This window comes from Streptomyces radiopugnans (assembly GCF_900110735.1).
GTDB classification, from domain to species: domain Bacteria; phylum Actinomycetota; class Actinomycetes; order Streptomycetales; family Streptomycetaceae; genus Streptomyces; species Streptomyces radiopugnans.
In genome coordinates this window covers 113,115-216,746 of sequence record NZ_FOET01000009.1, presented here as the reverse complement: position 1 = coordinate 216,746, position 103,632 = coordinate 113,115, and the positions used below count along the sequence as shown (strand labels likewise).

104 protein-coding genes and 1 tRNA gene (1 of these 105 cut by a window edge) are annotated in these 103,632 nt (G+C 71.6%); 19 read left to right on the top strand and 86 right to left on the bottom strand.

The window, feature by feature from the left end:
- From BMY40_RS17810 to BMY40_RS17790, 5 genes are all read right to left on the bottom strand, one after another.
- On the bottom strand, nt 1-437 hold a 437-nt coding region (locus BMY40_RS17810; protein WP_143071789.1), incomplete at its 3' end, for an NAD(P)-binding protein.
- 96 nt (nt 438-533) lie between these two features.
- On the bottom strand, nt 534-2,231 hold the full coding sequence (locus BMY40_RS17805) for a succinic semialdehyde dehydrogenase (RefSeq protein WP_093660707.1): 1,698 nt from the start codon (nt 2,229-2,231) through the stop codon (nt 534-536).
- Nucleotides 2,232-2,388: 157 nt separating this feature from the next.
- On the bottom strand, nt 2,389-4,797 hold the full coding sequence (locus BMY40_RS17800) for a protein kinase family protein (RefSeq protein WP_093660705.1): 2,409 nt from the start codon (nt 4,795-4,797) through the stop codon (nt 2,389-2,391).
- Between the two features lie 142 nt (nt 4,798-4,939).
- Nucleotides 4,940-6,880 (bottom strand): serine/threonine-protein kinase, encoded by a 1,941-nt coding sequence (locus tag BMY40_RS17795; RefSeq protein WP_093660703.1) that lies wholly within the window; start codon nt 6,878-6,880, stop codon nt 4,940-4,942.
- Between the two features lie 216 nt (nt 6,881-7,096).
- The gene (locus BMY40_RS17790) at nt 7,097-8,812 is read right to left on the bottom strand and encodes a glycerol-3-phosphate dehydrogenase/oxidase (protein WP_093660701.1); all 1,716 of its coding nucleotides are present in this window, start codon (nt 8,810-8,812) and stop codon (nt 7,097-7,099) included.
- Nucleotides 8,813-9,026: 214 nt separating this feature from the next.
- On the opposite strand from BMY40_RS17790, the gene BMY40_RS17785 reads away from it, so the two are divergent.
- Nucleotides 9,027-10,289, top strand: a complete 1,263-nt coding sequence (locus BMY40_RS17785) for a nucleotide sugar dehydrogenase (protein ID WP_093660699.1) — start codon at nt 9,027-9,029, stop codon at nt 10,287-10,289.
- Nucleotides 10,290-10,417: 128 nt separating this feature from the next.
- Here the strand turns inward: BMY40_RS17785 and BMY40_RS17780 are convergent, their stop codons facing one another.
- The 4 genes from BMY40_RS17780 to BMY40_RS17765 all read right to left on the bottom strand — a co-directional run bounded on the left by BMY40_RS17780 (nt 10,418) and on the right by BMY40_RS17765 (nt 14,916).
- Nucleotides 10,418-11,527 (bottom strand): GuaB3 family IMP dehydrogenase-related protein, encoded by a 1,110-nt coding sequence (locus BMY40_RS17780; protein WP_093660697.1) that lies wholly within the window; start codon nt 11,525-11,527, stop codon nt 10,418-10,420.
- An 82-nt stretch (nt 11,528-11,609) separates the two neighbouring features.
- The gene (guaB, locus tag BMY40_RS17775; RefSeq protein ID WP_093660744.1) at nt 11,610-13,139 is read right to left on the bottom strand and encodes an IMP dehydrogenase; all 1,530 of its coding nucleotides are present in this window, start codon (nt 13,137-13,139) and stop codon (nt 11,610-11,612) included.
- Between the two features lie 146 nt (nt 13,140-13,285).
- Nucleotides 13,286-13,882: a sigma-70 family RNA polymerase sigma factor gene (locus BMY40_RS17770; RefSeq protein ID WP_281250789.1), complete on the bottom strand. Its 597-nt coding sequence runs from the start codon at nt 13,880-13,882 to the stop codon at nt 13,286-13,288.
- A gap of 422 nt (nt 13,883-14,304) precedes the next feature.
- Nucleotides 14,305-14,916, bottom strand: a complete 612-nt coding sequence (locus BMY40_RS17765) for a response regulator transcription factor (RefSeq protein WP_093660693.1) — start codon at nt 14,914-14,916, stop codon at nt 14,305-14,307.
- Nucleotides 14,917-15,303: 387 nt separating this feature from the next.
- Between BMY40_RS17765 and BMY40_RS17760 the strand changes: the two genes are divergently transcribed.
- Nucleotides 15,304-15,609 carry a WhiB family transcriptional regulator gene (locus BMY40_RS17760; protein WP_093660691.1) on the top strand — a complete coding sequence of 102 codons (306 nt, stop codon included), beginning with the start codon at nt 15,304-15,306 and terminating at the stop codon, nt 15,607-15,609.
- An 87-nt stretch (nt 15,610-15,696) separates the two neighbouring features.
- Here BMY40_RS17760 and BMY40_RS17755 read toward each other — a convergent pair whose 3' ends face one another.
- Complete coding sequence (locus BMY40_RS17755; protein WP_093660689.1) at nt 15,697-16,617, bottom strand: LysR family transcriptional regulator; 921 nt, start codon at nt 16,615-16,617, stop codon at nt 15,697-15,699.
- Nucleotides 16,618-16,696: 79 nt separating this feature from the next.
- Here BMY40_RS17755 and BMY40_RS17750 point away from each other — a divergent pair, with 79 nt between their 5' ends.
- Both BMY40_RS17750 and BMY40_RS17745 read left to right on the top strand, forming a co-directional pair.
- Nucleotides 16,697-17,386 carry an MOSC domain-containing protein gene (locus tag BMY40_RS17750; protein WP_093660687.1) on the top strand — a complete coding sequence of 230 codons (690 nt, stop codon included), beginning with the start codon at nt 16,697-16,699 and terminating at the stop codon, nt 17,384-17,386.
- A 47-nt stretch (nt 17,387-17,433) separates the two neighbouring features.
- Nucleotides 17,434-18,204: an SDR family NAD(P)-dependent oxidoreductase gene (locus BMY40_RS17745; protein ID WP_093660685.1), complete on the top strand. Its 771-nt coding sequence runs from the start codon at nt 17,434-17,436 to the stop codon at nt 18,202-18,204.
- Nucleotides 18,205-18,372: 168 nt separating this feature from the next.
- On the opposite strand, the gene groL is transcribed toward BMY40_RS17745, so the two are convergent.
- Both groL and groES read right to left on the bottom strand, forming a co-directional pair.
- Nucleotides 18,373-19,998 carry a chaperonin GroEL gene (gene groL / locus BMY40_RS17740; RefSeq protein ID WP_093660683.1) on the bottom strand — a complete coding sequence of 542 codons (1,626 nt, stop codon included), beginning with the start codon at nt 19,996-19,998 and terminating at the stop codon, nt 18,373-18,375.
- A gap of 107 nt (nt 19,999-20,105) precedes the next feature.
- The gene (gene groES, locus BMY40_RS17735) at nt 20,106-20,417 is read right to left on the bottom strand and encodes a co-chaperone GroES (RefSeq protein WP_093660681.1); all 312 of its coding nucleotides are present in this window, start codon (nt 20,415-20,417) and stop codon (nt 20,106-20,108) included.
- Between the two features lie 258 nt (nt 20,418-20,675).
- Between groES and BMY40_RS17730 the strand changes: the two genes are divergently transcribed.
- Both BMY40_RS17730 and BMY40_RS17725 read left to right on the top strand, forming a co-directional pair.
- Nucleotides 20,676-21,254 carry a Uma2 family endonuclease gene (locus BMY40_RS17730; protein WP_093660679.1) on the top strand — a complete coding sequence of 193 codons (579 nt, stop codon included), beginning with the start codon at nt 20,676-20,678 and terminating at the stop codon, nt 21,252-21,254.
- A 7-nt stretch (nt 21,255-21,261) separates the two neighbouring features.
- Nucleotides 21,262-22,467 (top strand): class I SAM-dependent methyltransferase, encoded by a 1,206-nt coding sequence (locus BMY40_RS17725; RefSeq protein ID WP_093660677.1) that lies wholly within the window; start codon nt 21,262-21,264, stop codon nt 22,465-22,467.
- A gap of 65 nt (nt 22,468-22,532) precedes the next feature.
- Here the strand turns inward: BMY40_RS17725 and BMY40_RS17720 are convergent, their stop codons facing one another.
- From BMY40_RS17720 to tsaB, 5 genes are all read right to left on the bottom strand, one after another.
- Nucleotides 22,533-22,988, bottom strand: a complete 456-nt coding sequence (locus BMY40_RS17720; RefSeq protein ID WP_093660742.1) for a GNAT family N-acetyltransferase — start codon at nt 22,986-22,988, stop codon at nt 22,533-22,535.
- Nucleotides 22,989-23,050: 62 nt separating this feature from the next.
- Nucleotides 23,051-23,320 (bottom strand): hypothetical protein, encoded by a 270-nt coding sequence (locus BMY40_RS17715; RefSeq protein WP_093660675.1) that lies wholly within the window; start codon nt 23,318-23,320, stop codon nt 23,051-23,053.
- Nucleotides 23,317-24,426 carry a tRNA (adenosine(37)-N6)-threonylcarbamoyltransferase complex transferase subunit TsaD gene (tsaD, locus tag BMY40_RS17710; protein WP_093660673.1) on the bottom strand — a complete coding sequence of 370 codons (1,110 nt, stop codon included), beginning with the start codon at nt 24,424-24,426 and terminating at the stop codon, nt 23,317-23,319. The genes BMY40_RS17715 and tsaD overlap by 4 nt, the downstream gene beginning before the upstream one ends.
- On the bottom strand, nt 24,419-24,946 hold the full coding sequence (rimI, locus tag BMY40_RS17705; RefSeq protein ID WP_093660740.1) for a ribosomal protein S18-alanine N-acetyltransferase: 528 nt from the start codon (nt 24,944-24,946) through the stop codon (nt 24,419-24,421). Before rimI ends, tsaD begins: the two co-directional genes overlap by 8 nt.
- Before the next feature lie 44 nt (nt 24,947-24,990).
- Nucleotides 24,991-25,698, bottom strand: a complete 708-nt coding sequence (tsaB, locus tag BMY40_RS17700) for a tRNA (adenosine(37)-N6)-threonylcarbamoyltransferase complex dimerization subunit type 1 TsaB (RefSeq protein ID WP_093660671.1) — start codon at nt 25,696-25,698, stop codon at nt 24,991-24,993.
- Between the two features lie 152 nt (nt 25,699-25,850).
- Between tsaB and BMY40_RS17695 the strand changes: the two genes are divergently transcribed.
- Nucleotides 25,851-26,444, top strand: coding sequence for a hypothetical protein (locus BMY40_RS17695; protein ID WP_093660669.1), 594 nt, complete (start codon nt 25,851-25,853; stop codon nt 26,442-26,444).
- Nucleotides 26,445-26,665: 221 nt separating this feature from the next.
- Nucleotides 26,666-27,190, top strand: coding sequence for a DUF6328 family protein (locus BMY40_RS17690; RefSeq protein WP_093660738.1), 525 nt, complete (start codon nt 26,666-26,668; stop codon nt 27,188-27,190).
- A 22-nt stretch (nt 27,191-27,212) separates the two neighbouring features.
- On the opposite strand, the gene BMY40_RS17685 is transcribed toward BMY40_RS17690, so the two are convergent.
- From BMY40_RS17685 to BMY40_RS17650, 8 genes are all read right to left on the bottom strand, one after another.
- Nucleotides 27,213-27,425 carry a hypothetical protein gene (locus tag BMY40_RS17685; protein WP_093660667.1) on the bottom strand — a complete coding sequence of 71 codons (213 nt, stop codon included), beginning with the start codon at nt 27,423-27,425 and terminating at the stop codon, nt 27,213-27,215.
- A gap of 187 nt (nt 27,426-27,612) precedes the next feature.
- Nucleotides 27,613-28,113 (bottom strand): tRNA (adenosine(37)-N6)-threonylcarbamoyltransferase complex ATPase subunit type 1 TsaE, encoded by a 501-nt coding sequence (gene tsaE, locus BMY40_RS17680; RefSeq protein WP_093660665.1) that lies wholly within the window; start codon nt 28,111-28,113, stop codon nt 27,613-27,615.
- A 4-nt stretch (nt 28,114-28,117) separates the two neighbouring features.
- On the bottom strand, nt 28,118-29,392 hold the full coding sequence (locus tag BMY40_RS17675; RefSeq protein WP_093660663.1) for an alpha/beta fold hydrolase: 1,275 nt from the start codon (nt 29,390-29,392) through the stop codon (nt 28,118-28,120).
- 7 nt (nt 29,393-29,399) lie between these two features.
- The gene (gene alr, locus BMY40_RS17670) at nt 29,400-30,587 is read right to left on the bottom strand and encodes an alanine racemase (protein WP_093660661.1); all 1,188 of its coding nucleotides are present in this window, start codon (nt 30,585-30,587) and stop codon (nt 29,400-29,402) included.
- A gap of 201 nt (nt 30,588-30,788) precedes the next feature.
- Nucleotides 30,789-32,270, bottom strand: coding sequence for an NAD(P)H-hydrate dehydratase (locus tag BMY40_RS17665; RefSeq protein ID WP_093660659.1), 1,482 nt, complete (start codon nt 32,268-32,270; stop codon nt 30,789-30,791).
- A 113-nt stretch (nt 32,271-32,383) separates the two neighbouring features.
- Nucleotides 32,384-32,752: a holo-ACP synthase gene (locus BMY40_RS17660; RefSeq protein WP_093660657.1), complete on the bottom strand. Its 369-nt coding sequence runs from the start codon at nt 32,750-32,752 to the stop codon at nt 32,384-32,386.
- Nucleotides 32,753-32,810: 58 nt separating this feature from the next.
- A complete protein-coding gene (glmS, locus tag BMY40_RS17655) occupies nt 32,811-34,658 on the bottom strand; it encodes a glutamine--fructose-6-phosphate transaminase (isomerizing) (RefSeq protein ID WP_093660655.1) in 1,848 nt (615 codons plus the stop codon).
- Nucleotides 34,659-34,694: 36 nt separating this feature from the next.
- Nucleotides 34,695-34,937, bottom strand: a complete 243-nt coding sequence (locus tag BMY40_RS17650; protein ID WP_093660653.1) for a hypothetical protein — start codon at nt 34,935-34,937, stop codon at nt 34,695-34,697.
- 261 nt (nt 34,938-35,198) lie between these two features.
- On the opposite strand from BMY40_RS17650, the gene coaA reads away from it, so the two are divergent.
- Nucleotides 35,199-36,179, top strand: coding sequence for a type I pantothenate kinase (gene coaA, locus BMY40_RS17645; protein WP_093660736.1), 981 nt, complete (start codon nt 35,199-35,201; stop codon nt 36,177-36,179).
- A 135-nt stretch (nt 36,180-36,314) separates the two neighbouring features.
- On the opposite strand, the gene glmM is transcribed toward coaA, so the two are convergent.
- From glmM to BMY40_RS17625, 4 genes are all read right to left on the bottom strand, one after another.
- Entirely contained in the window at nt 36,315-37,673 is a 1,359-nt protein-coding gene (gene glmM / locus BMY40_RS17640) for a phosphoglucosamine mutase (RefSeq protein WP_093660651.1), read from the bottom strand.
- Nucleotides 37,674-37,919: 246 nt separating this feature from the next.
- Nucleotides 37,920-38,423: a 30S ribosomal protein S9 gene (gene rpsI / locus BMY40_RS17635; protein WP_093660649.1), complete on the bottom strand. Its 504-nt coding sequence runs from the start codon at nt 38,421-38,423 to the stop codon at nt 37,920-37,922.
- A 39-nt stretch (nt 38,424-38,462) separates the two neighbouring features.
- Nucleotides 38,463-38,906, bottom strand: coding sequence for a 50S ribosomal protein L13 (gene rplM, locus BMY40_RS17630; RefSeq protein WP_093660647.1), 444 nt, complete (start codon nt 38,904-38,906; stop codon nt 38,463-38,465).
- 251 nt (nt 38,907-39,157) lie between these two features.
- Nucleotides 39,158-40,837 carry an ABC-F family ATP-binding cassette domain-containing protein gene (locus BMY40_RS17625; RefSeq protein WP_093660645.1) on the bottom strand — a complete coding sequence of 560 codons (1,680 nt, stop codon included), beginning with the start codon at nt 40,835-40,837 and terminating at the stop codon, nt 39,158-39,160.
- 54 nt (nt 40,838-40,891) lie between these two features.
- Here BMY40_RS17625 and BMY40_RS17620 point away from each other — a divergent pair, with 54 nt between their 5' ends.
- Entirely contained in the window at nt 40,892-41,821 is a 930-nt protein-coding gene (locus BMY40_RS17620; RefSeq protein WP_093660734.1) for a hypothetical protein, read from the top strand.
- Between the two features lie 61 nt (nt 41,822-41,882).
- On the opposite strand, the gene BMY40_RS17615 is transcribed toward BMY40_RS17620, so the two are convergent.
- The 35 genes from BMY40_RS17615 to BMY40_RS17440 form a co-directional block, all read right to left on the bottom strand.
- Nucleotides 41,883-42,821, bottom strand: a complete 939-nt coding sequence (locus BMY40_RS17615) for a D-alanyl-D-alanine carboxypeptidase family protein (protein ID WP_093660643.1) — start codon at nt 42,819-42,821, stop codon at nt 41,883-41,885.
- Between the two features lie 87 nt (nt 42,822-42,908).
- Nucleotides 42,909-43,778: a tRNA pseudouridine(38-40) synthase TruA gene (truA, locus tag BMY40_RS17610; protein ID WP_093660641.1), complete on the bottom strand. Its 870-nt coding sequence runs from the start codon at nt 43,776-43,778 to the stop codon at nt 42,909-42,911.
- Between the two features lie 106 nt (nt 43,779-43,884).
- Complete coding sequence (gene rplQ, locus BMY40_RS17605) at nt 43,885-44,448, bottom strand: 50S ribosomal protein L17 (protein ID WP_093660639.1); 564 nt, start codon at nt 44,446-44,448, stop codon at nt 43,885-43,887.
- 206 nt (nt 44,449-44,654) lie between these two features.
- Nucleotides 44,655-45,677 (bottom strand): DNA-directed RNA polymerase subunit alpha, encoded by a 1,023-nt coding sequence (locus tag BMY40_RS17600; RefSeq protein ID WP_093660637.1) that lies wholly within the window; start codon nt 45,675-45,677, stop codon nt 44,655-44,657.
- Between the two features lie 137 nt (nt 45,678-45,814).
- Nucleotides 45,815-46,441, bottom strand: coding sequence for a 30S ribosomal protein S4 (gene rpsD, locus BMY40_RS17595; protein ID WP_093660635.1), 627 nt, complete (start codon nt 46,439-46,441; stop codon nt 45,815-45,817).
- Nucleotides 46,442-46,468: 27 nt separating this feature from the next.
- On the bottom strand, nt 46,469-46,873 hold the full coding sequence (gene rpsK / locus BMY40_RS17590; protein WP_004571845.1) for a 30S ribosomal protein S11: 405 nt from the start codon (nt 46,871-46,873) through the stop codon (nt 46,469-46,471).
- A 65-nt stretch (nt 46,874-46,938) separates the two neighbouring features.
- On the bottom strand, nt 46,939-47,319 hold the full coding sequence (rpsM, locus tag BMY40_RS17585; protein WP_093660633.1) for a 30S ribosomal protein S13: 381 nt from the start codon (nt 47,317-47,319) through the stop codon (nt 46,939-46,941).
- Nucleotides 47,320-47,522: 203 nt separating this feature from the next.
- Nucleotides 47,523-47,636, bottom strand: coding sequence for a 50S ribosomal protein L36 (rpmJ, locus tag BMY40_RS17580; protein WP_003956441.1), 114 nt, complete (start codon nt 47,634-47,636; stop codon nt 47,523-47,525).
- A gap of 59 nt (nt 47,637-47,695) precedes the next feature.
- Complete coding sequence (gene infA, locus BMY40_RS17575) at nt 47,696-47,917, bottom strand: translation initiation factor IF-1 (RefSeq protein ID WP_003948620.1); 222 nt, start codon at nt 47,915-47,917, stop codon at nt 47,696-47,698.
- Nucleotides 47,918-48,233: 316 nt separating this feature from the next.
- A complete protein-coding gene (gene map / locus BMY40_RS17570) occupies nt 48,234-49,070 on the bottom strand; it encodes a type I methionyl aminopeptidase (protein WP_093660631.1) in 837 nt (278 codons plus the stop codon).
- A 137-nt stretch (nt 49,071-49,207) separates the two neighbouring features.
- Nucleotides 49,208-49,876 (bottom strand): adenylate kinase, encoded by a 669-nt coding sequence (locus BMY40_RS17565; protein ID WP_093660629.1) that lies wholly within the window; start codon nt 49,874-49,876, stop codon nt 49,208-49,210.
- A complete protein-coding gene (gene secY, locus BMY40_RS17560) occupies nt 49,876-51,192 on the bottom strand; it encodes a preprotein translocase subunit SecY (protein WP_093660627.1) in 1,317 nt (438 codons plus the stop codon). The genes BMY40_RS17565 and secY overlap by 1 nt, the downstream gene beginning before the upstream one ends.
- 198 nt (nt 51,193-51,390) lie before the next feature.
- Nucleotides 51,391-51,846, bottom strand: a complete 456-nt coding sequence (rplO, locus tag BMY40_RS17555; protein ID WP_093660625.1) for a 50S ribosomal protein L15 — start codon at nt 51,844-51,846, stop codon at nt 51,391-51,393.
- 1 nt (nt 51,847) lies between these two features.
- Entirely contained in the window at nt 51,848-52,030 is a 183-nt protein-coding gene (rpmD, locus tag BMY40_RS17550) for a 50S ribosomal protein L30 (protein ID WP_093660623.1), read from the bottom strand.
- The gene (gene rpsE / locus BMY40_RS17545) at nt 52,030-52,635 is read right to left on the bottom strand and encodes a 30S ribosomal protein S5 (protein ID WP_093660621.1); all 606 of its coding nucleotides are present in this window, start codon (nt 52,633-52,635) and stop codon (nt 52,030-52,032) included. The genes rpmD and rpsE overlap by 1 nt, the downstream gene beginning before the upstream one ends.
- Nucleotides 52,636-52,678: 43 nt before the next feature.
- Nucleotides 52,679-53,062: a 50S ribosomal protein L18 gene (gene rplR, locus BMY40_RS17540; RefSeq protein WP_093660619.1), complete on the bottom strand. Its 384-nt coding sequence runs from the start codon at nt 53,060-53,062 to the stop codon at nt 52,679-52,681.
- 3 nt (nt 53,063-53,065) lie between these two features.
- Complete coding sequence (rplF, locus tag BMY40_RS17535; RefSeq protein ID WP_093660617.1) at nt 53,066-53,605, bottom strand: 50S ribosomal protein L6; 540 nt, start codon at nt 53,603-53,605, stop codon at nt 53,066-53,068.
- A 24-nt stretch (nt 53,606-53,629) separates the two neighbouring features.
- Nucleotides 53,630-54,028 (bottom strand): 30S ribosomal protein S8, encoded by a 399-nt coding sequence (rpsH, locus tag BMY40_RS17530; protein ID WP_093660615.1) that lies wholly within the window; start codon nt 54,026-54,028, stop codon nt 53,630-53,632.
- Nucleotides 54,029-54,245: 217 nt separating this feature from the next.
- Nucleotides 54,246-54,431, bottom strand: coding sequence for a type Z 30S ribosomal protein S14 (locus tag BMY40_RS17520; RefSeq protein WP_014144326.1), 186 nt, complete (start codon nt 54,429-54,431; stop codon nt 54,246-54,248).
- A 3-nt stretch (nt 54,432-54,434) separates the two neighbouring features.
- A complete protein-coding gene (rplE, locus tag BMY40_RS17515; protein ID WP_093660611.1) occupies nt 54,435-54,998 on the bottom strand; it encodes a 50S ribosomal protein L5 in 564 nt (187 codons plus the stop codon).
- Nucleotides 54,998-55,321 (bottom strand): 50S ribosomal protein L24, encoded by a 324-nt coding sequence (gene rplX / locus BMY40_RS17510; RefSeq protein ID WP_093660609.1) that lies wholly within the window; start codon nt 55,319-55,321, stop codon nt 54,998-55,000. Before rplX ends, rplE begins: the two co-directional genes overlap by 1 nt.
- Before the next feature lie 3 nt (nt 55,322-55,324).
- Nucleotides 55,325-55,693: a 50S ribosomal protein L14 gene (gene rplN, locus BMY40_RS17505; protein ID WP_055718836.1), complete on the bottom strand. Its 369-nt coding sequence runs from the start codon at nt 55,691-55,693 to the stop codon at nt 55,325-55,327.
- Nucleotides 55,694-55,793: 100 nt separating this feature from the next.
- The gene (rpsQ, locus tag BMY40_RS17500) at nt 55,794-56,081 is read right to left on the bottom strand and encodes a 30S ribosomal protein S17 (RefSeq protein ID WP_093660607.1); all 288 of its coding nucleotides are present in this window, start codon (nt 56,079-56,081) and stop codon (nt 55,794-55,796) included.
- On the bottom strand, nt 56,081-56,305 hold the full coding sequence (rpmC, locus tag BMY40_RS17495; protein ID WP_031510591.1) for a 50S ribosomal protein L29: 225 nt from the start codon (nt 56,303-56,305) through the stop codon (nt 56,081-56,083). The genes rpsQ and rpmC overlap by 1 nt, the downstream gene beginning before the upstream one ends.
- Nucleotides 56,305-56,724 carry a 50S ribosomal protein L16 gene (rplP, locus tag BMY40_RS17490; RefSeq protein ID WP_093660605.1) on the bottom strand — a complete coding sequence of 140 codons (420 nt, stop codon included), beginning with the start codon at nt 56,722-56,724 and terminating at the stop codon, nt 56,305-56,307. The genes rpmC and rplP overlap by 1 nt, the downstream gene beginning before the upstream one ends.
- A gap of 5 nt (nt 56,725-56,729) precedes the next feature.
- Nucleotides 56,730-57,560, bottom strand: coding sequence for a 30S ribosomal protein S3 (rpsC, locus tag BMY40_RS17485; RefSeq protein ID WP_093660603.1), 831 nt, complete (start codon nt 57,558-57,560; stop codon nt 56,730-56,732).
- A complete protein-coding gene (rplV, locus tag BMY40_RS17480) occupies nt 57,560-57,907 on the bottom strand; it encodes a 50S ribosomal protein L22 (protein WP_028420772.1) in 348 nt (115 codons plus the stop codon). Before rplV ends, rpsC begins: the two co-directional genes overlap by 1 nt.
- Nucleotides 57,908-57,953: 46 nt before the next feature.
- Nucleotides 57,954-58,235 carry a 30S ribosomal protein S19 gene (gene rpsS / locus BMY40_RS17475; protein ID WP_093660601.1) on the bottom strand — a complete coding sequence of 94 codons (282 nt, stop codon included), beginning with the start codon at nt 58,233-58,235 and terminating at the stop codon, nt 57,954-57,956.
- Nucleotides 58,236-58,249: 14 nt separating this feature from the next.
- Complete coding sequence (rplB, locus tag BMY40_RS17470) at nt 58,250-59,086, bottom strand: 50S ribosomal protein L2 (RefSeq protein WP_093660599.1); 837 nt, start codon at nt 59,084-59,086, stop codon at nt 58,250-58,252.
- A 39-nt stretch (nt 59,087-59,125) separates the two neighbouring features.
- On the bottom strand, nt 59,126-59,449 hold the full coding sequence (rplW, locus tag BMY40_RS17465; protein WP_093660597.1) for a 50S ribosomal protein L23: 324 nt from the start codon (nt 59,447-59,449) through the stop codon (nt 59,126-59,128).
- Nucleotides 59,449-60,099, bottom strand: coding sequence for a 50S ribosomal protein L4 (rplD, locus tag BMY40_RS17460; protein WP_093660595.1), 651 nt, complete (start codon nt 60,097-60,099; stop codon nt 59,449-59,451). The genes rplW and rplD overlap by 1 nt, the downstream gene beginning before the upstream one ends.
- An 8-nt stretch (nt 60,100-60,107) precedes the next feature.
- Nucleotides 60,108-60,755 carry a 50S ribosomal protein L3 gene (gene rplC, locus BMY40_RS17455; protein WP_093660593.1) on the bottom strand — a complete coding sequence of 216 codons (648 nt, stop codon included), beginning with the start codon at nt 60,753-60,755 and terminating at the stop codon, nt 60,108-60,110.
- Nucleotides 60,756-60,769: 14 nt separating this feature from the next.
- Nucleotides 60,770-61,078 carry a 30S ribosomal protein S10 gene (gene rpsJ, locus BMY40_RS17450; protein ID WP_004571821.1) on the bottom strand — a complete coding sequence of 103 codons (309 nt, stop codon included), beginning with the start codon at nt 61,076-61,078 and terminating at the stop codon, nt 60,770-60,772.
- Between the two features lie 616 nt (nt 61,079-61,694).
- The gene (locus BMY40_RS17445) at nt 61,695-62,330 is read right to left on the bottom strand and encodes a PH domain-containing protein (RefSeq protein WP_143071788.1); all 636 of its coding nucleotides are present in this window, start codon (nt 62,328-62,330) and stop codon (nt 61,695-61,697) included.
- On the bottom strand, nt 62,327-64,693 hold the full coding sequence (locus BMY40_RS17440) for a DUF3592 domain-containing protein (RefSeq protein ID WP_143071787.1): 2,367 nt from the start codon (nt 64,691-64,693) through the stop codon (nt 62,327-62,329). The genes BMY40_RS17445 and BMY40_RS17440 overlap by 4 nt, the downstream gene beginning before the upstream one ends.
- A gap of 225 nt (nt 64,694-64,918) precedes the next feature.
- Between BMY40_RS17440 and BMY40_RS17435 the strand changes: the two genes are divergently transcribed.
- Complete coding sequence (locus BMY40_RS17435) at nt 64,919-65,197, top strand: type II toxin-antitoxin system VapB family antitoxin (protein WP_177214047.1); 279 nt, start codon at nt 64,919-64,921, stop codon at nt 65,195-65,197.
- 55 nt (nt 65,198-65,252) lie between these two features.
- The gene (locus tag BMY40_RS17430) at nt 65,253-65,528 is read left to right on the top strand and encodes a PIN domain-containing protein (protein WP_093660586.1); all 276 of its coding nucleotides are present in this window, start codon (nt 65,253-65,255) and stop codon (nt 65,526-65,528) included.
- Between the two features lie 229 nt (nt 65,529-65,757).
- Here BMY40_RS17430 and BMY40_RS17425 read toward each other — a convergent pair whose 3' ends face one another.
- Together BMY40_RS17425 and BMY40_RS17420 are read right to left on the bottom strand one after the other, a co-directional pair.
- Nucleotides 65,758-66,063 (bottom strand): hypothetical protein, encoded by a 306-nt coding sequence (locus tag BMY40_RS17425; protein WP_218158307.1) that lies wholly within the window; start codon nt 66,061-66,063, stop codon nt 65,758-65,760.
- Complete coding sequence (locus BMY40_RS17420; protein ID WP_093660582.1) at nt 66,060-73,904, bottom strand: ricin-type beta-trefoil lectin domain protein; 7,845 nt, start codon at nt 73,902-73,904, stop codon at nt 66,060-66,062. Before BMY40_RS17420 ends, BMY40_RS17425 begins: the two co-directional genes overlap by 4 nt.
- Before the next feature lie 472 nt (nt 73,905-74,376).
- On the opposite strand from BMY40_RS17420, the gene BMY40_RS17415 reads away from it, so the two are divergent.
- Complete coding sequence (locus BMY40_RS17415; protein ID WP_093660580.1) at nt 74,377-77,583, top strand: DNRLRE domain-containing protein; 3,207 nt, start codon at nt 74,377-74,379, stop codon at nt 77,581-77,583.
- Between the two features lie 105 nt (nt 77,584-77,688).
- Here the strand turns inward: BMY40_RS17415 and BMY40_RS17410 are convergent, their stop codons facing one another.
- The 3 genes from BMY40_RS17410 to BMY40_RS17400 form a co-directional block, all read right to left on the bottom strand.
- Nucleotides 77,689-77,895, bottom strand: a complete 207-nt coding sequence (locus tag BMY40_RS17410; RefSeq protein ID WP_093660578.1) for a DUF397 domain-containing protein — start codon at nt 77,893-77,895, stop codon at nt 77,689-77,691.
- Nucleotides 77,892-78,779 carry a helix-turn-helix domain-containing protein gene (locus BMY40_RS17405; protein WP_093660733.1) on the bottom strand — a complete coding sequence of 296 codons (888 nt, stop codon included), beginning with the start codon at nt 78,777-78,779 and terminating at the stop codon, nt 77,892-77,894. Before BMY40_RS17405 ends, BMY40_RS17410 begins: the two co-directional genes overlap by 4 nt.
- Nucleotides 78,780-79,136: 357 nt before the next feature.
- A complete protein-coding gene (locus BMY40_RS17400; RefSeq protein WP_107436776.1) occupies nt 79,137-79,994 on the bottom strand; it encodes a PASTA domain-containing protein in 858 nt (285 codons plus the stop codon).
- Between the two features lie 389 nt (nt 79,995-80,383).
- Here BMY40_RS17400 and BMY40_RS17395 point away from each other — a divergent pair, with 389 nt between their 5' ends.
- The 3 genes from BMY40_RS17395 (at nt 80,384) to BMY40_RS17385 (ending at nt 81,420) form a co-directional block, all read left to right on the top strand.
- Nucleotides 80,384-80,839 carry an ATP-binding protein gene (locus BMY40_RS17395; protein WP_093660731.1) on the top strand — a complete coding sequence of 152 codons (456 nt, stop codon included), beginning with the start codon at nt 80,384-80,386 and terminating at the stop codon, nt 80,837-80,839.
- 69 nt (nt 80,840-80,908) lie between these two features.
- Nucleotides 80,909-81,157, top strand: a complete 249-nt coding sequence (locus BMY40_RS17390) for a type II toxin-antitoxin system Phd/YefM family antitoxin (RefSeq protein ID WP_093660574.1) — start codon at nt 80,909-80,911, stop codon at nt 81,155-81,157.
- Nucleotides 81,154-81,420: a type II toxin-antitoxin system RelE family toxin gene (locus tag BMY40_RS17385; RefSeq protein ID WP_177214046.1), complete on the top strand. Its 267-nt coding sequence runs from the start codon at nt 81,154-81,156 to the stop codon at nt 81,418-81,420. The genes BMY40_RS17390 and BMY40_RS17385 overlap by 4 nt, the downstream gene beginning before the upstream one ends.
- Nucleotides 81,421-81,455: 35 nt before the next feature.
- On the opposite strand, the gene BMY40_RS28680 is transcribed toward BMY40_RS17385, so the two are convergent.
- Nucleotides 81,456-81,647, bottom strand: coding sequence for a hypothetical protein (locus tag BMY40_RS28680; protein ID WP_342745079.1), 192 nt, complete (start codon nt 81,645-81,647; stop codon nt 81,456-81,458).
- Between BMY40_RS28680 and BMY40_RS29230 the strand changes: the two genes are divergently transcribed.
- Nucleotides 81,646-81,771 carry a VapC50 family PIN domain-containing toxin gene (locus BMY40_RS29230; protein WP_483883293.1) on the top strand — a complete coding sequence of 42 codons (126 nt, stop codon included), beginning with the start codon at nt 81,646-81,648 and terminating at the stop codon, nt 81,769-81,771. The two genes, BMY40_RS28680 and BMY40_RS29230, sit on opposite strands and share 2 nt — an antisense overlap.
- A 65-nt stretch (nt 81,772-81,836) precedes the next feature.
- Here the strand turns inward: BMY40_RS29230 and BMY40_RS17375 are convergent, their stop codons facing one another.
- From BMY40_RS17375 to BMY40_RS17305, 15 genes are all read right to left on the bottom strand, one after another.
- A complete protein-coding gene (locus BMY40_RS17375) occupies nt 81,837-82,298 on the bottom strand; it encodes a hypothetical protein (protein WP_093660570.1) in 462 nt (153 codons plus the stop codon).
- Between the two features lie 260 nt (nt 82,299-82,558).
- Nucleotides 82,559-83,752 carry an elongation factor Tu gene (gene tuf / locus BMY40_RS17370; RefSeq protein WP_093660568.1) on the bottom strand — a complete coding sequence of 398 codons (1,194 nt, stop codon included), beginning with the start codon at nt 83,750-83,752 and terminating at the stop codon, nt 82,559-82,561.
- A 226-nt stretch (nt 83,753-83,978) separates the two neighbouring features.
- On the bottom strand, nt 83,979-86,099 hold the full coding sequence (gene fusA / locus BMY40_RS17365; protein ID WP_093660566.1) for an elongation factor G: 2,121 nt from the start codon (nt 86,097-86,099) through the stop codon (nt 83,979-83,981).
- Between the two features lie 39 nt (nt 86,100-86,138).
- The gene (rpsG, locus tag BMY40_RS17360; RefSeq protein WP_093660564.1) at nt 86,139-86,609 is read right to left on the bottom strand and encodes a 30S ribosomal protein S7; all 471 of its coding nucleotides are present in this window, start codon (nt 86,607-86,609) and stop codon (nt 86,139-86,141) included.
- A gap of 2 nt (nt 86,610-86,611) precedes the next feature.
- The gene (rpsL, locus tag BMY40_RS17355; RefSeq protein ID WP_003948652.1) at nt 86,612-86,983 is read right to left on the bottom strand and encodes a 30S ribosomal protein S12; all 372 of its coding nucleotides are present in this window, start codon (nt 86,981-86,983) and stop codon (nt 86,612-86,614) included.
- A 360-nt stretch (nt 86,984-87,343) separates the two neighbouring features.
- Nucleotides 87,344-87,826 (bottom strand): DUF1707 and DUF4190 domain-containing protein, encoded by a 483-nt coding sequence (locus tag BMY40_RS17350; protein WP_093660729.1) that lies wholly within the window; start codon nt 87,824-87,826, stop codon nt 87,344-87,346.
- 358 nt (nt 87,827-88,184) lie between these two features.
- Nucleotides 88,185-92,084: a DNA-directed RNA polymerase subunit beta' gene (locus BMY40_RS17345; RefSeq protein WP_093660562.1), complete on the bottom strand. Its 3,900-nt coding sequence runs from the start codon at nt 92,082-92,084 to the stop codon at nt 88,185-88,187.
- A 142-nt stretch (nt 92,085-92,226) separates the two neighbouring features.
- Complete coding sequence (rpoB, locus tag BMY40_RS17340) at nt 92,227-95,712, bottom strand: DNA-directed RNA polymerase subunit beta (RefSeq protein ID WP_093660560.1); 3,486 nt, start codon at nt 95,710-95,712, stop codon at nt 92,227-92,229.
- 477 nt (nt 95,713-96,189) lie between these two features.
- Nucleotides 96,190-96,576 carry a 50S ribosomal protein L7/L12 gene (rplL, locus tag BMY40_RS17335; RefSeq protein ID WP_093660558.1) on the bottom strand — a complete coding sequence of 129 codons (387 nt, stop codon included), beginning with the start codon at nt 96,574-96,576 and terminating at the stop codon, nt 96,190-96,192.
- Nucleotides 96,577-96,669: 93 nt separating this feature from the next.
- Complete coding sequence (gene rplJ, locus BMY40_RS17330) at nt 96,670-97,221, bottom strand: 50S ribosomal protein L10 (RefSeq protein WP_093660556.1); 552 nt, start codon at nt 97,219-97,221, stop codon at nt 96,670-96,672.
- A gap of 641 nt (nt 97,222-97,862) precedes the next feature.
- Nucleotides 97,863-98,582 (bottom strand): 50S ribosomal protein L1, encoded by a 720-nt coding sequence (rplA, locus tag BMY40_RS17325; RefSeq protein ID WP_093660554.1) that lies wholly within the window; start codon nt 98,580-98,582, stop codon nt 97,863-97,865.
- Nucleotides 98,583-98,742: 160 nt separating this feature from the next.
- A complete protein-coding gene (rplK, locus tag BMY40_RS17320) occupies nt 98,743-99,177 on the bottom strand; it encodes a 50S ribosomal protein L11 (protein ID WP_093660552.1) in 435 nt (144 codons plus the stop codon).
- Nucleotides 99,178-99,351: 174 nt separating this feature from the next.
- Complete coding sequence (gene nusG, locus BMY40_RS17315) at nt 99,352-100,185, bottom strand: transcription termination/antitermination protein NusG (RefSeq protein WP_093660550.1); 834 nt, start codon at nt 100,183-100,185, stop codon at nt 99,352-99,354.
- Between the two features lie 74 nt (nt 100,186-100,259).
- Nucleotides 100,260-100,541 (bottom strand): preprotein translocase subunit SecE, encoded by a 282-nt coding sequence (secE, locus tag BMY40_RS17310; protein WP_093660548.1) that lies wholly within the window; start codon nt 100,539-100,541, stop codon nt 100,260-100,262.
- Nucleotides 100,542-100,655: 114 nt separating this feature from the next.
- A tRNA-Trp gene (locus BMY40_RS17305) sits at nt 100,656-100,728 on the bottom strand.
- A gap of 242 nt (nt 100,729-100,970) precedes the next feature.
- Between BMY40_RS17305 and BMY40_RS17300 the strand changes: the two genes are divergently transcribed.
- Together BMY40_RS17300 and BMY40_RS17295 are read left to right on the top strand one after the other, a co-directional pair.
- Entirely contained in the window at nt 100,971-102,209 is a 1,239-nt protein-coding gene (locus tag BMY40_RS17300) for a pyridoxal phosphate-dependent aminotransferase (RefSeq protein ID WP_093660546.1), read from the top strand.
- 166 nt (nt 102,210-102,375) lie between these two features.
- Nucleotides 102,376-103,476: an adenosine deaminase gene (locus BMY40_RS17295; RefSeq protein ID WP_093660544.1), complete on the top strand. Its 1,101-nt coding sequence runs from the start codon at nt 102,376-102,378 to the stop codon at nt 103,474-103,476.
- A 19-nt stretch (nt 103,477-103,495) separates the two neighbouring features.
- On the opposite strand, the gene BMY40_RS17290 is transcribed toward BMY40_RS17295, so the two are convergent.
- Nucleotides 103,496-103,632, bottom strand: the 3' portion of a protein-coding gene (locus tag BMY40_RS17290; protein ID WP_281250788.1) for a UDP-N-acetylmuramate dehydrogenase. 997 nt of this gene lie beyond the right edge of the window; 137 of the gene's 1,134 nt are visible here — the last part of the coding sequence; its start codon lies off the right edge, out of view; the stop codon is at nt 103,496-103,498.

Here is a 103,632-nt window from a genome sequence, read left to right as displayed (position 1 = left end):
CCCAGCATCCGCTTCGCCTGGTCGTAGTACGGCTTCAGCTCCTCCTGCCAGTCGGTGATGCGGCCCCACTGGCGGTCGGTGAAGAAGGCCGGCGGCGGCACGTAGAGGGTGTTGGCGTAGTTCAGCGAACCGCCGCCCACCCCCGCGCCGGCCAGGATCATCACCTTGTCCATCAGGTGGATGCGCTGGATGCCGTACAGGCCCAGCGCCGGGGCCCACAGGTAGTTCCGCAGGTCCCAGGAGTTCTTCGGCAGCGTCTGGCGGGTGAAGCGCCGCCCCGCCTCCAGCACCCCGACCCGGTAGCCCTTCTCGGTCAGCCGCAGCGCGGCCACCGAACCGCCGAAGCCGGAACCGACCACGATCACGTCGTAGTCGTAGCCGTACGGCCGCGGCGGGCCGGACGGCTGCTGTGCTGCTTCGTCCTGCGGTCGGGACACGGGGACCTCCGGTGGTGCGTATCGGTTCCGGGGAAGGAGGCGGAAGGGGGTGGTGGGGACGGGTGCGGACGGACGGACGAACGGGAGGGAGGGGCGTCAGCGGAAGCGGAAGGCCTTCATCGCGCGCAGGGAGGCGCTCATGAAGGCCGCGTACCTCGCGTCGTCCATGCCGAGCGACGGGGCCATGGGCAGCAGCCGCTGGGTGGCGACGGTCTGCGCCTCGGTGTACTTGAGGATGCCCTCCGAGCCGTGCCGGCGGCCCAGCCCGGAGTCGCCCATGCCGCCCATCGGCGACTGGACGCTGCCGTACGCGGCGGCGTAGCCCTCGTTGACGTTCACCGTGCCGGTGCGCAGCCGGGCGGCGATCTCGCGGCCCCGGCGGGCGTTCTTCGTCCAGACGCTGGAGTTGAGGCCGTAGGGGGTGGCGTTGGCCAGCGCGACCGCCTCGTCCTCGTCGGTGAAGCGGTAGACGGAGACGACGGGGCCGAAGGTCTCCTCGCCGCAGACGGCCATGGGGGCGGTGACGCCCTCCAGGACGGTCGGCTCGTAGAACAGCGGGCCGACGTCGGGGCGCGCTCTGCCGCCGGTCAGGACCTTCGCGCCCTTGGCGACGGCGTCGTCCACGTGCCGCACCACGTTCTCGAGCTGCCGCCGCGAGACGAGCGATCCCATGTCGGCGCCGTAGGCCAGGGCCGAGCCCAGGCGCAGCGCCCCGGTGCGGGCGGTGAACCGTTCCAGGAAGGCGTCGGCGACCGAGGCGTGGACGTAGAGCCGCTCGATGGAGATGCACAGCTGCCCGGCCGAGGAGAACGCGGCGCGCACCGCGCCCTCGGCCGCCCTGTCGAGGTCGGCGTCCTCCAGCACCAGCATGGCGTTCTTGCCGCCCAGCTCCAGCGAGGCCCCCACCAGGCGGAACGCCGCCCGCTGGGCGACCTCGCGGCCGGTGCGGGTGGAGCCGGTGAAGGAGACGTAGTCGGCGTGGTCGACGACGGCCGGGCCGACGACCGGACCCTCACCGATCACGACCTGCCAGACGTCGGCGGGCAGTCCGGCCTCGATCAGCAGGTCGCGCGCCCACAGGGCGGTAAGCGCGGTCTCGGTGTCGGGCTTCATGACGACGGCGTTGCCCGCGGCGAAGGCGGGCAGCGCGTCGCCGACCGACAGCTCCAGCGGGTAGTTCCACGGGGCGATCTGTCCGACCACGCCCTTGGGGTGGCGCAGCTCCCGCACCCGGGTGAGGACCGGGATGGCGCCGGTGTGGTTCGCGGGGCGCAGGTACGCCGGGGCCTTGCGGCCGTAGTGGCGGGCGGCGACGGCGACCGCCTGCACCTCCTCGTGGGCGTGCAGCCGCGCCTTGCCGGTCTCCAGCTGGACCAGGTCCAGCACCTCCGACTGGCGGGCGAGCAGCAGGTCGTGGAAGCGCAGCAGCACGGCGGCGCGTTCGCGCACCGGCCGTGCCGCCCACGTCCGCTGCGCCTCGCGGGCCCGGGCGTAGGCCTCGGCGACGTCCGCGGGGGTGGACTCGGGCAGGTCGGCCAGCTTCTCCCCGGTGAAGGGGGTGTGGCACGCGGTGCGGCCGCTGCCCGCCAGGCCCCGGGTCAGCCGGGCGACCAGCTCGCCGGTCACCACGTCGGCGGCGGTGCGGGCGTCGGCGGGGGCGGTGGCGACCGGGTTGCCGCCGACCGTCGTGGGAGCCGCAGGGGCTGCGGGGGCCGTGGGGGCTGCGGGAGCGTCGGGGCCGGTGCCCGTCGTCTGCGCCGCCCTGGTGGCGGCGGTACCTGGCGAATCCGTCATACCGGGGAGGGTACGGCGTGGGAAACCTGCTGTGTACCCGTCGGTAACCACTTTTCACGGAATCCGCCAGCGATCACTGGCACAGATCGTACGCGCATGCGGACGGCGGCCCGGGGAACGGCGGGCAGCTTCTGGGACGTCCGGGCCGGGCGCGGCCTCAGCCGGTGGCGCGGTAGGTGTCGGCGATCGCGTCGAAGACGCGGTCGATGTCGTCCTTCCGGCTCTCCGGCCCCCTGACCAGCACCGAGTGGTAGCGGCCGTCGACGATGACCGCCCGGTCGCACATGTAGGTGCTGTCCGCGCCCTCGCGCCAGCTGAACCGGCCCTCGGCCATCACCGTCCGGCCCACCTGTATCCGCCGCATCCCGGAGTTGGTCGCCCAGTCCGCGGCGCGGTAGGCGTCCAGCTCCCGCTGGTCGTCGGTGAGGTACGCCATCGCGTCCGAGCCGTACTTCTCGGTGGTGTCCCGGCCGGGCACCACGACGATCTCGAGGTCCCCGTGTGTGAAGACCGTCCGCCCCCGGCCGTCCGGCCCCGCCCGCCGAGCGTCCTCGGGAAGCGCGATCTGGAAGTCGGCCGCGTCCTTGTGCAGGACGTAGCCGTCGAGCCCCTCCACCGGATCGCCGGCCTGGGGCCGCTCGCTGCCGGGCGCCTCCGAGGCCCCGGACCCGCCGGACTCGCCGCCCTCGGGCCCCTGCGACGGCGGGGCCTCCTCCCGCGGGGCTCCCTCCCGCTGCCGCTCCTCCTGCGGCCGCTCCGGCTGCGCGCCCACGCTGCCGGGCCGCTGGTCGGCGCTGTTGCCGGACGAGCCCGAGCCGCCCTCGGGCATGTACACGGCGGCGTACACCAGCGTCCCGGTCAGCAGCAGGAGTATCAGCCCGACCAGCACCACGCCCAGCCGGCGCGGAGACCTCTGCTTCCGGGCGCGCCGGTGCCGGGCGTGGGTGGCCACCGGGGAACGCTCCGCCCGCTTCCTGCGCACCAGCTCGCCCCGGCGCCTTATGATCGGCAGCCGCCTGGGGTCGGCGGGCCGGCCGGCCTCCAGCGAGAGCGGCGCGGTGACCGTGTGCAGCCCGACCTCGGGCTCGGGCGCGGAGCGGACCAGGGAGCGCAGCCAGCCGCCCAGTTCCTCGAAGTCCGGCCGCTCGGTCGGGTCCTGGCGCAGCAGCGACTCCACGACGGGCCGCAGCGCACCGCACTCCTCGGCGAACGCGGGCGGCTCGGCGCACACCATCTGCACCAGCTCGGCCACCGACTCCTCGGGGTAGGGCGCGTGCCCCTGGACGGCCCGGAACAGCAGCGCGCCCAGACCCCACAGATCGGCCGCCGGGCCGACCGGCGGGGCCAGCCGCCAGTTCTCGTAGACGGGCCCGGCCTGCTCGGGGGCCCAGCGCTCGGTGACGGCGCCGACGATCGCCATCCTGCTCTGGCGGGCGCGTTCGGCGGCGAGCGCGGTGGTGGGACCGCGGTAGCGGTCGCCGTCCTCCTCGCCCCAGCTCCGCGCGGGCGGCCTCTGCCCGCCGTACGGCTCACCGCCGTACGGGTGCGAGGCGCCGGGGGCGACCGGGCGCAGGTCACCGGCCTGCCGGCCGGCCTCGTCCCTGCGCGCCTCGACCTCGGCCCGCGCGGCGGCGGCGCGCGTCCCGGCCCGGTACGCGGCGATGGCGCCGCTGCGCGCGGCGCGTTCGGCGGCCGGGCCGCCCTGCCCGGGCTGCCCGCCGCGGTCGTGGGGCGCGTAGTGGCCGTGCGCCTCGTACTCCCCCGCCCCCTGGCCCTCGTCGGCGCCGGGACCGGCCAGTTGGCGGGGCACACCGCCCGCCGCCGGACCCTGGTCCGCCCCCCGGTAGCCGGGCGGCAGCCCGGGGACGCCGCCGTCCTCGCCCCGCCGGGTCGCGGACGCGTCGTCCGCGCGGCCGTCCGCATGCCCGTCCGCACGCACGTCGGCAGAGCCCTCCACGTGGCCGCGCGGCAGCACGCTCGGCGGTGCCGGGAGGGGGTCGTACCCGCACAGCGCCTCCTCCGCCGCGCCGGCGGCCAGCCCGGTGAGCACGGCGCGGCCGTCGTCGCAGACGAGGACGGTGCGGGGGGTGATGTTGCGGTGGACCCAGCCGTGCGCGTGGACCGCGCGCAGGGCGGTGAGCAGGTCGGCGGCCAGTTCGGCCGCCCGGTGGGGGCTCAGCGGGCGCTCGGCGAGCACGGCGGCCAGCGGCCGGGCCGCGACCAGTTCGCTGACGATCCACAGCCCGTCGCCCTCGGCGAAGACGTCGAAGACCTGGTCGAGCCGCGGGTGGTCGGGTATCCGGGAGGCGGCCAGCGCAGCCTCCACCGCGCGCCGCACGGCGGGATCGGCCGGGCGCCGCGTGGCGCGGCCGGTGCGGTCGTGCCCGTAGCCGTCCCCGCCGACGAACTCGGCCTCGACGACCTCGGGCAGCGGCACCTGGCGGACCAGCACCTCCTGCCCGCTGGCGGTGTCGTACGCGCGGGACTCCACCAGCTCGTACTCGTCGGAAGGCGGACGCGGCAAGCGGTACCGCTCGGCCAGCAGCCGACCCGAGTACTCGTCCACGGCGCCCTCCCCACACGGCCTGATGCCCTACGGTCCGTCAAGACCCGTCCCCACCGGCCGGATCGCGGAAGCACAGGGTCTGCGTACTATCACGATACGTGCCGGAGTGGCTTCGCGTCGCCCGTCGGCCCGGTTGCCCGTCTCAGTCCCGGGGGCGGAACGTCCGGAAAGCGGTCTCCCGCACCGTGCGGCACTCCTCGCCGTCCCACTCGCCCGCCTCACAGGTGATCATGATGGCGTAGCCGTGGGTGTCGTCCACCCGGAAGCCGCGGTTGAGGACGCGCACCCGCTTCCCGCTCTCCACGCGCTCGAACGTCCAGTCCGCGACGGTCGGGTAGCCCCGCCACTTCACGGGCTTGATGGCGATCAGGGAGTAGCCGGTGCTGCTGCCGCGCACGGCGGGTTCCAGGGAGCGCCAGGCGCCCGCCGCGCTGTCCCCGGGGCTGCCGTTGAAGTCGACCTGGACCTTGGGGTAGCCGCCGCCGCGCGGCGCGTACTTGCCGCCGGAGTTGCGGCCCGCTATCCCGGCGCGCTCGTACCCCTCGGGCATGGCCATCGAGAAGTGGAAGCGGTCGTCGGTGACCGTCTCGTAGCCCTCGGGCAGCCCCTCGCCGCCCTGTCCGCCCTTGCCGCCTTCCTCCTCCTCGCGGCCTCCCCTGCCGGACGGATCCGCGGAGGGTTCGGTGGACGGCTCGGCGGACTGCTCGCCGGATCCGCCGTCGCTCCCTCCGCCGTCCTTGCCGTCCTGCTCGTCACCGCTGCCGTCCTGCCCGGCCGTCGGAGCCGCCGACCGCCCGGATCCGGCCCGCTCGCCGCCGCCCTCGTCGCCCCCGGCGAACGCGAAGGCCAGGACGGTGCCGAGCAGGGCCAGCACCACGACGGCGACCACCGCGAGCCCGGCGGGCTGCCGCGCCATACGGGCCGCGCGGGCCATCCGGGCGGGGACCGCGGTGGTGGCCGCGGCCCCGCCGCCGGCCGCCCCGGGGCCGACTGCCCCGCCGTCGGCGGCGCCCTTCCCGCCGGCCTCGCCCCCGGCCTTCTCCTCCGCGCCGCGCCCGGCCGGGGCGGCGGCCGCGGCGGCGCGTACGGACCGCAGCGCCTCGCGCAGCCGCTCACCGCCCGTGCCGGACGAGCCGCCCGTGCCGGAGGTGCCGGACGAGTCGCCCGTGCCGGCCACCGGGAGCACGGTCGTACGGGTGCCCTCCGGTTCCTTCGTCTCCGCTGCCGCGGCCCCGGCCCGCGGCCCGCGGGCCGCGCGCTCCAGCAGCGCCCGCGCGCCCGGCTCGTCCAGCCGCTTGTCCGGGTCCTTGTCCAGCAGGCCGTGGATGACCGCCTCCAGGGCCCCGGCGCGCTTCGGGGGCTCCAGCGGCTCGGTCATCACCGCGGTCAGGGTGGCGATCGCCGACCCCTTGTCGTACGGCGGGTGGCCCTCCACCGCCGCGTACAGCAGCCCGCCCAGCGACCACAGGTCGGACGGCGGGCCGGGGCGCTGACCGCGCGCCCGCTCCGGCGCTATGTAGGAGGGCGCGCCGACCAGCATGCCGGTGGAGGTGAGGGAGGGGTCGCCCTCGATCTGGGCGATGCCGAAGTCGGTGAGGACGACCCGGCCGTCCTCGTCGGCGATCAGGACGTTGGAGGGCTTCACGTCGCGGTGCAGGATGCCCTCGCGGTGGGCGGCGCGCAGCACGTCGAGGATCGCCAGACCCACCTCGGCCGCCCGCCGCGGCTCCAGCGGGCCGTCCTCGCGCAGCACGTCGGCCAGGGAGCGGCCGTCGATCAGCTCCATGACGATCCAGGGGCGGTCGTCCTCGTCGACCACGTCGTAGACGGTGACGGCGCTGCTGCTGCGGATGCGCGCGATGGCCTTGGCCTCGCGCAGTGTGCGGGTGACCAGCCGGCGCTTCTCCTCCTCGTCGATGCTGGAGGGGAAGCGCAGTTCCTTCACCGCGACGGTGCGGCCCAGGACCTCGTCCTCGGCCCGCCACACGGTGCCCATTCCGCCGCGGCCCAGGACGTCGCCCAGCCGGTAACGCCCGCCCAGCAGCCGTCCGGCCTTCTTGCCGCGGCCGTCCACGTCGCTCATGCGTCCCCTCACACTCAGCCCGCCCCAGCAGTGGCCCCATTCTCCCCCACGGGGCGGACCGCGGTGCACTCGGCCGGGGACACACAACCGGAACGGCGGTGCGCGGGCCCGGGGCTGACGCCCCGGCACCCGCGGTGCGGCCGGCACGCCCGCGCGACGGACGCGTACCGGCCGCGCGACGGAGGAAGGTGACGGGCCGTCACGGACGCCGGAGCGTCACAGCGGCTGGAACGGCACGATGTCCGGCGCGCCCAGACGTGCGGCGTCGGCGGTCTGGTCGTCGGGCTGGAGCTGGGACTCCCGCTCGGCCTCGACCCGCTTCTCGTAGTGCTCCACCTCGCGGTCGATCTGGCCGGCGTCCCAGCCGAGCACCGGCGCCATCAGCTCGGCGCACTCCCGCGCGCTGCGCGCGCCGCGGTCGAAGGTCTCGATGGAAATGCGGGTACGGCGGGTGAGGACGTCGTCCAGGTGGCGCGCGCCCTCGTGCGTGCAGGCGTACACCACCTCCGCCCTGAGGTAGTCGTCCGCGCACGGCAGCGGCTCGCCCAGGCTCGGGTCGGCGGCGATCAGCTCCAGCACCTCGTCGATCAGCGAGCCGTACCGGCCCAGCAGGTGCTCCACGCGCGCCACGTGCAGCCCGGTGCGGGCGGCGATGCGGGCACGGGCGTTCCACATCGCGTGGTAGCCCTCGGCGCCGACCAGCGGCACCTCCTCCGTGGTGCACTCGGCGACGCGGTGGTCGAGCCCGTGGACGGCCTCGTCGACCGCGTCCTTGGCCATCACCCGGTACGTCGTGTACTTGCCGCCCGCGACGACCACCAGGCCCGGCACCGGATGGGCGACGGTGTGCTCGCGCGAGAGCTTGCTGGTGGCGTCCGACTCCCCGGCCAGCAGCGGGCGCAGCCCGGCGTACACGCCCTCCACGTCGTCGCGCGTGAGCGGCACGGCCAGCACCGAGTTGACGTGGTCGAGCAGGTAGTCGATGTCGGCGCTGGAGGCCGCCGGGTGGGCCTTGTCCAGGTCCCAGTCGGTGTCGGTGGTGCCGATGATCCAGTGCCGGCCCCAGGGGATGACGAACAGCACGCTCTTCTCGGTGCGCAGGATCAGCCCGGTGGTGGAGTGGATGCGGTCGCGGGGCACCACCAGGTGGATGCCCTTGGAGGCGCGGACGTGGAACTGGCCGCGCTCGGCGGTCAGCCGCTGGGTGTCGTCGGTCCACACACCGGTGGCGTTGACGACCTGTTTGGCCCGGATCTCGTACTCGCCGCCCTGCTCCAGGTCCTGCACCCGGGCGCCGACCACCCGCTCGCCCTCGCGCAGGAAGCCCACCACGCGGGCCCGGTTGGCGGCGTGGGCCCCGTAGGCGGCGGCGGTGCGCACCAGGGCGGCGACGTAGCGGGCGTCGTCCATCTGCGCGTCGTAGTACTGCAGGGCTCCCACCAGCGCGTCCTTGCGCAGGGCGGGCGCCACCCGCAGGGCCTGGCGGCGCGTCAGGTGCCGGTGGTGGGGCAGGCCGCGGCCGCGTCCGGAGGCCGTGGCGAGCACGTCGTACAGCGCCACGCCGGAGCCCGCGTACAGCCGCTCCCAGCCCCGGCGCCGCAGCGGATAGAGGAAGGGGACGGGCCTGACCAGGTGGGGGGCGATCCGCTGGAGCAGCAGCCCGCGCTCCTTGAGCGCCTCGCGCACCAGCGCGAAGTCCAGCATCTCCAGATAGCGCAGCCCGCCGTGGATGAGCTTGCTGGAGCGGCTGGAGGTGCCCGACGCCCAGTCGCGCGCCTCGACGATGCCCGTCGACAGGCCGCGGGTCGCCGCGTCCAGGACGGTGCCGGCGCCGACCACCCCGCCGCCGACGACCAGTATGTCCAGCTCGCGCTCCGACATGCGGGCGAGCGCCTCGGCCCGCTCGGCCGGTCCCAGTGCCGCTGTCCTCACCACTGCCTCCCTGATATGCCGATGCCCCGGTCGATTGCCCGTCCGCACCTGTCCTGGCCCCTACCCGTTCGTCCGCCGATCGCACGACTTCGACCCGGGCGGACACCGCTCCGCACGCAATCCACCATATCTGTCATATATGCGCTTAACCTGACATCGCCCCACAAGCCAGCCAGCCCCACGAGTCCGTCGACAGGGGAAGGGACGCCGCCTCATGCCCGCAGATCTCGCCGTCCTCGGTCTGGGTCATCTGGGTCTTCCCGCGGCCCAGGCCGCCACGGCCGCCGGTATCCGCACCATCGGCTACGACCCCGACGAGAACGCCGTGCGCGAGCTGGGCGCGGGGCGCCCGCCGGCGGACGGCGGGCTGTCGGCGGCCGAGGTGCGCCGGATGGCCTCGGCCGGCTTCCGCGCCACCTCGGACCCCTCCGTGCTGGGCCGGGTCCGCACCGCCCTGATCTGCGCCCCCACCCCGCAGGGCGAGGGCCGCGCCCCGGACCTGGGCGCGGTGCGGGCGGCGGCGCTCACCCTCGGCGAGCGGCTGCGCCCGAGGACCACGGTCGTGGTGGAGTCCGCCGTCCACCCCGGCGGCACCGAGGAGTACGTCGCCCCGCTGCTGGAGAAGGCCTCGGGACTGCGGGCCGGTCACGACTTCCACCTCGCCTGCGCCCCCTCCCGCCTCGACCCCGGCAACCGCTCCCACGGCTACTCCAACACCCCGCGGGTGATCGGCGGACTGACCCCGGCCTGCACGGAGGCCGCCGCCGCCTTCTACGGGCGGCTGGTCGAGAAGGTGGTGCGGGCCCGCGGCCTGCGCGAGGCCGAGACGACGGCGGTCCTGGAGACCAACTTCCGGCACGTGAACATCGCCCTGGTCAACGAGATGGCCGTGCTCTGCCACGACCTCGGCGTGGACCTGTGGGACGTGATCCGCTGCGCGGAGACCAAGCCGTTCGGCTTCCACGCCTTCCGGCCGGGCCCGGGCGTGGGCGGCCACGGCATCCCCGTGGACCCCGCCTGCCTGGACCGCGGCGGGCGCACCCCGGGCTATCCGCTGCGCCTGGTCGAGGTCGCCCAGGAGGCCAACGCCCGGATGCCGCGCTACGTGGCCCAGCGCGCGGCGACCCTGCTCAACGAGCACGGCAAGTCGGCCCGCGGTGCCCGCGTCCTGCTGCTGGGCGTCACCTACAAGCCCGACCTCGCCGACCGGACCGGCTCCCCCGCCCCCGAGATCGCCCTGCGGCTGATGGAGCTGGGCGCGCAGATCGGCTACCACGACCCGCACGTGCCGCAGTGGCGGGTGGCGGGCCGCCCCGTCCCGCGCGCCGACTCCCTCTACGAGGCCGCCGCCGCGGCCGACCTCACCCTGCTCCTCCAGCACCACCGCGTCTACGACCTGCAGAGCCTGTCGGCCAAGGCCCAGCTCCTGCTCGACACCCGCGGCGCCAGCCCCACGGGGGCGGCTCACCGGCTGTGACGCGAGCGCCCGCCGCGTCCGGTGCGCCCGGTGCGCCCGTGCCGCAAGGGGCCGGGCCCGGCGGACTGTCCGTCCGCCGGGCCCGGCCCCTTGCCGCCGTGCGGCTTCCGCCGTACGGGCGCCCGCGCTCAGCGGGAGACCGTGACCTCCACCCGCTGGAACTCCTTGAGCTCCGAGTAGCCCGTGGTGGCCATGGCCCGGCGCAGGGCGCCGAAGAAGTTCATGTGGCCCTCGGGGCTGTGCGAGGGGCCGAGCAGGATCTCCTCGGTGGTGCCGACCGTGCCGAGGTTGACGCGCCTGCCGCGCGGCACGTCCTCGTGGACGGCCTCCATGCCCCAGTGGTGCCCGTGGCCGGGCGCGTCGGTGGCGCGGGCCAGCGGGGAGCCCATCATCACCGCGTCCGCGCCGCAGGCGATGGCCTTGGGCAGGTCGCCGGACCAGCCCACGCCGCCGTCGGCGATGACGTGGACGTACCGGCCGCCGGACTCGTCCAGGTAGTCGCGGCGGGCCGCCGCCACGTCGGCGACGGCGGTGGCCATCGGCACCTGGATGCCCAGCACGTTGCGGGTGGTGTGCGCGGCGCCGCCGCCGAAGCCGACGAGCACGCCGGCCGCACCGGTGCGCATCAGGTGCAGCGCGGCGGTGTACGTGGCGCAGCCGCCGACGATGACGGGGACGTCGAGCTCGTAGATGAACTGCTTGAGGTTGAGCGGCTCGGCCGCCGAGGAGACGTGCTCGGCGGAGACGGTGGTGCCGCGGATGACGAAGATGTCCACGCCCGCGTCCACGACCGCCTTGGAGAACTGCACGGTGCGCTGCGGCGACAGCGCGGCGGCCGTCACCACGCCGGAGTCGCGCACCTCCTTGATCCGCCGCCCGATCAGCTCCTCCTTGATGGGGGCGGAGTAGATCTCCTGGAGCCGGCGGGTGGCCGCGGCGTCCTCCAGCTCGGCGATCTCGTGGAGCAGCGGCTCGGGGTCCTCGTAACGCGTCCACAGGCCTTCGAGGTTGAGCACCCCCAGGCCACCCAGCTCGCCGATGCGGATCGCGGCGCGCGGCGAGACGACCGAGTCCATCGGGGCGGCCAGGAACGGCAGCTCGAAGCGGTAGGCGTCGATCTGCCAGGCGATCGAGACCTCCTTCGGGTCCCGCGTGCGGCGGCTGGGCACCACCGCGATGTCGTCGAAGGCGTACGCCCGCCTCCCGCGCTTGCCGCGGCCGATCTCGATCTCAGTCACGTGCTGTGCCCTTCCTACGGTCTACGCCCCCAGTATCCCCGAGCGGGACACCGGGGGCGCGCACCGGGGGCACCGGTCCGTCTCAGCGCCGGGAGTAGTTCGGCGCCTCGGTCGTCATCTGGACGTCGTGCGGGTGGCTCTCCTTGAGCCCGGCCGCGGTGATGCGCACGAAGCGGCCCCTGGCCTTCATCTCCGGCACCGTCCGGCCGCCGACGTAGAACATCGACTGCCGCAGGCCGCCGACGAGCTGGTGCACCACCGCGCCCAGCGGGCCGCGGTAGGGGACCTGGCCCTCGACGCCCTCGGGGACGAGCTTGTCGTCGGCGGCGACCGTCTCCTGGAAGTAGCGGTCCTTGGAGTAGGACTTGGCCTGGCCGCGCGACTGCATCGCGCCCAGCGAGCCCATGCCGCGGTAGGACTTGAACTGCTTGCCGTTGATGAACAGCAGCTCGCCCGGCGACTCCTCGCAGCCCGCCAGCAGGCTGCCGAGCATCACGGTGTCGGCGCCGGCGACCAGGGCCTTGGCGATGTCGCCGCTGTACTGCAGCCCGCCGTCGCCGATGACCGGGACGCCGCTCTCCCTCGCGGCGAGCGCGGCCTCGTAGATCGCGGTGACCTGCGGGACGCCGATGCCGGCGACGACGCGGGTGGTGCAGATCGAGCCCGGTCCGACACCGACCTTGACGCCGTCGGCGCCGGAGTCGATCAGCGCCCGGGCCCCGTCGCGGGTGGCGACGTTGCCGCCGACCACGTCGACCGAGGAGTTGGACTTGATCTTGGCGACCATCTCGCCGACCAGCTTCGAGTGGCCGTGCGCGGTGTCCACGACGATGAAGTCGGCGCCCGCCTCGATCAGCGCCTGGGCCCGCTCGAAGGCGTCGCCGGCCACGCCGACCGCCGCGCCGACGATGAGACGGCCCTCGGAGTCCTTGGCGGCGTTGGGGTACTTCTCCGCCTTGACGAAGTCCTTGACGGTGATCAGGCCCTTGAGCACGCCCTCGTCGTCGACCAGCGGCAGCTTCTCGATCTTGTGGCGGCGCAGCAGCTCCATGGCGTCCGCGCGCGAGATGCCCACCTTGCCGGTGACCAGCGGCATCGGCGTCATCACCTCGCGGACCTCGCGGCTGCGGTCGGTCTCGAAGGCCATGTCGCGGTTGGTGACGATGCCCAGCAGCTTGCCGGTGGCGTCGGTGACCGGCACGCCGCTGATGCGGAAGCGGCCGCACAGCTCGTCGGCCTCGCGCAGCGTGGCGTCGGGGCGGATGGTGATCGGGTCGGTGACCATGCCGGACTCCGACCGCTTGACCTGGTCGACCTGGTCGGCCTGGTCCTCGATCGACAGGTTGCGGTGCAGTACGCCGACACCGCCCTGCCGGGCCATGGCGATCGCCATGCGGGCCTCGGTGACCTTGTCCATCGCCGCGGAGATCAGCGGGATGTTCACCCTGACGTTGCGCGAGACGTACGAGGAGGTGTCGATGTCCTGCGGGGCCATGTCCGACTCGCCCGGCAGCAGCAGCACGTCGTCGTAGGTCAGCCCGAGTGCGGCGAACTTCGCGGGAACCCCGTCAGCACTGCCGGCGCTGCCCGCACTGCCGACGTTGTCCGTCATGACGCCTTCCATGGCACCTTCCCCAATACTCTTGCCCGGCGCGGACGTCCATGCTAACGGGCCCGGAAGGGGCGCCGTACCGCCCGCGGGTCCGCCGGCGGGATCGCCGCCGGACCGCTCGCCGGATGGCCGTGAACGGCCCCGGATCACTGCTCCGCGAGAGCGCGCAGCCGCGACAGGGCTCGATGCTGGGCAACGCGTACGGCCCCCGGGGACATTCCGAGCATCTGCCCGGTCTCCTCGGCCGTGAGCCCGACCGCCACCCGCAGCAGCACCAGTTCGCGCTGGTGCTCGGGGAGGTTGGCCAGCAGCTTCCTGGCCCACTCCGCGTCACTGCTCAGCAGGGCCCGCTCCTCCGGGCCGAGCGAGTCGTCGGGCCGCTCGGGCATCTCGTCCGAGGGCACCGCCGTACTGCCCGGTCCGCGCATGGCGGCCCGCTGGAGATCGGCGACCTTGTGCTGGGCGATGGCGACCACGAACGCCTCGAAGGGCTTGCCGGTGTCGCGGTAGCGCGGCAGTGCGCACAACACCGCCAGGCAGACCTCCTGGGCCAGGTCGTCCACGAAGTGCCGGGCGTCCCCGGGCAGCCGGGTCAGCCGGGTCCTGCAGTAGCGCAGGGCGAGGGGGTGGACGCGGGCGAGGAGGTCGTGGGTGGCGCGCTCGTCGCCCTCCACCGCGCGCTGGACGAGGGCACCGATCTCGCCGCGGCCGTCGGCCGCGGATGGCGTCTCGTCGTCACGCATCGGTCCATGGTGCACCCGGCCCGGCCGTTCGGCCGCACCCCGTCCGTGGTTGTGCACTGAAGCGTTATGGGCAGGGGCACTCGCTGTCACGTCCCGCGCCCTCCCCTCACGCCTGGCCGTCACGTCCCCGAGGAACTCCATACATCCAGGATGCGGCACACCGGAGATTACGGCACCGGACCGTCTCCGGAAGGCCCCGCCTCCCGGTGCTCCGGGACCGGCGGGGACCCTTCCGGGCACACGGCACACGGCACACGGCACACGGCACGGCGCGCGGCGCGCTCGGCACGTACCGCCGGCCGCGGACGGGGAGCGCGCCGGCTCCACCGCTCCGGCGCCGTCGGGTGTCCGCGGTCCGGTCGGCCCCGGACCGGCGGACGTACCTGCGGACGTACAGGTGGCGGGGCCGCCCCCCGCCGGGGCTAGCGGACGAGGCCCCAGCGGAAGCCGAGCGCCACGGCGTGCGCGCGGTCGGAGGCGCCGAGCTTCTTGAACAGCCGCCGCGCATGGGTCTTCACCGTGTCCTCGGACAGGAACAGCTCGCGTCCGATCTCGGCGTTGGAGCGGCCGTGGCTCATGCCCTCCAGCACCTGGATCTCGCGGGCCGTGAGCGTCGGCGTGGCGCCCATCTCGGCCGAGCGCAGCCGCCGCGGCGCGAGCCGCCAGGTGGGGTCGGCCAGTGCCTGGGTGACCGTGGCCCGCAGCTCGGCGCGCGAGGCGTCCTTGTGCAGGTAGCCGCGGGCGCCGGCGGCGACGGCGAGCGCGACGCCGTCCAGGTCCTCCGCCACGGTCAGCATGATGATGCGGGCGCCGGGGTCGGCCGACAGCAGGCGCCGTACGGTCTCGACACCGCCCAGGCCGGGCATCCGGACGTCCATGAGGATGAGGTCGGATCGGTCGGCGCCCCAGCGGCGGAGGACTTCCTCGCCGTTGGCCGCCGTCGTCACACGTTCCACGCCGGGCACGGTCGCGACCGCGCGGCGCAGCGCCTCTCGGGCAAGCGGGGAGTCGTCGCAGACGAGGACGGAAGTCATGATCGCCCTCCGCAGCTCATGCGCATCACCTTAGGCCTCCAGGGCTGGTACGAATCGTCACCTGTGCGGTTGACCGCCCCGGACATCCGTCCGGCACTTGTCTGTGTCAACCGCCTCCGCACACTCAACGACGGTCACCCGAAAGAGTTACGGTCTTCGGCGCCCGCTTTCAACACCCTACGTGATGGGGTCGACACGGAGGGGGTATCCCGCGCAGATCAGCAGCCGTGTCGTCATTTGCCCTGTTTGGCGGGTTTTCTTTTTATTACTCGCGTATGTCCCGAAAATCTCGAAGATGCATATTTACATCTACTCATACCGTGGATGTACGGTCGTGACTGTTCTCGACTGGTTCACCAGCATCAGTTCGCTTCGAGAGGACAAGCCATGGCAGATTTCTCCCGCCTTCCGGGTCCCAACGCCGATCTGTGGGACTGGCAGCTGCTGGCCGCCTGTCGAGGAGTCGACAGCTCGCTGTTCTTCCACCCCGAAGGGGAGCGCGGAGCGGCCCGCAGCGCACGCGAGGCGTCCGCCAAGGAGGTGTGCATGCGCTGCCCGGTCCGGGCGGAGTGCGCCGCCCACGCGCTCACCGTGCGTGAGCCGTACGGGGTGTGGGGCGGGCTGACCGAGGACGAGCGCGAGGAGCTCATGGGCCGGGCCCGCACCAGGCTGGTCGGCGCGGCCGGGGCGTAGGGCCGCTCTCCGCGCGCCCTTCGGCCGCTCCCCCGGCGCCCCATGGGCCCGGACGCCGGACGCCCCGGGTGCCGGACGCGGCCCGCGTCAGCGGCGGGCCGCGTCCGACAGCCGGTCGAGCATGGCGGCGACCGCAGGCACCCGGGCGAGGTCCGGCAGGGTCAGCGCCGCCACCTCGCGCCGTACCTCCGGGCTGATGCCCACCGTCCGCACGCCCCGGGGGCGCACCGACTCCACCGCCAGCCCCGGCAGCACGGCCACGCCCAGGCCCGCCCCCACCAGCCCCACCACGGCCGGGTAGTCGTCGGTGGCGAAGTCGATCCGCGGTGTGAAGCCCGCGCTCTCGCACACCTCCACCAGATGGCCGCGGCAGCGCGGGCAGCCCGCGATCCAGGGCTCCCGGGCCAGCTCCGCGAGCCCCACCTCCTCCCCCGCCTCCGCCGCCCGTGCCAGGCGGTGGTCCTGCGGGACCAGGACCACCAGCCGCTCGGTCAGCAGCGGCCGCACCACCAGGTCGTCCCACTCCGGATCGCTCTCCGCCGGCCCGGCGGCGTCCGGGTAGCGGTAGGCGAGGGCGATGTCGCACTCGCCCTCGCGGAGCGCCTCCACCGAACGCGGCGGCTGCGCCTCGACCAGCGACACCCGGGCCCCGGGATGCTCCGCGCGCATCGCGGCGACGGCCGCGGGCACGATCGCGGAGCTGGCGCTGGGGAAGGACACCAGCCGGACCCGGCCCGCCCGCAGCCCGGCGATGGCGGCCACCTCCTCCTCGGCGGCGGCCAGCCCGGCCAGGATGCCCGCCGCGTGCCGGACCAGCGCCTCGCCGGCCTCGGTGAGCCGCGTCTCGCGGCCGGCGCGCACCAGCAGCGGGGTGCCCGCGGTCTGCTCCAGGGCCTTCATCTGCTGGCTGACGGCGGGCTGTGTGCAGCCCAGCGCACGGGCGGCGGCCGAGAGCGAACCGGTGCGGGCCACCGCGCGCAGCACACGGAGATGGCGTGCCTCGATCACTCCCCCACCATAAGCGCCCCCGGCGGGGGACCGCGGTGTCCGTTCGCGCCCTTGAAGGCGCCCTTCTAGTCTGCGCGGCATGCGGCTTCTCTCCGTGAACCTCGCCCGCCCCCGCTCCGTCGGCTACACCAACGCCCCGGGCGGCCTCACCGGCATCGACAAGCGCCCGGCCGACGGCCCGGTCGCCGTGACCGCCCCCGGCTCCGGCGGCGGCAGCGGACTCGCCGGGGACGTCATCGGCGACCCGCTCTTCCACGGCGGCGACGACCAGGCGGTGTACGCCTTCGCCCGGGAGGACCTGGACGGCTGGGAGGAGGTCCTCGGCCGCGAACTGCCCAACGGGGTCTTCGGCGAGAACCTCACCACCGCCGGCGCCGACGTCAGCGGAGCGCTGATCGGCGAGCGCTGGCGGATCGGGCCGGACACGGTGCTGGAGGTCTCCTGCGCGCGCACTCCCTGCCGCACCTTCGCCGGCCGGCTGGGGGAGATGGGGGTCCTGCCGACGGAGCGGGGGGCGGGGTGGATGAAGGCGTTCACCCGGGCCGCCGCGCCGGGGGCGTACCTGCGGGTGGCCGAGCCCGGCGAGATCCGCGCCGGGGACCGGATCGAGGTCCTGCACCGGCCGGACCACGAGGTGACCGTCTCCCTCCTCTTCCGCGCCCTGACCACCGAGCGGTCACTGCTGCCCCGCGTGCTGGACGCCGGCGACGCCCTGGCCGCCGCCGCCCGGGAGGAGGCGCTGGAGTACACCGCGAAGTACGCCTCCTGACGCATCCGGCACGCGGCCCGCCGGCCCCGGCCGGATAGCGTGCCCGTATGACGACTGCACTGATCACAGGGGCCACGGCCGGGATCGGCGCCGCCTTCGCCCGGCGGCTGGCACGCGACGGGCACAACGTGGTGCTGGTCGCCCGGGACACCGAGCGGCTGCGGCGGCACGCCACCGAACTGCACGACCGGCACGGCGTCGAGGCGTCCATAATCACCGCCGACCTGGCCACCGACGAGGGCATCGAGGCGGTCGAGGAGCGGCTCGGCGACCGGAAGCACCCGGTGGACCTGCTGGTCAACAACGCCGGCTTCGGCAACAGGGGCCGCTATCTGGAGGTGCCGATGGCGGACGAGCTGCGCATGCTCAAGGTGCACTGCGAGGCCGTGCTGCGGCTGACCTCGGCCGCCGCGGAGAGCATGCGCGAGCGGGGCCGCGGCGGCATCGTCAACGTGGCCTCGGTGGCGGCCTTCGTGCCGCGCGGCACCTACGGCGCGTCCAAGGCGTGGGTCGTGCAGTTCACCCAGGGCGCGGCGCGGGACCTGGGAACGACGGGGGTGCGGCTGATGGCGCTGTGCCCGGGTTTCGTGCGCACCGAGTTCCACCGGCGCGCGGGGATGTCGGCGGAGAGCGTGCCGGGCTGGATGTGGCTGAACGCCGACCGGGTGGTGGACGCGGCCCTGGACGACCTGGCCAGGGGGAAGACGCTGTCCGTCCCGGACCCGCGCTACAAGGCGCTGCTGGGCCTGGCCCGGCTGGCACCGCGCGGCCTGGTCTCGCGCGCCTCCTCCACCACCGGGCGCTTCAGCCCGAGATGACGGACGCACCGCCGCTCTTACGGCCCCTCCCCTCCGTCCCGTCCGTCCCGTTCCCCTTCCCCCTCCTTCCCTCCGCTTCCGCGCGGGGGCGCGACGAGGCCCGGCCCCCCGTGTGCCGGGGGGCCGGGCCTCGTCGTGTCGGCGGGACGTACCGCGGTGGCCCGTGCCTCAGTGGGCGTGGCCGTGACCGCCCGCGGCGGCCTCCGGCTCCTCCTCGGCCGGCTTCTCGACGACCAGGGTCTCGGTCGTCAGCAGCAGCGACGCGATGGAGGCGGCGTTCTCCAGGGCGGAGCGGGTGACCTTGACCGGGTCGATGACGCCGGCCTTGACCAGGTCGACGTACTCGCCGGTCGCGGCGTTGAAGCCGTGGCCCTTCTCCATCTCGGCGACCTTGGAGGTGATGACGTAGCCCTCCAGGCCCGCGTTCTCGGCGATCCAGCGCATCGGCTCGACCAGGGCACGGCGGACGACCGCGACACCGGTGGCCTCGTCGCCGTCCTTGTCCAGACCGCCCTCCAGCACCTTGGAGGCGTGGACCAGCGCGGAGCCGCCGCCGGAGACGATGCCCTCCTCGACCGCGGCGCGGGTCGCGGAGATGGCGTCCTCCAGACGGTGCTTCTTCTCCTTGAGCTCGACCTCGGTGGCCGCGCCCACGCGGATCACGCACACACCGCCGGCCAGCTTCGCGAGGCGCTCCTGGAGCTTCTCGCGGTCCCAGTCGGAGTCGGTGGTCTCGATCTCGGCCTTGATCTGCGCGACGCGGGCCTGCACGTCCTCGGCCTTGCCGCCGCCGTCGACGATGGTGGTGTCGTCCTTGGTGACGGTCACGCGGCGGGCGGTGCCCAGCACGTCCAGACCGGCCTGGTCGAGCTTGAGGCCGACCTCCTCGGCGATGACGGTGGCGCCGGTCAGCGTCGCCATGTCGCCGAGCATCGCCTTGCGGCGGTCGCCGAAGCCCGGGGCCTTGACGGCCACGGCGTTGAAGGTGCCGCGGATCTTGTTGACCACCAGGGTCGACAGGGCCTCGCCCTCGACGTCCTCGGCGATGATCAGCAGCGGCTTGGAGCTGTTGGACTGGATGATCTTCTCCAGCAGGGGCAGCAGATCCGCGATGGCGGAGATCTTGCCCTGGTGGATCAGGATGTAGGGGTCGTCGAGGACGGCCTCCATGCGCTCCTGGTCGGTGACCATGTAGGGCGACAGGTAGCCCTTGTCGAAGGCCATGCCCTCGGTGAAGTCCAGCTCCAGACCGAAGGTGTTGGACTCCTCGACGGTGATGACGCCGTCCTTGCCGACCTTGTCCATCGCCTCGGCGATCAGCTCGCCGACCTGCTTGTCCTGGGCGGACAGCGCGGCCACGGCGGCGATGTCGGACTTCTCGTCGATCGGGCGGGCGGTGGCCAGCAGGTCGTCGGAGACGGCCTTGACCGCGGCGTCGATGCCCTTCTTCAGGGCGGCCGGGGAGGCGCCGGCGGCGACGTTGCGCAGGCCCTCGCGGACCAGCGCCTGGGCCAGCACGGTGGCGGTGGTGGTGCCGTCGCCCGCGATGTCGTTGGTCTTGGTCGCCACCTCCTTGACGAGCTGGGCGCCCAGGTTCTCGTACGGGTCCTCGACCTCGACCTCGCGGGCGATGGTGACACCGTCGTTGGTGATGGTCGGGGCGCCGAACTTCTTGTCGATGACGACGTTGCGGCCCTTGGGGCCGATCGTCACCTTCACGGTGTCGGCGAGCTTGTTGACACCGCGCTCGAGGGCGCGACGGGCGTCCTCGTCGAACTTCAGGATCTTCGCCATGGTTGCTTGGGTCCTCTCGGAATCCTCGTCAAAGGAACCGCGCCCCGGCCCCGGACGTCTCGGACGCGGGTACCAGGGCGCGGATCACAGGCAGTCTTCGCGGTGGCTTACTTCTCGATGATCGCGAGAACGTCGCGCGCCGAGAGGACGAGGTACTCCTCGTTGTTGTACTTCACCTCGGTGCCGCCGTACTTGCTGTACAGCACGATGTCGCCGACCTTGACGTCGAGCGGCAGACGGTTGCCGTCCTCGAAGCGACCCGGGCCGACGGCGAGGACGGTGCCCTCCTGGGGCTTCTCCTTCGCCGTGTCCGGGATGACCAGGCCGGAGGCCGTGGTCTGCTCGGCGTCGAGCGGCTGGACCACGATGCGGTCCTCGAGCGGCTTGATGGCAACCTTGGAGCTAGTGGCGGTCGTCACGATCCGACCTCCCCCTTCGGAGATCTCAGCGGGGTTTGGATGTCTGGGGTGGCGACCTGGTAGATCCGTCGTCGCGGGTGCCGGATCTGCCCGTCGCTTGGATTGGCACTCTCCATGGGGGAGTGCCAATGCCGAGACTATGCGGGCGTTAGCACTCAGTCAACCGGAGTGCCAGCACACGGCGCGTTGCGCGCCGGTGCGCCGGTACGCTGACCCCGTACCGCGTCACAGGTGCCCGCCCGTCAAGGAGTACCGCCGATGACCGCAGAGCCCCTGCCCGACTGGTTCCACCCGCCGCCCGGCGGCTGGACCGCCGACGACCTCGACCGGCTGCCGCCGGACGCCCCGCGCTTCGAGCTGATCGACGGAGCCCTCGTGATGACGTCGCCGCGGACCTCGTTCCACGGCCAGGTGATGCGGCGGCTGTCCAACGCCATAGAACTCGCGGCCCCCCACGACCTGTGGGTCGAGTTCGAGATGACGATCCGGCTGGGGAAGCGCCAACGCCCGGAGCCCGACATCCTCGTCGTCAGCGGTCCGCCACATGACGAACGCACCGCGTACCTCCCCGAGGAGGTCGTGCTCGTCGTCGAGATCGTCTCCGAGGAGTCGGCCGCGCGGGACCGCGAGACCAAACCGCTGAAGTACGCCCAGGCCGGTATCCGCCACTTCTGGCGAGTGGAGAAGGAAGACCGCAAGCCAGTCGTGCACGTCTACGAGCTTGACGACACCACCGGCACATACGTCCCCACCGGGATTCACCGCGACAAGCTCGTCCTCCCGGTGCCCTTCCCCATGGACATCGACCTGACCACGTCGTACCGCGCACCGCGGTGACGGGCCGGTGAGCACCAACCCGGCCGTCGGCGACCCCGTCTCCGTCTTCCACCGCCTGCTGACCGACGAGGGGCAGGCCCTGCTGGCGGAGCTGCGGTCCTACGACCCCGGGCAGGAGCTGGCCGTCGCCACCCGGCTGCGCCGCGACCACCCGGCCGAACTGGTCTCGGCGGCCATCACCCAGGCCCGGCTGCGGCAGCGGGCGGTGGCGAAGTTCGGGGCCGGGGACGCGGCGCGGATGTACTTCACCCCCGACGGCGTGGAGCAGGCCACCCGCGCCAGTGTGGCCGCGTACCGCGCCGGGCGCTTCGCCGGCCTCGGGGCGCGGCGCCTGGCCGACCTGTGCTGCGGCAACGGCGGCGACGCCATCGCGCTCGCCCGCGCCGGTGTCGAGGTCCTGGCCGTCGACCGCTCCCCGCTGGCCTGCGCGGTCGCCCGCGCCAACGCCGAGGCGCTGGGCCTGGCCGAACTCGTCGAGGTGCGCTGCGCGGACGCGACGGAGGTGGACGCGTCCGGCTTCGACGCCGTCTTCGCCGATCCGGCCCGCCGCGGCGGACGCGGCCGGATCTTCGACCCCGAGGCGTACTCGCCGCCGCTGTCCTGGGCGGTGGAGGCCGCCCGGCGCGCCCCGCTCGCCGCGCTGAAGGTGGCTCCCGGCATTCCGCACGAGGCGGTACCGCCGGACGCGGCGGCCGAGTGGATCTCCGACGGCGGGGACGTGAAGGAGGCCGTGCTGTGGTTCGGCGCCGCCTCGCGCGGGGCGCCCCGGGTGCGCGCCACCCTGCTGCCCGGCCCCCGCACCCTGGACTCCGGCGGCCCGGCGGGCGCCCCCGGCACCGGCCCGGTCGGCCGCTACCTCTACGAACCGGACGGCGCGGTGATCCGCGCGCACCTGGTCGCGGAGGTGGCCGCGCGGGTCGGCGGACGCCTGATCGACCCGACCATCGCCTACGTCACCTCCGACGAGCACCGCCCGACGCCGTACGCGGCCGCGTACGAGATCACCGACACCCTCCCCTTCAACCTCAAGCGGCTGAAGGCGCTGCTGCGCGAGCGCGGTGTCGGGACGCTGACGGTCAAGAAGCGCGGCTCGGCGGTCGAACCGGAGGAGCTGCGCCGGAAGGTGAAGCCGTCCGGCCCGAACGCGGCCACGGTCTTCCTCACCCGCGTCGCGGGCGCCCCGACGATGCTCCTGGGCCACCCGATCCGCTGAGAGAGCACCCGTACGGGTGACGGTCACGCGTTCCCGGGGCTCCGGTGCGGGCGGTGGCGCCGCCGTCAGGCGGCCGCCGCGTAGCAGCGGACGGCCACCTTCTGCTCCGGCCCCCACCGCTGTTCGACCGTCGCCAGCAGCCGCCAGCCGAGCCGCTCGTACAGAGCCGCCGCCGCGGTGTCGGAAGCCGCCACGTCGAGCACCGGATGCAGACGGCGCTCCCGTGCCTCCGCGGCGGCCCGCGCGATCAGCAGCGCGCCGATCCCGTGGCCGCGGGCCCACGGGGCGACGAACAGCCTGTTGACCACGGCGGCGGCATCGGCGCCCACCCCCGTACGGGCGCTCCACAGCCCCGGCGCCGCGTCTCCCGGGCCGCTCCGGGACAGACCGACGTGGCCGGCGACGCGGCCGTCGAGTTCCGCGACCCACGAGGCGACGAGCGACGGCGGTGTGAGCCATGTCTCCGGGTGGCCGGGCCAGTTGAGCGGATAACCGTCGCGCTCGTGGACCTCCCGCAGCATCCGCGCGCAGTCGCCGAGGTCACGCCCGGTCCGCCGCCGGGTGCCGGGGTGCGGGTCCGCCCTCACCGGGCGCCTCCGTCCGCGTCCGCGCTCTCGAAGCGCCAGCGGTGGACCGGGCGGTGGAGCAACTCCTCGGGCGGAGAGGGCAGTTCCGGGACCTCGGCGTCGTACGGGGCTTCCCACCAGGTGATGACCAGGACCCGGTCGGCCGGGGCGGTGAACGTCTCACGGCGCAGGGGGACGGGGTCGAGGCGCCGGGCGCGGACCCACTCCAGCAGCTCGGCCCCCCGGCCGTCCGCCGCGCGGGCCTCCCACATCAGCGCGACGGTCATGAGTAGAGGTTCCCCGCGCTCGTCTCGTGCACATGGTCGTGCGTGTGGCCGTGCGTGTGCGAGGCGCCCGGTACGTGCGGTTCGGTGACCGGCAGGGAGGAGTCGGCCGACAGGTCCCAGTCGGAGGGCGCCCGGTCGCGGGAGACCATCTCGGCGCCCAGGGCCGCGACCATCGCGCCGTTGTCGGTGCACAGCTTCGGGCGCGGCACCCGCAGGGTGATCCCGGCCGCCTCGCAGCGCGCCTCGGCCATCGCGCGCAGCCGCGAGTTGGCCGCGACGCCGCCGCCGATCATCAGGTGGTCCACACCCTCGTCCCGGCAGGCGCGTACGGCCTTGCGGGTCAGCACGTCGACGACCGCCTCCTGGAAGGACGCGGCGACGTCGGCGACCGGCACCTCCTCGCCCGCGTTCCGCTTCGCCTCGATCCAGCGGGCGACGGCGGTCTTCAGGCCGGAGAAGGAGAAGTCGTAGGGCGCGTCGCGCGGGCCGGTCAGCCCGCGCGGGAAGGCGATGGCGTCCGGATCGCCCTCGCGGGCGTAGCGGTCGATGACCGGTCCGCCGGGGAAGCCGAGGTTCAGCACCCGGGCGACCTTGTCGAACGCCTCGCCCGCCGCGTCGTCGATGGTGGCGCCCAGCGGGCGCACGTCGGAGGTGATGTCGGACGACAGCAGCAGCGAGGAGTGGCCGCCGGAGACCAGCAGCGCCATGGTCGGCTCGGGCAGCGCGCCGTGTTCGAGCTGGTCGACGCAGATGTGCGAGGCGAGGTGGTTGACGCCGTACAGCGGCTTGCCCAGTGCGTACGCGTACGCCTTGGCCGCGGAGACGCCCACCAGCAGCGCGCCGGCCAGGCCGGGGCCGGCGGTGACGGCGATGCCGTCCAGGTCGCTCGCGGCGACGCCGGCGTCCTTCAGGGCGCGCTCGATGGTGGGGACCATCGCCTCCAGATGGGCGCGGCTGGCGACCTCGGGCACCACCCCGCCGTACCGGGCGTGCTCGTCCACGCTGGAGGCCACCGCGTCGGCGAGCAGCGTGTGCCCGCGCACGATGCCCACGCCGGTCTCGTCGCAGGAGGTCTCGATGCCGAGGACCAGGGGTTCGTCAGCCATGGGTCGTCGTTCCTTGGTGTTCCGGTGCGGGATCCGTCGCGGGGTCATGTGCGGGGCCGGGTGCCGGGTCCGGCGCGGGGTCGGCGGGGCGGCGCATCACGAGGGCGTCCGCGTTCCCGGGCTGGTAGTAGCCGCGGCGCAGGCCGACGGCCTCGAAGCCGAAGCGCTCGTACAGGCGCCGGGCGCGGTCGTTGTCCACCCGGACCTCCAGCAGGACCTCGCGGCACTCGAAGTCGGTCGCGGCGGTGAGCAGCGCGGTGAGCAGCCGGGCGCCCAGTCCGGTGCCCCAGTGGTCGCGGGCGGCGGCGATGGTCTGGACGTCCCCGGTGCCGCCCGCGGCGGCGAGTCCGCCGTAGCCGACGACGCGGCCCTCGCCGTTCTCGGCGACGAGGTAGCGGCGGGTGGCGTGCGGGCCGCGCGCGCGGGCGAGTTCGGACCAGAACAGGGCGGGCGACCAGGCGTCGTACGGGAACAGCTCCCGTTCCAGCTCCAGCACCGGTTCGATGTCCCACCAGCGCATCTCGCGCAGGGCGACCTGCTCGCGGGCCTGCTCGGCGGGCGCGGTCACCGGGGTGTGACCACCTTGTAGTTGGCGGGCACCCTCGCGTCCGGGCGCCGCAGGTAGAGCGGAAGCGGCGGCAGGAAGCCCCCGGCCCCTCCCGCGGTCCCCCCGTCGGCCTCCTCGCCCCCGCCGGAGCCGAGCCGTTCGGCGGCCAGCGCCGCCAGCGCGGCCGCGGAGACGTGTTCGGGCAGGTCGTCGCGCACGCCGGTGAAGGTGTCCGGGTACAGCCGGGCCCCCATGCCGGCCGCGGGTACGCCGGCGACCAGCTCGGCGATGTCGGCCGGGCGGTCCACGGCCGGGTCCCCGAGGCGGGTGCGGGCGTCGGCGTAGCGCGCCCAGTACACCTCCTTGCGGCGGGCGTCGGTGGCGACGACGAAGGGGCCCTCCACTCCGGCCGCCCCGGCGGCGTAGGCGACGCCGTCCAGCGTGCACAGGCCGTGGACGGGGATGCCGCGGGCGGCACCGAAGGTCGTCGCCGTCATCAGGCCGACCCGCAGGCCGGTGTACGGGCCGGGGCCGACGCCGACGACGATGCCGGTCACGTCGCCGAGCGAGGCGCCCGCCTCGGCCAGGACGCGGTCGACGGCCGGGAGCAGCAGTTCGCCGTGGCGGCGGGCGTCCACCTCGTCGGCGGCTGCGAGGGTCCTCGTCCCGTCGTGCAGGGCGACGGTGACGGCGGGGGTTGCGGTATCCAGAGCGAGCAGGAGCACGCTCTCAGCCTACGGCGCGCCGCGGGCCGCCGGTGCCCGCCCGCGGCACGGCGCCCACTACCGACTGCTACCGTCGGGCTTACGATCACACCGGTCCTCAAGGGCTCCGAGGACCGGCGGGGAAGCGGCGAGTACCGGAGGCGGGCGAGACGGTGGCACGGAACAGCGCGGGTACGTTCGTGGCCGGGCTGACTGCGGCGGCACTGGCCGCCGTCGGCTTCCTGGCCTACCAGGCGTCCGCCGCGCAGGACCGGCGCGGACCCGTCGACGACCGCGGGACCGCCGCGTCGGCCTCCCCGTCCCCCGGCGCCGCGGAGAAGGGCCGCGAGGACCGCGAGAGGCCCGAGGACCGGGAGGAGGCCGCGCTGCCGGCCGATTCCGGTGCCGGCGAGCGCGTCGTGTACTCCCTGCGCGGCGACCGGGTCTGGCTGGTGGGCGCGAACGAGCAGGTCACCAGGACCTACCGCGTCGTCCCCGGTGCGGTGGACCCGCTGCCGGGCGAGTACACCGTGAGCGAGGGCGGCCGTACCGAGCGCGTCACCGGTTCCGACGGGGTGCCCGTCGCCCATGTGGTGCTGTTCACGCAGGTGGAGGGGGTCGTGGTGGGCTTCAGTGCCGCCGTGGACGGCTCACTGCCCGAGGGACCGCCGAAGGAGGGCACGGGCGGCATCCGCTCCAGGGCCGCGGACGGCGAGGCGATGTGGCGGTTCGCCACGGCGGGCACGAAGGTCGTCGTCGTTCCCTGAGCCCTGCGCCCATGGCCCCGAGTCCTGCGCCCATGGCCCCCGATCCCTGAGCCCGTACCCCCTGATCCCGTGCGCCCCCGACTCCGGGGGCGGAGGCCCGCCCCCGGCCCGCCGAAGCCCCGCCCACGTTTGCCCTCTCCGCTTTCGAACAGATGGTGAACAAGCGGACGGGCACCGGAGAGACCGCAGAAGGGGGCGGCGGGATGGCGCTGGGAACGGACATGGCACCGGACAGGGACGGCGGCGGCCGGGTGGCCCGGGAGGAGTACCGGGAGACCGAGAAGGAGCGGGCCGACCGGCGGTGGACGGAACTCCTGCAGGAGGTCAGGGTCGCCCAGATGGGCATCCAGATCCTGCTCGGCTTCCTGCTGAGCGTCGCCTTCACCGAGCGGTTCACCGACATCGGCACCGTGGACCGCAACATCTACGTCGTCACCGTCGTCCTCGGCTCGGCCGCGACCGGCACCCTGATCGCCCCGGTGGCACTGCACCGCTTCGTCACCGGGCACCGCATGAAGCCCCAGACGGTGGAGTGGGCCTCCCGCCTCACCGTCACCGGGCTGATCCTGCTGCTGTGCACGGTCACCTGCGCCCTGCTGCTGATCCTGCGCGTGGTGCTGGACAACGGCATGGCGTGGTGGATAGTCGGCGCGCTGTTCATGTGGTTCGTGGGCGCCTGGTTCCTGCTGCCGGCCTGGGCCCGGCGTGTCGGCCCGCGGCAGGAGGAGCAGAGGGGGCGCGCGTAGCCCCTGCCACCCGTACGGGCCCTCAGGCCGCCTCGGCCCGGGGGCCCTCGTCGTCCGGGCGTCCTTCGAGCGCGGTACGGCGCTCGGGGGCCGGCGGTGTGGAGACCGCGTCGGCCGCGGCGCACGAGGCCAGCAGATCGCGCATCGGCACCGCTCCGGCGCCGGGCGGGCGCCCGGACGCACCGGCGCGCGCCTCCTCGGCGGTCGTCCCGGACTCTCGTTCCTCGGCCTCCATGGGTCCTCCCGTGGCTCATGGGGCGGGAGTGGTAAGGCGTGCCTAACCACCCTCTCCGGCCTCCATGTGAACACGTCGGAGGCACCGCGCGCAACATCTTGCCGACACGGTGTCGGAACCCGGGCCCGGCCCGGTACGCGCCGCGTGCCGTGCGGGGTGCGGGGTGCGGTCGTGCGGGCTCCGGCCCCTACCCGTTCTCCCCCGGCTCCGCGAGGACGGACAGGTCCTGGCCCGCCCAGCGCCCGCCGACGCCGGTCAGCGTCACCGTCCGCGCGTCCTCCCCGGAGCCGTCCCCCGCTCCGTCCTCGGCGCCGCCGGCCGCCTCCGACCCCACCGAGCGCTCGATGACCACGTGCAGCCGGTCCTCCGACAGCTCCTCGACCTTCCCCTCGCCCCACTCCACGACCACCACCGACTCCGGCAGCGAGACGTCGAGGTCCAGGTCCTCCATCTCCTCCAGGCCGCCGCCGAGCCGGTAGGCGTCCACGTGCACCAGCGGGGGGCCGTCGCCGAGCGGGGGGTGGACCCGGGCGATGACGAAGGTGGGCGAGGTGACCGCGCCGCGCACGTCCAGTCCCTCGCCCAGCCCGCGGGTGAGGGTGGTCTTGCCCGCGCCCAGCTCGCCGGTGAGCAGGACGAGGTCGCCGGGCAGCAGCAGCCGGGCCAGACTCCGGCCCAGCTCCCGCATCCGGTCAGGGGTCGCGACGCGGATCCTCGCGGTCCGCCCGGAGCTCAGGGGATCGCCGGTCTCCTGGGGACTCCGGGTCTCCTGGGGGCTCGGGGGGTTCTGCCGGCTCTCCGGAACGGCCCCGGGGGCGGTCCCCGCGGCCCGGTGGTGCGGTGTGTCCATGTGTGTGGATGGTACGCGTCAGCAGCTCGGCCAGGCGGTCGTTGACCGCCTCGGGGTGCTCCAGCATCACCAGGTGCCCCGCCCCCTCCACGACCACCAGGTCCGCGTGCGGCAGCGCCCCGGCCATCGCCTCGCTGTGCTCGCGCGGGGTGAGCAGATCGCGGTCGCCGGTGAGGATCAGCGCGGGCCGGCCCTCCTCGAAGGCGGCCAGCGCGGCCGTCTTCTCGTGCTCGGCGAAGGCGGGGTAGAAGTCGGCGACGACGTCGACCGGGACCGACTCGATCAGCCGTTCCGCGAAGCGCGCCACCCCGGGGTCGACGTCGCGGGTGCCGAACGAGTACCGCTTGACCAGCCCCGTGAAGAGGTCGGCGGTCGCCCGCCGTCCCCGCTCGACCAGGTCGGCCCGCGCGGCCAGCGTCCTGAGCACTCCCGGCGCCATCCGCCGCAGCGCCCGGGCCCCGGCGGCGGGCAGCCCGTAGGTCACCTCCGTGAGGTTGCCCGCCGAGGTGCCCAGCAGGGCCACCGCGGCGACGCGCTCGGCGACGTACCCGGGGTGGTGGTGGGCCAGCGCCATCATCGTCATCCCGCCCATCGAGTGGCCGACGAGGACGACCGGTCCGGCGGGGACGGCGGCGTCGAGCACCGCCTTCAGATCGCGTCCGAGCCGGTCGATGGTGACCGTCTCGCCCGCCCGCCCGCGCCCGGAGCGGCCGTGGCCGCGCTGGTCCCAGTAGACGGCGCGCAGGGCGGGGGTGGGGGGCGCGGTGGGCTCGGTGCCGCGCAGGGCGGCGCGCTGGAAGTGCCAGACGTCCTGGGCGAGGCAGTAGCCGTGGCTGAAGACGACCGTGGGCGCGCCCTCGGGTATTCCGCCCTCCGGTTCGTCGGTCTCGTAGTACAGCTCGGTGCCGTCGTCGGCCACGGCCCGGCCGGGGGTGCCGCGCAGCGAGCCGTACGGACCGGTCGCGTCCAGGGCCAGGCGCGCCCTGCGGCGCACCGCCCGGTGCACGGTCAGCCGCTCGACGGCCACTCCCGCGGCCACTGTGGCCGCGGTCAGTCCCAGCACCGCGCCGGCCACTCCCGCGCGGCGCGCCCACCCCCTGCCGCCCACGTCCGTCATGTCTGCGTCATGCTTCCGCGTTCAGATGGACACGCGGCACCCGGGCGCCGATCCGGGTCACGATCTCGTACCCGATGGTGCCCACCGCGCGCGCCCAGTCCTCGGCCGTCGGCTCGCCCGCGTCGCCCGGCCCGAACAGGACCGCCTCATCGCCCTCCGCGGCCGTGTCGCCGCCCAGGTCCACCACGAACTGGTCCATGGCCACCCGGCCGGCGACCGTCCGCCACTTGCCCGCCACCAGCACCGGACCGCTCCCCGAGGCGTGCCGGGGGACGCCGTCGGCGTAGCCGGCCGGGACCAGGGCCAGGGTGGTCTCGCCAGGGGTGGTGTAGTGGTGGCCGTAGCTCACCCCGTGTCCGGCGGGCACCCGCTTGACCAGGGCGAGACGGGCGCGCAGGGTCATCACCGGCCGCAGTCCGAAGTCCGCCGGCACTCCGACCTCGGGCGAGGGCGAGAGCCCGTAGACCGACACCCCGGTGCGCACCAGGTCGAAGTGCGCCTCGGGGAGGGTGAGGGCGGCGGGCGAGTTGGCGATGTGCCGCACCTCCGGGTCGAGCCCGGCGCGGGCCGCGGTGGCCAGGGCCTCCCGGAAGACGGCGAGCTGGGCGGCGATGGAGGGGTGGCCGGGTTCGTCGGCGCAGGCGAAGTGCGACCACACCCCGGCGACCCGCACCGTGCCCTCGGCCTCGGCGGCGCGGGCCGCGGCGGTCAGCGCCTCCCAGCCGGCGGGCTGGCAGCCGCTCCGGCCCAGCCCGGTGTCGATCTTCAGATGGACGCGGGCGGTACGGCCGCAGGCGCGGGCGGCGCCGATGATCTCCCGCAGCGCCCACGGGTCGCTCGCCGACACGTCGACGTCCGCCTCGATCGCCTCGCGCCAGGGCCCGCCGGGCGTCCACAGCCAGCACAGCAGCCGACCCCGGTCCCCGGCGGCGCGCAGCGCCAGCGCCTCCTCGGGGGTGGCCGTCCCCAGCCAGCCCGCGCCCGCCTGCCGCGCGGCGCGGGCGCAGGGGATCATGCCGTGGCCGTACGCGTCGGCCTTGACCACGGCCATCAGCTCGGCCCCGGCCGCGCGCTCGCGCAGGGCGCGGACGTTGGCGCGCAGCGCGGCCAGGTCGATCTCGGCCCCGACCCGGTGCGGGCCGGGGCGGGGCCGCGCTGCCGCGCGAGGGGCGGAGGGCTCACTTACGACGTCCATCGCCCCCCAGTGTCTCAGGTCCCCTTCCCGCCGCCGCCCCGCCCGTCCGGCGTGTGCGGCCCGCTCCCGGCGCTCGCGGGGACACGGCCCGGTGGGCGCGAGGCGGGCGCCTCGGGGCCGGGCCCGGCGCGGGCACCGCAGCGCCGGGCGCCCGGGCCGGCCCGTTCACCGCCGCGAGGCCGGGGGCGTGCCTCCGGCGCCTCAGGCCTCCGAGACGTCCCGCCAGGCCGGGCGCAGTGCCTCGGCCACGTCGAGCGCGCTGGTCAGCGGCGCCGCGCGGCGGCCCGCCAGGCCGTGGACGTAGGAGCCCGCCACCGCCGCGTCCACGGGCGCCAGACCGCAGGCGAGCAGCGAGCCGGCCAGCCCGGAGAGCACGTCGCCGCTCCCGGCCGTCGCCAGCCAGCCGGTGCCGGTGGGGTTGACCCGCAGCGGGCCGTCCCCGCCGGGCGGGGCGACCACCGTGGTCGAGCCCTTGAGCAGCACCGCCGCCCCGTACCGCCGCGCCAGCTCCCGCGCCGAGGCCAGCCGCGCCGACTCCACCTCCTCGCGCCCGACGCCCAGCAGCGCCGCGGCCTCACCGGCGTGCGGGGTGAGCAGGACGGGGGCCGTGCGCCCCCGCAGCTGCCCGGCGTCCATCAGCCGCAGCCCGTCGGCGTCCACCAGCACCGGTACGTCAGAGGCCAGCGCCTCGCGCACGCTCTCGCGCGCCTCGTCCCCGTCGCCGAGCCCCGGCCCGACGACCCACGCCTGCACCCGGCCCGCCTGCGAGGGCGGACCGGAGGAGACCAGCGTCTCGGGGAAGCGGGCGATCACCGCGTCGGCCGCGGGTCCGGCGTAGCGCACGGCGCCCGCGCCGCCGCGCAGCGCCCCCGCCACCGCCAGCACCGCCGCGCCCGGGTAGCGGGCGGATCCGGCCGCGACGCCGACCACGCCGCGCCGGTACTTGTCGCTCTCGGCCGACGGGCGGGGCAGCAGGGCGGCCACGTCCGCGTGCTGCGCGGCGCGCACCACCGGCTCGGCCGCCTCCAGATACGGGCCCAGGCCGATGTCGACCAGCCGCAGCGCCCCGGCGTGCTCGCGCGCGGGGTCGACCAGCAGGCCCGGCTTGTACGCCCCGAAGGTCACCGTCGCCGCCGCCCGCACCGCCACACCGCGCACCTCGCCGGTGTCGGCGTCCACGCCGCTGGGCAGGTCCACGGCGACGACGGGCACCCCGGCCGCCGCGACGGCGTCGGTGATCTCCACCGCGTCCGGCCGCAGGCCTCCCCGGCCGCCGATGCCGACGATGCCGTCCACCACCAGATCGGCCCGCCGCAGAAGCGCGGGCACGTCGGCGGGCACGCCCTCCAGCACGGTGTGGGCGGTGGGGGACGCGGCGGCCCGGCCCCCGGCCGCCCGCAGCGCGGCGAGTCCGTCGGCGTGGACCCTCTCCGGGCTGAGCAGTACGGCGGTCACCCCGGCGCCGCGCCGGGCCAGGTACGCCCCGGCGAAGAGCGCGTCCCCTCCGTTGTCGCCGCTGCCCACCAGCAGGACGATCCGGGTGCCGTAGACGCGTCCGAGCATCCCGGCGCAGGCGGCGGCCAGCCCGGCGGCGGCGCGCCGCATCAGCGTCCCGGCGGGCAGGCGCGCCATCAGCTCCCGCTCGGCGGCCCGTACGGTCTGCACGCTGTAGGCATCTCTCATGCCCTCAGTGTGACCGCCCGCCGCCGGGCCCACCCGGGAACCGGCCGCCCTTAGGCGGCCGGTTCCCGGCGATCGGCTCCCGGCGGCCTGCCCCGGCGTCCGGCCTCCCGCGATCAGCCCTCGGCGATCACGAAGGCCGTCGCCACCCCCGCGTCGTGGCTGAGGGAGACGTGCCAGCGGCGCACGCCCAGCTCGGCGGCGCGGGCGGCGACGGTGCCGGTCACCCGCAGCAGCGGCTGCCCGTGCTCGGAGGCGTGCACCTCCGCGTCCGTCCACACCAGCCCGCCGGGCGCGCCCAGCGCCTTGGCCAGAGCCTCCTTGGCGGCGAACCGCGCCGCCAGGGAGGCCACCGAGCGCCGCTCCCCGCCGGGCAGGGTCTGCTCGGCGGGGGTGAACAGCCGCTCGGCCATGGCGGGGGTGCGGGCCAGCGCGCCGGCGAAGCGGTCGATCGAGGCGACGTCGATCCCCACCCCGACGATCATCCGCGTCCCCCCGCCCGCCGGGCGCGCCCGCCGCGCGCCGTACGACCGCTGCGCGGACTCACTCCACCGTCACCGACTTGGCCAGGTTGCGCGGCTGGTCCACCTCGTTGCCGCGGGCCGTGGCCAGCTCACAGGCGAAGACCTGCAGCGGCACGGTGGCCACCAGCGGCTGGAGCAGGGTGGGCGTGGCGGGGATGCGCACCAGGTGGTCGGCGTAGGGCACGACCGTCTCGTCGCCCTCCTCGGCGATGACGATGGTCCGCGCGCCCCGGGCCCGGATCTCCTGGATGTTGGAGACGATCTTGTCGTGCAGCACGGAACGGCCGCGCGGCGACGGTACGACCACCACCACCGGCAGGTCCTCCTCGATCAGCGCGATCGGGCCGTGCTTGAGCTCGCCGGCCGCGAAGCCCTCGGCGTGCATGTACGCCAGCTCCTTGAGCTTGAGCGCGCCCTCCAGGGCGACGGGGAAGCCCACATGGCGGCCGAGGAAGAGCACGGTGTCCTTGTCGGCCAGGGAGCGGGCCAGCTCCCGCACCGGCTCCATGGTGGCCAGGACCTTCTCGACCTCCGTGGAGATCTGCGACAGCTCCCGGATCACCGAGTGGATCTCGTCGCCCCACTTGGTGCCGCGCACCTGGCCCAGGTAGAGGGCGACGAGGTAGCAGGCGACCAGCTGGGTCAGGAACGCCTTGGTGGAGGCGACCGCCACCTCGGGCCCGGCGTGGGTGTAGAGCACCGCGTCGGACTCGCGCGGGATCGTGGAGCCGTTGGTGTTGCAGATGGCCAGCACCTTGGCGCCCTGCTCACGGGCGTGGCGCAGCGCCATCAGGGTGTCCATGGTCTCGCCGGACTGGCTGATGGCGACGACGAGCGTGCGCTGGTCCAGGATGGGGTCCCGGTAGCGGAACTCGCTGGCCAGCTCGGTCTCGCAGGGGATGCGCGTCCAGTGCTCGATGGCGTACTTGGCGATCATCCCGGCGTGGTAGGCCGTGCCGCACGCCACGATGACGACCTTGTTCACCTCGCGCAGCACGTGGTCGGGGATGCGCACCTCGTCCAGGGCCAGCCGGCCGGCCTCGTCGATGCGGCCCAGGAGGGTGTCGGCGACCGCCTTGGGCTGCTCGGCGATCTCCTTGAGCATGAAGTAGTCGTAGCCGCCCTTCTCGGCGGCCGAGGCGTCCCAGTCCACGTGGTAGGCGCGGGTGTCGGCGGGGGCGCCGTCGAAGTCGGTGACCGTCACCCGGTCCCGCTTCAGCTCCACGACCTGGTCCTGGCCCAGCTCGATGGCCTCGCGGGTGTGGGCGATGAACGCGGCGACGTCGGAGGCGAGGAAGTTCTCGCCCTCGCCGACGCCGACCACCAGCGGCGAGTTCCGCCGGGCGCCGACGACGGTGTCGGGCTCGTCGGCGTGGACGGCGACGAGGGTGAAGGCGCCCTCCAGGCGGCGGCACACCTGCCGCATGGCCTCGGCCAGGTCGCCGCAGGAGGAGAAGTTCTCGGCGAGCAGGTGGGCCACGACCTCGGTGTCGGTCTCGGAGGTCAGCTCGTGGCCGCGCTCGGCCAGTTCGGCGCGGAGCGCGGCGAAGTTCTCGATGATGCCGTTGTGGACGACCGCTACCCGCCCGGAGTTGTCCAGGTGCGGGTGCGCGTTGGCGTCGGTCGGTCCGCCGTGGGTGGCCCACCGGGTGTGGCCGATGCCGGTGGCGCCGGCCGGCAGCGGGCGCTCGTCCAGCAGCTTGCCGAGGTTGCCCAGCTTCCCGGCCTTCTTCGCGGCGGCCAGCCCGCCGTCGGCGAGGACGGCAACGCCCGCCGAGTCATAACCGCGGTACTCCAACCGCTTCAGTCCCGCGATGACGACGTCGAGGGCGGACTGCCCTCCTACATAACCAACGATTCCGCACATGCGATGCAGCCTAAGGGCAGTCGGGGGCGGGAAGTGTCAGCGCCCTCGCCCTATTCGTCCGACCGCCCGCCTGACGATCTCCAGGTACTCCGCCTCCTCGCACCCCGGCCTGCCGCCCGGCCGATAGGTGTCCAGCACGTCGTCCGGGTGCTCCCCCAGGTCCTCTTCGGGCAGTTCGTCCAGGAGTTCCTCCCACGCCCGGGCGTCGCACGCCTCGGCGGAGGTCCGCACGGTGAAGCGGCGCCGCGCTGTGCGGGAGCGCCGGAACGGCAGCGGCATACGGATCCCCTCCGGAGCGGTGGGTGGTACGCGGGCCCCGCCGGAGCGGGCAGGAGCCCGCACGGCGGGTGCACACACATGGAGCAAGCGCGCGAATGCGGTCAACGTATCCGCGCCGGGCCGCCACGTACACCCCCCTCGCACGCACATCTGTGCTGCTGATCACATGGGAACGGCCGTGAGACCGGCCGCGCGCGGCCCGACAATGGGCCCGTGTCCACCCCCGTCACCGCCCCCGGGCCCTCCGCCGCGTCCGGTGCCCTGTCGCAGCAGCGCCGCGGCCGGCCGTCCGACGCGAGCCCCTTCGTCGACCTGGGACGGGCCGAGTGGAGCGCCCTGCGGGAGAAGACCCCGCTGCCCCTGACCGCCGCGGAGGTGGAGGAGCTGCGCGGGCTCGGCGACGTCATCGACCTCGACGAGGTGCGGGACGTCTACCTGCCGCTGTCCCGGCTGCTCAACCTCTACGTCGGCGCCACCCACGGGCTGCGCGGCGCGCTCAACACCTTCCTGGGCGACGCGGGCGGCGGGCACGGCGCCCAGCGCGGCACCCCGTTCGTCATCGGGGTCGCCGGCAGCGTCGCGGTCGGCAAGTCCACGGTGGCCCGGCTGCTGCGGGCGCTGCTGGCCCGCTGGCCCGAGCACCCGCGTGTGGAGCTGGTGACCACGGACGGCTTCCTGTTCCCGAACGCGGAGCTGCACCGGCGCGGGCTGATGTCGCGCAAGGGCTTCCCCGAGTCCTACGACCGCCGGGCCCTCACGCGGTTCGTCGCGGACGTCAAGTCGGGCCGGGAGGAGGTCACCGCCCCCGTCTACTCGCACCTGATCTACGACATCGTCCCCGGCGAGGTGCTGACGGTGCGCCGCCCCGACATCCTGATCGTCGAGGGCCTCAACGTCCTCCAGCCGGCCCTGCCGGGCAAGGACGGCCGCACCCGGCTGGCCGTGGCCGACTACTTCGACTTCTCCGTCTACGTGGACGCGCGCACCGAGGACATCGAGCGGTGGTACCTGGGCCGCTTCCGCAAGCTGCGCGAGACGGCCTTCCAGAACCCGTTCTCCTACTTCCGCAGGTACACGCAGGTGTCGGAGGAGGAGGCGCTGGACTACGCGCGCGGGATCTGGCGGACGATCAACCGCCCGAACCTGGAGGAGAACATCGCCCCGACCCGGGGTCGCGCCGGCCTGATCCTGCGCAAGGGGCCGGACCACAAGGTCCAGCGCCTGTCGCTGCGCAAGCTCTGACCGGGCGTCGGACGCGCGCCGGCCCGCACCGCGCCGACCCGCACCGGAGGAACGGGAGGCGGGGGCGGCCACCGGCCGCCCCCGCCTCCCGCCGTCGTACCGGGCCGCGCGCTCCGGCGCGGACCGCACCGGACGTCAGCCCAGCGCCGACTTGACCTCGTCCGCCAGCCGCTCCGCCACCGCACGGGCCTGTTCGAGATCGGCCGCCTCGACCATCACCCGCACCAGCGGCTCCGTGCCGGAGGAGCGCAGCAGCACCCGGCCGGTCTCGCCCAGCTCCTTCTCCGCCTGGTTCACGGCGGTGGCCAGCCGGGCCGAGGAGCCGACCCGGGTCTTGTCCACGTCCCGCACGTTGATCAGCACCTGCGGCAGCCGCCGCATGACGCCCGCCAGCTCCGCCAGGGGCCGGCCGGTGGCGGCCACCCGCGCGGCCAGCATCAGACCGGTCAGGGTGCCGTCGCCGGTGGTGGCGTGGTCCAGGGCGATCACGTGCCCGGACTGCTCGCCGCCCAGCGAGTAGCCGCCGCGCTTCATCTCCTCCAGCACGTAGCGGTCGCCGACCGCCGTCTGGAGCAGCTCCACGCCCTCGCGCTCCATCGCCAGCTTGAAGCCCAGGTTGGACATCACCGTGGCCACCACGGTGTTCCCCCGCAGCGTCCCGGCCTCCTTCATCCCCAGGGCCAGCACGCTGAGGATCTGGTCGCCGTCGACGTCGTTGCCGTCCGCGTCCACGGCCAGGCAGCGGTCGGCGTCGCCGTCGTGGGCCACGCCCAGGTCGGCGCCGTGCTCGACGACGGCCGCGCGCAGGCCCTCCAGATGGGTGGAGCCGCAGCCGTCGTTGATGTTGAGCCCGTCGGGCTCGGTGGCGATGGTGACCACCTCGGCGCCCGCCCGCGCGAACGCCTCCGGGGAGACCCGCGCCGCCGCGCCGTGCGCGCCGTCGATGACGACCCTGAGCCCGTCGAGCCGGTTGGGCAGGACGCCGACGAGGTGGGCGACGTACTTGTCGAAGCCCTCGTCGTACTCCTTCACCCGGCCCACCCCGGCACCGGTCGGGCGGTCCCAGGGCTCGCCGGAGGCGTGCTCGCGGTAGGTCCGCTCGATGCGGTCCTCCAGCTCGTCGGCGAGCTTGTGGCCGCCGCGGGCGAAGAACTTGATGCCGTTGTCGGGCATGGGGTTGTGGCTGGCGGACAGCATCACGCCCAGGTCGGCGCCGAGCGCGCCGGTCAGGTACGCCACGGCCGGGGTCGGCAGCACGCCCACCCGCAGCACGTCCACGCCCGCGCTGGCCAGCCCGGCCACCACAGCGGCCTCCAGGAACTCCCCGGACGCGCGCGGATCACGTCCGACCACCGCCACCGGGCGATGGCCCTTGAACGTGCCCGCCTCGGCGAGCACGTGCGCCGCCGCGACCGACAGACCGAGCGCCATTTCGGCGGTCAGGTCGGCGTTGGCGACTCCGCGCACACCGTCCGTACCGAAGAGTCGTCCCACCGTGGTTCCTCCGAGTTCCGAGCTGAGCTCTCCGGGCCTGCCGCGGGCCCGGTCCATCCAGATATACGCCCCTTGGCGGCGGATGCGGCACGGCCGTACGCCCGGCATGCCGACGGTCGCCCCACCGGACGCGCCGGCCCGGGGGTGAGCGACGGCCCGAAGACGAGCGCCCCGACGCACCGTGACGGTGCTGTCGGGGCGCTCGTCAGCGGATCCCAGGGGTTCCAGCGGACAGCCGGGCGCGGATCAGCGCTTGCTGTACTGGGTGCCCTTGCGGGCCTTCTTCAGACCGGCCTTCTTCCGCTCGACCGCGCGGGCGTCGCGGGTCAGGAAGCCGGCCTTCTTCAGCGGGCCGCGGTTGTTCTCCACGTCCGCCTCGTTCAGGGCGCGGGCCACGCCCAGGCGCAGCGCGCCGGCCTGGCCGGAGACGCCGCCGCCGCTGATGCGGGCGACGACGTCGTAGCGGTTGTCCAGCTCCAGAACCTTGAACGGCTCGTTGACTTCCTGCTGGTGCACCTTGTTCGGGAAGTAGGCCTCCAGGGTGCGGCCGTTGATCTTCCACTGGCCGCTGCCCGGCACGATGCGCACGCGGGCGATGGCGTTCTTCCGGCGCCCGGTGCCGGCGCCCGGCTGGGGCTCACCGAAACGGGACGCGAGGGACTCGGTGGTGTACTCCTCGACGCCCTCGGGGGTCTCGGTGGTGTACTGCTCGACCTCTTCGATCGGGGTCTCGGCGGTGGTCTCGGCCACGGTTCTCCTCAGCTCTCTTCAGTCTTGGTTGTGGCCGGACTACTGCGCGACCTGGGTGATCTCGAACGGGACCGGCTGCTGGGCGGCGTGCGGGTGGTTCTCGCCCGCGTAGACCTTCAGCTTCGAGAGCATCTGGCGGCCCAGGGAGTTCTTCGGGAGCATGCCCTTGATGGCCTTCTCCACGGCCTTCTCCGGGTTGTTCTTCAGCAGGTCGTCGTAGCGGACGGACCGCAGACCGCCGGGGTAGCCGGAGTGGCGGTAGGCCAGCTTCTGGGTCCGCTTGTTGCCGGAGAGGTGCACCTTGTCGGCGTTGATGATGATGACGAAGTCACCAGCGTCAACGTGCGGCGCGTACACCGGCTTGTGCTTGCCCCTCAGAAGGGTGGCGGCCTGGGAGGCCAGACGGCCCAGGACGACGTCGGTGGCGTCGATGACGTGCCACTGGCGCTGGACGTCGCCGGGCTTGGGGCTGTACGTACGCACGGTCGTAGCCTTCGCTTCTTCAGTGAGTGTTTCCTGACAAGGTCACCGGAGATCACGACAGCCCTGACCTCGCGCCGGTGACGCAAGCCGATGCGGGTCGCTGGTCATCGTCCTGGTGGACCAGGCGTAGCGGCCTCTCACGTGAGAACGAGCAAGCCAATACGCACAACGAACCAGCAGGATACCGGCCGTCCTCCGCATGGGTCAAAACGCCCCTCGCCGAGCGCCCCCGCGCCCTCCCGCGAACCCCCTCAGCGCGCCCGCGCCACCCGCCCCTCGCCCCTCCCCCATGGCCCTCCGGGCATGGGAGGTGCCCCCATGGGCTCCGGCGCCTCCCGCACCCTGCCGTCCGCGCCGAAGACCAGGAAGCGGTCGAAGGAGCGGGCGAACCAGCGGTCGTGCGTCACCGCCAGCACCGTCCCCTCGTACGCCTCCAGCCCCTGCTGGAGCGCCTCGGCGCTCTCCAGGTCCAGGTTGTCGGTCGGCTCGTCCAGCAGCAGCGCCGTCGATCCGGCCAGCTCCAGCAGCAGGATCTGGAAGCGGGCCTGCTGGCCGCCCGAGAGCTTCCCGAAGGGCTGCTCCGCCTGGCGGTCCAGCTCGTAGCGGCGCAGCGCGGACATCGCCGCGCCCCGGTCCTTCGCGTGCTCGGTCCACAGGACGTCCAGCAGGGTGCGGCCCTCCGGCTCCGGGTGGATGGGGGCACCTCCCGGCGGTAGCCGGGCGTGCGTCTGGGCGAAGTGGCCCGGCACCACCCGCGCGCCCAGCTTCCACTCGCCGGTGTGGGCGACGTCACCGCCGGCCAGCAGCCGCAGGAAGTGCGACTTGCCCGACCCGTTCGAACCGAGCACCGCGACCCGCTCGCCGTAGAAGACCTCCAGGTCGAAGGGTTTCATCAGCCCGGTCAGCTCCAGCCCGGAGCAGGTGACCGCCCGCACCCCGGTGCGTCCGCCGCGCAGCCGCATCCGGATGTCCTGCTCGCGCGGCGGCTCCTGCGGAGGGCCCGCCTCCTCGAACTTCCGCAGCCGGGTGCGGGCCGCCTGGAGCCGGGAGGCCAGCCCGTCGTTGTAGGCGGCCTTCTGCTTGAGGGTGTTCACCAGTTTCCTCAGCTGCGCGTGCTGCTCGTCCCAGCGCCGCCGCAGCTCCTCGAAGCGGGCGAAGCGCTCCTTGCGGGCCTGGTGGTAGGTGGCGAAGCCGCCACCGTGCACCCACACGTCCGATCCGGCCGGGCCCGGCTCCACGCTGACGATCTTCTGTGCCGCCCGCGCCAGCAGCTCCCGGTCGTGGGAGACGAACAGGACCGTCTTGCGGGTCTCGCCCAGCCGCTCCTCCAGCCAGCGCTTGCCGGGGACGTCCAGGTAGTTGTCCGGTTCGTCCAGCAGCAGCACCTCGTCCGGGCCGCGCAGCAGCGCCTCCAGCACCAGCCGTTTCTGCTCGCCGCCCGACAGGGTCCGCACCTGCCGCCACTGCGCCTTGTCGTAGGGGACGCCGAGCGCGGCGGTGGTGCACACGTCCCAGGCGGTCTCGGCCTCGTAGCCGCCGGCCTCCGCCCAGTCCGCGAGGGCCTGCGCGTACGCCATCTGGGCGGCCTCGTCGTCGACCTCCATGATCTTCAGCTCGGCGGCGTCCACCGCCCGCGCCGCTTCCCGCACACGCGGCCGGGACACCGACACCAGCAGATCGCGCACCGTACGCTCGTCCCGCACCGAGCCCACGAACTGCGGCATCACCCCGAGCCCGCCGCCGACGGTCACCGTGCCGCCGTGCGGCTTCAGCTCACCGGCGATCAGCCGCAGCAGCGTCGTCTTCCCGGCCCCGTTGGCGCCCACCAGGGCCACCACCGAGCCCTCCCCCACCCGGAACGAGACGTCGCCCAGCAGCACCCTCCCGTCGGGCAGGTAGTACTCCAGGTGCGCGGCCTCGACGTGTCCCATCCCCCGACTGTGACCGCGCCGACGGCCCCGCGGCAAGCGAATAAGATGCGGGGCATGAGCTTTGGGCAGGGGGGACCGGGCTGGGGCCCGGGAGGACCGTCGGGGCCGTCCGGCCCGCCGGGGCCGTTCGGACGGCCGGGGCCTTCAGGACCACCCGGGCCGTCGGACCCGTCCACACCGGACTGGGCGGCGCTGGCCGAGCGGAGCGAGCGCGCCCGCGCCCGGCGCCGCCGCTGGCTGGTGATCGGCGGCGGGGCGGTGGCCACGGCCGTCGTCGCCGCGATCGTGGCGGTCGCCGTCGTCAACGAGGGCGGCTCGGGCTCCGGACCCTCCGCCGCCGCCTCCTCCTCGAACTCCCCGACGCCGTCGGCCGCCGAGGCGCCGCCCGGACCGGAGCAGCCTGAGCCCACCTTCTCCTCCGAGCCCCCTCCCCCGCCGCCGGACCCGCGGAACTTCCTCTCCAGCGCCGAGAAGGACACCGCCCCGCTCGGCGCGGACACGCTCTTCCCCGGCGACTCGATGAAGGCCAACGGCCGCACCTACGACAAGGGCGCCACGGCCTCCACCGAGAGCTGCGCGTCCGGCACCCAGGGCGCGCTCGGCGCGGTGCTGACGGGCAACGGCTGCCGCGAGCTGATCCGGGTGACGTACATGCGCGAGGGGGTGGCGGTCACCGTCGGCGTCGCGGTCTTCGACGACGCCGGGGCCGCGCGGAAGGCCAAGGAGCAGTCCCGGCCCAACGTCGCCTCGCTGCCCGGATCGGGCGTGCCCACCTTCTGCCGGGGCGGCGTGACGTGCCGCACCTCCGCCAACGCGCTGGGCCGCTACGCGTACTTCACCATCTCCGGCTACACCAGCGGCAAGGACGTCACCGCCTCCGAGACCGCCGCCCGCCGGGCCGGGCTGGACGCCGCCGACTTCGCCTTCGCCCGCATCCTCGAGCGCGGCCGGGAGCAGGCGGCGGCCTCGGTCACGGGCGGCTGACGGAACGCCGTGCCGCCCCGGGCCCGTCCCGGGGCGGCACGGGGACGTCAGTCCCGCGACGTCAGTCCCGCTGGGCCCCCGGCGGGAGCGTGCGCAGGGTCACCTTGGTGGCCGTCTTCTGCTTGAAGGACCAGTCGAGCATCCTCGTCGCGTCCCGGTACCGGTCGGAGCTGTTGAGTACCACGCCGACGACCGTGCGCTTGTCACGCGTCGCCGCGAAGACCAGGCAGGGGCCGGCCTTGGAGCCCGTACCGGTCTTGATGCCGATCACGCCCTTGTACGAGCCGAGCAGCTTGTTGGTGTTGTACCAGGTGTACGTGCGCCCGTTGGTCGCCTTCTGGACGGTCTTGGTCGCCTTGACCACCGTCTTGAACGTGGAGTTCGCCAGCGCGTGCCGCGCCAGCTTCGCCATGTCGCGGGGGGTCGAGTAGTTCTCGCCGCTCTTGGAGATGCCGTCGAAGGAGTCGAACTTCGTGTTCTTCATCCCCAGGTCGGCGGCCTTCTTGTTCATCTTGGAGATGAACGACTTGGTGCGGGCGGCCACCGTGCTCCCGCTGCCGAAGGTGTCCGCCAGCGCGTACGCCGCGTCGCAGCCGGAGGGCAGCATCATCCCGTACAGCAGCTGGCGCACCGTGAGCTTGTCGCCCGTCTTCAGGTCCGCGGTGCTGGCCCCGTACCTGGTCACGTAGTCGCGGTAGGCCTTCTTGACCGTGACCTTGCGGTCCAGGTCGACGCCCTTGGTGGTCACCACGACCGCCGCGGCCATGATCTTGGTCGTGCTGGCCATCTCGCGCCGGGTGTCGGCACCCTTGCCCCACAGGGTCTTGTTGGGACCGCTGTCCAGCAGGAAGGCGCCCTTGGCGGCTATCCCGGACGGTCCCCCGGCCGCCTGGGCGGGCGCCGCCGTCGGGCCCGCGAGGAGTACGGCGCCGGCGGCCGCCAGCACCACGCCCGCCCTGCGGATCCCCCTTGTGCGAAGTCTCAATGGATGCTCCGTCATCAGTGGTCGACGGGCCCGCACGGCGCGGGCCCGACTACTGGACGACCGAGCGGCGGCGGTGGTTGCCCACCGGAACCGGCCGACCCGTCAGCAGCACCCCGCCCCGGCCACCGCACCGGCGGCCGGGAGGGTGCGGCGGTTGCGCGCCTCGGCGTTGCGCGCGGCCAGCATCTCGTCGGCCGGGTAGCCGACCTCCTCCAGCGTCAGCCCGTGCGGCCGAACCACGTGCACCGCCGAGTCCCGCACCCCGGCCGCCAGCACCCGCCCCGGCCACGACGGCGGACGGTGGCCGTCACCGACGAAGAGCAGCGCGCCCACCAGCGAGCGCACCATGTTGTGGCAGAAGGCGTCGGCGACCACCCGGGCCTCCACGATGCCGTCGGGGCGGCGCCGCCAGTTCAGCTCCCTGAGCGTCCGTATGGTCGTCGCGCCCTCGCGCCGCTTGCAGTAGGCGGCGAAGTCGTGCTCCCCCAGCAGCCGTTCGGCCGCCTCGTTCATGGCCTCCACGTCCAGCGGCCAGTCGTGCCACAGGACGTGGCCGCGCTGGAGCGGGTCCACCCCTCCCGGGTGGTCGCAGACGCGGTAGGCGTAGCGCCGCCAGACCGCCGAGAAGCGCGCGTTGAAGTGGGGCGGGGCCTCACCGACGCGGTGCACCCGTACGTCGTGCGGCAGCCGCCCGGCCAGCCGGCGCAGCAGCCGCTCCCGGTGCGCCTCCCACAGCGCCGCGGGCAGATCGACGTGCGCCACCTGGCCGCGGGCGTGGACGCCCGCGTCGGTGCGGCCGGCGACCGTCAGCTCGAAGACCTCCTCCGAGCGGGTCACCACCCGCAGCGCGTCCTCCAGCTCGCCCTGCACGGTGCGCCGCCCGCGCTGCCGCGCCCAGCCGGAGAACTCCCTGCCGTCGTACGACAGGTCCAGCCGGACCCGTACGTACCCGGGCTCCACCTCGTCGCTCACACCGTGATCCTCTCGGAAAGCGCCTGAACGGCGGCGGACCCGCTCCCGGGAGGGGAGGCGGGTCCGCCGCGTCGTGCTCCGGGTGCCCCGGAGCGGAAGGAGCGCCTCAGGCGTCCTTCTTCTCCTCGGCCGGAGCCTCGGACTCACCGGCGGCCTCGGTCTCGGAGGCCTCGGACTTCTCCTCGGCCGGGGCCTCGGACTCGCCGGCGGCCTCGTCCTTCTTGAGGTCCTTCAGGGCCTCGTCGCCCGCGGCGTCCTTGGCGGAGCGCTTCGTGGCGGCCTCGGCCTCGCCGACGGCCTCCTGCTGCACCGTCAGGGCCTCCACCAGCTCGATGACCGCCATGGGCGCGTTGTCGCCGCGGCGGTTGCCGATCTTGGTGATGCGGGTGTAACCGCCGGGGCGGTTCTCGTAGCGCGGGCCGATCTCGGTGAAGAGCGTGTGCACGACGCTCTTGTCGAGGATCGTCCGCATCACCTGGCGGCGGTTGTGAAGGTCGCCCTTCTTCGCCTTGGTGATCAGACGCTCGGCCACCGGGCGCAGGCGGCGGGCCTTGGCCTCGGTGGTGGTGATGCGGCCGTGCTCGAAGAGGGCGGTGGCGAGGTTCGCCAGCATGGCCTTCTCGTGCGCGGCGCCGCCGCCGAGGCGGGCGCCCTTGGTGGGCTTCGGCATGGTTCTTCTCCTCGATGTCTGCACCGGCCGTATCAGGTACCGGTGTCAGTGTCCGTACGGGCTTGTGCCCGCCGGAGCCGGGGCGCGCGACCGCGGTCGTACGCTCGGTCGTACGCTCCGGAAAGCGTGGGCCGACCGGGCGCGGGCGGGTGCCGCGCCCGGTCGGGATGCCGGTGGGGACCGGCGTCAGTACCGCTCGGTGCCGGTCAGTACTGCTCGGTCTCGACGAAACCGGAGTCCGCGTCGTCGTCGGCGCCGAAGGCGTCCGCGGCGGCGGTCGGGTCGAATCCGGGCGGGCTGTCCTTGAGGGTCAGGCCCATGCCGGCCAGCTTCGCCTTGACCTCGTCGATCGACTTGGCGCCGAAGTTGCGGATGTCGAGCAGGTCCGCCTCGGAGCGGGCCACCAGCTCGCCCACCGAGTGGATGCCCTCGCGCTTGAGGCAGTTGTAGGAGCGGACGGTCAGCTCCAGCTCCTCGATCGGCAGGGCCAGGTCGGCGGCGAGCGCGGCGTCCGTCGGGGACGGGCCCATGTCGATGCCCTCGGCGTCGACGTTCAGCTCACGGGCCAGGCCGAACAGCTCGACCAGGGTCTTGCCGGCGGAGGCCATGGCGTCGCGCGGGCGCATGGACTCCTTGGTCTCGACGTCGACGATCAGCTTGTCGAAGTCGGTGCGCTGCTCGACACGGGTCGCCTCGACCTTGTAGGTGACCTTGAGGACCGGCGAGTAGATGGAGTCGACCGGGATGCGGCCGATCTCCTGGCCGGCCTGCTTGTTCTGCACGGCGGAGACGTAGCCGCGACCGCGCTCGACGGTCAGCTCCATCTCCAGCTTCCCCTTGCCGTTCAGCGTGGCGAGGACCAGGTCGGGGTTGTGCACCTCGACACCGGCCGGCGGGGCGATGTCGGCGGCGGTGACCAGACCCGGGCCCTGCTTGCGCAGGTACATCACGACCGGCTCGTCGTGCTCCGAGGAGACGACCAGGCTCTTGATGTTGAGGATCAGGTCGGTGACGTCCTCCTTGACGCCCGGCACGGTGGTGAACTCGTGCAGGACGCCGTCGATCCGGATGCTGGTCACGGCAGCACCGGGGATCGAGGACAGGAGCGTGCGGCGCAGGGAGTTTCCGAGGGTGTAGCCGAAACCCGGCTCCAGCGGTTCGATCACGAACCGGGAACGGAACTCGTCCACGACCTCTTCGGTCAGTGAGGGGCGCTGAGCGATCAGCATGGGGATGTGCCTCCAGTCTTCGGCAACCGCTATTTGATGCCGAGCACCGGGCGGGAGCCCGGTCGTCTACTGCAAGGGTACGGGCGGTGCGGCCCGTGCGGGCCGCACCGCCCGTGACCGTGAGCCGGTACTCCGGATTACTTGGAGTACAGCTCGACGATCAGCTGCTCCTGCACCTGGGTGTCGATCACCTGGCGCTCGGGCAGCGAGTGGACGAGGATCCGCATCTTCGACGGGATGGCCTCGAGCCACGCGGGCACGGTCTTGTCCCCGGCCTCCGCCTGCGCCACCTGGAAGGGGGTCAGGTTGCGGGAGGACTCGCGGACCTCGACGATGTCGTTGGGAACGACGCGGGCCGACGGGATGTCGGTCTTGCGGCCGTTCACCGTGATGTGCCCGTGGCGGACGAGCTGACGGGCGTGGTCGCGGGACTTGGCGAAGCCGGCCCGGTAGACCACGTTGTCCAGACGGGACTCCAGGATCTGGAGCAGGTTCTCGCCCGTCTTGCCCTGCTTGCGGTTGGCCTCGTTGAAGTAACCGCGGAACTGCTTCTCGAGGACACCGTAGATGCGGGCGGCCTTCTGCTTCTCACGCTTCTGCAGCAGGTACTCGCTGTCCTTGGTGCGCCCGCGTCCGTGCTCACCCGGGGGGTAAGGACGGATCTCGATCGGGCACTTCGCGCTCTCGCACTTGGCTCCCTTGAGGAAGAGCTTCTGCTTCTCCCGACGGCAACGCTTGCAGTCGGCCCCGGTGTAACGCGCCATGTTCGTGTATCTCCTACTTCAGCTGGATCAGACGCGGCGACGCTTCGGCGGGCGGCAGCCGTTGTGCGGGGTCGGGGTGACGTCCTGGATCGAACCCACCTCGAGGCCGGTGGCCTGGAGGGAGCGGATCGCGGTCTCACGGCCGGAGCCGGGACCCTTGACGAACACGTCGACCTTGCGCATGCCGTGCTCCTGCGCACGCCGGGCGGCCGACTCGGCGGCCATCTGCGCGGCGAACGGCGTCGACTTGCGCGAACCCTTGAAGCCCACGTGACCGGCGGAAGCCCAGGAAATCACGTTGCCGGTGGGGTCGGTGATGGAAACGATGGTGTTGTTGAACGTGCTCTTGATGTGAGCGTGCCCGTGGGCGACGTTCTTCTTCTCCTTGCGGCGCACCTTCTTGGCGCCGGCCGTACGGCCCTTCGGAGGCATAGAAAAATACTCCTATGGAGGTGGTCGGTCCTGCGATCCGGACCACTGGCGGTGTCCGGTGAGGACTACTTCTTGCCCGGCTTCTTCTTGCCGGCGATCGCGCGACGCGGGCCCTTGCGGGTGCGGGCGTTGGTGCTGGTGCGCTGGCCCCGGACGGGCAGGCCGCGGCGGTGGCGCAGACCCTGGTAGCTGCCGATCTCGACCTTGCGGCGGATGTCGGCCTGGATCTCGCGGCGGAGGTCACCCTCGGTGCGGATGTTGGCCTCGACATACTCGCGGATCCTGACGAGCTCTTCCTCGGTCAGGTCGCGGACGCGGGTGTCCGGGTTCACACCGGTGTTCGCAAGCGTCTGCTTGGAGAGCGTGCGACCGATGCCGAAGACATAGGTGAGAGCGACCTCCACGCGCTTGTCGCGCGGGAGGTCGACGCCTTCGAGGCGTGCCATGAACGTGGCTCCTGGTTTCGTTGGAGGTCTTCCGCAGCACCGTTCCCGTAGCGAGTACGAGCCGGGTCCCCGGCCTCCGTCCGGGGGTGTCGTCCCCACCGGCGTTAACAGGTGTCACGGCGGGGGGTCGGGTGTCTGCGTATCTACATGTCGCTTGCGTCGCGCGAAGAACCGCGAGAGGTGCGAGGCGTGGAGGTCTTGCGTCAGCCCTGGCGCTGCTTGTGGCGCAGGTTGTCGCAGATGACCATGACCCGGCCGTGGCGGCGGATCACCTTGCACTTGTCGCAGATCTTCTTGACGCTCGGCTTGACCTTCATGGGATGTGAGGTTCTCCGGGTCAGGCCACCACTCCGCACGGGCGGAGTGAGGGCGAGATCTACTTGTAGCGGTAGACGATCCGCCCGCGCGTCAGGTCGTAGGGAGACAGCTCCACCACGACACGGTCGTCGGGAAGGATACGGATGTAGTGCATCCGCATCTTGCCGCTGATGTGCGCGAGGACCTGGTGCCCGTTCTGGAGCTCCACCTTGAACATCGCGTTCGGGAGAGACTCGACGACGGTGCCCTCGATCTCGATGGCCCCTTGTTTTTTGGCCATGCTTGAGCGCTTCACCTTCCGGGATCGGCTACCTGGGTCAGCCCGTGGGTGCGCGCAGGCACACATGGACCGACGAGCCAGTCTACGGCACGGCTCCGGGAAAGACGAATCGGGGATGTATGCCCATCGTGGTAGATCTTTATGCGGTCCGGAGGAACTTCTCCGGGCTCACCGTCCGGCTCACCGCGGGACCGGTGGTGGTGCGGCCGGGGTGCGCGCTCCGTGCTCCACGGCACGCCGCGGCACTCCCCGGCGAGGGCGGACGGCGACCGGAGGGCTGCGGAGGCCCGGGGGCCGGGGGCCGGGGGCGGTCCGGTCAGTCCAGCGGGTCGGGGGCGGTGGTGACGCCGTACTCCGCCAGCTTCGCCCGGCCGCCGTCCGGCGCCGTCAGCACCAGCGGGCCCTGCTCGGTCAGCGCGACGGAGTGCTCCCAGTGGCAGGACCAGGTGCCGTCGTTCGTCTTGACCGTCCACTCGTCCTCGAGGACGTGGGTCTTGGCGGTGCCCAGGCTGACCATCGGCTCGATCGCCAGGCACATGCCCGGCACCAGCTTCGGGCCCCGGCCGCGCCGGCGGTCCACGTAGTTCAGCAGGTGCGGGTCCATGTGCATCTGGCTGCCGATGCCGTGGCCGCCGTAGTCCTCGATGATCCCGTAGCGGCCGGAGGCCGGGCGGGGCTGGCGGCGGATGTAGCCCTCGATCGCCTTGGAGATGTCCACCAGCCGGTTGCCCTTGCGCATCGCCGCGATGCCGGCCCACATCGACTCCTCGGTGACCCGGCTCAGCTCGTGCACCTCGGGCGCGTGGCCCTCGCCGACGAAGACGGTGATCGCCGCGTCGCCGTGCCAGCCGTCGACGATCGCGCCCGCGTCGATGGAGATGATGTCGCCCGACTCCAGCACCGTCTCCCGGTCGGGGATGCCGTGGACGACGACGTCGTTCACCGAGGTGCAGATGTTGCCGGGGAAGCCACCGTAGCCGAGGAAGTTCGGCTTGGCGCCGTGGTCGGCGAGCACCTTCGCGGCGACCTCGTCCAGGTCCTTGGTGGTCGCGCCGGGCACCGCGGCCCTGCGGCAGGCCGCGTGCATCGCGGCGACGACCAGCCCGGCCGCGCGCATCTTCGCGATCTGCTCGGGGGTCTTGATCTCCACCATGACGGCTGACGCCTTCCAGCTCGCGGTTGTCTGTGGCACATCCGGCCCGGCACGCTGCCGCCGGGCCCGTTCACTACACGATACGGCCGCGGTGCCCGCCCCGGGCACCGCGGCCTTCTCGCCGTTCCTCGCCGGGGTCAGGCCCCGGGCTGCCCGGCCGCGTGGCCGAGCGCCTCCATCGCACGCCGGGTGACCTCGGACACCTTGCCGAGCGCCGAGATCGTCACCACCAGGCCCTGGGCCTTGTAGTAGTCGATGATCGGCTCGGTCTCGGTGTGGTAGACCTCCAGGCGCTTGCGGACGGTGTCCTCACGGTCGTCCTCGCGCTGGTAGAGCTCGCCGCCGCAGACGTCGCAGACACCCTCGGTCTTCGGCGGGGTGTACACGACGTGGAAGATGTGGCCGCTGTCGTTGCGGCACATCCGCCGTCCCGCGATCCGCTTCACGACCTCGTCCTCGGGGACCTCCAGGTCCAGCACGGCGTTCAGCCGGGTGCCGGACTCGCGCAGGATGCCGTCCAGCGCCTCGGCCTGGCCGATGTTCCGCGGGAAGCCGTCGAGCAGGAAGCCGTCGGCGGCGTCGGGCTGCTCCATCCGGTCCCGGGCCATGCCGATGGTGACCTCGTCGGGTACGAGCTTGCCGGCCCGCATGTACTCCTGCGCCTTCTGCCCGAGCTGGGTGCCCTGGCTGATGTTCGCGCGGAAGAGGTCGCCTGTGGAGATGTGCGGAATGGACAGGTTCTCGGCCAGGTACGCGGCCTGCGTGCCCTTGCCCGCGCCAGGCGGTCCGACGAGGACGATTCGCATCAGCGGAGGAACCCTTCGTAATGGCGCTGCTGAAGCTGGCTCTCGATCTGCTTCACGGTCTCCAGACCGACACCCACGATGATCAGGATGCTGGTCCCGCCGAACGGGAAGTTCTGATTCGCGTTGAACAACACCAGCGCGACGGTGGGCACCAGAGCGATCAGACCCAGGTACAGCGAACCCGGCCACGTGATGCGGTTCAGCACGTAGCTCAGGTACTCCGCGGTGGGACGTCCGGCCCGGATGCCCGGGATGAAACCACCATACTTCTTCATGTTGTCGGCAACTTCTTCGGGGTTGAAGGAGATGGCGACGTAGAAGAAGGCGAAGAACACGATCAGCACGAAGTACGTGATGATGTAGTACGGGTGGTCACCCGTGACGAGGTGCCGGTTGATCCAGTCGGCCCAGCCCGCCTGCGACCCGCTGAACTGAACGATCAGCGCCGGGATGTAGAGCAGGGACGAGGCGAAGATGACGGGGATCACACCCGCCTGGTTCACCTTCAGGGGGATGTAGGTGGAGGTGCCGCCGTAGGAGCGGCGCCCGATCATGCGCTTGGCGTACTGCACGGGGATGCGCCGCTGCGCCTGCTCGACGAAGACCACCAGGCCGACCATCGCCAGACCCGCGAGGAGCACCACGCCGAACTCGATCCAGCCGTCCGCCAGGTGGCCCTGCACCTTGATGGCCCACAGCAGACCCGGGAAGCCGGCGGCGATCGAGACGAACATCAGGATCGACATGCCGTTGCCGATGCCGCGGTCGGTGATCAGCTCACCCATCCACATGATCAGCGCGGTGCCGGCGGTCATGACGATCACCATGGTGATCGTGGTGAAGATGGAGTCGTCCGGGATGATCTGGTCACGGACGGTGCACTGCGCGAAGAGGCTGCCGCTGCGGGCCGTCGCCACCAGGCCGGTGGCCTGGAGCACGCCGAGCGCCACCGTCAGGTAGCGGGTGTACTGCGTGATCTTCGCCTGGCCGGACTGCCCCTCCTTCTTGAGGGCCTCCAGCCTCGGGATCACCACCACCAGCAGCTGCAGGATGATGCTCGCCGTGATGTAGGGCATGATCCCGAGCGCGAAGATGGTCAGCTGCAGCAGCGCGCCACCACTGAACATGTTGACCAGGCCGAAGAGGCCGGCGCCGGCGCCCTCGGCCTCCTTCACGCACTGGTTGACGTTCTCGAAGCTGACACCCGGGACGGGGATGTGTGCTCCGAGGCGGAAGAGCACCATGATGCCGAGGGTGAACAGCAGCTTCTTGCGCAGGTCGGGCGTCTTGAACGCCCGGGCGAACGCGGTGAGCACGGTGCCTCCTGCGCCCCCCGCGTCGCACGCGAGAGGTTACGGTCGTGAGGATCAACGGATAAAACGGTTCAGATTCCACAGGAGGGGTCCTGTGGAGGTCAATAACGCACGACACCTTACCGGCGACCGTGCCCCCCTTGGAACGACCAACCGGGGACGCCCGTTCCTGGGCGCCCCCGGTTGCTCAGTTCACCGTGCTCAGACGAGCTCGGTGACGGTGCCTCCGGCAGCGGTGATCTTCTCCTTGGCGGAGCCGGAGACCTTGTCCACGGTCACCTGCAGCGCCACGGAGATCTCTCCGTTGCCCAGCACCTTCACGAGCTGGTTCTTGCGAACCGCACCCTTGGCGACCAGGCCCTCGACGGTGACCTCGCCACCCTCGGGGTACAGGTCCGCCAGCTTGTCCAGGTTCACGACCTGGTACTCGGTGCGGAAGGGGTTCTTGAAGCCCCTGAGCTTGGGCAGCCGCATGTGCAGCGGCATCTGCCCGCCCTCGAAGCTCTCCGGAACCTGGTAACGGGCCTTGGTGCCCTTGGTGCCACGACCGGCGGTCTTGCCCTTGGACGCCTCACCACGACCGACGCGGGTCTTGGCGGTCTTGGCGCCCGGGGCGGGCCGGAGGTTGTGGACCTTCAGCGGCTTCTGCTCCGCCATGTCAGTCGACCTCCTCGACCGTCACGAGGTGGCGGACGGTCTGCACCATGCCGCGGATCTCGGGACGGTCCTCCTTGACGACCGAGTCGTTCACTCGCCTGAGGCCGAGGGAACGCAGGGTGTCGCGGTGGTTCTGCTTGCTGCCGATGTAGGACTTGGTCTGGGTGACCTTCAGGCGTGCCATCAGGCGCTCACCCCAGCCCGCGCCCGCAGCAGAGCGGCGGGAGCAACGTCCTCCAGCGGCAGGCCGCGGCGGGCGGCGATCTCCTCGGGGCGCTGCAGGCCCCGCAGAGCGGCCACCGTGGCGTGCACGATGTTGATCGGGTTCGACGAGCCGAGGGACTTGCTCAGCACGTCGTGGATGCCCGCGCACTCCAGCACGGCGCGCACCGGGCCACCGGCGATCACACCGGTACCGGGCGAGGCCGGCTTGAGCAGCACGACGCCCGCGGCCTCCTCACCCTGGATCGGGTGGGGGATGGTGCCCTGGATCCGGGGGACCTTGAAGAAGTGCTTCTTGGCCTCCTCCACACCCTTGGCGATGGCGGCCGGCACCTCCTTGGCCTTGCCGTAACCGACACCCACGGTGCCGTCACCGTCGCCCACCACGACCAGCGCGGTGAAGCTGAAGCGACGACCACCCTTCACAACCTTGGCGACGCGGTTGATCGCGACGACCCGCTCGACGTACGCGGTCTTCTCGGCGGCCGCGCCACCGTCCCGCCGGTCCCGTCGGTCCCGCCGCTCGCCGCCACCGGCGCCGCCACCGCGGCGCTGGGGTCCAGCCATTGGAATTACCTCTCTCTATGCGTCCGCTTGCGTGGGGACCGGCTCAGAACCTGAGCCCGGCCTCGCGGGCGGCGTCGGCCAGGGCGGCGATCCGCCCGGCGTACTTGTTGCCGCCGCGGTCGAACACGACGGCCTCGATGCCCGCGGCCTTGGCGCGCTCGGCGACCAGGGACCCGACCTGCTTGGCCAGGGCGGTCTTGTCGCCCTCGGCGCCGCGGATCGAGCTGTCCAGCGTCGACGCCGAGGCCAGCGTGTGGCCCGCGATGTCGTCGATGACCTGCGCCACCATGTGACGGTTGGAGCGCGTCACCACCAGGCGCGGACGCTCGGGGGTGCCCGACACCTTCTTGCGGACGCGGATGTGGCGCCGCTTGACAGCGGCGGCCTTGCGCGCGCTGCCCTTCGCGATCTTCACACCGTATGCCATGGCTTACTTACCAGCCTTTCCGACCTTGCGGCGGATGACCTCGCCCGCGTACTTCACGCCCTTGGCCTTGTACGGGTCGGGCTTGCGCAGCTTGCGGATGTTCGCGGCGACCTCGCCGACCTTCTGCTTGTCGATGCCCTCGACGCTCAGCCTGGTCGGGGACTCCACCTTGAAGGAGATGCCCTCGGGAGCCTTCACCGTGATCGGGTGGCTGTAGCCCAGGGAGAACTCCAGGTCGGAGCCCTTCGCCTGGACGCGGTAACCGACACCGCTGATCTCGAGCTGCTTGCTGTACCCCTGGGTCACGCCAGTGATCATGTTCGCCACCAGCGTGCGGGACAGACCGTGCAGGGCCTTGTTCCGGCTCTCGTCGTTCGGGCGGGTGACGTTGATGACGCCGTCCTCACCCTTGGCGACCTCGATGGGCGCGGCGACGGTGTGCGAAAGGTTGCCCTTGGGCCCCTTCACGTTGACCGTCCGGCCATCGATGGTGACGTCCACACCGGCGGGAACCTGGATGGGGAGCTTGCCGATACGCGACATGAGCTTTACCTCCGTTCCCTTCCGTTACCAGACGTAGGCGAGGACTTCCCCACCCACGCCCTTCTTCTGAGCCTGCTTGTCGGTGAGGAGCCCGTGGGAGGTGGAGATGATCGCCACTCCCAGGCCGCCGAGCACCTTCGGCAGGTTGGTGGACTTTGCGTAGACCCGCAGACCCGGCTTGCTGATCCGCTTGATGCCGGCGATCGAACGCTCGCGGTTCGGACCGAACTTGAGCTCCAGGACGAGGTTCTTGCCCACCGGGGCGTCCTCGACCTTCCATCCGGTGATGTAACCCTCCTGCTGGAGGATCTCCGCGATGTGCGACTTGATCTTGCTGTGCGGCATCACGACGGTGTCGTGGTAAGCCGAGTTCGCGTTTCGCAGACGCGTCAGCATGTCTGCGATCGGATCGGTCATGGTCATGTGATGGCCTTCGGCCTCTCTCGCCGGGGTTTCCTGTCTGCTCCGTCCCTCTCCCCGTACGCGGAACGCGACGGGACGGGTGCGGTGCGGGGACCTACGGCGTAGTAAGACGGTCATGGGCGGCGAGCGCCCAACCCACAAGCCTAGGGCACGCGGGGAGGGCGTTCGCCGGCCAGGATGCTCTTACCGAGAGTTCCTGCGGTCCGCTGGCGCGGACCTACCAGGAGCTCTTGGTGACGCCCGGCAGCTCGCCGCGGTGGGCCATCTCACGAAGGCACACACGGCACAGGCCGAACTTGCGGTAGACGGAGTGGGGTCGGCCGCAGCGCTGGCAGCGCGTGTACGCGCGCACCGAGAACTTCGGCTTGCGGGCGGCCTTGGCAATCAGAGCCTTCTTCGCCACGGCTCACGCCTCCTTGAAGGGGAATCCGAGGTGACGCAGCAGGGCGCGACCTTCCTCGTCGGTGTTCGCCGTGGTGACCACGGTGATGTCCATACCTCGGACCCGGTCGATCTTGTCCTGGTCGATCTCGTGGAACATGACCTGCTCCGTGAGACCGAAGGTGTAGTTGCCCCTGCCGTCGAACTGCTTCGGCGACAGACCGCGGAAGTCGCGGATGCGCGGCAGCGCGAGCGACAGCAGGCGGTCCAGGAACTCCCACATCCGGTCGCCCCGCAGGGTGACGTGGGCACCGATCGGCTGCCCCTCGCGCAGCTTGAACTGCGCGATGGACTTCCGGGCCTTGGTCACGGCCGGCTTCTGGCCGGTGATCGTGGCGAGGTCGCGGATGGCGCCCTCGATCAGCTTGGAGTCGCGGGCTGCCTCGCCCACACCCATGTTGACCACGATCTTGGTGAGACCGGGGATCTGCATGACGTTCTCGTACTTGAACTCGTCACGCAGCTTGCCCGCGATCTCCTCGCGGTAGCGCGCCTTCAGACGCGGCTGCACGTTCGTGGCGGTAGTCATCAGATGTCCTCACCGGTCCGCTTGGCAACGCGGATCTTGTTGCCGTTCTCGTCGAAGCGGTAACCGACGCGGGTGACGACCTTCTTGCCGTCCTTCTCCACGACGAGCTGAACGTTGCTCACGTGGATCGGGGCCTCGGTCGTCACGATGCCGCCGGTCTTCGAACCGCGAGCGGTCTGGCCGGCCTTGGTGTGCTTCTTGACCCGGTTGACACCCTCGACCAGGACACGGTCCTCGCGGGGGTAGGCCTCGATGACCTTGCCCTGCTTGCCCCTGTCCTTGCCGGTGATGACCTGGACCAGGTCGCCCTTCTTGATCTTCATCGGTTACAGCACCTCCGGCGCGAGGGAGATGATCTTCATGAACTTCTTCTCGCGCAGCTCACGGCCCACCGGGCCGAAGATACGGGTGCCGCGGGGGTCGCCGTCGTTCTTGAGGATGACGGCGGCGTTCTCGTCGAAGCGGATGTACGAGCCGTCGGGGCGGCGGCGCTCCTTGACGGTGCGCACGACGACGGCCTTGACGACGTCGCCCTTCTTCACGTTGCCACCGGGGATCGCGTCCTTGACGGTGGCGACGATGACGTCACCGATGCCCGCGTAGCGGCGGCCGGAGCCACCGAGAACACGGATGCAAAGGATCTCCTTCGCGCCCGTGTTGTCGGCGACACGCAGCCGCGACTCCTGCTGGATCACGTCTATCTCCTGATCGTCTGCCGGTTCCCGGCGGGTGCGCGCTCACCGCGCGCACCTCGCCGAGCCTGGCGGAACTCGTCCCGAGAAGGGATCTCGGGAATTACTTGGCCTTCTCGAGGATCTCGACGACGCGCCAGCGCTTCGTCGCGGACAGCGGCCGGGTCTCCATCAGGAGAACGCGGTCGCCGACACCCGCGGCGTTCTGCTCGTCGTGCGCCTTGAGCTTGTTCGTACGGCGGATGACCTTGCCGTACAGGGCGTGCTTGACGCGGTCCTCGACGGCGACGACAACGGTCTTGTCCATCTTGTCGCTGACGACCAGACCCTCACGGGTCTTGCGGAAGCCGCGGTTCTGCTCTGCAGTCTCAGTCACATTCGTCTCGCTCATCAGGCGCTCTCCACCGTCTCGATGCCGAGCTCGCGCTCACGCATCAGGGTGTAGATCCGGGCGATGTCCTTGCGGACGGCCTTCAGCCGGCCGTTGTTCTCCAGCTGTCCGGTCGCCGCCTGGAAACGGAGCTTGAACAGCTCCTCCTTGGCCTCGCGCAGCTTGACGACGAGCTCCTCGTCGCTGAGCTCGCGCAGCTCGCTCGCCTTGGTACCGGCCGCCATCACGACTCACCTGCCTCGCGCCGCACGATCCGGCACTTCATCGGAAGCTTGTGAGCAGCGCGGGTGAGCGCCTCACGAGCAATCTTCTCGTTCGGGTAGGACAGCTCGAACATCACCCGACCGGGCTTGACGTTCGCGACCCACCACTCCGGCGAACCCTTACCGGAACCCATGCGGGTCTCGGCGGGCTTCTTGGTCAGCGGACGGTCCGGGTAGATGTTGATCCACACCTTGCCGCCACGCTTGATGTGACGGGTCATGGAGATACGAGCTGCCTCGATCTGCCGGTTCGTCACGTAGGCAGCGGTCACGGCCTGGATGCCGTACTCGCCGAAAGCAACCTCGGTGCCGCCCTTGGCCATGCCCTTGCGCTTCGGGTGGTGCTGCTTGCGGTGCTTGACCCTGCGGGGGATCAGCATGACGGTCAGGCCTCCTTCCCGGCAGAGCCGGTGCTCTCGGCGGCCGGAGCGGCAGCGGTGCCCTCGGCGGCCTTGGGCGCCTCGGTCCGCTCCTGCTGCGGCTTGCGGCCGCGGCCGCCGCGCTCGCCACCGCGGCGCGGGCGGTCGTTGCCACCGCGCGACGGGCGGTTGCCGGCGCGGGCGGCGGCGTTCTCGGCGCGGACCTCGGCGATGTTCTTGACGTCGCCCTTGTAGATCCAGACCTTCACACCGATCCGGCCGAAGGTCGTCTTGGCCTCGAAGAAGCCGTAGTCGACGTTGGCGCGCAGGGTGTGCAGGGGGACCCGGCCCTCGCGGTAGAACTCGGAGCGGGACATCTCGGCGCCGCCGAGGCGGCCACCGCACTGGATCTTGATGCCCTTGGCGCCGGCCTTCATCGTGCTCTGCATCGACTTGCGCATCGCACGGCGGAAGGAGACGCGGGAGGACAGCTGCTCGGCGACGGCCTGGGCCACCAGCTGAGCGTCCGTCTCCGGGTTCTTCACCTCGAGGATGTTGAACTGGATCTGCTTGCCGGTCAGCTTCTCCAGCCGACCGCGGATGCGCTCCGCCTCGGCGCCGCGGCGGCCGATCACGATGCCCGGACGGGCGGTGTGAACGTCGACGCGGACGCGGTCACGGGTGCGCTCGATCTCCACCTTGGAGATGCCGGCCCGCTCCATGCCCTGCGTGAGCAGGCGGCGGATCTCGACGTCTTCCTTGATGTAGTCCTTGTACAGCTTGTCGGCGTACCAACGGGACTTGAAGTCCGTGGTGATGCCGAGCCGGAACCCGTGCGGGTTGACCTTCTGCCCCATTACCGGGTTCCTTCCTTGCTGCTGACGACCACCGTGATGTGGCTGGTCCGCTTACGGATCCGGTAGGCGCGGCCCTGGGCACGCGGCCGGAACCGCTTCAGGGTCGGGCCCTCGTCGACGTAGGCCTCGGAGATGTAGAGGCTGTCGACGTCCGTGTGGTCGTAGTTGTGCGCGGCGTTGGCGATGGCGCTGTCGAGCACCTTGCCGACGGGCACGCTCGCGGCCTGCGGGGCGAAACGCAGGACCGCCTGAGCCTCCGTGGCGTCCATGCCACGGATGAGGTCCACCACGCGGCGGGCCTTCATGGGCGTGACGCGGATGTACCGCGCCTGGGCCCTGGCTTCCATGGTTGTCCCTTCGGTGTCAGTCATAGGTCTTCGCTACTTCCGCAGATCAGCGACGACGCGACTTGCGGTCGTCCTTCTCGTGGCCGCGGAAGGTGCGGGTCGGCGCGAACTCGCCGAGCTTGTGGCCGACCATCGACTCGGTGACGAACACCGGGACGTGCTTGCGGCCGTCGTGCACCGCGATCGTGTGGCCCAGCATGGCCGGGACGATCATCGAGCGGCGGGACCAGGTCTTGATGACGTTCTTGGTGCCTGCGTCGTTCTGTGCGTCCACCTTCTTGATCAGGTGGTCGTCGACGAAAGGCCCCTTCTTGAGACTGCGCGGCATCGAAAACCCGCCTCCTAGCGCTTCTTGTTCGTCTTGCGGCGGCGGACGATGTACTTGTTGCTGGCCTTCTTCGGCGAGCGAGTACGTCCTTCCTTCTTGCCCCACGGCGAGACCGGGTGACGACCACCGGAGGTCTTGCCCTCACCACCACCGTGCGGGTGGTCGACCGGGTTCATGACCACACCGCGGACGGTCGGGCGGACGCCCTTCCAGCGCATGCGGCCGGCCTTGCCCCAGTTGATGTTCGACTGCTCGGCGTTGCCGACCTCGCCGACGGTGGCGCGGCAGCGGACGTCGACCAGGCGGATCTCACCGGACGGCATGCGCAGGTGGGCCATGCGGCCCTCCTTCGCCAGCAGCTGCACGGAGGCACCCGCGGAACGGGCGAACTTCGCGCCGCCGCCGGGCCGCAGCTCGATGGCGTGGATGGTGGTACCGACCGGGATGTTGCGCAGCGCGAGGTTGTTGCCCGGCTTGATGTCGGCGCCGGGGCCGTTCTCGACGCGGTCGCCCTGCTTCAGGCCGGCCGGCGCGAGGATGTAGCGCTTCTCGCCGTCGACGTAGTGCAGCAGCGCGATGCGCGCGGTGCGGTTGGGGTCGTACTCGATGTGCGCGACCTTGGCCGGCACGCCGTCCTTGTCGTGACGACGGAAGTCGATCACGCGGTAGGCGCGCTTGTGGCCGCCGCCCTGGTGGCGGACGGTCACACGACCGGCGTTGTTACGGCCGCCCTTGCTGTGCAGGGGGCGGACCAGCGACTTCTCCGGCGTGGACCGCGTGATCTCGACGAAGTCGGCGACGCTGGAGCCACGACGGCCCGGGGTCGTCGGCTTGTACTTGCGGATACCCATTTCTCAGTCCTCGTCCGATATCGGACGGTGCGACCTCCGTTAGGAGACCGGACCGCCGAAGATGTCGATACGGTCGCCCTCGGCGAGGGTCACGATGGCGCGCTTGGTGTTGGCGCGCTTGCCGTAACCGGTGCGGGTGCGCTTGCGCTTGCCCTGGCGGTTGATCGTGTTGACCCCGGTGACCTTGACCGAGAAGACCGCCTCGACGGCCTGCTTGATCTGGGTCTTGTTGGCACGCGGGTCGACGACGAACGTGTACTTGTTCTCGTCCAGCAGCGCGTAGCTCTTCTCGGAGACCACCGGCTTCACGAGGATGTCGCGGGGGTCGGAGAAGGTCTTGCTGGTGACGGTGGTCTCGGCCATCAGGCCTCGCTCCCTTCGTGCTGGGCGGCCTTGCGGCCGGCCACGAAGCTGTCGAGGGCGGCCTTGGTGAAGACCACGTCGTCGGAGACGAGCACGTCGTAGGTGTTCAGCTGGCCCGGCTCCAGGATGTGGACCTGGGGCAGGTTGCGGGCGGACAGCCACGCGGCCTCGTCGCTCCGCTCGGCGACCAGCAGCACGTTCTTGCGCTCGCTGATCTTGCCGAACAGGGTCTTGGCGGCCTTGGTGGAGATCTCGCCCTCGACCACGCCGGTGACGACGTGGACGCGGCCGTGGCGCGCCCGGTCGGAGAGGGCGCCGCGCAGGGCGGCGGCCTTCATCTTCTTCGGGGTCCGCTGCGAGTAGTCGCGCGGCACGGGGCCGTGCACGACGCCACCGCCGGCGAACTGCGGGGCGCGGGTCGAACCCTGGCGGGCGCGGCCGGTGCCCTTCTGGCGGTACGGCTTCTTGCCGCCGCCGCGGACCTCGCCGCGGGTCTTGGTCTTGTGCGTGCCCTGGCGGGCAGCGGCCAGCTGTGCGACGACGACCTGGTGGATCAGCGGAACGCTGACCTGCGCGTCGAAGATCTCCGCGGGGAGCTCGACGGTCCCGGCCTTGTCGCCTGCCGGCGAAAGGATGTCAATGGTGCTCATCGGTTACCTCAGGCCCCCTTGGCCGCGGTACGGACCAGGACGAGGCCGCCGTTCGGACCAGGAACCGCGCCCTTGATGAGCAGCAGGCCCTTCTCCGCGTCAACGGCGTGGACGGTCAGGTTCTGGGTGGTGACCCGCTCGTTGCCCATGCGGCCGGCCATGCGCAGGCCCTTGAACACGCGGCCCGGGGTGGCGCAGCCACCGATGGAGCCGGGGGAGCGGTGCTTGCGCTGCGTGCCGTGGCCGGCGCCGAGGCCGCCGAAGCCGTGGCGCTTCATGACACCGGCGGTGCCCTTGCCCTTGCTCTTGCCGGTGACGTCGACCTTCACGCCCGACTCGAACACCTCGGCGGTGATCTCCTGGCCGAGCGTGTACTCGCCGGCGTCGGCGGTACGCAGCTCCACCAGGTGGCGGCGCGGGGTGACGTCGGCCTTGGCGAAGTGGCCCTTGAGGGGCTTGTTCACCTTGCGCGGGTCGATCTCGCCGAAGGCGATCTGGACGGCCTCGTAGCCGTCCCTGTCTGCGGTGCGCACCTGGGTGACGATGCAGGGGCCGGCCTTGACGACGGTGACCGGGACGACACGGTTGTTCTCGTCCCAGACCTGGGTCATGCCGAGCTTCTCGCCCAGGACACCCTTGATCTGCTTGGTGGTCATCTCTACCGGGCCTCTCAGAGCTTGATCTCGATGTCGACGCCGGCCGGCAGGTCCAGGCGCATCAGCGAGTCAACGGTCTTGGGCGTCGGGTCGAGGATGTCGATCAGGCGCTTGTGGGTACGCATCTCGAAGTGCTCGCGCGAGTCCTTGTACTTGTGCGGCGACTTGATGACGCAGTACACGTTCTTCTCTGTGGGCAGCGGCACCGGGCCCGCGACCGACGCACCAGTACGGGTCACCGTCTCGACGATCTTCTTCGCCGAGGTGTCGATGACCTCGTGGTCGTAGGCCTTGAGCCGGATGCGGATCTTCTGTCCCGCCATGGCTACTTCGTAGTCCTGTCTCTCGTCACGCTCTGGGACCCGGCGGGACCACGCTCTCCTCCGACCCACGCGGTCGGGCGTGTCGCATTCCCGCCACCATGGAAATCCTGGAATTTCCCTGCTTGGGGATGCGGTGCGCGAGACCGCGGAACCGGGGGAGGAAACCCACCGGGCGCCTGGTCGGTACCCCGCCCACGCTTCCCGGAAGATTCCCGTACTTCCGCCCCTGACGAGGGGCGACGAATACATTGGGACTCGCTTCCGGTCCTCCCGGCGGGAGGCGCGCAGCATCGGCACTCAACCGAGCAACCCGGACAGTCTGCCACAGGGGCCCGCACCGATGCCAATCGGACCCATGACGGTACCCCGCCGGGGCACCGCCGAACCATGCCGGATACGCGGCGCCCCGGCCTCCTGCGCGGAATCCGCGGCCGTGTGAGCCGTATGACCGCCTATGCCCGGTTGTCCGTGGGAACGGGCGGTGGGCCCCGCCCGCACGCGCCCCGGCCCGGGGGCCGCCGGCGGTGGACGCGGACACGACGACACCACACGGTGTGCCGGATCCGATTCCGGCCGCTCCGCCTCTCCGCCCCGGCCGCACCAGCCGGGGCTTTCCTCAGCCCACCAGGAACCAGTCCGCCACCAGCAGCCCCAGCGGCACGGCACTCCACACCAGCAGCGGCAGTCCGGCCTCCCGGCCCGTGGCCGCGCGCGGCGGGCGCAGCGCCGGTTGCCGGACCATCAGCGCGAGACGGTCGGCCGCCCGCCGCCCGGTGGCGGGCAGCCGCAGTGACCGCAGCAGCAGCCGGAGCGCCGGCGGTGCGAACGCCCCGGCGATCACCCTCTCACCGTCCGCCGTTCCGAACTCCAGCGCGCCGTCGCGGCGGTGCTCCACCGTGCGTATCCGGTCCCAGGGCAGCCGGCGCGGCCGGAGCCAGCGGCGCACCAGCACCCCGTCCGCGTCCGCGACGATCCGCCACAGCGCCATCCGGCAGCACAGCCACGCCCATACCAGCGCGGCCCACACCAGGACGATCCAGTCCCCCGGCGACTCCCCGGAGCCCGGCTCCGCACCCCGCAACAGCATGCCCGCCGCGAACGCGGCTCCCGCGGCACGGCCGCCCCACCCGGCCCGCAGGACCACCGGTCCGTCCGCGGGCGGCATGTGCGGCAGCAGCTCGGCCAGCCGGCGCTCCCTCCCCAGCCGCCGGGTCCGCCGGGCCTCCCGGGACTCCTGTCGCACTCCCCTCACCGGACGGTCTCCTTCCCTTGCGGCAGCTCGACCCCCGGCGGCGTCAGCTCCTCCTCCACGTACTCCCGGAAGTCCCTCTCCTCGTCCGGGTCCGAGAGGTCGAACAGCGGACTGTCCGGCCACAGCGGCCGCCCGCCGATCCAGGGCACGACGGTGTCGGGTTCGTCGGACGCCCAGCGCAGCTCAGCCGCCCCCTCCAGTGGGAGCCGGGCCGCCGTCGGCGCGCGGCGCGGGCCGCGGTCCGCCTCCAGCAGGGCGAACGGCCGCCTGCCACCGCCCGGTTCGAAGAACACCAGTTGCGGCGCGGTGCGCGGGTCCCCGGCGTCGGGCAGCAGCAGGTAGTCGGCGGACCGGGCGCCGCTCCCGCGGGCCGCCCGCACCAGCCGGCGCAGGTTTCGCGCGGCGCGCGCCGCGCACCACGCGCCGCGTGTCAGCACGAGCGCCGCGACCGTGCCGCTGACCACCAGGCCCTGCCCGAGCCCCTCGTCACCGGCGATGCGGGCCGCCGACGGGGAGTCCACGGCGTACTCCACGGTGACCTCGTCGCCCTCGCGCGGGCCCGGATCCTCGTGCGCGACGTCCGTGGTGACCGTGCGGCCGTCCGCCGTGCGGAAGGCGACCTCGGCGTCGCCCGGTACCAGCCAGGGCCCGAGCGGGGCGTCCTCGTGGCGGTGCTCGACGGTGGCCCGTGCGGTCGCCGTCTCCGCGCCCCACAGCCTCACCGCCGAGATCCACCACCAGCCCGAGAGCGCTGCGGTGGCCACCAGGACGAGCAGCCCGAACCAGGGCACCCCGGTCGTCAGCACCATGCCCCGCAGCCGGGGCGAGCGCCACCAGGCGACGGCGCGGACGTCGGGTTCGCGCGGCGGGGTCCGGGCGGGGGTGTCCAGGCGGGAGCGCAGCAGCCGGGCCAGGGCCGTGAGGTGCTCCCGGTCCAGTGGGTCCGGTACCTCGCCCGGCCGGGACGCGGCCGCCTCCGGGTCCCTCTCCGGGGACACCGGGGCAGCGGAGGACACCGGAGCCCCGGGAGGGGCCACGGATCCGGGAGAGGCCGGGGCGGGCCGGCGACGTGTGCGGACGCGCGTCGTCAGGCCCCGGCCGGACAGCGCGCGGCCCGCGACGCCCGCCGCCGCGAGCCCCAGGCAGACGGCGGTGGCGCCGCCGAGCAGCCAGGGGGTCGCCTCCCGGTCGAACGCCGCGCCGCGCAGCGGCCAGGCCGCCGCGCTGACCTCCAGGGACTGCCCCTTCTCCACCGCCTCGTCGTCGCAGTCCACCCCGGCGGTGCGCCGGGTGCCGTCCCAGGGGTCGGTCCAGGCGACATGGCAGACGAACTCCTCGGTGTCGGTGACCGTCGCACGCACCGTCGCCCCCGCCCCGTACGCGCAGACCAGCAGGCCGGCGCCGGCCAGGCCCAGCGCTCCGGCCGCCGCGCTCCACCACGGCACCACGGCCGCCGCCCGCCGCAGGGCGGACGGCTCGGGGCTCCCGCCGTCGCGCAGATGGCGGCGGAGCCTGTGCAGCCGTGCGGCTCCGCCCAGGGACGCGGAGGCGGTGCCCGCCAGCCCCACCGCGCCGGTGACGGTGAGCCCGAGCGTCAGCATGAACGGCGAGTTCTCCATGTCGGCCGCCTCGCCGCGCAGCGGCCACGGCCGGGCGGCGATCCGCAGGGGGTCGCCGGCCCGCTCGCCGCCGTAGCAGTCGACACCGGCGGTCCGCGTACCGCCCGTCCAGGGGTCCTCCCAGCGGACCGAGCAGACGCCGTCGCGTCTGCCGGTGACCTCCGCGGTCACCTCCTCGCCCAGGACGAAGGTGTGGAGGCCGAGGACTCCGAGCACGACCGCCAGCCCCAGCGCCACCGCGGCGGCCCCCGGCAGCCGGAGCAGCCGCCGCCACGGGACACGGAATGCCTCCGGCCCCACCTGCCCCGCGCCCGGCGCGGCGGTCAGCTCGGCCACCAGGATGCGCGCCCAGCCGTCCGGGACGTCGATCCGCACGGTCCCGGAGCCGTCCGGCACCTCGTGGACGACCGTGGTCCAGTCGGTACGGAGCAGGCCGCCACCGGCCCCTCCGGAGGGGGCCGCGTCCAGCACCCGTCCGCCGCGCGCCAACGCCACGGGAGGCCGCGCGCCGCCGACGAAGTACGGCGGACCGCCGTCCCCTCCGGCGGGAAACCACAGGTCGCCCCTGACCGGGCGGGCCGGGTACGACAGGCCGTCCCCGCCGAACCGGGCCCGTGTCCGCACCGCCTCCGCGCCGCCCGGCGCGCGGCGCGGCGGACCGTCGCGGCGGTCGGCCCAGGCGGCGGACGCCAGCCCGGACAGCACCGCGCACCCCAAGAAGACGAGGAACCCCACCCCGGACATCCACCCACCCCGGCAACCGACTCCGACGGCAGCGGCCCCTGCCGCCCGCCGCACGCACCGGGAGGAAGACTCCCAGCAGGGCGTACGACCGGGCAATCTTCCCCCGCGGCCCCCGCGACGGCCCGCCCCGCCCCGGCGTTCGCCGAGCCGTCACCTCGGATCCGTGACCTTCCGATGCCGCCGTCGTGGCAACCGCCGACATCGAGTGACGGAAGAGAGGAAAACATGTCCCGTACCGTGATCGACCTGGACGACGGGACCGTCGCAGAAGCCATCCGCCTGTACGGCATCACCACCAAGGCCGCCGCCGTCCGTGCCGCCATGGAGGACGCCGTCAAGCGGCGCCTGCGCTGTGAGTTCCGTGACGCCATCCGCAACGCCGGGATCGTCGAGTCCACCGGCCCGAGGAACCGCGACGGCAGCCTCAGAAAGCACCACCCCCCTTCCCGGCCGGCAAGTGCGCGCTCTACCGGTACTTGGCGCCCGCGGTCGTCGAGGTCCTGAACGGCCTCGACGACCGCGCGGCCTGCTCGCCGCCTGCGCACCGACCAAGTGCGAGATGGCCCACAGCGCCCGCACCGAGCGGGAGACCGCCCACCTGCGCACCGGCCTCGGCTGCGTCCGCCGCAACGCCGAGCCGTTCGAGCGCGCCCTGAAGGTCCAGCACGAGGAGCCGCCACGCGGCTGCCACCACACCTCGCTCCTGTCCGACCTGCTGATGGCCGCGACTGCCGAACAGAACGGGCTGACGGTCCCCCACTGCGACGGCGACTCCTACACGACCGCCGAGATCACCGGCCGGTGGGCCCGCCGGGTGGCCGAGCCGGCTCGGTGAACTGACCTCGGTCAGACCGGCCGTCACCTCACCCACGCCTCCCGAAGCCCCCGTACGGCTCCAGCCTGGCTCCGACTCTGCCGCATCCATCGTTCACCGATGCTGCCGTCGCCGCCACCTTTCCCGGAGAGCCCCGCCGGGCTGCCCCCGCGGGGCTCTCCGGATGCGGTTCCCGCAATGCCCGGCCTTTATCCACTAGCTACTTGCGGACCGAAAAAAGTGAGCGAGGTTACGGAATCCCAAGAATTTCGGACACAGCTTCGTGCACCTGAGTTGCAATTCGATTCAACTGCCTGGCCTCCTCCTCGTTCCTGGCGGCCCTCTCCACCTGCCACTCGATGAACATGGGCGCGAACCAGATGAGTCGCACAAGGTCCGAACTCACTGTCTCCCCGACCGGAGGGATTCGAGAGAGCAGGGCTACATACGCTTCCCCGGCATCTGGATCAAACTCTCCAGATCGGAGCTTTCCGAGGAAGCCGGACTCGTCATCCCACGCTTCGTCCAGAAGCTCTAGCAGGTCTTCCATGGTCATCCTCCAGGCCAGTGTCCGACGATCGCTTCCGCCGGGACATTCTGCCAGACCAAGACTTCAGAATCCTTACGAGCGTAAGCGCTATGCCTCCTGCTCGACGGGAAAGGGCCCGAAGAAATATCCACATAGCTGTATGGAATAAGCCGCAGGTCGATCGCAACTACCCCATGCCCCCGGTTGTACTTATCAAAGGCGATACTGGGGTCCTTGCTTGTGGATATCCATGGCGTCTTCTTCTTTCCAGCTACATGCGACAAGGGCCTGACACCGACATTGCTGGGGTCCCTTGCGGTCAGTCCCATCGCAGGATCCTCCCCTTCGGCCAATGCACGGTAAACGATATTCCCGTCGGGGTCCGGCCCATCAGGCCTATCGCCGCAGTTGTGGACCAGGACCGGCGCGGTGCCCACCAGGACGTAGTAGGTGTGGGCGTCGGTGACGGTGAGGTTGTGGACCGTGGCGCCGGGGCTGGTCCAGCGCTCGACCGCGGTGATCTGGACATGGGTGCCGGCGCTGGTGCGCAGCCACTGGCCGGACCGCAGGTCGGTGGCGTCGATCCACTCGCCCAGCTCGGGGACCCAGAAGGGGTGGCCGTCGGTCGCGGTGACCTCGGCCGTCTTGGAGCCGCGTTCACCGTCGGTGTCGACTGTGACCTTCACCAGGTGCTTGACGCCCTCGCCCCTGATCTCGGCGGTGACCGTCTCCACCCGGGTCCGGCCCGTCTCCGGGTCGGTGGCCAGGACCTTGTCGCCGACCTTGACGTCCTCGATCGGCTTGGTGGAGCCGTCGGCCATGAGCACGCGGGTGCCGGGCGTGAAGCTGTTGGTCTTGCAGGAGTCGCCCTCGTCGGCCTTGCCCGAGCCGCCGCTCCCGCTGGAGCCGCCCTTGCCGCGGGAGGAGCCGCCCGAGGAGCCGCCGGGCTTGGAGACGCTCTTGCCGCCGCCGGCCGAGCTCTTGCCTCCGCTGGTCCTGGAGACGGACGAGCCCTTGGGGTTGGATCTGGCCTGGGCCTGCTTCTGGACCGGGTTGCCGGTCTTCTTGGTGGTGTTGACCGCGTTGTTGCTGGTGGTGTTCACCTTGGCGGCGGCCTTCTTCTTGGCCGCCTGGGCCGCCTTCTTGGCCTTCTCGATCGCCGCCTTCTTGGCGTTGAGCGCCGCCTTCTCGGCCGCGCGGGCGGCGGCGAGGACGGCCTGGGCCGCCTTCTTCGCGGTGCGCCACGCCTGGATGGCGGAGATGGTGCGGTCGACGGCCTTCAGCACCGACGGGATCTTGCCGAGCTTGGTCCAGGGGATCGCCCCGATGATGAGGCTGCCGCAGGACCACATGTCGCCGCCGAAGCAGGCCATGGCGTCGTTGATGCCGATGAAGTCCTTCAGCGCTCCCCAGGCCGCGGAGAGGATCACCGAGGTGAGCGAGCGGCCCATGGTGGCCTGGGCCTGGGCGACCTGGGCGGGGCTGAGTCCGGCGCCGGCCAGGGCCGCGGCCCGCTCGGAGGCGGTCAGCGACACGGACAGGCCGGTCGGGTCGGACAGGGTGACCGGGTTGTTGTGCGCGTAGGCGTAGCCGTTGGACTGCACCGGGTCGGCCAGGTCGAGGACCGGGTCGGCGGACAGGAAGCGTCCGACGGCCGGGTCGTACATGCGGGCCCCGAGCTGGGTGTAGCCGGAGGAGTCGTCGCGGGTCGCGCCGAGGAACCCCTTGTGGGTCTGCATGTCGACGCCGGCGGTTCCGGCGCCGCGCTGGTTGCCGAACGGGTCCTGCTTGCGGATGCGGACCTGCATCGTGCCGTTGAGCGCGACCTCCGCGTACGGGCTGCCCTGGTGGTCGCCCGCGAGGGCGACCAGTTGCGGGTTGCTGTTGGCGGCCGCGTAGCGCATGACCGTGCCGCCGGGGGCGGCGTAGGAGCGCTGGGTGTTGACCAGGGCGCCGCCCTTGTGGACGGTGACCTCGGCCTCGCCCAGGTGCAGGGTGGCCTGCCGCCCCTTGACGCTCAGCAGGCGGGTGCCGTCGGGCCCGTAGATGTAGCGGGTCTGGTTCTGCGCCTCCCACTGCTGGGCGGCGGAGGTGCTGTCGCAGGCCGCCAGCACGGTCGGGGTGGCGTTGGCGGTGGCCGCGTCCTTGACGGCCACGCACAGCCCGGAGGCCGGATGGGCGAGCTGCCCGGTGGAGGAGCGCTTCAGTTCCTGTGCCGCGGAGCCGTCGCACTTCTGGAGCTGGACCGCCGAGCCGGCCGTGTTGGCGGCGGGCTGGACGCACCAGTCGTCGTAGACGGTCAGGGCGCCCAGGTCGGCGTCGGCCTGTCCGGGGGTGGGGGTGAAGGCCCAGTTCTGGGCGACCGTGGAGTTGCAGTCGTAGAGCTGGACCGGCTGCCCGGCCGCCGGGACGGCGGACTTCAGGTCGAGGCACTTGGCCCCGAGCCCGACGTAGGGGGTCCTGCCGTTGCTGCCCTGGCCGGTGATCCGCTCGACCTGGCCGTCGTGGGTCCAGTCGATCTCCTGCTTGTCACCGTTGTCCAGCGAGGTGACGGACTTGGTCTCGCCGGTCAGCTCGTGCAGCCGCTCGGCCTCGGCGGTGACGTCGGCGCCGGCCGGGGTGGTGTACTTGCGGGTCACCTTGGTGAGGGTGCGCGGCTGGCTGCCGTCGGCCCGGCCGTAGCCGTAGGTGGTGGTGGAGTCCTTGGCGGTGCCGCCGGGGACGGCCTTCTCGGTCAGCTTGGTGCGGTTGCCGAGCAGGTCGTACTCGTACTCCTGCCAGTAGCCCGCCTTGTCGGGGCCGGCGGTGGCGTTGACGCTGCCGTCCGCCTTGATCGGGCCGACGGCGCAGGACGCCTGGTCGGCCGAGGTCCAGGCGCTCCTCAGCTGGCCCATCGGGTCGTAGCGGAAGCACTGCCGCTCCTCGATCCCGAGCGAGCGCTCGCGGATCGCGGTGACGTTGCCCGCGTTGTCGTACCAGTAGGAGCGGTGCGAGACGAGGTTGCCGCCGACGAGGGTCTTGTCGCCGGCCTTCTCGCGGTAGACCTGCTGGTCGGTGAGCGCGCCGCTGGACTCGTCGTAGGAGGCCATGGTCCACACCCGGTTGGGCTGGGCGCCGAGGGTGGAGCGCAGCACCTGGCCGTAGGGGGAGTAGACGACCTCGGCGCCGTACCAGTCCTTGCCGGAGACGGACTGCGGCAGGCCCTCGTTGTTGTAGCGGGCCAGGATCTTCTCGGCGGGGAAGTGGCCGGCGGCGGGCAGGGTGGTCGACTGCGGCAGGCCGGTCTCGGTGTAGCTGAAGTTGTAGGTGTAGGAGGTCTCCAGTCCCCAGGTGTCCGCCACGGTCTGCGGCAGAGTCAGGGTGGAGGAGGTGGGCTGGTAGTCGTCGGTGTAGCCGGCGACCTCCATGCGGTACGGCAGGCCGTCGGTGTAGCGGGTGGCGGACGCGGGCAGGCCCTTGCCGCCGGTGGCCGTGTCGTACGTGTACTGGCTCAGGAGGGTGCCGGTGGCGCTGCCGAGCCGCTGCTGGGTGGGCCGGGACAGTTCGTCGTAGCCGTTCCAGACGGTGACGCCGCGGGCGTTGGTGGTGGTCAGCGGCCGGTCGCGGTGGTCGTAGGTGGTGCGGGTGGTGCCGGTGTCCGGGTCGGTGGCGGCGGTCATGCGGCCGCGCCGGTCGTAGTCCCAGCTCCAGGGGCGGGTCGGGTCGGCGGAGTGGACGGCTTTCTCCAGGAGGCCGCGCTCGTCGTACTCGTACCGCATGGTGAGCGCGCCGGCGGTGGTGCGGTCGGTGTCGGTGAAGGTGTCCACGCGGGTGGTGCGGCCCAGGGCGTCGGTGTACAGCCGGTAGGAGGCGGCGCCCGAGGGGTTGATCACCGTGGAGTGGTCCTCGGCGTAGGTGTAGCGGGTCGCGCGGGCGGGCGCGTCCTCGCCCCGCAGGACGGGCATCTCCTGGACCACGCGGCCGAGGCCGTCGTAGGTGTAGCGGGTGGCGTTGGGCACGGCCGTGTCGGCGAGCGGGGTGAACAGCTCGCCCTCGGGCGCGCCCTCGGCGAAGTAGGCGTTGTTGGTCTGCCAGACCTCGCCGGAGGTGTTGTACAGCGTGTCCGTGATCAGGCGGCCGCCGCCGGTGGCCTCCTCCTGGACCTGCCGCTCGCGGCCCATTCCGTCGTAGACGGTGACGGAGGTCTCGATGCGGTTCTCGTGGCCGCGCGCGCGGGTGGTGATGTACGGCGGTTTGTTGTCCGGGGTGGTGTAGACGGCCTCGAAGTCGGGGACGGCGGTGGCCGAGGGGGTGCGGCCGGGCTTCCAGGCCCTGACGAGGCGGCCCAGCGGGTCGAACTCGGCGTGGCTGACGTGGCCGTTGGCGTCGGTGGTCCGGACGGCGACGGCGCGGCCCGGCTCCAGTTCCTGGACCTGCTCGTGGCCGAGCGAGTTCCTCTCGGTGACCTTGAACGCCTGCCCGGTGGGCGGGTCGTAGGTGATCGTGGAGGTCTTGGAGTCGGGGTCGGTGCTCCTGACGACGCGGCCGACGGCGTCGAAGCCGGTGGTGCCCTCGGACTGGAAGCCGGAGCCGTCGGCCTTCAGCGACCAGGTCTGGGTGGGCAGGCCGCGCGGCGACGCGGCGAGCGCGGCGCCGTACGCCGCCCCGTCGTAGGCGGTGCGGCCGGCGGAGCTGAGCGTGGTCAGGTCGTCGAAGTCCGCGCCCGCGCAGGTGGTGGGGCTGGTGCGGGTCTGCTTGGTCAGGCCGATGAGGTTCTTGTCGGTCTGGTGGAGGTACTCCAGCAGGGTGCACGACTCGTCGCCGGTCCTGCCGGTGTCGCCGAGGGACTCGATGCGGGTGGGCAGGCCGTGGACCGGATCGTAGGTGGTCCTGGTGTCGACGGTGCGCAGGGTGCGCTTGTCGTCGCCGGTGCCGGAGGACCTGGTGTGCGAGACCTGGCGGGGCTCGGTGACGCGCCAGGCGCGCAGGGCGGTGAGGCCGTCGCCGCGTTCCCGCTTGGCGAGTTCGGTGGCCTCGGGGTAGGTGATGCTGCGGGTGAGCCAGTCGGTGTCGGCGTCGCCGGCCTCGGAGTAGGTGAGCTCCTCGGCGATACGGCCGGCGAACGGCTCCTCGTCCTTGCCGATCTCGACGGTGCCGCCGATGTCCTTGACGGACACGTCCGCGCCCATGCCGCGGAAGTAGCGGACGGCGGACTTGGTGCGCTTGCTGCCGATGGCGGGGTCGTCGGCGCCGGTGATGGTGGCGACCTGCTCGAAGCCCGCGAACTGGGAGTAGGTGCGGGTGGACTTCTTGGTGAACTCCTGCTGGGCCAGCTTCCAGCCCGCGTTCTTGTACGCGTAGTTGGTGACGGTGCTGAACGCGCCGTCCACGTTGGGGAGTTCCTCGACGCCGGCCACCACGTACTTGTGGAACCAGTCGATGTCCTCCTTGGCCGGGTCCGGGTGCCAGAACGCCGGGTAGCACAGGCGGGTGTTCGACTTCAGCGCGGCCGTGTTGTCCTTGGCGGGCAGGCCGGTGCCCGTGGCGCAGTCGCCTTCGGGCTGCTTGTAGGTGACGAAGGTCTCGCCGCCGTACTCGTTGATGACGCGGGCGATGCGCAGCCGGGAGAAGCCGGGGCGCGGGTCCTCGGGGCCCCGCATGACGCGGTTGGGCATCTCCTCCTGGTTGTACTCGAAGCGCACCGGGCGGAGGGTGACCTTGTCGTCGGTCGTGCCCTTGCGGGCGTAGCCGGTGCGGGTGATCGACTCCAGCCACAGGGCGGTGTTGGGGCCGGTGCGCAGAATCGGGAAGGACTGCTTGAGCCGGTACTCGTCGACCACCTGGCGGGCGGCGGTGTCCGTGCGCCGCTGCGCCGAGGTGACGATCTGGTCGAGGCGCTTGCGGGTGAAGAAGGAGGGCGCGGCGTTCCAGCACTTGCTGCCCGAGGCGCAGCGCAGGTCGGCCGGGGTGTCGTACCAGATGCGGTACTTGCCCGGGTCCTTGGCGGCGAAGTTCTCGTCGGTGCAGGCGAGGGTGCCCTCGGCGAAGCAGCGCTCCTGTGTGAGGAAGCGGACGCGGGCGGGGGCGGGCTCGGAGAAGAGGGTGCTCGCGCGCTGCCCGTAGTCGATGCGGTCGAGGTAGCCGCCGCGGTGGTAGGGGACCGGGGCCTTGAAGTTGAAGTTCTTGGCGTAGTGGTTGGTCTCGCGCTGCCACCACAGGGACATGGCGTTGCCCTGGAGGTCCTCGACGTAGTCGAGGGACCAGCGCCAGGCCTGGGTGCAGGAGGAGCCGGCGAAGTCGCCCGCCTTGTAGCAGTCCTCGCCCTCGTGGTTGCCGTACACGGGGACGGTGAGGACGGAGTTGGTGACGGGGTCGTCCGCGGCGGTGCCGTTGTCGGACCAGCCGGGCAGGCGGTGGAGGCCGAAGTGGTAGCGGGTGCCGTCCCGGGTGGTGACGACCCAGTACGCGTTCTCCCTGGCGCCGTTGTCCACGTCCTTGTTCGTGATCAGCTCGACCTTGGAGCCGTCGCCGTTGGCGGTGAACCACTCCTCCTTGGTCGCGTCCCAGACCAGTTCGGTGGTCATGCCGCCGAGGGAGAGGGTGGCGTTCTGCGAGCCCCAGCACAGGTCGCCGGTGCGGTGCTTGGTGTTGTTCGCGCCCGTCTTCTTGGAGTCCTGGGTGCAGTTGGCGAAGGTGCGGGTGATCGCTCCCGCGTTGTAGTCCCAGCCGTCGCCGATCCAGGAGGCCTGGTTGTTGGTGGCGGAGGTGCGGCCGTCGACGGACTGCGAGGAGTAGGAGAGGGCGATCTTGGGCGTGAGGCCGCCGCCGGTCTCCGGCACCTGCACCTGGTAGGAGTAGGTGAACGCGCCGGAGGAGGAACCCGCGGCCCAGGAGCCGGAGGACAGCAGCGGGGCGGCGGTGTAGTCGCCGGCCGCCGAGGCGCCGGTGTCGAGCGCGCCGACGACGCGGGAGCCGGTCGTGTCGGCGGCCTGCAGCGCGGCGGTGCGGACGGAGGCCCCGTCGGCCTCGCCGGCGGCGGGGGCCGAGCCGGTGTCGAACAGCGAGCCGACGGGCACGGTGCCGGAGACGATGCGGCGGGTCTTCTCGCCCTCGGCGGCGGTGGTGCGGGTGGGCGCCTCGTCGGCGGGCAGCAGCTCCACCTCGCTGGTCAGCGCCTCGAAGGAGTCCGCGCCGGTGTCGCCGGACATGGTCTCCACGCCGCCGTCGGTGGCGCAGTCGCCGGTGTCGGGCGAGTGGTAGACGCAGTCGGGCAGCAGCATCAGGCCGAAGCGGTCGGCGGCCTGCGGCCCGTAGAGGTCGGCGAAGGCGGTGTAGTCGACGCTGAGGGCGACCTCGGCGGCCGGGTCGGCGGTCGCGGGCGGCGTGAGCTGCATGATCAGGCCGGAGACGCCCGCGGTCTGGGAGGTCTCGGGTGCGGCGAGGTCCACGGTCCACTCGCCTGCGAGTGTGGCCGGGTCGCCGCCCTCGGGGACGCCGAGCGCGACCGGCAGGTCGGAGACGGGGACGGTTTCGCCGGCCTTGACGCCGGTGAGGTCGGCGGTGCCGGTGTCCTCCTGCCAGGGGGTGACGGCCACCGGCGCGTAGGGGGTCACCGCGACCTCGTCGGCGGTGGTCAGGCCCTTCTCGGCCTCCTCGTCCTGGCCGATCGGCTCGCTCTCCGGTATGTCCGGGAGGTCGAGCTGCGTCTGCTCGCGGCTCATGTCCGGGCCGGGGACGGCCCAGGCCTCTGCGGACAGGCTCGTCACGGCCAGTGTCGAGGACAGCAGCAGCACGATCGCCGTGCGGGCACGACGCCGCCTGCGGCGGCTCGGCTCCGTCAGGGCCGGCCTGCCGTGCCCCCGCCAGGACAGCGGACCTGCAGCACGCATACGCGTCGACTCCCACCAGGCATGAAGGAAGAGAAACGGGATAAAAAACGGAACTGAGGCAGAACGAGGTGCGTGGACACCGATGGGCACACGTCGGTCACGACGCGTGCGTCGGCACTCTCCGCCAAGATCGTCCGTAACACAACGTTGCGGAGAGTCATTGGAAGCCGAGTTGGGTGACCCGCGTCACAGATCAGTTTTGATCAATACGCGTCATTGACGACCATTCGGATAGGCACGGAAATCCACTGCATTCCCGTCACACCGTCTCCCCAAAGGGGCGGGAAAGTGGAGATCCCCGACGTCGCCCTCCTCACTTTCCGCACATATGTAACGAGTGCGTAAACATCTTTTGCCTGGACGCCTCCCCCCGGGCCTGCGATCGTGTGCGCGCTCTGTGCCCCGCGATTCGCCGTACGGGGCTGCCCGCGTTGTCCCCCCGTCCGCCTGGTCCCCACGGGAGTAGACCGCCGTGACCGCGCCTCGCCTCCTCAGCCCCTTCGTGCGTACGCGCACCAGGCTGGCCTGCACCCTCGGCCTCCTGCTGGCCGCACTCACCGCGAGCCTCCTGCCGTGGTGGCAGTGGCCGCCCGGAGACGGTGACCGGCCCCCGGGGGACCGGGCCGCCGGCGCCAGACCGGCGGCGACCGGCCCCCGCGACGAGGCGGCCGCCGCGGCCGAGGCCCGCCGCAGCCGCAAGCCGGTGCTGGTGGACACGGCCACCACCGCCACCTCCCGCACCTGGGCACTGCCCGGGGGCGGACTGCGCAGCCAGTTCCACGCCCTGCCGCAGCGGGCGAAGAACGAGGAGGGCCGCTGGGCGGCCATCGACACCGGGCTGGAGCGGACGGACGACGCCCCCGGAGCCCTCGGCATCAGCCCGGCCAACGCCCCCTTCCCCGTGCGGTTCTCCAACGGCACCGCGGGAGGCGAGCGCGGCGGCGACCGGGGCGAGCGCTCGTACGCCCGGAGCCCGCTCACCGCGCGGGCCGACGGCACGCCCGCCGACGCGCCCGCCGGGGAGACCGTCCTGGCCGAGACCGAGATCGACGGCCACACCATCGCCTACACCTGGCCCGGCCCGCTGCCGGAGCCGGTGCTCGACGGCCCCCGCGCCCTCTACCCCGAGGTCCTGCCCGGCGTCGACCTGCTCCTCGTCGCCCGCGAGGAGGGCGGCTTCGGCCAGCTCCTGGTCGTCAAGGACCGGAAGGCCGCCGGGCAGAAGGCCCTGGAGACCCTGACCTACGGCCTGCGCTCGAAGACGGCCGTCTTCCGCCACGACGAGACCACCGGCGGGGTGCGCGTCCTCGACCGGGACGGGAAGGAGGTCGGCTCCGTCCCCACCCCCTTCGCCTGGGACTCCTCCGGCCGCGACCCCGAGGCGCCCGACGCGCCGCTCCACACCTCCACGGCCACCCCCGCCGACGTGCTGCGGCTCTCCGGCCTGAGCGGCGTCGAGCCCGGCGCCCGCCAGGCCCCGCTGCCGACCGGCCTCGACGGCGACGGCACCGGCAGCGCCCGCCTGCACCTGGACGCCGCGGCCGCCGGGCTGCTCACCGACGAGGACGTCCGCTTCCCCCTCTTCCTGGACCCGACGCTCGAAAGCGGCCGGACGGCCTGGACGACCGCCTACAAGCCGTACCCCAACACCAGCTTCTACAACGGCACGAACTTCAGCTCCGGCACCTCCGACGCCCGCGTCGGGCACGAGGACGACACGAACGGCACCGCCCGCTCCTTCTGGCGGATGGGCTACTCCAGCAGCCTCAAGGGCGCGGAGATCACCGACGCGGACTTCAAGGTGCTAAACAACCACTCCTGGTCCTGCACCGCCCGCCAGTTCGAGCTGTGGATGACCGGCGCCATCTCCTCCGGCACCACCTGGAACAAGCAGCCGAGCTGGACCGCCCTCCAGGACAAGAAGAGCTTCGCCCACGGCTGGTCCAGCTCCTGCGCCGACGAGTACGTGTCGTTCGACGTGACGAACGCCGCCCAGCGGGGCGCCGACGGCGGTTGGTCGAGCATCACCCTCGGCATGCGGGCCACCAGCGAGTCCGACACCCAGACCTGGCGCAAGTTCCGGGCCGCCTCCGCGACGCTGGAGGTCGACTACAACCGCAAGCCCACCGAGCCGAAGTACGGCAAGACCTCACCCGGCGGCGACTGCGTGCCCGGCCCCGGCGGCGGCCGCAAGGTCGGCAAGACCAACCTCGTCCTGTCGGCGACCGCCACCGACCCCGACGGCAACCTCAGGGGCCTGCGCTTCCGCTTCTGGAAGACCGGCGGGACCGTTCCCAGCGGCACCCTGGTCACCAGCCTGAGCAGCGGCAAGGGTTCGGTCACGATCCCCTCCACCTCCCTGGAGGACAAGGCCACCTACTCCTGGGACGTCCGCGCCGAGGACTCGGCCGGCGCCGTGTCCACCTTCTTCCCGCCCGGCACGGAACCCTGCCGCGTCACCATCGACGGCACGGCGCCCCCGGCTCCGGAGGTCAGCAGCGACGACTTCCCGGAGGTGACCCCCGACGGCGCGACCTGGGCGAAGGTCAAGTTCGGCCAGGTCGGCTCCATCACCTTCACCTCCACCCCCGACACGGTCAAGTTCAAGTACGCCTTCGAGGGCCTCCAGCCCCTGTACGTGAACGCCGTCTCGGGAACGGCCACCGTGAACGACCTGAGGCCGCGGCATGCCGGCCCCACCTACCTCCACGTGTACGCCTACGACGCCTACGGCAACCCCAGCGAACGCACCGACTACGCCTTCTACGTCCCGCCGAAGGACGCCGCCGACGGACCCGGTGACACGGGCGGCGACGGAATGCCCGATCTGCTCATCATCGACGCCAACGGGAACCTGCGGACCCTGCCCTCCGACGAGGGCGGCGAACTGTACGGCTCCCTGGCCTCCTCCTACACCACCGGCGGCAAGCTCAACCCGCCGGGCCACTGGTACGACCCGGCCGCCCCGGAGGAGAGGAGAGCGGCCCTGATCACCAAGCACTCGGACGCCTACCCTGGCGACGGCACCACCGACCTGTTCGCCCGCACCCCCGACGGCGGCTTCTGGCTCTACCCCGGCGACGGATACGGCAGCTTCAACGTGGACAAGCGGATGCGGATCCTGCTGCCGTCCAACGCGCCCGACCCGGCGACCTGGACGCAGATCAAGGCGGTCGGCGACGTCACCGGCGACAAGCTGCCCGACCTGTTCCTGCGGGCCGGCACCGCCTTCTGGGCGCTGACCGGCTACACCGGGGCGAGCTTCCAGGAGGCGACGCTGATGAACGGCAGTGCCTGGGCCCGCCGGGACGTGGTCAACGTGGCGGACGTGGACCTGGACGGCACACCCGACCTGCTGTGGCGCAACCTGGACAACGGCAACATGTACATCCGCCACGGCAAGCCGGGAACGGGCACGGGCGGCGTGGACCTGCACTCGCTGAAGCTGGCCGCCAACTCCCGCGACGGGGACGTCAACTACGGAACGGGCTGGGCCGAAACCAACATCCCGGTGGTCATCGGCATCCCGGACGTGAGCGGGGACCGCATCCCCGACATGTGGGCCGTCTACGGCTCGGACGGCAAGACGCGGATCTACTACCCGTCCAAGACCAACACCAACGATGCGGTGAAGATGGTCCTCTCGGTGGACTGGAGGGACATCAAGTCCTTCGGCTGAGCCTCTTCGCCTCTCCGTACCGGCGGCGGACCCGGGCAGACCACTGCCCGGGCCCGCCGCCGTGCGGAACCGCCTGTCGGCGTACGGTACGGCGGTATGCTGGTGTCAGCGACCTGCCGTGCGCGACAGGAAGTCGGCCCACGCGTCCGGCGCGAAGGCGAGCCGCGGGCCCCGTATGTCCTTGGAGTCGCGGACGTGGACGGTGCCAGGGGTAGCCGCGACCTCGACGCAGTCGTTGTCGTTGCTGCCGCTGTAGCTGCTCTTGACCCAGTTCAGCGCGGAACCGTCTCCGGCGGAGGGCTTGAGCGTCATGTGATCTCTCCCAGCAGTTTCTCGATGAAGGCCAGCGACTCCCGTGGGCTGAGAGCCTGGGCGCGGATGATGCCATACCGCAGCTCAAGCACCTGGACTTCCTTGGGGTCGGAGACCACGCGGGTGTTGAGCTGGGACTCGCAGTAGCCCACCGCCGTGCCGTCCCTGAGCTTCAGCACCTGGAGCTGACCTCCCATCCCCGCATGCTCCTCACGATCCAGTGGCATCACCTGGATCTCGACATGCCTCAACCGGCCGATCTCCAGCAGGTGTTCGAGCTGTTGGCGCAGCACCATTCTGCCCCCGAGCGGGCGTCGGAGCGTCGCCTCTTCCTGGACAAAGGTCAGTGTCGGGGTCGGCCTCCGCTTGAAGATCTCCTGTCGGGCCATGCGAGCAGCCACGTACCGTTCGAGGTCGTCTTCGGAGTGAGCTGGGCGCCTCATGTTGAACAGGGCTCGTGCGTACTCCTCCGTCTGCAACAGGCCGTGGATGTTGTGGTTGTTGTAACCACCCATCTCAACGACTTCGGCCTCCAGCCTGGCCAGATCCCGCACCTTCTTGGGGTAGCGGGCCTCCTCCACGTCCTTCTTCATCGCGGCGAGCTTGCCACCCGCGCCCACGACCTCGTCCGCCTTGCCCAGGAACTCCGGGTGCGGCAGGCGCCTGGCGCGCTCGACCGCCGAGACCATGCCCAGGCTGTAGCCGATGGCGTCGCCCAGCTCCTGCTGCGTCAGCCCGGCCGACTCCCGCCACAGCTTGATCTGGCGGCCGGCGGCCTTCACCACCGGCGCGTACTCGTCGTCCCAGTCCGGTTCCCAGGGCGTGCCGTCCGCGCCGCCCGTCGTGTGGCTCCCTCGTGCCGCGCCCTCGTTGTCCACAGCCATGTGCACCAGCCCCTCCGTGTTCGCCGTGCCCGTGTCCAACAGCGCCCGAACCGGAGCCGTCACGCCGTACAAGCCGCACAGTCCCGTCCCGCACTCGCACAGCCACTCCCCGTCCGAACGCCGTCACCAAGAGTCACATTAGGCACAGGGGGTCCGTTAACGCACTCATTCGGCGGAAAATCCCTCGAACAGGAAATTCCACTTCAGACGGTGGTTTCACCGGAGCCGTGGGCAGGCCGGCGGACTCGGGCGTGGCAGGACGACGACGAGGCCCCTGCCCGTCGCGCCGGTGGTCGCTTCCACCAGCGCTTCGGGCAGGGGCCTCAGTGGTCGGCGTCCCCTACCGGGTCAACACCTCTATGAGTAGTTCCAGCGCTGCCCGTCGGCGCGCTGCTTGCAGTAGATGATCCGGCCGGCGGAGTTGTGCGTCTGCATACCGAGGTGCTTGTTGGCGCAGAACTGGCCGGCCTGGTAGCAGTTGCCCGCCGGGGAGGTCAGTTCGCACTGGCCGTTCCACTGGGCGGCACCGCCGGAGCCGCCCGAGGAGCCCGAGCCGCCGATGGAACCGGAACCGCCGCCGGAACCGCTGTTGGCCGGAGGCGCCGGGGTGTAGTCGGGGTCGTTCTTCCGGTCCTTGTAGGTGCCCTTGCCCGACGGGCAGGAGCCGCCCTCGACCAGGGTCAGCTTCGCCTCGGTGTCCGGCTTGGCGTCCTTGCCCGCCGAGGGCGACTGGAAGCAGACCTTGTAGCCGTCCGCGTCGCCCTCCACGTCGGCGGAGGAGACGGACACGTCCTTGTACGCCGACTCGACGTCGATGTCGTCCTCATCCAGGCCCACCTTGGCCAGCGCCTTGACGGCCTTGGCGTAAACCTCTCCGGTGACGTCGGGAATCCGGGGCCAGGTGAGCGAGCCGCCGTCCTTCTTCGGGCAGAGAGCGCCCTCCCGGACGGCTCCGTAGTCGACGGTGCCGTAGCCGATCTCCTCGAAACACACCTTCCATTTCCCGGAAGGCTCGGCGTCGCCCTTGTTGGCGTTGTGGGCGGAGACCTCGTAACCGGCGTCCTCGGCGGCTTCCCTGGCTGCTTCGAGGGCCTCGCCCTTCTGGGAGGAGATTCGCTCCGGCTCCGCCGTCACGGTGGCGGTCGCGGTCGCCGTGACGGTGGCGGTCTCCTTCGGCTCCGCCCCGGCGCCGCCGTCCGAGCAGGCCCCGAGCACGAACGCGCCGAAGGCGATGAACCTCCCGCGGATCGCGGTGCGACCCCCCGTCCGCTTTCCTCGTCCCGGAAGATTCCGGGTCGTCTTCCGATCATGTGCTTGCCGTTCGCGCGATATGTTCCGCGCAGCGTGAAACAACGCCATCCCGCCCCCCTGGCAGTGCCGTTCGTGCGGCGAACGCTAGCCGGGCGGAGCCGTCCGGGGCAGGCGATACGCAAAACCGGTTCTCACCCGTTTCGAGCGCCGAGGGTCGAATGCCGCGCGCAGCGGGGCGGGACGGGTCGGTGCTCACGGACCGGCCGCACAGGCCGGCACACGAGCCGGACAGGAACCTCCTGAGCATGTGTCAGGTCTGGCCGGGGCGGACACGAGTGGACACGCTGGGTGACGTGACTCCAGAGACCACCCGAACCGAGAGCCCCGCCCCGGCCCCCGCCCAGGGCCTCTCCGTACTCCTCTCCCCCACCCGCCGGGGAGCCCGGCTGGCCCGGCTCCTGACCGTCGCGCACCTGGCCGACCAGGGGCTGCCCACCGAGGCGGCCGCGCAGATCACCGCCGAGCTGGCGGGCAACGCCGTCCTGCACGGACGCGTGCCCGGCCGGGACTTCCGGCTGGGCCTGCGCGTCACCGGGAACGGCGGTGACGGTGACGGCGTCACGCTGCGCATCGAGGTCTCCGACGCACGCGGCGACCGCCTCCCGGCCGTGCCCGGCCCGCCGGCGCCCGAGGACGCGGAGGGCGGGCGCGGGCTGCTGCTCGTCGAGGCGCTGGCCGACCGCTGGGGCGTGGAGACCTGGCCGCCGCCGCGCAAGACGGTCTGGGCCGAACTCGACCTCCGCCCCTGACCCTGTCGCACGTACCGCACCCGCGCCATCCACACGTACCGCCCACGCACCGCCATGGACACGCACCCGATGACCAGTGAGACCGCCCGCGCCGCACGCAACCGCCTCGGCGACCTCATCGACCGCGCGCTGCGCGGCGAGCACACCGTGATCACCCGCAACGGCAAGGAGGCCGCGGCCGTCGTCCCCGTCTCCCTCCTGCGCAGGCTGCGCCTGCTGGAGGACGCCGCCGACCGCCGTGCCGTCCTGGACGCCCTCCACGAGCCCGTCTACGCCCTGGACGAGGTGCTGCGCGAGACGCTGGAGCGCTGCCGGTGACGTACGACGTCCGCCTCGCCGCCACCGCCCGCGAACACCTCCGCGCACTCGACCGGGAACGGGCCCTGCGCATCCTGGGCAGGCTCACCGATCTGCTCGCCGACCCGTACGCGCCGGACACCACCGCCCTGCCCGGCTCGTACGAGAGCGAACGGCGGCTGTGCGCGGGCGACCACCGCGTGGTCTACGCCGTCCACGACCGCCGGCAGCAGGTGCACGTCGTCCGCATCGCCCACCGCGACGAGGTCCACCGGCCCTCCTGACCCCGGCGGCCCGTGCGGCGCCCGCGGGGCTCCGCTCAGGCGGCGGAGGAGCGGCCGGGCGGGGCGTTCCCGCCGGACGGGCCGTCGCCGTCGCGGCGCGGGGCGAAGACGAACGCCGACCCGTCACCGTCCAACTCGACGGTCAGCGAGGCGTCCAGTGCCTTGGCCAGGCGGGTCGGCAGAGGCAGGGTCGGCGAGGACCAGATCGACCTGGACCCTGCCGCCATGTACGCGGCGGTACGCCGGATCGCGGACAGGTGGAAGAACCCGCCGGGAACCGTGGAGGACGTGCTCGGATCGCCGGAGCGAGACGGCATGGTCGCCGCAGCCGCGGCCCTTCGAGCTCTCTGAACGGACAACGGCCGTATCGGCCTCAGCCCGGCCGGGGGCGGGTCACGGAAGGCGCGGCAGGGCCCTCACTTCACCTTGTGCTTGCAGCCCAGGACGTCCTTGCCGTCCTGGTTGTCGTCGACCTTCTCGCCGTCGACGGTGATGGTGCAGGGCGCGGGCCTGAGCATGCCGTCGTCGCCCGGGACCGAGCCGGGTACGACCGACACCAGTACGCCCACCTCCTGCTCGGCCTTCGTCAGGGAGAGTTCGACCGTCTTCTTCCACGGGAGCGTGACCTGCTCGGTCCTGTTCCCATCGGCGGCATAGGCGATCTGCGTCTTCCCGGTGCCTTGGACCTCTAGGGTCACCTCGCGCACCACCTCGCCGCCCTCGCCCGCGCCTCCGCCGCCCGCACCACCGCCCGGCTCCTCGCTCCCGGAGGCCGACGGGGCGGACTTCCCCTCGGCTCCCCCGTCGTCCCCGCCGCCGCATCCCGTCAGCAGCACACCGGACACGATCAGGGCCAGTCCGGCGGTCGTCCTGCGCATCCCCGCTCCCCTCACGAATCGGAACCGCCCGGGGTGTCCCCGGACCGCACCGGCGATCCTAGTCAGCCGGGACCGGCCGAACGGCCCTGGGAGACGGGCCTGTTCGCCCGCCGGAGAAGGCCGGAGCCGCCCGGGGCGGCCGTGGGAACCGGCTCGCGCCGGAAGGGGCCGGCGGGCAACGGAAAGGGCCCGTACGACTCACGTCGTACGGGCCCTTTCGCCGACCGAGAGGTCAGCGGTGCCTCAAGAGGCGGACCGGGTCACTTGACGATCTTGGTGACCTGGCCGGCGCCCACGGTCCGGCCACCCTCGCGGATGGCGAACTTCAGGCCCTCCTCCATGGCGACCGGCTGGATGAGCTCGACCTTCATCTCGGTGTTGTCGCCCGGCATGACCATCTCGGTGCCCTCGGGGAGGGTCACCACGCCGGTCACGTCCGTGGTACGGAAGTAGAACTGCGGGCGGTAGTTGTTGAAGAACGGGGTGTGGCGGCCACCCTCGTCCTTCGACAGGATGTAGGCCTGGGCCTCGAACTCGGTGTGCGGGGTGACCGAACCCGGCTTGATGATGACCTGGCCGCGCTCGACGTCCTCGCGCTTGATGCCGCGGAGCAGCAGACCGACGTTCTCACCGGCCTGGCCCTCGTCGAGCAGCTTGCGGAACATCTCGATGCCGGTGACCGTGGTGGAGGTCTTCTCCGGCTTGATGCCGATGATGTCGACGTTCTCGTTGACCTTCAGGACACCGCGCTCGATACGGCCGGTGACGACCGTACCGCGACCGGTGATCGTGAAGACGTCCTCGATCGGCATCAGGAACGGCTTCTCGACGTCACGCTCGGGCTCCGGGATGGACTCGTCCACGGCCTTCATCAGGTCGAGGACGGACTGGGCCCACTGCTCGTCGCCCTCGAGCGCCTTCAGCGCCGAGACGCGGACGACCGGAACCTCGTCACCCGGGAACTCGTACTCGGAGAGCAGCTCACGGACCTCGAGCTCGACGAGCTCCATGATCTCCTCGTCGTCCACCATGTCGGCCTTGTTCAGGGCGACGACGATGTACGGAACGCCGACCTGGCGGGCCAGGAGCACGTGCTCCTTGGTCTGCGGCATCGGGCCGTCGGTGGCGGCGACCACGAGGATGGCGCCGTCCATCTGGGCAGCACCGGTGATCATGTTCTTGATGTAGTCCGCGTGACCCGGGCAGTCGACGTGGGCGTAGTGACGGGACTCCGTCTGGTACTCGACGTGCGCGATGGAGATGGTGATACCGCGCTGACGCTCCTCAGGAGCCTTGTCGATGTTCTCGAACGCCGAGACCTCGTTCAGGTCGGGGTAGGCGTCGTGCAGCACCTTGGTGATCGCCGCGGTAAGGGTGGTCTTACCGTGGTCGATGTGACCGATGGTGCCGATGTTGACGTGCGGCTTAGTCCGCTCGAACTTCGCCTTCGCCACTGGGGTCCTCCTGTGGACTGGTGCTGTACTCCCCCGCGCTCCGCGGAGGGGTTCAGGTGGTCGTGCCGAACCGGTCAGGACCCCGAGGGGACGCCCTTGACCGCTTCGTATCTGGGTGGGCGGGCTGCCGGGGCCCGTCACCGCGCGGCGCGCGCCCGGTGACGGGAGACCCCGAAGGCCTTGTTGTGCTCCAGCCTAATGGGTGGATAGCGCCACGAAACGTGCGCTACTCGCCCTTGGCCTTCGCGATGATCTCCTCGGCGACGTTCCTGGGAACCTCGGCGTAGGAGTCGAACTGCATCGAGTAGCTCGCGCGACCGGAGGTCTTGCTGCGCAGGTCACCGACGTAACCGAACATCTCCGACAGCGGAACCAGGCCCTTGACGACCTTGGCGCCGGCGCGGTCCTCCATGGCCTGGATCTGGCCACGGCGGGAGTTGATGTCACCGATCACATCGCCCATGTAGTCCTCGGGCGTGGTGACCTCGACGGCCATCATCGGCTCCAGCAGGGCCGGGCTGGCCTTGCGGGCGGCCTCCTTGAAGACCATGGAGCCGGCGATCTTGAACGCCATCTCGGAGGAGTCGACGTCGTGGTAGGCGCCGTCCAGCAGCGTCACCCGCACGCCGGTGAGCGGGTAGCCCGCCAGCACGCCGAACTCCATGGCCTCCTGGCAGCCGGCGTCCACCGAGGGGATGTACTCCTTGGGGATGCGGCCACCGGTGACCTTGTTGACGAACTCGTAGCCGTCGCCCTCGAGGGGCTCGACCGCGATCTGCACCTTCGCGAACTGGCCGGAACCGCCAGTCTGCTTCTTGTGCGTGTAGTCGACCTTCTCGACGGCCTTGCGCAGGGTCTCGCGGTAGGCCACCTGCGGCTTACCGACGTTCGCCTCGACCTTGAACTCGCGCTTCATCCGGTCGACCAGCACCTCAAGGTGCAGCTCGCCCATGCCCGCGATGATGGTCTGCCCGGTCTCCTCGTTCGTCTTGACCTGGAAGGACGGGTCCTCCTCGGCCAGACGCTGGATGGCGACACCCAGCTTCTCCTGGTCGCCCTTGGACTTCGGCTCGATGGCGACCTCGATCACCGGGGCCGGGAAGTCCATGGACTCCAGGATCACCGGAGCGGACGCGTCGCAGAGGGTCTCGCCGGTGGTGGTCTGCTTCAGACCCATGACGGCGACGATGTCGCCGGCACCCACGCTGTCGATCTCCTCACGCTTGTTCGCGTGCATCCGGTAGATCTTGCCGATGCGCTCCTTCTTGCCCTTGACGGAGTTCAGCACCTGCGTGCCGGACTCCAGGCGGCCCGAGTAGACCCGGATGAAGGTGAGCTTGCCGAGGTGCGGGTCGCTCGCGATCTTGAAGGCGAGAGCGGCCAGCGGCTCGTCCTCGGACGGCTTGCGCTTGATGACCTCGTCGGCGTCGGAGGGGGACTGCCCCTCGATCGCCTCGATGTCGACCGGCGACGGCAGGTAGCGCACGACCGCGTCGAGCAGGGGCTGAACACCCTTGTTCTTGAACGCGGTACCGGTGAACACCGGGGTGACGGTGGTGCCCTCGCCCTTGCCGGACTCGATGGTGATACGGCGGATCGCCGAGTACAGCTGCTCCTCGGAGGGCTCCTCGCCCTCCAGGTACAGCTCCATCAGCTCCTCGTCGTTCTCGGCGACGGCCTCGAGCAGCTTGCCGCGCCACTCCTGGGCCTGCTCCTGCATGTCGGCCGGGATGTCGACGACGTCGTACATCTCGCCCTTGGCGGCCTCCGCCGACCAGACCAGGGCCTTCATGCGGACCAGGTCCACGACGCCCTGGAAGTCGGACTCGGCGCCGATCGGGAGCTGCATGACCAGCGGCTGCGCACCCAGGCGGCCCACGATCATCTCGACGCAGCGGAAGAAGTCCGCGCCGGTGCGGTCGAGCTTGTTGACGAAGCAGATACGCGGAACGCCGTAGCGGTCCGCCTGGCGCCACACCGTCTCGGACTGGGGCTCGACACCGGCCACCCCGTCGAACACCGTCACGGCACCGTCGAGCACGCGCAGGGAACGCTCCACCTCGACGGTGAAGTCGACGTGGCCCGGGGTGTCGATGATGTTGATGGTGTGGTCGACGTTGTCGAGCGGCCAGTGGCAGGTCGTCGCGGCCGACGTGATGGTGATGCCGCGCTCCTGCTCCTGCTCCATCCAGTCCATGGTGGCAGCGCCGTCGTGGACCTCACCGATCTTGTAGCTCACACCGGTGTAGAACAGGATCCGCTCGGTGGTGGTCGTCTTGCCCGCGTCGATGTGGGCCATGATCCCGATGTTGCGGACCCTGGCCAGGTCAAGTGAAGTGGTAGCCATAAGGCTCAGTCTTCTCTCGGTTCTCGATGGGGGAAGCGACTACCAGCGGTAGTGCGCGAAGGCCTTGTTGGACTCGGCCATCTTGTGGGTGTCCTCGCGCTTCTTCACGGCGGCGCCGAGCCCGTTGGAGGCGTCGAGCAGCTCGTTCATCAGACGCTCGGTCATCGTCTTCTCGCGGCGCGCGCGGGCGTAGCCCACGATCCAACGCAGCGCGAGAGTGGAGGAACGGCCGGGGCGGACCTCGACCGGAACCTGGTAGGTGGCGCCACCGACGCGGCGGGAGCGGACCTCGAGGGTCGGCTTCACGTTCTCGAGCGCGCGCTTGAGCGTGATGACCGGGTCGTTGCCGGTCTTCTCGCGCAGGCCCTCCATGGCGCCGTACACGATGCGCTCGGCGGTGGAGCGCTTGCCGTGCAGCAGCACCTTGTTGATGAGGGAGGTCACCAGAGGAGAACCGTAGACCGGGTCGATGATGACCGGCCGCTTCGGGGCGGGGCCCTTACGAGGCATGCTTACTTCTCCTTCTTGGCGCCGTAGCGGCTGCGAGCCTGCTTGCGGTTCTTGACGCCCTGGGTGTCGAGGGAGCCGCGGATGATCTTGTAGCGAACACCCGGCAGGTCCTTCACACGGCCACCGCGCACGAGCACGATGGAGTGCTCCTGCAGGTTGTGGCCCTCACCCGGAATGTAAGCGGTGACCTCGATGCCGCTGGTCAGACGCACACGCGCGACCTTACGCAGGGCCGAGTTCGGCTTCTTGGGGGTGGTGGTGAAAACGCGCGTGCAGACGCCGCGGCGCTGGGGCGAACCCTCGAGTGCCGGCGTCTTGTTCTTCTCGACCTTGTCCTGTCGGCCCTTGCGGACCAACTGCTGGATCGTAGGCACCGTTTCTCCGGTTTCTGTGTGCCAGTCTCGGTACAACTAACCCGGGCCACTCTCCGACCCACGCGGTCGGGTGTGTCGAAGGCTGCACACTCCCGCGATGCGGGGCCCACTGGGTGAGAAGCATGCAGATTTCGGTGTCCCCGTCCTCACATCCCGCGGCGTCTTGGCGCACACGAGAGCGCAGGGGATACCCCAGGCACAAGGTCAGAGCGTACCTACCGCATCGGCTCCGGTCAAAACAAATGCCCATGCCACCGTAGTGGGCGCGGAGCGGTAGCGGAAGAGCGCCCGAAGTCCCCCGCCCCTCCGGCGAACCGCCCTCCGGCTCCCTTCACGCGGCGGGCCGGCCCGACGGAAGGCTCACGGCGAGGCGGCCGCGATCACCACGATCGCCAGCAGTACCAGCGCGGCGAACCCGATCGTCAGCCAGCCCAGGACCAGGCCGGCCATGGCCATCCCGTCGCCCTTCTCGCCGGTGCGGCGGATCTCGGCGCGCGCCTTGTGCCCCAGGATCACCGCGGGAATGGCGGTGACCCCGTAGAACGGCGTGAGGACCCCGCAGACCAGGGCTCCGACCGCGGAGTTGTTCGTCTGGGGCGGGGGCGGCAGGAAGGTGCGCGGCACCGCAGGCTGGTACGGCTGAGCGTACTGCGGCGCGGGTGCGGGCACCGCCATCGGCCCCTGCGGCAGATCGGCGATGAGCGCGTGCAACTCCCCGTACGTCTGCGCCTGGTGGGCCCGGCCCATCCGCTGCTCGTACTCGGCGAGGCTCAACCGGCCCTCGGCGTAACCGGCCTTGAGCACGTCCACGGTGCGCTCCCGGTCCGCGTGGGACGCGCGCATCATCGGCAGTTGCGACGCCTGGTGCGCGGCCTGCGAGGGCTGCGGCAGGTGCGGCCCCGCCTGCCCCGGCGGACCACCGTACCCGCCCTGCTGACCCGGCTGTCCCCATGGCTGGTACGACACCGGCTCCACCTCCCCACGTTCGGGCTGCCCCCATCATCCATGACGCCGGCGCCCCTTGGGGAGTTCCGGGCGCCGGGGACACACCGCGCGCACCGGCGGGACCGACCGGAACGGCGGAAACAGTGGGAACGGCGGGGAACACACCGCGGGGCGGCCCCTCCGAGGAGGGGCCGCCCCGCGGGCTTGTCCGACAGCCCGTGTCAACGGGCCGTGTCAGCGGACCGCACGGCCTCGCTCAGCCGTTGTACGGACCGTAGTCGTAGTCCTCCAGCGGGACCGCCTGGCCGGAGCCGGTGCCGAAGGGCGAGTAGTCGATGTCGTCGTAGCCGACGGCCGAGTACATCGCGGCCTTCGCCTCCTCGGTCGGCTCGACCCGGATGTTGCGGTAGCGGGACAGGCCCGTACCGGCCGGGATGAGCTTACCGATGATGACGTTCTCCTTGAGGCCGATCAGGGAGTCCGACTTGGCGTTGATCGCCGCGTCGGTCAGGACCCTGGTCGTCTCCTGGAAGGACGCCGCCGACAGCCAGGACTCCGTGGCCAGCGAGGCCTTGGTGATGCCCATCAGCTGCGGACGGCCGGAGGCCGGCTGGCCGCCCTCCGCCACCACGCGGCGGTTCTCGCCCTCGAACTTCGAGCGCTCGACCAGCTCGCCGGGCAGCAGCTCGGCGTCGCCGGACTCGATGATCGTCACACGGCGCAGCATCTGCCGGATGATGATCTCGATGTGCTTGTCGTGGATCGACACACCCTGCGAGTTGTAGACCTTCTGGACCTCGCCCACCAGGTGCACCTGCACCGCGCGCTGGCCGAGGATGCGCAGCACGTCGTGCGGGTTGGTGGCGCCGACCGTCAGCGGCTGGCCGACGTCGACGTGGTCGCCCTCGGAGACCAGCAGACGGGCGCGCTTGGACACGCCGTAGGAGGTCTCGTCGGAACCGTCGTCGGGGGTGACGACGATCTTCTTGGTCTTCTCCGTCTCCTCGATCCGCACGCGGCCGGCGGCCTCGGAGATCGGGGCGACACCCTTGGGCGTGCGGGCCTCGAAGAGCTCGACGACACGCGGCAGACCCTGGGTGATGTCGTCACCGGCCACACCACCGGTGTGGAAGGTGCGCATCGTCAGCTGGGTGCCGGGCTCACCGATGGACTGGGCGGCGATGATGCCGACGGCCTCGCCGATGTCCACCAGCTTGCCGGTCGCCAGCGAGCGGCCGTAGCACATGGCGCAGGTGCCGACGGCGGACTCGCAGGTGAGGACCGAGCGGGTCTTGACCGTCTCCACGCCGTGCCGCACCAGCTCGTCGATGAGCACGTCGCCCAGGTCGGTGCCGGCCGGGGCCAGCACCTTGCCGTCGACGGTGACGTCCTCGGCGAGGCAGCGCGCGTACACGCTGGTCTCGACGTCGTCCGCCTTGCGCAGCACGCCGTCCGCGCCCTTGGACGCGATCACGAGCTTCAGGCCGCGGTCGGTGCCGCAGTCCTCCTCGCGGATGATCACGTCCTGCGAGACGTCCACCAGACGACGGGTCAGGTAACCGGAGTCGGCGGTGCGCAGCGCGGTGTCCGCCAGACCCTTACGGGCGCCGTGCGTGGAGATGAAGTACTCCAGCACGGACAGACCCTCGCGGAACGACGCCTTGATCGGCCGCGGGATGGTCTCGTTCTTGGCGTTGGACACCAGACCGCGCATACCGGCGATCTGGCGCATCTGCATCATGTTTCCGCGGGCGCCCGAGTCGACCATCATGAAGATCGGGTTGGTCTTCGGGAAGTTCTCCGCCATGGCCTCGGCGACCTCGTTGGTCGCACGGGTCCAGATGCCGATGAGCTCGTTGGAGCGCTCGTCCTTGGTGATCAGACCGCGCTCGTACTGCTTCTGGACCTTCTCGTCCTGCGCCTCGTAGTTCGCGATGATCTCCCTCTTGGCCTCGGGGACCACGACGTCGGAGATCGCGATGGTGACGCCGGAACGGGTCGCCCAGTGGAAACCGGCCGACTTCAGGTTGTCCAGCGCCGCGGCGACGACGACCTTGGGGTAGCGCTCGGCGAGGTCGTTGACGATCGCGGAGAGCTGCTTCTTGCCCACGGTGTAGTCGACGAACGGGTAGTCCTCGGGCAGCAGCTCGTTGAAGAGCGCGCGGCCCAGGGTGGTGCGCAGCCGGAACGGGTCGCCGGACTGCCACTCGGGCTCGCCCTCCTCCGCGACCGGCGGGGTCCAGCCGCGGGGCGGGACCGAGCCGACGGGGAAGCGGATGTCGATCTTCGCCTGGAGCGACAGCTCCCGGGCGTCGAACGCCATGATCGCCTCGGCGACCGAGTTGAACGACCGGCCCTCGCCCTTGACCTCGCCCTCCACCTTGTCGGTGGTGAGGAAGAACAGGCCCAGCACCATGTCCTGGGTCGGCATGGTGACGGGGCGGCCGTCGGCCGGCTTGAGGATGTTGTTCGAGGACAGCATCAGGATGCGGGCCTCGGCCTGCGCCTCCGCGGACAGCGGAAGGTGCACGGCCATCTGGTCGCCGTCGAAGTCCGCGTTGAACGCGGTGCACACCAGCGGGTGGATCTGGATGGCCTTGCCCTCGACCAGCTGCGGCTCGAAGGCCTGGATACCCAGGCGGTGCAGGGTCGGCGCGCGGTTGAGCAGCACCGGGTGCTCGGCGATGACCTCTTCGAGCACGTCGTACACGACCGTGCGGCCGCGCTCGACCATGCGCTTGGCCGACTTGATGTTCTGCGCGTGGTTGAGGTCCACCAGGCGCTTCATCACGAACGGCTTGAACAGCTCCAGCGCCATGGCCTTGGGCAGACCGCACTGGTGCAGCTTGAGCTGCGGGCCGACGACGATCACCGAACGCGCCGAGTAGTCGACGCGCTTGCCCAGCAGGTTCTGGCGGAAGCGGCCCTGCTTGCCCTTGAGCATGTCGGACAGCGACTTCAGCGGACGGTTGCCGGGGCCCGTGACCGGGCGGCCGCGGCGGCCGTTGTCGAAGAGCGCGTCGACGGCCTCCTGGAGCATGCGCTTCTCGTTGTTCACGATGATCTCGGGCGCGCCGAGGTCGAGAAGCCGCTTCAGGCGGTTGTTGCGGTTGATGACACGGCGGTACAGGTCGTTCAGGTCGGAGGTCGCGAAGCGGCCACCGTCCAGCTGCACCATCGGACGCAGGTCCGGCGGGATGACCGGCACGCAGTCCAGCACCATGCCCTTGGGGCTGTTGCGGGTCTGCAGGAACGCGGAGACGACCTTGAGGCGCTTGAGCGCACGGGTCTTCTTCTGGCCCTTGCCGGTCCGGATGATCTCGCGGAGCTTCTCCGCCTCCTCCTCCAGGTCGAAGGTCTCCAGCCGCTTCTGCAGCGCGGCGGCGCCCATCGAGCCGTCGAAGTAGGTCCCGAAGCGGTCGCGCAGCTCGCGGTAGAGCAGCTCGTCGCCCTCCAGGTCCTGGACCTTGAGGTTCTTGAAGCGGTTCCAGACCTCGTCCAGGCGGTCGATCTCGCGCTGGGCGCGGTCGCGGATCTGCTTCATCTCGCGCTCGGCGCCCTCGCGCACCTTGCGGCGCACGTCGGCCTTGGCGCCCTCGGCCTCCAGCTCCGCGAGGTCGGCCTCCTGCTTCTTGGCCCGGGCCTCCAGGTCGGCGTCGCGGCGCTGCTCGATCTGCTGGCGCTCCACGGAGACGTGGGCCTCCAGGGAGGGCAGGTCGCGCGTGCGGCGCTCCTCGTCCACCCACGTGATCATGTAGGCGGCGAAGTAGATGACCTTCTCCAGGTCCTTCGGGGCGAGGTCGAGCAGGTAGCCCAGACGGGAGGGCACGCCCTTGAAGTACCAGATGTGGGTGACGGGGGCGGCGAGCTCGATGTGGCCCATCCGCTCACGGCGCACCTTGGCGCGGGTCACCTCGACGCCGCAGCGCTCGCAGATGATGCCCTTGAAGCGGACGCGCTTGTACTTGCCGCAGTAGCACTCCCAGTCCCGGGTCGGACCGAAGATCTTCTCGCAGAAGAGCCCGTCCTTTTCCGGCTTGAGCGTGCGGTAGTTGATGGTCTCCGGCTTCTTGACCTCGCCGTGGGACCACTGACGGATGTCGTCAGCGGTGGCCAGGCCGATTCGCAGCTCGTCGAAGAAGTTGACGTCGAGCACTCTCGTCAATCCCTCTCAGGGTTTGTGCCCCTCGCGTCGGTGGGACCGAGGAGCTCTGTGGTGGTCTGAACGGGGGTCCCGGGGAGGCCGGGGAGCCGCCCCTCCGCCTCAGGCTGGAAGGTGCGGCGCCCCGGCCGGCCCGTCAGACCTCTTCGACGCTGCTCGGCTCTCGCCGGGACAGGTCGATGCCGAGCTCTTCCGCGGCGCGGAAGACGTCCTCGTCGGTGTCGCGCATCTCGATGGACATGCCGTCGCTGGACAGCACCTCCACGTTGAGGCACAGGGACTGCATCTCCTTGATGAGCACCTTGAAGGACTCGGGGATGCCGGGCTCGGGGATGTTCTCGCCCTTGACGATGGCCTCGTAGACCTTCACGCGGCCGGTGACGTCGTCGGACTTGATGGTCAGCAGCTCCTGGAGGGCGTACGCGGCGCCGTATGCCTCCAGCGCCCACACCTCCATCTCGCCGAAGCGCTGGCCACCGAACTGAGCCTTACCGCCCAGCGGCTGCTGGGTGATCATGGAGTACGGGCCGGTCGAGCGGGCGTGCAGCTTGTCGTCGACCAGGTGGTGCAGCTTGAGGATGTACATGTAGCCGACCGAGATCGGGTCCGGGAACGGCTCGCCGGAGCGGCCGTCGAAGAGCCGGGCCTTGCCGGAGGGCAGGACCATCCGCTCGCCGTCGCGGTTGGGCCGGGTCGCCGTGAACAGACCGGCGATCTCGTCCTCGCGGGCGCCGTCGAACACCGGGGTGGCGACGTTGGTGCCGGGGGCGACGTCGTCGGCGCCGATCGAGGCGAGCCGCTTCTGCCACTCCTCCTCGATCCCCTCGACCTTCCAGCCCTGGGAGGCGAGCCAGCCCAGGTGAATCTCCAGGACCTGGCCCGGGTTCATCCGGGACGGGACGCCCAGCGGGTTGAGGATGACGTCGACCGGGGTGCCGTCCTCCATGAACGGCATGTCCTCGATCGGCAGGATCTTGGAGATGACGCCCTTGTTGCCGTGGCGGCCGGCGAGCTTGTCACCGTCGGTGATCTTGCGCTTCTGGGCCACGTAGACGCGGACGAGCTGGTTGACGCCCGGAGGCAGTTCGTCGCCCTCCTCGCGGTCGAAGACGCGGACGCCGATGACCTTGCCGGTCTCGCCGTGCGGCACCTTCAGCGAGGTGTCGCGGACCTCGCGCGCCTTCTCGCCGAAGATCGCGCGCAGCAGCCGCTCCTCCGGGGTCAGCTCGGTCTCGCCCTTCGGGGTGACCTTGCCGACCAGGATGTCGCCCGCCTCGACCTCGGCGCCGATGCGGATGATGCCGCGCTCGTCGAGGTCGGCCAGGACCTCCTCGGAGACGTTCGGGATGTCCCGCGTGATCTCCTCGGGGCCCAGCTTGGTGTCGCGGGCATCGACCTCGTGCTCCTCGATGTGGATCGAGGAGAGGACGTCGTCCTGGACGAGGCGCTGCGACAGGATGATCGCGTCCTCGTAGTTGTGGCCCTCCCACGGCATGAACGCCACGAGCAGGTTCTTGCCGAGCGCCATCTCGCCCTGCTCGGTCGAGGGGCCGTCGGCGAGGACCTGGCCGGTCACCACGCGGTCGCCCTCGTCCACGACGACCTTCTGGTTGAAGGAGGTGCCCTGGTTGGAGCGGAAGAACTTGGCGACCCGGTACGTGGTGTACGTGCCGTCGTCGTTGGCCACGGTGACGTAGTCGGCGGAGACCTCCTGGACCACGCCGTCCTTCTCGGCCTTGATCACGTCACCGGCGTCGACCGCGCAGCGGTACTCCATGCCGGTGCCGACCAGCGGGGCCTCGGCCCGGATCAGCGGGACGGCCTGGCGCATCATGTTCGAGCCCATGAGCGCGCGGTTGGCGTCGTCGTGCTCCAGGAACGGGATCATGGCGGTCGCGACCGACACCATCTGGCGCGGCGAGACGTCCATGTAGTCGACCTCGTCGCCGGGGATGAGGTCGACCTCGCCGCCGCGGCGGCGGACCAGGACGCGGTCCTCGGCGAACCGCATGTCGTCGGTCAGCGGCGCGTTGGCCTGGGCGATGACGTAGCGGTCCTCCTCGTCGGCGGTCAGGTAGTTCACCTCGTCGGTGACCACGCCGTCGACCACGCGGCGGTAGGGGGTCTCCACGAAACCGAACGCGTTGACCCGGCCGTAGGAGGCCAGCGAGCCGATCAGGCCGATGTTCGGGCCTTCGGGGGTCTCGATCGGGCACATGCGGCCGTAGTGCGAGGGGTGCACGTCGCGGACCTCGAAGCCCGCCCGCTCACGGGACAGACCGCCGGGGCCCAGCGCGGACAGACGGCGCTTGTGGGTCAGGCCCGACAGCGGGTTCGTCTGGTCCATGAACTGCGACAGCTGGCTGGTGCCGAAGAACTCCTTGATGGAGGCGACGACCGGCCGGATGTTGATCAGGGTCTGCGGCGTGATCGCCTCGACGTCCTGGGTCGTCATCCGCTCGCGGACGACGCGCTCCATACGGGCCAGACCGGTGCGGACCTGGTTCTGGATGAGCTCGCCGACGTTGCGCAGGCGGCGGTTTCCGAAGTGGTCGATGTCGTCGGTCTCGACGACGATCGTCCGGCCGTTCTCACCGACCGTCTCGGTCTCGCCGGCGTGCAGCTTGACCAGGTACTTGATCGTGGCGATGACGTCGTCGACGGTCAGCACGCCGGCGTCCAGCGGCTGGTCGCCGCCGAGCTTCCGGTTGATCTTGTAACGGCCGACCTTGGCCAGGTCGTAGCGCTTGGGGTTGAAGTAGAGGTTCTCCAGCAGCGTCTGCGCGGCCTCGCGCGTCGGCGGCTCGCCCGGACGCAGCTTGCGGTAGATGTCGAGCAGCGCGTCGTCCTGGCCCTGGGTGTGGTCCTTCTCCAGGGTGGCGCGCATGGACTCGTACTGGCCGAACTCCTCCAGGATCTGCTCGGTGGTCCAGCCGAGCGCCTTGAGGAGGACGGTGACGGACTGCTTGCGCTTACGGTCGATGCGGACACCGACCATGTCGCGCTTGTCGATCTCCATCTCCAGCCAGGCGCCGCGAGACGGGATGATCTTGGCAGAGAAGATGTCCTTGTCGGACGTCTTGTCGATGTTGCTGTCGAAGTAGACGCCCGGCGAGCGCACCAGCTGGGAGACCACGACACGCTCGGTGCCGTTGATGACGAAGGTGCCCTTGTTGGTCATGAGCGGGAAGTCGCCCATGAAGACCGTCTGGGACTTGATCTCGCCGGTCTCGTTGTTGGTGAACTCGGCGGTGACGAACAGGGGCGCGGCGTAGGTGAAGTCGCGCTCCTTGCACTCGTCGATCGAGTTCTTCGGCGGCTCGAAGCGGTGATCGCGGAAGGTGAGCGACATCGACCCGGAGAAGTCCTCGATCGGGGAGATCTCCTCGAAGATCTCCTCCAGACCGGACTTGGTGGGGACATCCTCACCGCGCTCCAGCGCCGCCTCGACGCGAGCCTTCCAGGCGTCGTTGCCGAGCAGCCAGTCGAAGCTCTCGGTCTGCAGCGCAAGGAGGTTCGGAACCCCGAGGGGCTCCTTGATCTTCGCAAAGGAGATACGCAGCGGGGCGGTGCTGGCGCCGTTGTTCGAATGGGCGGTCGAGGCGTTGCGCGAGGCGGCCAAGAGGGGGTCCTTCCGAGGGCTCGGACTCACTACGCGCGCCGTGCCCCTGGTGACGGGCAGGGGACAGTTAATAGGCAGCGCAAAGGGTCAGTGTAGCCACAAGGCCCACTGATGTCCAGTGCGATATCCGGAGACCGGCACGCGGTACCAATCTCTCCCTCCGGAGGGGCGAGCCCCTCGCCAGTTGTTCAACGCCTGCCGCAAGGTTTCCCACTTCGCCGGCGATCCATGCCTCGGATTGTGGATCGGTGTGACGACGCGTCCTGAGAATTGCGCGCTACGTGCGGTTCGTCAAGGCCCCACCCTCTTCCGAACCACAGGGAGCGTACGGCCGGGCAGCGTTGATCACCATACCCGCAGGCCCTCGCCAGGCGATACGGCCGTCGCGGAAACGACCGAAGGCGACCACCCGCACGGGTGATCGCCTTCGGAAGGACGGGAGTCAGCGGACTCCCGAAGTGACCTGGGTCACTCGGTTCACTTGACCTCGACGGAGGCGCCGGCGCCCTTGAGGGACTCGGCGGCCTTGTCGGCGGTCTCCTTGTTGACCTTCTCCAGGACCGGCTTCGGGGTGCCGTCGACCAGGTCCTTGGCCTCCTTCAGGCCGAGGGAGGTCAGCTCGCGCACGACCTTGATGACCTGGATCTTCTTGTCACCGGCGCCGGTGAGGATGACGTCGAACTCGTCCTTCTCCTCCGGAGCCTCGGCGGCCGGGCCACCCTGGGCGGGGCCGGCGGCGACGGCGACCGGGGCGGCGGCCTCGACGTCGAACTTCTCCTCGAAGGCCTTCACGAACTCGGAGAGCTCGATGAGGGTCATCTCGCTGAACTGCTCGAGCAGCTCTTCCTGGCTGAGCTTCGCCATGATGGCGGTCCTTCCACTAAGTCGGCTGGTGCCGGGTTGTTCATGTCGGCGGGCGTACAGGGGCCCGCTGCGACCGAGTGCGCCTGGGGTGGGTTACTCGGCCTCGGCGGGAGCCGGCGTACCGGCACCGCCCTGCTCCTGCTTGGCGCGAAGGGCGTCCGCGGTGCGGACGAACTTCGACAGCGGGGCCTGGAAGGTCGCCGCGGCCTTGGCCATGGACGCCTTCATGCCACCGGCCAGCTTGGCGAGCAGCACCTCACGGGACTCGAGGTCCGCGAGCTTCTTGATCTCGTCGGCGCTGAGCGCCTTGCCCTCGAGGACACCGCCCTTGATGACGAGCTGGGGGTTGTCCTTGGCGAAGTCACGCAGACTCTTCGCCGCCTCGACCGGGTCACCGGTCACGAAGGCGACGGCGGTGGAGCCGACGAAGAACTCGTCGAGCTCGGTGACCCCGGCCTCGTTGGCCGCGATCTTGGTAAGCGTGTTCTTCGCCACACGGTACTGAGCGTTCTCACCGAGAGAACGGCGCAGGTCCTTGAGCTGAGCGACGCTGAGACCGGTGTACGCGGTCACAACGGCGGCGTTGGAGTTCTGGAACTTCTCCCTGATCTCCTCGACAGCTGCGACCTTGTCGGGACTCGCCATGAGCCTCGGCCCTCCTTTCCGGGTGATGCGATCCTCGACCGTGCCTTTCGGCAGGTCATGACGCCGGACCGCCCACGTCGGGCGCACGAGGAAGGGGTTTTGCGCAAAACGAAACGCCCCGGCGCAGGCGCACGGGGCGTGACTCGACCGGCACGAACGCCGGGAGTCCTCCACTGTCACCTGCGCAGGTCGCCCGCTCCAAGCGGATCCTTCGGCCACCGGCCCCGGATCTGCGGGAGATCTGGGAGCACGGCAACGACCAGCGGTCTTTGGCTTCTGTCGAAGAGTACGCGAACGCCGTCACGGCAGGCAAATCCGAGGGGCCGGACCCCGCCGCCGCCCTTCCTCAGAGCCCCGCACGCGCCATCGAAGACCTCCGCCGGAACGGCCGTCCCACTCGCCGGAGGCGCCTCAACGGAGACGGGGGCGCCGCAGTCGCCGTCTCCTCGCCGGCCCGCTCGACGACGGGCGGGGCCGGGAGCAGGGCAGCCTGCCGGGCGGGGGCCCGGTGCGCGTCCGGCAGGCCGCCCGTCACCGGCTCCAGGGCCCCGCGCCGCCCGTGCAAAGGGCCGGGCCCCGCCTCCCTCTCGGAAGCGGGGCCCGGCCGCCGTGCTGGACCGCCCTCGGGGACGCGCGCCGGATCAGGCGGCGACATCCTCCTCGGCGAGGAGGTTCCGGGTGCGGTTGGGGTCGACGGGGACGCCGGGGCCCATCGTGGTGCTGATGACGGCCTTCTTGATGTACCGGCCCTTGGCCGCGGACGGCTTCAGCCGCAGGACCTCTTCCAGCGCCGCCGCGTAGTTCTCCACCAGCTGCTTCTCGTCGAACGAGACCTTGCCGATGATGAAGTGGAGGTTGGCGTGCTTGTCGACGCGGAACTCGATCTTGCCGCCCTTGATCTCGGTGACGGCCTTGGCGACGTCCGGGGTGACGGTGCCGGTCTTCGGGTTCGGCATCAGACCACGCGGACCGAGCACACGGCCGAGGCGGCCGACCTTGCCCATCAGGTCCGGGGTGGCGACGACGGCGTCGAAGTCCAGGCGGCCCTTGGCGACCTCGTCGATCAGTTCGTCGGAGCCGACGATGTCGGCTCCGGCGGCCTCCGCGGCCGCGGCACGCTCACCGGTCGCGAAGACCAGGACCCGGGCGGTCTTACCGGTGCCGTGCGGGAGGTTCACGGTGCCGCGCACCATCTGGTCGGCCTTGCGCGGGTCGACACCCAGGCGCATGGCGATCTCGACGGTCGCGTCGAACTTGGTCGGGGAGGTCTCCTTGGCGAGACGGACGGCCTCCAGCGGGGCGTAGAGCCGCGTCCGGTCGACCTTGGCGTCCGCGTTGCGGAGAGCCTTGCTGCGCTTCACTTCTGCTCCAGTTTTCTGGTGTACGGAGTCGTGGTCCAGGGGGCCAGCGCCTGACCCTGCCACTTCCATCTGTCTGTGCCCGGCCACCTGTCCGGCCCGCCCGCCCCGAGGGGGAGCGACGGAACCGGGCGTGCCCGGCGGGTACCGCGAGCGGAGCCGCTCAGCCCTCGACGGTGACGCCCATCGACCGGGCGGTGCCGGCGATGATCTTCTCGGCGGCGTCCAGGTCGTTGGCGTTGAGGTCGGGCATCTTGGTGGTGGCGATCTCACGCACCTGCTCGCGCGTGATCTTGGCGACCTTCTTGGTGTGGGGCTCGCCGGAGCCCTTCTCCACGCCCGCGGCCTTGAGGATCATCTTCGCGGCCGGCGGGGTCTTGGTGATGAAGGTGAAGGAGCGGTCCTCGTAGACCGTGATCTCCACCGGGATGACCCAGCCGCGCTGCGACTCGGTCGCGGCGTTGTAGGCCTTGCAGAACTCCATGATGTTCACGCCGTGCTGACCCAGCGCGGGGCCGACCGGCGGGGCCGGGTTCGCGGCGCCGGCCTGGATCTGGAGCTTGATCAGCCCCGTGACCTTCTTCTTCTTGGGAGGCATGTTCTCTCCGGGTCCTGGTGAGAGGTGTCGAATCCTCCGGCGGGCTGATCCACCCGTACGGAGGCATACCGCACCACGATAGCCCGTATCACGGTGCGGTCGGAAACCGGCCAGGCCGGGCGGCCCCGGAGGGCTGCCCGACCTGGCCGGAAATCGGTGACCGGAAGAACCGCGTCAGTTCTTCTGGATCTGGTCGAAGCTCAGCTCGACCGGGGTCTCGCGGCCGAAGATCTCGACGAGGCCCTTGACCTTCTTCGAGTCCGGGTTGATCTCGTTGATCGTCGCCTGGAGGGTCGCGAACGGGCCGTCGGTGACGGTGACCGAGTCCCCGACCTCGAAGTCCAGCACCTGGACCTCGACCTTGCGGCTCGGCGCCGGCAGACCGGCCTCGGCGGCGGCCTCCGCGGCGGCGCGCTCCTCCGCCTCGGGGGCGAGCATCTTGACGACCTCGTCCAGGGTCAGCGGGTACGGGTCGTAGGCGTTGCCCACGAAGCCGGTGACGCCCGGGGTGTTGCGCACGACGCCCCAGGACTCGTTCGTCAGGTCCATGCGCACCAGCACGTAGCCGGGGAGCTTGTTCTGACGGACGTTCTTGCGCTCGCCGTTCTTGATCTGGACGATCTCTTCCTCGGGGACCTCGGCCTGGTAGATGAAGTCCTCGACGTTCAGCGAGACGGCGCGCTGCTCCAGGTTGGCCTTCACGCGCTTCTCGTAGCCCGCGTAGGTGTGGATGACGTACCACTCGCCGGGCAGATGACGCAGTTCCTCGCGGAGGGCGGCGACCGGGTCGACCGGCTCCTCCGCCTCCTGTGCCGCCTCGGTCTCGGCCTCGTCGGCGGACTCGGCGGGGGCGGCCGCAGCCTCGGCCGACTCGTCCTCCCCGGCGGCGTCGGCAGCTTCGGCCTGGTCGACGCCGTCCGCCGCCTCGTCCGCCGTCTCGACGGCGTCGGGCGCGGTGTCGTCACCCTCGACGGGGTCGACGGCGTCGTTCAGGTTCGGGTCAGACACGGTGGCTGCTTCTTCCTGGCTTCAAGGGGTCGAACATGCGGAAAAGTGCCCCGGAGGGGCACTCCGCGGGCGGATCAGCCGAAGACGTACTTGACGACCTCGGTGAACCCCCAGTCAATCACGGTCACCAGGCCGATGACGACGAGGACGAAGATGATCACCACGGTCGTGTAGGTGGAGAGCTGCTTCTTGGTGGGCCAGACGACCTTGCGCAGCTCGGCGACGATCTGCCGGTAGAACAGGGCGAGACGGCCCAGCGGGCCCTTCTTCGCGCGCTTGCCACCGCGCCGGGGCTTGTTGTCGTCCTGCGACCGCCCGGGCTCGGGGACCTCGATGGAGTCCGTGATCTCCGCCACTCGTCCTCACCTGATCCGGGTCCTGGCCGCGTGCCGTGCCGCGTCCGGCCCGGCCGTACGGCGGTGCGTCCAGTTACGTACACGTGCACGCATCCCTGGTCCAGATGCGTGAAGCAGGGCCGGAGGGACTTGAACCCCCAACCGCCGGTTTTGGAGACCGGTGCTCTACCAATTGAGCTACGACCCTTTGCCGTTCCCAACCTACCGCATCCGATCGGTGCCGCGGAGTGCGCGGCCCGCCGGTGATCGGCCGGGACCAACGACGGTGAGTGTACGTGCTTCCCGCGCCGCCGTCGAACACGTAACCCGTATCGCCCCCGAACCTCCGGTTCCTCCCGCCCGTCCGCCGGCGTCCTCCGCCGCCCGCTCCCCCTCCGGGCCCCTCCGGCCCGCGTGCCCCGGCGACCCCCCGTCTGCGACGATGCCCCCATGACCGCTGCAACCCCTTCCAACCAGTCACCCACCGAGCGCCGGGTCTCGGCCCGCGTCGGCTCGATCTCCGAGTCCGCCACGCTCGCCGTCGACGCCAAGGCCAAGGCCCTCAAGGCCGCCGGGCGGCCGGTGATCGGCTTCGGCGCGGGCGAGCCCGACTTCCCGACACCCGACTACATCGTCGAAGCCGCCGTGGAGGCCTGCCGGAACCCGCGCTTCCACCGCTACACCCCGGCCGGCGGGCTCCCCGAGCTGAAGGAGGCCATCGCGGCGAAGACGCTGCGCGACTCCGGATACTCGGTCGAGGCGTCCCAGGTGCTGGTCACCAACGGCGGCAAGCAGGCCATCTACGAGGCCTTCGCCGCCATCCTCGACCCGGGCGACGAGGTCATCGTCCCCGCGCCGTACTGGACCACCTACCCCGAGTCGATCCGGCTGGCCGGCGGCGTCCCCGTGGACGTGGTCGCCGACGAGACCACCGGCTACCGGGTCTCGGTGGAGCAGCTGGAGGCGGCCCGCACCGAGCGCACCAAGGTGCTGGTGTTCGTCTCCCCCTCCAACCCGACCGGCGCCGTCTACTCCCGCGCCCAGGTCGAGGAGATCGGCCGCTGGGCCGCCGAGCACGGTCTGTGGGTGCTCACCGACGAGATCTACGAGCACCTGGTCTACGGCGACGCCGAGTTCTCCTCGCTGCCGGTGGTCGTGCCCGAGCTGGCCGACCGGTGCGTGGTCGTCAACGGCGTGGCCAAGACGTACGCCATGACCGGCTGGCGGGTGGGGTGGATCATCGGCCCGAAGGACGTGGTGAAGGCCGCCACCAACCTCCAGTCGCACGCCACCTCCAACGTCTCCAACGTCGCCCAGGCCGCGGCGCTGGCCGCCGTCTCCGGCGACCTGGAGGCCGTGGCGCGCATGCGCGAGGCGTTCGACCGCCGCCGCAGGACGATCGTGCGGATGCTGAACGAGATCGACGGCGTCACCTGCCCCGAGCCGGAGGGCGCCTTCTACGCCTACCCGTCGGTCAAGGGCGTGCTGGGCCGGGAGATCCGCGGCCGGCGTCCGCAGTCGAGCGTGGAGCTGGCCGAGCTGATCCTGGAGGAGGCCGAGGTCGCGGTCGTCCCCGGTGAGGCGTTCGGCACCCCGGGCTACCTGAGGCTGTCCTACGCGCTGGGCGACGAGGACCTGGTCGAGGGCGTCTCGCGGATCCAGAAGCTGCTGGCCGAGGCCAAGGCCTGATCCGGCCCGGCCCGGCCTGATCCGGCCCGGTCCCTTGCGGAGCCCCGGAACCCACACGGGCGGGCCCGCGGAGCACGGCTTCCGCGGGCCCGCTCGCGTGTTCCGGCCCGCCCCCGATCGTGACCGGCGACTTCCGGGCGTGTCACGGGTGCGGCAAAATCTTCGGATGGAAAGCGCTCGTGACGTCCGCAAGCTCCCGAAGGCCCATCTCCATCTGCACTTCACCGGGTCCATGCGCCCGGGCACACTCCTGGAGCTCGCCGACAGACACGGCGTCCACCTCCCGGACGCGCTGAGCAGCGGCCGTCCCCCGAAGCTGCGGGCCACCGACGAGCGCGGCTGGTTCCGCTTCCAGCGGCTGTACGACGCCGCGCGCTCCTGCCTGCGCACGCCCGACGACATCCGCCGGCTGGTCCGCGAGGCCGCCGAGGAGGACGTGCGGGACGGGTCGCGCTGGCTGGAGATCCAGGTCGACCCGACCTCGTACGCGCCGCGCCTGGGCGGGCTGATCCCGACGATGGAGATCATCCTGGACGCGGTGGAGAGCGCGTCCAGGGAGACCGGGCTCGGCATGCGCGTGCTGGTCGCCGCGAACCGCGTGAAGCACCCGCTGGACGCCCGCACCCTGGCCCGGCTGGCCGTGCGCTACGCCGACCGCGGCGTGGTCGGCTTCGGCCTGTCCAACGACGAACGGCGCGGCTTCGCCAGGGACTTCGACCGGGCCTTCGCCATCGCGCGCCGGGGCGGCCTGCTGGCGGCCCCGCACGGCGGCGAGTTGTCGGGGCCGGGGTCCGTGGCCGACTGCCTGGACGATCTGCGCGCGGGCCGCATCGGGCACGGGGTGCGTGCCACCGAGGACCCGCGGCTGCTGGCGCGGCTGGCCGCGCAGGGCGTCACCTGCGAGGTCTGCCCGGCGTCCAACGTGGCGCTGGGGGTGTACGACCGGCACGAGGACGTACCGCTGCGGGCCATGTTCGAGGCGGGGGTGCCGCTGGCGCTGGGCGCCGACGACCCGCTGCTGTTCGGCTCCCGGCTGGCCGCGCAGTACGAGATCGCGCGGCGGTACCACGGCTTCACGGACGACGAACTGGCGGAGCTGGCCCGCCAGTCGGTGCGCGGCTCGCGCGCGCCGGAGGACGTCAGGAAGGCGATCCTGGCGGACATCGACGCCTGGCTGGTGGAGGAGCCGGAGCAGGCCCCGCCCTCGCACCCGTCCCCGTCCGCGCACACGTCCCCGTCCGCGCACACGTCGCCGGGAGTCGCCTGAGAGCGCCTGGGGAGGGCCCTCAGAGCGAGCAGCCGACGGTCACCGGCTCGTTGACCAGCGTCACGCCGAAGGCCTCGCGCACGCCGTCGCGGACCTCCCGGGCCAGGGCGAGGAGGTCGGCGGTGGTGGCCGAGCCCCGGTTGGTCAGGGCGAGGG

Coding starts and splice junctions, on each gene's coding strand:
- BMY40_RS17730 (WP_093660679.1), top strand. CDS start 20,676: ATGACCGCAGAGCCCCTGCCCGACTGGTTCCACCCGCCGCCCGGCGGC.
- rplV (WP_028420772.1), bottom strand. CDS start 57,907: ATGGAAGCCAGGGCCCAGGCGCGGTACATCCGCGTCACGCCCATGAAG.
- alr (WP_093660661.1), bottom strand. CDS start 30,587: ATGGACGTCGTAAGTGAGCCCTCCGCCCCTCGCGCGGCAGCGCGGCCC.
- rpsJ (WP_004571821.1), bottom strand. CDS start 61,078: ATGGCGGGACAGAAGATCCGCATCCGGCTCAAGGCCTACGACCACGAG.
- rplX (WP_093660609.1), bottom strand. CDS start 55,321: ATGAAGATCAAGAAGGGCGACCTGGTCCAGGTCATCACCGGCAAGGAC.
- BMY40_RS17435 (WP_177214047.1), top strand. CDS start 64,919: ATGTCCCGTACCGTGATCGACCTGGACGACGGGACCGTCGCAGAAGCC.
- BMY40_RS17675 (WP_093660663.1), bottom strand. CDS start 29,392: ATGACGGACGTGGGCGGCAGGGGGTGGGCGCGCCGCGCGGGAGTGGCC.
- glmS (WP_093660655.1), bottom strand. CDS start 34,658: ATGTGCGGAATCGTTGGTTATGTAGGAGGGCAGTCCGCCCTCGACGTC.
- BMY40_RS17765 (WP_093660693.1), bottom strand. CDS start 14,916: ATGACTTCCGTCCTCGTCTGCGACGACTCCCCGCTTGCCCGAGAGGCG.
- BMY40_RS17685 (WP_093660667.1), bottom strand. CDS start 27,425: ATGGAGGCCGAGGAACGAGAGTCCGGGACGACCGCCGAGGAGGCGCGC.
- rplR (WP_093660619.1), bottom strand. CDS start 53,062: ATGGCATACGGTGTGAAGATCGCGAAGGGCAGCGCGCGCAAGGCCGCC.
- BMY40_RS17805 (WP_093660707.1), bottom strand. CDS start 2,231: ATGACGGATTCGCCAGGTACCGCCGCCACCAGGGCGGCGCAGACGACG.
- BMY40_RS17715 (WP_093660675.1), bottom strand. CDS start 23,320: ATGACCGTCGCGCTGATGTGGGAGGCCCGCGCGGCGGACGGCCGGGGG.
- rimI (WP_093660740.1), bottom strand. CDS start 24,946: ATGCGCTGGTGGGACATCGAACCGGTGCTGGAGCTGGAACGGGAGCTG.
- fusA (WP_093660566.1), bottom strand. CDS start 86,099: ATGGCTACCACTTCACTTGACCTGGCCAGGGTCCGCAACATCGGGATC.
- rplK (WP_093660552.1), bottom strand. CDS start 99,177: ATGCCTCCCAAGAAGAAGAAGGTCACGGGGCTGATCAAGCTCCAGATC.
- rplE (WP_093660611.1), bottom strand. CDS start 54,998: ATGACTACCGCCACGAACGTGCAGCCGCGTCTGAAGGCGCGCTACCGC.
- rpmC (WP_031510591.1), bottom strand. CDS start 56,305: ATGGCGGCCGGTACCAAGGCGAGCGAGCTGCGCGAGCTCAGCGACGAG.
- BMY40_RS17295 (WP_093660544.1), top strand. CDS start 102,376: ATGGAAAGCGCTCGTGACGTCCGCAAGCTCCCGAAGGCCCATCTCCAT.
- rpmD (WP_093660623.1), bottom strand. CDS start 52,030: ATGGCACGCCTGAAGGTCACCCAGACCAAGTCCTACATCGGCAGCAAG.
- BMY40_RS17625 (WP_093660645.1), bottom strand. CDS start 40,837: ATGGGACACGTCGAGGCCGCGCACCTGGAGTACTACCTGCCCGACGGG.
- BMY40_RS17565 (WP_093660629.1), bottom strand. CDS start 49,876: ATGCGAATCGTCCTCGTCGGACCGCCTGGCGCGGGCAAGGGCACGCAG.
- BMY40_RS28680 (WP_342745079.1), bottom strand. CDS start 81,647: ATGGCGGCAGGGTCCAGGTCGATCTGGTCCTCGCCGACCCTGCCTCTG.
- BMY40_RS17600 (WP_093660637.1), bottom strand. CDS start 45,677: ATGCTGATCGCTCAGCGCCCCTCACTGACCGAAGAGGTCGTGGACGAG.
- rpsH (WP_093660615.1), bottom strand. CDS start 54,028: ATGACCATGACCGATCCGATCGCAGACATGCTGACGCGTCTGCGAAAC.
- BMY40_RS17760 (WP_093660691.1), top strand. CDS start 15,304: ATGGCAGATTTCTCCCGCCTTCCGGGTCCCAACGCCGATCTGTGGGAC.
- rplQ (WP_093660639.1), bottom strand. CDS start 44,448: ATGCCGAAGCCCACCAAGGGCGCCCGCCTCGGCGGCGGCGCCGCGCAC.
- BMY40_RS17430 (WP_093660586.1), top strand. CDS start 65,253: ATGGCCCACAGCGCCCGCACCGAGCGGGAGACCGCCCACCTGCGCACC.
- rpmJ (WP_003956441.1), bottom strand. CDS start 47,636: ATGAAGGTCAAGCCGAGCGTCAAGAAGATCTGCGACAAGTGCAAGGTG.
- BMY40_RS29230 (WP_483883293.1), top strand. CDS start 81,646: ATGTACGCGGCGGTACGCCGGATCGCGGACAGGTGGAAGAACCCGCCG.
- BMY40_RS17300 (WP_093660546.1), top strand. CDS start 100,971: ATGACCGCTGCAACCCCTTCCAACCAGTCACCCACCGAGCGCCGGGTC.
- rpsG (WP_093660564.1), bottom strand. CDS start 86,609: ATGCCTCGTAAGGGCCCCGCCCCGAAGCGGCCGGTCATCATCGACCCG.
- BMY40_RS17745 (WP_093660685.1), top strand. CDS start 17,434: ATGACGACTGCACTGATCACAGGGGCCACGGCCGGGATCGGCGCCGCC.
- BMY40_RS17795 (WP_093660703.1), bottom strand. CDS start 6,880: ATGAGCGACGTGGACGGCCGCGGCAAGAAGGCCGGACGGCTGCTGGGC.
- BMY40_RS17615 (WP_093660643.1), bottom strand. CDS start 42,821: ATGACGGAGCATCCATTGAGACTTCGCACAAGGGGGATCCGCAGGGCG.
- BMY40_RS17785 (WP_093660699.1), top strand. CDS start 9,027: ATGCCCGCAGATCTCGCCGTCCTCGGTCTGGGTCATCTGGGTCTTCCC.
- BMY40_RS17405 (WP_093660733.1), bottom strand. CDS start 78,779: ATGGCTGTGGACAACGAGGGCGCGGCACGAGGGAGCCACACGACGGGC.
- rplL (WP_093660558.1), bottom strand. CDS start 96,576: ATGGCGAAGCTCAGCCAGGAAGAGCTGCTCGAGCAGTTCAGCGAGATG.
- BMY40_RS17660 (WP_093660657.1), bottom strand. CDS start 32,752: ATGATCGTCGGGGTGGGGATCGACGTCGCCTCGATCGACCGCTTCGCC.
- rplC (WP_093660593.1), bottom strand. CDS start 60,755: ATGACCACCAAGCAGATCAAGGGTGTCCTGGGCGAGAAGCTCGGCATG.
- groL (WP_093660683.1), bottom strand. CDS start 19,998: ATGGCGAAGATCCTGAAGTTCGACGAGGACGCCCGTCGCGCCCTCGAG.
- tsaD (WP_093660673.1), bottom strand. CDS start 24,426: ATGGCTGACGAACCCCTGGTCCTCGGCATCGAGACCTCCTGCGACGAG.
- rplO (WP_093660625.1), bottom strand. CDS start 51,846: ATGGCGGAGCAGAAGCCGCTGAAGGTCCACAACCTCCGGCCCGCCCCG.
- BMY40_RS17420 (WP_093660582.1), bottom strand. CDS start 73,904: ATGCGTGCTGCAGGTCCGCTGTCCTGGCGGGGGCACGGCAGGCCGGCC.
- BMY40_RS17425 (WP_218158307.1), bottom strand. CDS start 66,063: ATGACCATGGAAGACCTGCTAGAGCTTCTGGACGAAGCGTGGGATGAC.
- tsaE (WP_093660665.1), bottom strand. CDS start 28,113: ATGCGGGAGCTGGGCCGGAGTCTGGCCCGGCTGCTGCTGCCCGGCGAC.
- BMY40_RS17770 (WP_281250789.1), bottom strand. CDS start 13,882: ATGCGTGACGACGAGACGCCATCCGCGGCCGACGGCCGCGGCGAGATC.
- rplP (WP_093660605.1), bottom strand. CDS start 56,724: ATGCTGATCCCCCGCAGGGTCAAGCACCGCAAGCAGCACCACCCGAAG.
- rpsC (WP_093660603.1), bottom strand. CDS start 57,560: ATGGGGCAGAAGGTCAACCCGCACGGGTTCCGGCTCGGCATCACCACG.
- BMY40_RS17440 (WP_143071787.1), bottom strand. CDS start 64,693: ATGTCCGGGGTGGGGTTCCTCGTCTTCTTGGGGTGCGCGGTGCTGTCC.
- rpsS (WP_093660601.1), bottom strand. CDS start 58,235: ATGCCGCGCAGTCTCAAGAAGGGGCCTTTCGTCGACGACCACCTGATC.
- rplB (WP_093660599.1), bottom strand. CDS start 59,086: ATGGGTATCCGCAAGTACAAGCCGACGACCCCGGGCCGTCGTGGCTCC.
- BMY40_RS17650 (WP_093660653.1), bottom strand. CDS start 34,937: ATGCCGCTGCCGTTCCGGCGCTCCCGCACAGCGCGGCGCCGCTTCACC.
- BMY40_RS17410 (WP_093660578.1), bottom strand. CDS start 77,895: ATGACGCTCAAGCCCTCCGCCGGAGACGGTTCCGCGCTGAACTGGGTC.
- infA (WP_003948620.1), bottom strand. CDS start 47,917: ATGGCCAAAAAACAAGGGGCCATCGAGATCGAGGGCACCGTCGTCGAG.
- rpsM (WP_093660633.1), bottom strand. CDS start 47,319: ATGGCACGCCTCGAAGGCGTCGACCTCCCGCGCGACAAGCGCGTGGAG.
- rplW (WP_093660597.1), bottom strand. CDS start 59,449: ATGGCCGAGACCACCGTCACCAGCAAGACCTTCTCCGACCCCCGCGAC.
- rpsK (WP_004571845.1), bottom strand. CDS start 46,873: ATGCCTCCGAAGGGCCGTACGGCCGGCGCCAAGAAGGTGCGCCGCAAG.
- rplD (WP_093660595.1), bottom strand. CDS start 60,099: ATGAGCACCATTGACATCCTTTCGCCGGCAGGCGACAAGGCCGGGACC.
- rpsQ (WP_093660607.1), bottom strand. CDS start 56,081: ATGAGCGAGACGAATGTGACTGAGACTGCAGAGCAGAACCGCGGCTTC.
- rpsD (WP_093660635.1), bottom strand. CDS start 46,441: ATGGCGCGTTACACCGGGGCCGACTGCAAGCGTTGCCGTCGGGAGAAG.
- BMY40_RS17720 (WP_093660742.1), bottom strand. CDS start 22,988: ATGCTGCGGGAGGTCCACGAGCGCGACGGTTATCCGCTCAACTGGCCC.
- BMY40_RS17690 (WP_093660738.1), top strand. CDS start 26,666: ATGGCACCGGACAGGGACGGCGGCGGCCGGGTGGCCCGGGAGGAGTAC.
- guaB (WP_093660744.1), bottom strand. CDS start 13,139: ATGACGGACAACGTCGGCAGTGCGGGCAGCGCCGGCAGTGCTGACGGG.
- rplJ (WP_093660556.1), bottom strand. CDS start 97,221: ATGGCGAGTCCCGACAAGGTCGCAGCTGTCGAGGAGATCAGGGAGAAG.
- BMY40_RS17375 (WP_093660570.1), bottom strand. CDS start 82,298: ATGCGCAGGACGACCGCCGGACTGGCCCTGATCGTGTCCGGTGTGCTG.
- BMY40_RS17750 (WP_093660687.1), top strand. CDS start 16,697: ATGCGGCTTCTCTCCGTGAACCTCGCCCGCCCCCGCTCCGTCGGCTAC.
- rpsE (WP_093660621.1), bottom strand. CDS start 52,635: ATGGCTGGACCCCAGCGCCGCGGTGGCGGCGCCGGTGGCGGCGAGCGG.
- BMY40_RS17350 (WP_093660729.1), bottom strand. CDS start 87,826: ATGCGCGCGTCCCACGCGGACCGGGAGCGCACCGTGGACGTGCTCAAG.
- BMY40_RS17665 (WP_093660659.1), bottom strand. CDS start 32,270: ATGAGAGATGCCTACAGCGTGCAGACCGTACGGGCCGCCGAGCGGGAG.
- rplF (WP_093660617.1), bottom strand. CDS start 53,605: ATGTCGCGTATCGGCAAGCTCCCCATCCAGGTTCCCGCCGGTGTGGAC.
- BMY40_RS17390 (WP_093660574.1), top strand. CDS start 80,909: ATGACCAGTGAGACCGCCCGCGCCGCACGCAACCGCCTCGGCGACCTC.
- BMY40_RS17620 (WP_093660734.1), top strand. CDS start 40,892: ATGAGCTTTGGGCAGGGGGGACCGGGCTGGGGCCCGGGAGGACCGTCG.
- map (WP_093660631.1), bottom strand. CDS start 49,070: ATGGTGGAGATCAAGACCCCCGAGCAGATCGCGAAGATGCGCGCGGCC.